Source organism: Ornithinibacillus bavariensis, from assembly GCF_050433565.1.
Taxonomy (GTDB): domain Bacteria; phylum Bacillota; class Bacilli; order Bacillales; family Amphibacillaceae; genus Ornithinibacillus; species Ornithinibacillus bavariensis.
Genome location: NZ_JBNPWZ010000006.1, coordinates 1 through 115343, shown reverse-complemented (window position 1 = coordinate 115343; position 115343 = coordinate 1). Strand labels below are relative to the sequence as shown.

Below are 115343 nucleotides of genomic sequence, written 5' to 3'. Positions count from 1 at the left end.
ACCGTAGTAAGTAGACGGTTAAACCCGTTTGACATGGGGGTCGTAACAATAGGTTCCTTTGATGGGAAGGGTACATTTAATGTGATTAAAGATCGTGTGGAACTTGAAGGTGATGTTCGGGCAATGACGGAAGAAACAAGGGCGTTAATTGAAAGTGAAATTCGTCGGATTGCTAGAGGTGTTGAAGAGGAATTTGATGTGAAATGTGATTTAACCTATGAACCAGATTATCCGCCTTTGTATAATAATCCGGGATTAACAGATATGGTTGCTGCAGCTTTAAAAAGTGCAAACGACAAAGATATCACCGAAGTTAAGGAATTCCCACCACTATCGCCGTCTGAAGACTTTGCCCATTATGCAAATAGGTTTCCTGCTTGCTTTTTCTATATTTGTTGTACACCAAAGGGTGTAGAGAAGCCATATTTTAATCATCATCCTAAATTTGATATCAATGAAGATGCTCTCTTAGTGGCGGCGATAGCAGTTGGAATAGTTGTTTGTAGTTATTATGGTATTGATTAGTGGTTACGTAATAAATGTTGGAGTGCATCTTGAGATCAAACATATTTTAAAAAAATCTAGTGTACAACAGCTTTTTTCAAAATAGGGAGTTGCTAATATGCAAATGGATTATTTCATCTTAATTGCCATGTGGATAATTGGCATTATCGGATTTATTGTATTCATTCCACGTAAAGAGAAGCGAAAGGGCATTTTAGTATTCATGATATTTCAAGCAATTATTTGGCTCTGTGATATGTTTTCTTTTTCCAATAACTTGTTAAGTGCACCTGTACGATTTTTTCCGAAAGCGACAGATCTCACGGTTACAATAAATTATTTATTTTATCCTATGTTGTTCTCGTTGTATTACGTCCATATGAAAGCAAATGGCAGTTTAAAATATAGAATTACATATTTTTTAATCTGGGTTTCATCTGTCACTTTATTCGATATGTTAATTGAAAGACATACTAATTTATTGGAATATGATAGGATAACATCTTTTGGGATGTGGGTTTATAATGGGTTCATCTTTTTCATGAGTCAAATGTGCTGTAGTTGGTTCTATAGAGGAAGAAAATAATTGCTCCATAAGGGTTGTGTGTTTAATGATAATTGAGTGGTGGATATTAATAGTTGCCTATACTTTGGCCACTAGTGTACTTTTCTTTATCCCAAAAGGTAAATACCGACTTGCTATCGTTGCTTTTTTGTTTAACCAGGCGATTACTTTTTTGGTTGGGCTTTTGGTTGTAGATCTGGGGATGATTGAGTATCCTGTTCGTTTATTTGCTTCAATTAATCGAACGAGCTTTACGTTTGAATACTACATCTTTCCAATCATATGTGCTGCATTTAATGTATGGTACCCTAATGGTTCCAATCGTTTCATTCAATTAGGTTATTATGTTAGCTATTGCTCCTTCATGACTATTATCGAGGGTTTATTAGAAAGAAATACCGAACTAATTAAATATACCCATTGGGAGTGGTATTATACTTGGATTACATTATTTCTATCCTTCTTCTTCGTTCGCATCATTTGTGTTTGGTATTTCTCTGAAAAGAAGCTTACTTCATAACTAAGAATGTATGGTATGATGTACTCTAATAAAAGAAACTGTGAAATAATAATAGTCTAAAAAATAAATAGAAGACTTCTTATACATGAGACTGGTTTGATGAAACGAAGGGGGAATCATACACATGACAACTACAAGGAGAAGGGTTGTTGGAATAGCATTAATAACCGCGGTGGCAGTAATGGGGGATGCCATGCTTTTTATTGTTCTTCCATTATATTGGCAGGACTTTGGCATGACGGCTCTTTGGCAGGTGGGTATCCTATTATCTATCAACCGGTTCATTCGATTACCAATTACTCCTTTGGTTGGGCTGTTTTATAAACGATATCAAATGCGTACAGGAGTCTTTATAGCGGTTGTATTAGCTGTCATCACTACTGCTTCGTATGGGATTGTTAATCAATTTTGGCTATTGCTTGTGATGCGTGCTTTATGGGGTGTAGCTTGGTCTTTTCTCCGTTTGGGGGGATTTTTAACCGTAATCGATGTTACTAGTGACAGCAATCGTGGACAGTTTGTTGGCGTATATAATGGATTATGGGGACTTGGAGGGTTAGCAGGAATGCTAGCCGGAGGAATTTTGGTTGATCAAACATCTGTCACGTTTGTTACCATGCTGTTTGCAATCATTGCGTTAATCACAATACCTTTTGTTTGGTATTTAGTCCCTGCTTCCAAAAATGAAGAGCAAGAGGAAAAGATTAACCAAACTGTAACAAAGCCATGGCTAACACCGTATATTCAAATGGTGCTAGCAACAGGGATAGCATTAGGATTTATCGTGTCCGGATTATTTGCTTCGACCCTAAGCCCTTTAATCGAACGCTCCCATGTAACGGAATGGAGCTTTTCACATATAACCATTGGAGCAGCAACTCTTGCAGGATTCGTTCAAGCAATTCGCTGGGGATGGGATCCATTTCTTGCACCTTTACTTGGAAAAATGCTAGATTCCTTACAGTCTTTACATAGAGTTATACTTATCCCATTAATTGGTGGTGGGGTTTTATTTCTTTTATTAGGTAGTGTCCAATCTATAATCTGGTTATTAATTACACTATTACTATTTCAGCTTATATCGACAATGTTCACGACTACAACAGATACGCTAGCTACTAGTGCGGCATCCAGGTCTGACCATGTAAAAGTCATGACAGCACATACCCTAGCTGTAGATGTCGGCGCCGCTCTTGGGCCACTCGCCTCTTTTGTCTTATTAGAGTTTTATAGTTTATCAGCAGTCTATTATGTTGCAGGAAGCTTAATGCTCCTATTGGGAGTTGGTTGGATCTTTTTTAAGAGAGTGGAGAGCTAGAGTCATAGATTGATATTATTGTCCCCCGGTTCTTCCTAGTTGGGACCGGGTAGCTTCATGCAAAGCAGTTATTGCTTCGCGAATAACTGTGCTCGGGCGAGAGCCAGTGAGCAAAGCGGTTATTGTCTCTCGAAAACGTGCATGGGCGAGAACCAGTAGCCAAAGCCACTATTGCATCCCGAAAATCGGTGCTCTTATGAAAAATGGTACCTAAAGCGGCTATTGCTCCCCGAAAATCCGTGCCCGGACAAAAAACGGTAGCCAAAGCTACTATTGCGACCCGAAAATCCGTGCACGAACGAAAAACGGTAAACAAAGCCGCTATTGGCTCCCAAAAATCTATGCTCGGACGAAAAACGGTCCCCAAAGCCGCTATTGGCTCCCGAAAATCGGTACTCGAACGAAAAACGGTAAACAAAGCCCGCTATTGGTTCCCCAATATCCGTGCTAGGACGAAAAACGGTAAACAAAGCAGCTATTGGCTCCTGAAAATTGGTGCACGGACGAAAAACGGTCCCCAAAGCTACTATTGTGTCCTGAAAATCTGTTCTCGGACAAAAAACGGTAGCCAAAGCTACTATTGGTTCCCGAAAATCCGTGCCCGGACAAAAAACGGTACCTAAAGCCGCTATTGGCTCCCGAAAATCGGTACTCGAACGAAAAACGGTACCTAAAGCCGCTATTGGTTCCCGAAAATCCGTGCACGAACGAAAAACGGTAAACAAAGCAGCTATTGCCACCCGAAAATCCGTGCCCGGACAAAAAACGGTAAACAAAGCCGCTATTGGTTCCCGAAAATCGGTACTCGAACGAAAAACGGTAAACAAAGCCGCTATTGCCACCAAAAATCCGTCCCCAGACAAGAAACACCAACCAAAGCACCTATTTCATCCCACGAACCTCAGCGACCAATAGATCAACATGGTAGCTCCCCTAAACTTCCATTGTTATTTTATTTCACTAGAGTCTACATAATAAATAGACTTTGCATGCCCTAATTGAGTGAAATTATTTGCTAGTACTCTACGAATAGTTTTTCTAGAATCGATAATCTGACACCAATCATAAATTATTTTAGTGGTTATTTTTTTATCAGGGAACAGAGTTTTAAACTGTCGTGTGGACCTTAAAATGGCGGCGTCTATATGCTCATGATAATTGCAGTGCATACAAATTAACTGTCTTTTTATAATTTTTATTTCAAATGAGCTACAGGCACTACATGTAATTCCCTTCTTTACGTCCTCATAGGTGTATGTGGGTATTTTTGTATATGGAGATTTATCTTTGCGAAGTGTGGCAATTAATTTAGCTAGTTTATGGTTACTACTAGTGGATTGGTGTGCTGTCTTTAACTGAGTCAAATAACGTTTTAACTGGGTTGGTAGTATTATTGGTAGATTTGTCGTGGCATGGAATAGTGTAAACTCCAGGTTAATGAAGATAATATACGATTCAATAGGGATACGGAATCCGTAATGTTGGAGTAGCTGGCGGAGTAACGATTCACATCTGGTTAGCTGTAGAAGCGGGTTTTTAATTTCTTTGTTCGATATGGTATACCATATTTCATTTTCAATATAATAATCTCCTTCATAATTTTTAATCTCAAACAAATAGATCTTGTTGCGGAAGATAATTAATGTGTCAATTTGAAAGGTAGCATTATTCCATTCAAGAATAACATCGTTTAAGATTGTCCAAGTCTCAGCCTGGTCACTAAGCAATTTGACAAATAGTTGTTCTCCCTTATAACCCTTTAGCAGGTTCGAATAGTATAGTCTATCTCCCTCTGAAAGATTAAAGCGGGCTTCTAAATACTGAAAAATATTTATTTCCTCTGGTTTTGTCATTATCATCCACTTCCTCACATCCTTTCATAGTCTTATAGTATACTATAGGAAAAATTATCCAATTATTCAAGACAGAATAGAAATAACATCCTGACTCGGGTCCTTTGGGAATCACCTCAAGAATTTTTCCAGAATGGGGTTAGACTACAATCTAATCGCATGTGATTAGCAATCCTTTTGGAATAATAAAGGTACAACTTGTAAAATTGAAATAGCGTTACTTATATAGATCACCCTAAAACAAACTGCATCGGATTAGGAGAAAGAATGAGGAACAAATGGTAAAATTAATATAGCGTTACCTATATAAAGCACCCTAAACAAACTGCATCGGATTAGGAGAAAGAATGAGGTACAACTGGTAAAATTAAAATAGCGTTACTTATATAGATCACCCTAAACAAACTGCATCGGATTAGGAGAAAGAATGAGGCACAATATGGTAAAAGAAAACGTAAAACAAGATAACTACAAAGTATTTTCCCTAGTAAGCAATTATTTAAATAATGCGCCTGATTATGTTGAAAAAGAGGAAATCGAGGAGCTTGTTGAAAGTGGTATCTCCTATGAATATGCTTTTTCGATTATATTAGCTGCTGCGTTTGGACTGGATATAGTAGATAATACAGCAGACAGGGAGCTATTTAACCAGTACTTTCTGCAGATGATTCATCATCTTGATGGAGGTACATATTCTAGTAACCCATATTACAAAAATATCAAGCTACCTACTATAAAAATCGGTAATAGTGAATTAAAATATGAAAAATATAAACCATTTGAGGCTTTTGTTTGTGATGATATTATCCAAACGAAAGAAGGTAGACAAATACCGCAAATTGGATTTTTTGATAGGGAATTTATTTACCCCGCGGTTCTGGAACGTAACCGTATTTGGATGACTGTTACTCCAAATGAAATAGAGACGATACAAGAAGCGGTTGATCAAGCATTCGGCCATGTTCTGACATATGGTTTGGGACTTGGTTATTATGCTTATATGGTATCTGAAAAAGAGAGAGTCAAAACCGTCACCATTGTGGAGAAAAATGAGGATGTTATTCAGTTATTTAAACAATATATACTACCACAGTTTGATAATGCAGAGAAAATTACTATTATAAAAGCGGATGCCTTTGAATTTGCTGAGGAAAAAATGCCTATGAATAATTATGATTTTGTATTTACAGATTTATGGCATGATGTTTCAGATGGACTGGATATGTATTTAAGAATGAAAGAATTTGAAAAAAATTGTCCGGGTACCGTATTTATGTACTGGATTGAACAATCGATTACATGTTATTTATAAAAAGCCAAGCTTCATGGAAGTTTGGTTTTTTCTATTTAATAATAAAGTCACAATTCTTTCAAACTTACCTGAATAAATAAGAATATTTAGGTGTTATACTTGTGTTAGATTGTTAAATTGAAACAAATTTCCTCAAACTATAACAAAGGGGTGAATCTATGCTGCCGGTTGAAAGGCAAAATAAAATAAGAGCATTAATTTATTCGAAAAAGGCGATGAGAATTAGTGAATTAAGTGAAAAGCTAGGAGTCTCAGAAATGACGGTCTATCGTGACATTAAGCCTTTATTGGAAGAGGGGCTGATTATCAAGACCTTTGGTGGGATCTCCCTCATCGAAAAAGAGGATAATCGTTTGCCTGACCAGGGGATATGTACGTATTGTCAGAAGCCAGTTAATGCAAAGATGGCATATCGGCTAATCTTGGAAAATGACCAAATTGAGACTGCTTGCTGTGCACACTGTGGTCTACTAAGACATCGACAATTAGGTAACGGAGTACTGCAGGCAATTTGTCATGATTTTTTCCTAAATACAACGATAAGTGCACCATTAACTTGGTATATAATGGATACTACTTTAAATATTGCCTGTTGTCAGCCACAAGTTTTAACCTTTGGAAACCTAGAACATGCCGAGAAGTTTGTAAAAGGATTTGGTGGTAAGATTTATGGATTTCAAGAGGCTATGGAAGTCATTGCCGATAAAATGCTCGGGACTTATGGATGTCATAATCACAGCTAAAATACCAGAATGGAGGAAAGAAAATGAAACGAAAAATTTGGATTGGATTAATCGTAATTGTGTTAGGGTTGTTATCAGCATGTGGAAATTCTGAAAAAGAGACCGAGAGTGAACCAGAAGAACTGCACGTATTACGTGTTGATTTTGATCTTCCGGAGCATGCAGAAGTAAATGAAACAGTACTACTAAAAGCAGTTGTTTCGTATGGTGAAGAAGCAGTTAAAGATGCTAATGAGGTTCAATTTGAATATTGGGAACAAGGAAAGGAAAAGGATAGTAAGACTATCAATGCAAAAAATAATGCAGATGGTACATATACTGCCGAAGTGACTTTTGATAAGGACGGCATTTATGAAATCTATGCACATACAACAGCAAGAGACATGCATTCCATGCCAAAAAAATCGATTACAGTTGGTAATGGTGCAGCAGCCACGCATGATGAGGGTCATGAGGAAGGGCATGAGCACTCAAGTACAGAAGGTTTTTCTATGCATTTTGAAAAACCGGATAGTGTAAAACAGAACCAAAAAGTGCCATTAACAGTTCATCTGCAATTAGGTGATCAACCTCTTGTAGCTGCAAATGTACGTTATGAAATATACCAGGATGGTTCTGAAAAGCATGATTGGGTCGATGCAAAAGAAGCTAAATCTGGTGAATATAGTAGTGCACACTCGTTTACAGAGACAGGTAAATACACGATTGTAATCCATGTCACAAATGATGATGGATTACATGAACATCAGGAGCAGGAAATAGAAGTAGTTAAGTAAGGATAACATTAACAAGTACATTCGCCTAACATAGAGCATACAATAATTTAGAAAATCTATGAGAGGATGGAGAAAATGTACTATGTTCCGATGATGTATCCGAATACAGCTCTATACTATGACCCTGCGTATTATCCTATGCAGACGCCTTACTGGCAGGTTCCTGACACACGTTGGGGCTATTGGCAAACAGAGAAGTTGAAGGCTAGGGTACCATTGAAAGACCATGGTCCAGGACCATTTGTTGTGGATATTAACGCAGCAAGTAAACAAAATAAAAATTATCGTACTACCTTATGGACTGGTAAACACCTACAGGTAACATTGATGAGTATAAATGTCGGTGAGGATATAGGATTAGAGATTCACCCAAATACAGATCAATTTCTTCGCATTGAGCAAGGGCAAGGTATTGTTCAAATGGGGAAAGAGGAGAATAAGCTAGATTTTGAACGAAGATTACGGGATGACACGGCTATAATGGTACCAGCAGGGACCTGGCATAATGTCATCAATACAGGAAATATACCGTTAAAGCTTTATTCCATCTATGCTCCTCCACATCACCCTCATGGAACAGTCCATACGACCAAAGCACAAGCAATGGAGGAAGGAGATTAAGTTGGGAAAGCGCAATTCTTTGGGATTGCGCTTTTTTGATGCCTTTTCATAAGAAAAGCAAAGCTACCACTATCTGTAAAAGTGGACTATAATATAGTCAAAACAGTAGATGAAAAAGGAAGTGCATCCATGAAGAAAAAAGTTTACTTGAACCACGATGGTGGAGTAGATGATTTAGTATCATTATTTCTATTGCTACAAATGGATGATGTTGATTTAATTGGGGTGGGTGTCATTCCTGCAGACTGTTATCTAGAACCAGCAGTTTCTGCAAGTAGAAAAATTATCGATCGTTTTGGCAAGGGTCGAAGAATTGAGGTTTCTGCTTCCAATTCACGTGGAAAAAATCCATTTCCTAAAGATTGGCGAATGCATGCATTTGTGGTGGATGCTTTGCCGATATTAAATGAGCACTTACCGGTCAAAACACCGTTATCTGATCTACCAGCTCACAAGCATTTAATTGAGTCACTTCGTAATAGCACAGAAAAAATAACCTTAGTCTTCGTCGGTCCTCTGACAGATTTAGCTAGAGCATTAGAAGAAGCACCTGACATTCAAGGGAAAATTGAAAAATTAGCTTGGATGGGTGGCACATTCTTAGAAATGGGTAATGTCGAGGAGCCTGAGCATGATGGAACAGCAGAATGGAATGCTTTTTGGGACCCAGAGGCTGTAAAGGCTGTGTGGGACTCGAATATTCAAATAGATCTAGTGGCATTAGAGAGTACGAATATGGTTCCACTAACATTGGATGTGAGAAATCACTGGGCTTCTGAGCGGAAATATGAAGGTGTAGATTTTCTTGGGCAAAGCTATGCTGTTGTACCGCCTTTAGTTCATTTCCAAACAAATTCTACTTATTTCCTTTGGGATGTATTAACAACTGCTACTGTTGGCAGAGATGATTTAGTTAAGAAAAAAGAGGTCAAAAGCATTGTCTATAAGGATGGACCTAGTCAAGGTAAAACAGAGCTGTCTGAAAGTGGACGAGCAGTTCAATTGGTTTATGAGGCAGACAGAGATGCCTTCTTCACTTACATCACGGAATTAGCTAAACAGGCATAGGAGGAATACAAAATGAGAAGAATTATTATTGATACGGACACAGCAGGTGATGATACAATTGCCATTCTAACGGCACTTCATCATTTTAAAGTTGAAGGAGTAACCATTACTGGTGGAAATGTAGATTTTGATCAAGAGGTAGAGAACGCATTGTATACAATCCAGGTTTTTAATCCGGATTATCATGTGCCAGTTTTTAAAGGATATGAGGGTCCAATCCTTGGAACACAGGAAGGGCATGTAACAGTAGAGGATGTCCATGGAAAAGACGGAATGGGGGATTCATTCTTTGAAAAAGCTAAGCAACGACCAGAGGACAAGCATGCGATTGATTTTATTATTGAAACGGTAAAAGCAAACCCCGGAGAGATAGAGCTATTAGCTATTGCGCCATTAACGAATATTGCGATGGCGATGAAGAAGGACCCTACAATTGTGAAGGATATTCCACATATTTATATCATGGGAGGTACGAACAATTCCCTCGGTAATATTACGGCAGCTGCAGAGTATAATTTTTATGTGGATCCGGAAGCAGCTAAAATCGTTTTACATTCTGGTATTCCAATTACAATGGTCGGCTGGGATATGTGTACAAGGTACTCTGTTATGGCAGATGAGGACCATCAGGAGATTGAAAAGCTAGGAACAGAGCGCTCGAAATTTTTCATGGATATAAATCGTGTTGTACTGAAATTTAACCGTGAAGTACATAAGATTAATGGAACAACACATCCAGATACATTATTAGTTGCGATTGCAGCGAATGAGGAATTAATGACAAAGTCAACGATGTACTATGTCGATGTAGAAACAAAAGGCGAGATCACGAGAGGTTATAATATGGTAGATATCAATAATCGGAGTGGGAAGAATCCTAATGTGAGGGTTTGTGAAGCTGTGGATCGTGATGTATTCAAAGCCGACCTGTTAGCGGTTCTGCGAGGAAAATAAAATAAATAAACAGAAATTAGAAAAGATATTATATTTGCAAATAGAATAAAAAAATAGCCTTGGAAGGCACATTCTAATAATAAGGATGTGCCTTATAACACTTTCTTCCTATCTTTTTGAATTATATTTATCATTTCTTCAAAGTCATTTTTTTATCTATGACATCATCCCGTAACTAATCCCTTACTTCATTCAACATCCTCTTTGGCATCGTTATTCTGTAGTAATTGCCAATTTTCGTGACCTTTCATTTAGCTCTATCCAATTATATTACCTATTTCAAGTGATTATAACAGCTATATTCCCTGAATATTTTTCAATATAGGAATTATTTCCCAAGTATGATAAAATTCAAAACATATCAATAATAAAAGGGGAATTAGGTTGGAAAACGTTATTGAAGTGAAGGATCTTACACGTGTATATAAGCTAAAAGAGGGGAATAAGCTTGCACTTGATCATATTTCCTTTGATGTGAAACGAGGAGAGGTATTTGGTCTCTTAGGTCCGAACGGTGCAGGTAAGACTACGACGATTAAAATACTTACGACATTATTACTTCCAACAAGGCGATGTAAAGGTATTAGGTTACGATGTCGTCAGTGAAAGTCAAAAAATTAGAAACCAAATTAATTTTGTATATGGTGGAGAGCGAGGCGTTTATGGTCGGCTAACGGGAAAGGAATATTTATATTATTTTTGTACGCTTTATAAGGTAAAGAGGAAGGAACAACCCGCATTAATTGATAAACTACTAGATTTAGTCTCCTTAAAGGAAGCAGAAAACCAGAAAATCCATACCTTTTCCAAAGGAATGATTCAACGATTACATATTGCTAGATGCTTAATTAATGAGCCGAAAATCCTGTTTTTGGATGAGCCTACTATCGGTCTTGATCCGGTTGGAGCAAGATTATTACGAGACTTAGTCAGAGAACTTTCTGAACAAGGGATAACAGTAATTTTAACAACCAATTACATGCAAGAAGCAGATGATTTATGTGACCGCATAGCTTTTATTCGCGATGGGAAAATCAGCATCATTGGTGAACCAAGTCATATTAAGGAGAGCTGTAATCATTTGAACCTGTATGAGGCGATATTGAGCACGTAACATTTAGAGAAGCTGAAAGCGGATCAAACCTTTAAGAATGTAGAGGAAGAAGTTTTAAAGGGATCCTTTGTTCATATTAAATTCGAAATGAAAATTTCTAGTGAGGATGAGGCAACTAGTTATTTGGAACAATTTGGTCAGGTGCTTAAACTTAGTAAGAGAGAGATATCGTTAGAGGATGCCTATATTTATCTAATGGAGGATGTAGGTTAAGATGCTAAATTTATTCGTCCAAGAGATAAAATACTTTACAAATTTTCATAACAAAATGTACCAATTTCTACTTTTCTTCCAGCCTTTAGTATTTCTAACGATTGTATATTTTCTACAGCAGATTAGGGGAGATGTAAATACAGACCGCTTTGTAGTAGCTTCGGCATTAATTAGTATGTGGAGCTATGTATTATATTCCTCGGGTTCTGCATTAGTCTCTTTACGATGGAGTGACACATTAAAGCTTGTTATTGCGGCACCAACCTCACTGTTTCAAGTCATTATCTCAAAGGCATTTAGTAATTCCATGATTGCACTAATTACGATGGTGTTAAGCTTCGTATATGCCAGATTTATTTTTGGTTTTTCCATTACTATTTCAAATTATTTCTGGTTTTTTTCTTCTGTCATTGTGCTTATTATTTCTTTATGTGTAGTGGGAATCATTTTAGCAATAGTTTTTGCGGTATTTCAAAATGTGTTTGATTTTCAAAATTTAATTCTGACACCAATTATTTTAATGTGTGGGGTATTTATTCCAGTTGAGCAATTGCCTAATGTTATCCAATTTGTTTCATATGGTATACCGATGACCTGGGGAATAAAAGCTGTCTATGAAGCAATTGAGGTAAATGAAATGATGTATACGACCATGATAATTTCACTAGGTATAAGTTTCATCTATTTATTATTAGCTGCATTTGTTATTCGAAAAATGGAAATGGTCTTACGTAGACATGGAAAGTTAGGTGCAATGTGATGTTTTGGATACATAAATACGGATTTACTAACCTATCCTATAAAGCACTATATTCCTTTCAATCATTAAAGCTGTTTATTTTGTTTCGCATTGTTGATCCTTTTATGAACTATTTGTTTTATGCAACATTAGTCAGTGCCATGATTGGGTCGGACTATTTAAGCTTTGTAGTCATTGGAAATATTGCTAGCTATACATGTCATACAATTATGATAAACTTTATGACAATGTTCCGATTTGAGAGAAGGTATGGGACGCTAGAGTTAAATATCGCTTCTCCTTCACCGACACTGTGGATTATTATTCGAAAAGCGATTGTACCATTGTTCGATGGAATGTTTGTTTTTACCGTCGGTTTACTAATCGGCTGGCTCATATTTGATATTCCATTACCTTTAGACCAAATTGGAAATATTCTGGTGTTATTTATTGTCACCCTGTTTTCGGTGTTAGCTTTTTCATTATTATTCGCTTGCCTTAGTCTATTATTTGCTAATGTTAACCTGTTTTTAAACCTAGCATTGGCAGTCTTTCAAGTATTCTGTGGGGTAAACTTCTCGGTTACACTGCTTCCAAACAGCCTGGAATTTATCGCAAGAATGCTACCATTAACCCATAGCATTGAGGCACTACGTTCCATTTATGGAATCGAGTCGTATTCGGTATACCCTTTATTAGGAAAAGAGCTAATTATCGGTATCTGTTATTTATTGGTTTCGTTAGTGTTTGCGACAATGATGGAAAAGGTTGCTAGGAAAAATGGTGCATTATTAAAGAGTGTTTAGAATATGGCGGTGGGATAGGCTATTCCCACTGCCATATTGTATTTCATTCAAGAATTATGGAATGACTGCCCGATTTCCTTTTCTGCAATTATTTCATTTGCTGCTTCTAATTCCTTATGCTCCTTAACAGAGTCCCCAACCATTTTATTTAAATAGTCAAATGGATAGTTTGCTCGTAGTCCATTCTGCGCGCCAATTTCTCCGTCTATGTTTGCTTCAACAGGCATCGCAAATTTTTTATTTTCCTCTTTTTTCATTTAATCACCTCAGATAGTAGAATGGCTTACGGTACTCCTTTTATTCGCAGGCATAATTTTTTCTTTCCTATGAAAAATAAACTAAACTTAGGATACATTTGGAATGAGGAGATAACGATGAAACCAGTATACAGTGACATAATTCAATTTCGCGGAGGTCACTATGATTTCGGATTTATGCAGGGTGAGGCACTTAGAGAATCACCAATTCTTGCCAATCGTGAAAAACAATGGGGACCAAAGAGAAAATATCATTTTTCGATTGACGAGCAGGAGGTTAAGTCTGCTATTTTGCAATTTGCTCCTGGCGTATGGGAGGAAATAGAGGGACTATGTGATGCACTGCAATGGCATATGCACGATGCGATTCGAGAATTTGGCGGATACTATTTAGAATATGGTAAAAGTGGGTGCTCTATTTTTACCGGTGAGGATTATATGGTACGGAATTACGATAACCATCCTGCATCCTATGAAGGACGATATGTGCTTTATCAGCCTACGGATGGTGGGTATGCAATAGCTGGACCTTCGATGCAAATCACCGGGCGTATTGATGGGATAAATGAAAAAGGGTTAGCAATGGGATATAACTTTGTTAATCGTGTCCGTTCTGATAGTGGTTTTATTTGTAATATGATTGGGAGACTTATTCTCGAGTCTTGCGCATCTGTTGCAGAGGCAGTTGATCTGTTAAAAGAGATCCCACATAGACACTCTTTTAATTATGTCCTTCTTGATAAACAGGGTAAGAGCTATGTCGTTGAAGCCTCCCCACGAAGAGTAGAGGTCCATCACAGTAATGCATGTACAAATCACTTTGAAAAAATAACGGAGGAAAACCGTTACCGAACAGATGAATCCATGAATAGGCAAGCGTCTATGATGCTTCAAGGAAAGAATAGCTTGGATACTTATCAGGCTTTTCAGATGATGAATAATACGAATAATGGTGTGTTTTCTTCTAAATATGGTGCTTGGGCAGGTACACTCCATACCTCAGCATATTTTCCAAGAGAAATGAAGGCATGGTTTTCTTTAGGTGGTGACCAAAAGCCTGTAATGTTAGACTTTCAAAAATGGTTGGACGGAGAGAAGCTGCGCATCAAACAAATCAAAGGAACACTTGATTCTAATTCATCATTTGTAAATATGGAAATACTTTCAAACCCGAGTATACTAATGTAAAGACAACCAATCTATTATAATTGGTTGTCTTTACGGTTAAGATATATGTTTGGTCTCTATAGCAGCGATTGCTCGGGCATATTCATTTGACACATCTTCACCGATTTCTTCCCACTTTGTTTTATTTCTTATTTGTCCATCTTTATCCAGTGGTTCCTGAAATTGATTAAAACCTGTTGCTGCAAGTAAGGAGTTCTCATCCTTGTCTAAACCAATATGTACGATATGCTTAATCACAAATGGTGTTCTAAATTCAATGAAAGCATCACTTCTATCTAACATTCCTTCAAGTACGTGAAATGGCATACGAAGATAAATGGTTTCCCCATTTTCACGGTGTAGTGTTGCATCAAAGAATGCACCGTCATACTCCCAGCTACCACACATACTAAGTCCAAATTGCTTCGCTAACTGTCGGGCAACGCCAAAGTAGGCCCGCTTTCCTTCCAACTCTGTTTGTAATTCAATCACTTTCCAACCTCCTAGTAGTGCTTTTCAATTAGTATTAGCAATATATGGAATAACATACCCTTGCTATTAAATATTTCCCAGATGAGTATCTGCATGGTAGACTAAAAAATATGAAAAAAATGGAACGTGGGGATGGACATGCTAAAGGACACAGGGGAACGAATTATCCCGGAGAACATGAAGATATTGAATGGGTTGTTAATCGAGCATATTGCTCGATATCATTTTGCAAGGGAATATGCTTACGGAAGAGTACTGGATTTTGCTAGTGGTTCAGGATATGGGAGTCATATTATTGCGAAGTCGCGTGTAAATCATGTAGAAGCGGTTATCGGTATTGATATTGATCCAGATGCAGTGAAGTATGCAAAGGCTACCTATTATCATCCATGCTCAACCTTTTTAGTAGGGGATGTTACTGATCAAACATTACCGGATAAGCTTGGCCAGTTCGATTGTATCATCAGCTTTGAAACAATTGAGCATGTAAAAGAAGAAGCCAAATTTATGAAAAATATTTATGAAATGCTCAAGCCAGGTGGAACATTGATTTTATCAACACCATTTGGTGAAGGGAGAGGAAAGCCAAGTGGGCAGGAATTCCATGTTCATCAACTGACTGTACAGGAATTTAAGGAATTATTTGCAGATTATCCGGACAAAAACTTTTTTTATCAAAAAGGTGCATTAATCCAACCTGAACATCCAGCGGTAATAGAGAAAAATTTTCCACTTGGTATAGTCATTTGTAAGAAATAATTCGGACAGGATATGTTTGTTTTTCGGAAAAAATATTTTACTATTTTACAGACAAAAACTATAATATACAACTAACTAAACTAGATGTAGGGGTACAACCTGCGAGCATAGAAAAACGTTAGCTGAATGTGTAGTGGAAGCCATATAACGGGTTTGAATATAGAAGTTCCATCTTGCTTCTGGCAAGTGACTGTGCTTGAGATGAGTAAAAGCTATATTGGCATAAGTTGTAAGAGGATATGAGAGCAGGGCAATAAGGTTGCTTAATGAAAAGGATGACCTTTTTAAATGAATTTTAAAAGGTCATCCTATTTTACATGGTTGAAGAAGCTTTGTTTGATACTAGACTACTTTTTAAGGAGATGAGCATGGTTCCAAGAGAAGCTAAGATGAATAATCCGCCGATAATTGCGTTTGCTTCAATTGGTAATTTTCCAATAATCATTCCCCCAACGAACGAACCAAATGCGATGCCAAAGTGCAGGGATGAGTTACTTAAGCTCTGTTGAATATCAGATGTTTCTGGTGAAGAGTCAATTAAATAGCTTTGCATCGCTGGTGATATAGCCCAGCTCATAATTCCCCATAGTACGAGTGCAATCAAGAATATAGGCATGAAGAAAGTAGTATATGGAATTACAAGAATCACCGTACTGAATATTAGGATGGAGGAAATAATCGTCCTTTTTGTACCTAACGTATCAGCGAATGTACCACCAAGACCTCCACCACTCACAGCTGCTATCCCAAAAATTAAAAAGAGAATACTAATCCAGGTAGCACTTAAATCCATCGTTTCCTGAACAAAAGGCTTTAAATACGTATAAAGCACGGAATGTCCAGACATATAAAGGAAGGTGGAAAAATGCGCAAACAATATTTTCCTTGATTTCAAGGTTGCTAGCTGTAGTCGAAGCGGAACAGCAGGCTTTGGTTCCACACGATCCATGAAGAAAAAGACACCAATGAGGGACAAGGCAGTCAATATTGCTATAAAAATAAAAGGTGCCCGCCAGCTAAACATTTCTCCTAGCATTAATCCTACTGGAACACCAAGCACTAATGAACCACTAACACCCATCGATACAATTCCAATTGCCCTTCCACGGTATTTAGGTTCTACGATTGTAGGAGCCATGACAAGGCAAAGAATGATTAAGAGCGCTCCACTTAATGCAGTAATAATCCTACCCAGCAACAGAATGCTATAATTCGGGCTAATAATCGATACGACATTACCGATTAGAAAGAAAAACAAAAAGATTAAGGTAAGCTTCTTTCGTTCAATTTTTGCTGTCATTAGCAATAAAATCGGAGATGCAATAGCAAAAATAAGAGAAAAGATGGTTACTAAAAACCCTGCAGCTCCAATCGATACATGTAAATCACCGGCAATTAGATCCAGTAAACCACTTATGATTAATTCGACCATTCCAATAATAAATGAAACGATCATTAAGAAATAAACACGTTTATCCATTCACTCTGTCCTTTCTAAGTTCCCTATCTAATAGTAAACTTGTTAGAGTTTGCTGACAAGCGTTAATAGTGATTAAAATTGGCAGAAATTTTTAATGTGACCAAGAGGAAAAATCGTAAATGCCATGATTATCCTGAGAAGAGTTATAGATTAGGATAGTTACCGAAACTAGTATCAACAAAGAAAAAGATTATGTCAGCCAACGATAAAATAGGGAGACACCACCTTGTCTAATGAGTAAAACAAGCGTAATATTACGATAAAAACAGATAATGAGGCACAGATATGAAGGAATATTATTATGATAAGCTATTTAACATACAAACAATAGGTAAAGGTGTATTAAACCAAATAACTCATTATTATCCGTATGAACCAACTCCATACGAGGCTTTAGAGATTTTAGTTGAACAATATGAAGTGAAAAGTAGTGATCATTTCGTGGATTTTGGCTGTGGCCTTGGTAGGCTAAACTTCTTTATTCATTATTTTTATCAAGCAGCAGTGACCGGAATTGAAATGAATGAAATCGCCTATCGCAAGGCTCTTCATAACCGAAAACTTTACACAAAGAAAACAAATAATTCTGTAGAGACACTCCAGTTTAAGCACTGTTTAGCTGAGCAGTATGAAATTAGTGAAATAGATAATCGATTTTATTTCTTTAACCCATTTTCCGTTCATATCTTTCAATACATAGTGAATCAAATTATGCTTTCGGTGGAGAAGGCCCCAAGAGAAGTGGACATTATTCTTTACTACCCTTCCGAGGATTATGTATTTTACTTAGAAAATCGTACAGCATTTAAACAAGCTCAGGAGGTTGTGGTTCCAGGTCTATATGAAAAAAACAATAATGAACGCTTTTTAGTTTATCGATTAGATTATTAATGCATGTTAGAAGGAAAATCGAAAGTTTTGGCGAAATATTAGTAAAGAAGATACCTTATTACAGAGAAGAACGTAAATGATAAGTCCAAATCAAAATAGAGTACATACAGTTATTATCCATGTAAATGATTTGATGGAATCTGTTAAATGGTATTGCAGGCTGCTTGGACAATCGTATGAGCTGTCAAGTGTGGAAAGGCCGGTCATGGTATGTAAGACTAATGGAGAAAAAGGTGAAAAGTATGAATATAACATTTGAAAATATAGAAACTAAAGGTCATGTAATCAAAGAAAATGACTTATATAAGCACTATCATTATCCGGAAATGCTAACTCGATATGATAGTAATTTTATAGCGTTTAAACGGATGCCCACTATGCATGAATTTAAAGAGGCAGAGGTGTTTTTAAGGAATTTTCACGTAAACAATGGGCAAAATCATGTAAAATTTCTTTTCCCACCAAATCAGAACGTAAGTGTTGAACTAGTAGAATATTTTAATATGGAAGGATACACTTCAGGGATAAATGAACTATACGCGATAAACCCTGCAAACTTTCCAATGGTTTCTGAGAATCCTAATATACAAGTGGAAAAAGTAAATGCAAAGAATTATGAAGAATATTTAAAGCTACAGTATGATCAGGAAATCCAGTTTGGAGAGAATTTTGCTAAGGAGAAGGTAAAGCTGCATCAACTTAGATTTCATAGCAATGACGTAGTTCAATTCATCGTATTCTATCAAGATAAACCAGTAGGTGCGGTTGACGTCATTCTTAGTGAAGGGATTGCCGAGATTGATAACCTTTTTGTAATAGATTCTATGCAACGCAAAGGGATAGGGAGTCAGCTCCAACGAAATGTTATGGATTTATATCAGGATCGTACGGTTATTTTAATTGCTGATGGGAAGGATACGCCAAGAGAAATGTATCAGAAGCAAAATTACCAATTGATGGGATTCCAGTGTGAAGTGTTGAAGGTATATTAGGATTGGCTCGACTACGAAGTGGAGTTGGGTCTTGACCAGATATGGGCTGAAGCTTTGTATCAGTATGATTATATTGAATAACATAATTTACCATTAACACTACCATATTTCCTTAAAGAACAAGCAAGGAAGATTCAAACCGAGAAAACGGATATTAAAAGTGGGTGTTTCCTTCCAAGAAGGTACATACTTCGGGTTATTATCTTGTATATTAATTACTAAAAGGTAAATTTGGAGGTGTGCAACATTAACATATTGATGCCAATTATACTTGTCGGTTTTAGTTTCCTTGTTGCTATTATTGTAGCTGTAATACTAATTATATTTGTTATTCGTAAATCTAAGAGTAGTAAAAAGTGAAAATAAATGCATTTTAATAACGTGTTCCATTATGAGGTGCGCCGAGCTAAATATCAAAGTAAATGGCAAAGGAATTCTCAATACAAGAAAATCAGATTATAATTCACAAGAAAAGGAGCTAGATTTAACAAGCTTCTTTATTTTAGATTTTAATTCCTTATTCAATTAGCACCGGTTTACTTAAAAAGAAAGGACGTTTATTAAACGAACACATTCGATTTTTTTTACTTTTCCAATACCCCTAATCATTTTCTATCACTCCTCCTAGTGAAGAAGCTTTTATGAAAGGTTTTTTGATGATATCTGCTAATTCATCCTTTGTACCATAAATAACAATACCTTATAACTTTCTTGAACAATATCTTCCGCGTCTTCATGACTACAACCGTTCTTTTTTAAATAATCATATATCATTTTCGCCTGTTCATTATATATATTCAATAAAAAGCGTGAATCCATAGCTCCTCCTTTCTAAGGACCCTTCATTATTAAAGAGTCAATTCCCTTGAGAAAGTTTACAGTAAAAAGAAAAGAAAGTTTATAATATAATTTCACTTTCGAAGTTCATTTTTAAATGCTTCTTGCTAAAATAAATAGGCAACTCTACTAATTGAAGAATAGCACACCATTTCAAAATAATGTTCTTTTAGTTGAACAAAAAAGAAATACGTTGTGGTCTGAACTTGGAATAAGATATGAAAAATGTGCCTATCTATCTCAAACGCAAGAAAATATCATTTAATCAAGATTTTTAAGATTTGCGTGTTTTCAGAATCCCCTATTTATAATTATATAATAGACAGTTTTAAGCAGGTGCTTTCCATCAAATACTCATTTGAATATTTTATTGGCAATATTTTCATTTCTCACATATACTATTCTTATAATCAAATGAATATTTGAATGAGGGGTATGAAATGGTAGAATCAGTGAATGATAAGTTAGAGAAGGATACTTGTGAAACGTTTTCCTTTGATGAGGAGAAGGTTAATCGTATTAAACCTAGAGTGGCAGAAGTAGCAGGAGTAGAGCTAATATTTAAGGCTTTATCAGATGCAACTAGGCTAAAGATCACATATGCATTGACGATTGAGGAAGAACTCTGTGTATGTGATGTTGCTAATATTATAGGTTCAACAACTGCAACAGCCTCTCATCATTTACGATTACTGCGTAATATGGGTCTTGCCAAATATCGTAAGGAAGGAAAGCTAGTATTTTATTCGCTAAAGGATGAACATGTCTACCAATTAGTTTCCATCGCACTGGAGCACGCGAAAGAAGGTGAATAATTTGGCGGAAAATCAACATGTCTATCGACTACAAGGCTTGTCTTGTGCTAATTGTGCAGCAAAATTTGAAAAGAATGTCCGAAATATTGCCTCTGTTGAAGATGCACAATTGAACTTTGGTGCTGCAAAGCTGACCATTCAGGGGGCAGCTACGGTTGAAGAATTAGAAGAAGCAGGGGCATTTGATGGAATTAAGGTTATCCCCGAGCAGAGAAAGCTTTCTGAGGTTAAACAATCCTTTTGGAAAAAGAAAGAAAATGTGATAACGATGATTTCACTTTTCTTTACAATGCTAGGATATATATTCTATTTTATGATAAATGAATCTCACCCTCTTACGATAGGGGCATTTCTGGCGGCTATCCTAATTGGTGGGTATAGTCTCTTTATCATAGGTTTAAAGAATTTAACCAAGCTCCAATTTGATATGAAGACCTTAATGACAATCGCCATAATTGGCGCAGCCATTATAGGCGAATGGGCAGAAGGTGCTGTCGTTGTTTTCTTGTTTGCGCTTAGCGAAGCCCTGGAGAGCTATTCCATCGATAAGGCACGACGATCCATTACATCCTTAATGGATATTGCCCCAAAAAAGGCTACCATTCGCAAAGGTAATGAGACAATCGAAATTGCTGTAGAGGATGTTCAAATTAACGATATTTTATTAATTAAACCCGGACAAAAAATTGCCATGGACGGTGAGGTAGTTAACGGCGAGTCCTCCGTTAATCAGGCAGCAATTACTGGTGAATCCATTCCGGTACACAAGACAACTGGAGATGAGGTATTTGCAGGAACCATCAATGAAGAGGGCTCCTTAGAGGTTCGTGTTACAAAGCGCGTAGAGGATACGACCATTGCGAAGATAATTCATCTTGTAGAAGAAGCGCAAGCAGAACGTGCTCCTTCACAGCAATTTGTCGACAAATTTGCTAAATATTATACCCCAGCAATAATGGCCATTGCTTTACTTGTAGCAGTTATTCCTCCGTTATTCCTTGGTGGGGACTGGTCAGAGTGGGTGTATAGTGGTTTAGCGGTATTAGTTGTTGGATGCCCATGTGCTCTAGTCGTCTCGACACCAGTCGCTATCGTAACTGCAATAGGAAATGCCGCTAGAAATGGCGTTTTGATTAAGGGTGGTATCCATTTAGAAGAAACTGGACATCTGAAAGCAATAGCCTTTGACAAAACTGGAACACTTACGAGAGGAAAACCTGAAGTTACCGATATAGTGTCCCTAGCTAATCAGAGCGAACAAGAAATTTTACGTATTGCAAGTGCGATTGAAGAATACTCACAGCATCCACTTGCATCAGCAATTATTAGAAAAGCTACCAAGTCAAATATAGATAAATACCATGCAGAGAACTTTATATCTATAACTGGAAAAGGGGCAAAGGCGAAAGTTCTGGATGAGGAATATCTTATTGGGAACCTAGCATTATTAGAAGAATATAATACAGTTTCTAGAGAAGAAAAAGAAAGAATTAACCAACTGCAATCAGAAGGCAAAACGGTAATGCTTCTTGGAACGAAAAGTGAAATTATTGCTCTTATTGCAGTAGCTGACCAAGCAAGGGTTACGAGTAAATCCATCATCCAAAAGCTTCATAACCTTGGAATTAGACAAACGATAATGTTAACTGGGGATAATCAATTAACTGGGGAGGCTATTAGTTCAAGCCTTGGTTTAACGGAAACAAGGGCGGAGCTTTTACCTGACGACAAATTGACTGCTATCAAAGAATTAAAAGCGAAATATGGTAATGTTGCGATGGTAGGAGATGGTATTAATGATGCACCTGCACTAGCCGCAGCTAATGTTGGGATTGCTATGGGAGGTGCTGGTACAGATGCTGCATTGGAGACAGCAGACATTGCACTAATGGCAGATGATCTAGAAAAATTACCATATACCATATCGTTAAGTCGTAAAACCCTATCCATTATCAAACAAAACATTATATTTGCACTTGCTCTTAAGCTAGTTGCACTGCTACTAGTAATACCGGGGTGGCTGACCCTATGGATTGCAATATTTGCTGACATGGGAGCAACACTTATCGTCGTATTGAATGCAATGCGATTAATGAAAAAGTCTCTTTAGTCGAATCTGCACCTCGAATTGTTCCACATAACGAATAATTGGAGGTGCTTTTTATTATGGATACTGCTTCCGCTTTCTTCTGTATCATAATAGAAAATCCTAGTAATATACGGTATACTAAATAAAACTTATTTACCAAAAATAAAAAGGAATGATAATCATGGTTGCTTCGGATCATTTTAATGAAGACCAGGAGCTTTCACTTAAACTATTTGTAGTATTAACAAGAGCAATTCAAGCCATTGAAAAACAGGTTGTTTTAAATATAAAAAGCTACGGCCTTAATCTGACTGAATTTGGTGTACTTGAATTACTGTATCATAAGGGGGAACAGCCTATTCAGCGGATTGGTCAAAAGGTTTTACTTGCCAGTAGCAGTATTACATATGTAGTGGATAAGCTAGAGGAAAAGAAATACTTAGCTAGAAAAGCTTGTCCAACAGATCGACGGGTAACATATGCAGTAATAACAGAATCCGGACAAAAGCTCATGGACGAAATTTTTCCCCAGCATGCCCAAGCAATTAGTGAGATTATGGGTGGGTTGGATACGGAAGAGAAAAAGACGGTGATTGAGCAAATAAAAAGGCTAGGCTTGTACGCCCAGGAGTTATAATTAGATATTAATGAATAAAGGTATTGCTAATACAGCAATACCTTTATTCGTTAATGATTGGTAAAAATTCCATCCAATCCACTATTCGATCAAACCTACTATCTCGATTATAGGACTGATCCTTCAGATATAGCTTAATCGGCTCCTTGGACAAGGTTTCCAAGATTGCTGGCTTGTCATCCACATAATAATCAAGATGTAAGTCTTTTATAATATGAATTTTTTCATGGTCTTCCATTCCATAGAAGAAATGGCCAGTGTGGATAGGAAATCCTTGCTCTATCATCCACTGTTTCGTTCGCTCACCATGTTTTTTTGGTCGAGCAGTAATATAAAATACTTCATGCCCTAGCTCCACCAACCTATTTACAGTTTCCACAGCACCCGGAAACGCAGGACAATCTGTAAAATAAATTTCCTCTAGGGAGCTTTTCCACATCTTATTGCCTTCTTCTTCACTTAATCCAAATGGTTCGTGAATTTCTACCCGTTGAAGCTTATGAAATTCTTCTATTGGTACTTCCTTATTTAGTTTTGTTTTATAAAGCTGAAAGGCATGTTCTCTTAGATTAATTAATGTATCATCAATATCAAATCCGAACCGCATACAATCCCTCAATTTCCATAGGTTGGATAGCCAGTAAACTTAAAATCACTGCCTACTTTTTCTATCATTGTATCCATTAGTTCTACAGCATCTGCCATGTCGGCAATTCCTGTTCCTTCTAAGAAAGTAGGAGCATCCTTTCCACCAATTAGCTTTGGTGCAAAATAGAGGACGACCTTATCTACTAGTCTATTTTCCAAGAAGGATGCGTGAATATTGCCGCCACCTTCGATAAATAAAGAGGAAACAAGCTTTTCCCCTAATATCTTTACTACTTCATTTGGATTAACGGAATTTTCACTAGTCGTTACAAAAATATGAATTCCAAGCTCCTCCAGCTGCTGTTTTTTTACACTGTCATAATGCTGGCTAGTAAAGATCCACGTTTCAGCTTGATTATCTGTTACTACATTTGCATCTAGTGGGATTTTCAACGTAGAATCCATGATAACACGAATTGGATTTCTGCCATTTGGAATTCGTGAAGTGAGTGATGGATTATCCTTTAATACAGTGTTAATTCCAACGAGGATAGCCATGTTTTCACTTCGGAGCTGGTGTACATCCTGCCTTGACTCATCTGAAGTAATCCACTTACTGCTGAAGGTATGTGTAGCCACTTTTCCATCAAGCGTCACCCCAGCCTTGAGGGTCACAAATGGTTTTTTGGTCAGGATGAATTTATTAAAGACTTCATTCATTTTAATGGATTCTTTTTCACGTATTCCAGTAATTACCTCAATACCAGCATCCTCTAAAATTCTGACACCATTTCCAGCGACAATTGGGTTTGGGTCTAGTGTTGCAATGATAACTTTTTTTATTCCTGCTTCCACAATTGCCTCGGCACATGGTCCCGTTCTACCATGATGGGAACATGGCTCTAATGTAACATAGATTGTTCCACCTTTTGCTTTGTCTCCCGCCATTCTTAGCGCATGAATCTCCGCATGTGGCTCACCGGCCTTTAAGTGGCTACCTACCCCAACAATACGATTATCATTAATAATAACCGCACCGACTAATGGATTGGGGTCTGTTTGCCCCTTCATGGCAATTGCATTTTGTAAGGCTAAGTCCATATAAAATTCATGGTTAGTCATTAGAGCAGTTCCTCTCTTCACGAAGATGCCCTGATTTTTCAACCTTTGTTTTTAAATAACGCTCATTATACTCGGAGACATCTCCCCAAAGTGGAACACGACCAACTAAGGTTAAGCCCGCCTCTTTCATCGCCTCGAGCTTTAATGGATTATTTGTAATTAATGTTACAGGTTTTGATCGAAGCTGTTTAAGTACACGAATGGCATCATCATAATTCCTGGAGTCATTGACAAAGCCAAGTGCTTCATTTGCTTCAACAGTGTCGAGGCCATTCTCCTGTAAAATATAAGCCATTGCTTTGGAAAATAGTCCAATGCCGCGACCTTCGTGGTTCGCCAAATAGAAAATGGCTCCAGTCCCATGCTCAACTATTTTATGCATGGATTCTCTTAATTGGAAGCCACAGTCACAGCGTTTACTACCAAAAATATCGCCAGTGTGGCAAATCGAATGCATACGGATTAGAGCATCATCATCGTTTTCAAAATCACCGTACACTAATACACTCGATTGTTGGAGTTCGGCTAGATTTTGTGAGGATAAGTTATCAATAATGGTTTGATAGTCATCGGTAAACTCATCGGAATGTAACCAACAATACCATTTGAACTCAACTGTTTCACCATATAAATTAACAGGAAGCTGAATTGGGCCGACTAAATAGATTGCTCCTTCCGGTGTCTTAATGGATTGTATTTTATCTTTTAAGATGGCTAGTACTTTTGCTTCTAGATTTATTTGTCCCATTTTATTACCCCTTTCATTGCCCTTAGTATAAAGAAAAACCAATATAGCTTCAATTTATCTTTCTCGGAATACAGGATAATTAATCTTTTGTTTAAAATATGGTCTTTGATTCGCTTCGGTTTGTATTTTTTTAAAAAAGCTATTGCAATATATTTTTTTACATGTTAATATATCGACATACGATATATCGACACTAGATATAATGGTGGTGAAAAAATGGGAAAAGAACCAGAAGCATTTTTGCCTCTTTCACAAGCGACCTACTATATTCTATTATCCTTAAGGGAAGTGCGGCATGGCTATGCAATCATGCAGGATGTAGAGGAGGTTAGTAAAGGTGAAGTGACAATGGGACCAGGTACCTTATATGGTGCTTTAAGTAAATTAGAAAAACAAAAAGTGGTAGAGAAGGCACAAGTACAGGATGATGATCGTCGTAAGTATTATCAGCTAACGGAATTAGGTAAAGAGGTTTTACAGCTCGAATATAAACGTTTGAAATCATTAGTGGAAAATTCTAGTGAAATTATTCAACAGATGGAGGGGAATTAATATGGCAAAAAGAAAGTTTCGATTATTTTTAGGTTCTGATGTAGGGAAGGAAGAAGAATGGTTAACAGAGATGTCGAGGAATGGACTGCATCTTCAAAAGTATCAGTTGTTTAGTTATACCTTTGAAGAAGATCCGGAAAAGTCCTATGTGTATCAGATTGATTTTCAGCAGAATGTGAAGGATGATTATTTACAGCTATATAAGGATGCTGGATGGGAGTATGTAACAAATGCGATAAATGCATTCCACTACTTTAGAACCGAAACATCCAATAAAGAAGTTAGAAAGTTATATTCTGATAAAGAATCCATAAGAGATTCCTTTAATCGGATGATTCGTTTCTATGTAACGATTTTCTTATGCTTCCTTGTGTCACAGCTTGGCATCTTCACTGGTCTCTTTACTTCATGGAAGAGTTATCCTTTTTTCTATACGATAGTGGGCGTAGATGCTGTAGTCATAGTACTCTATGTTTATGTCCTTTTATCGTTGAGAAAAAGGGTTCAGTCCATCGAAAGAAAGTAAAAAGGTAAAAACTGTTAGTACCTTTTTTAAAGAGGGTATTAATCGTTTTTACTTTTTTTCATTTAGTACCTTGCATTGAACAGTAGTGTGTGTTATATTATAGCTGAGCAAAGTAGTGTGTATAAACCGGTACTATACATTATATAATAGTGATGAGAAAACGAAGAGGTGAAAATGTTGAATGTACAATTTAAAAAAGGCGTGTTAGAGCTATGTGTACTTGTCCTACTAGATAGGCAGGACCGTTATGGCTATGAACTTGTACAAAAGATATCAGATCAGATTGCTATATCAGAAGGAACGGTATATCCATTATTACGAAGATTAACAAAGGAAGGTTATTTTACAACGTATTTAAAGGAATCATCGGAGGGGCCTTCTCGAAAATATTATGCATTAACAGATGAGGGGCGTCAGTATCTTCATGAGCTATTACGAGAGTGGGATGAGTTTACCAATGGGGTAAATGAGTTAATAAAGGAAGGTGTTAGCGATGAATAAAGGGCAGTTTATAGAAAAGCTAAATGATGCCTTGAAACGACTTCCTTCTTCAGAGAGAGAGGATATCATAAATGATTTCGAGGAGCATTTCGAGATTGGATTGAGTGAAGGGAAGACAGAGCAGGAGATTGCAGCTTCCTTGGGATCACCACAGCAAATTGCTAAGGAAATGATTGTCACGTATCGCTTAGAACAGGTAGAGGAGACTGCCTCTACCGGTAATATTTTCCGTGCTGTTTGGGCAGTTATCGGACTGGGTTTTTTCAATCTAGTAATTGTATTAGGACCTTTTATTGCATTATTAGGAATTCTTTTTTCTGGATGGGTCATTGGTGTAACATTTTTACTCAATCCAGTACTGTATTTGCTGAATGTGGTCATCTATCCAGAAGTTTTTGAACTATATGGGCTATTTTTTACTATCGCATTGTGTGGACTCGGTATATTCGTGATCATTGGGATGTATTATGTTACACGCTGGTTATTTAAGGGCTTTATTCGTTATCTGAATTTCAATGTCAGAATGGTTAAAGGAGGAATGAAAGATGCCTAAACAAAAGCTATTGATCGTCATTGCTTCTTGTCTTCTTGCTGTAGGGTTAGTAGGTGTTTTAGCTACATTTAGACTAACTGGTTCCGCAGAAGAGATAAGTAAAAAAGAAGTTATTGAAAATACAAATATAACGGATATCTCAATCGAAGCGGATAATGCGGGAATTGAAGTGTTGCCTACGAAAGAAGAAACTATTACGGTAGAATTTTATGCAACAGAATCCAAACAAAAAAAATATAATCTAGAATTGGAAGAACAAGGTCAATCCCTTGCCATTGAATTAGAAGAAAAGGTTATCCAGTTTCTACATTTCGGTTGGGATTTTGATTTTAAAAGTCCTAAATTAACAGTATATTTACCTGAAAAAATGTATCACAAATTAAAAATAGAAGCGGAAAATGGAAAGATAGAAGCGGAAAATGTATCCGCTGAAGATGTAGCAATTGAAACAGAAAATGGAAGAGTAGAGCTTACTGAAGTTATCACTAATCGGACTCATGTTACCTCTGAAAATGGGAGTATTAGATTTAATTATGTAGATGGTCAGGTGTCTAGCGATGTTACCAATGGAACCATCACATTTATAACGGACGATCTAGATCGCTCAATTGATCTAGAATCTGTGAATGGAAGAATTAAGGTTCAAACACAAAATGAGCCAACAAATGCAACCATTGATGCTAGTGTAGTAAATGGAAAAGTTGATATCTTTGGTAGTAATACAAGAAGCCGTGTAACCGGTAATGGAGAGAATAGAATTAAGTTAACGACGGTTAATGGTAGTATTACGGTTTCGAAATAGTATATGGATTGCTAAAAAGCTGTTTGAGGTAATGTACCTTGAGCAGCTTTTTTATTTTCAATAGATTGCACGTTTTAGCTTATCCCTGCATAGTACTAAAAACACTTAATGTTTCCTTTGGGCAAAATTTAAAGTTTTAGTAAAAATAACTTGACTAATACAAACTGTACTATTTAATATTGTAATTAACTAATAATTTTTCCCGATGGAAAAACAAAAGGGAGAGTGCAAAAGTGAAGTGTTTTAGTAAAGGCTGGATATTAATTCTTATACTTTGCTTGGGTTTGTTTTTGACGGCTTGTTCATCTGGGGAATCAGCTAATCATGCTAGCGATGGGAAAATAAAGATTGTTACAACCATTGCCCAAATTGCCGAACCTTTACAAGTAATTGGTGGAGATCTTGTCGAGGTGAACAGCTTAATGGGTCCTTCGGTAGATCCGCATCTTTATAATGCTACACACGGAGATATTACAAAAATTGCCGGTGCTGAGCTTGTTTTTTATAACGGCTTAAATCTTGAAGCAAATATGGTCGGTATATTTGAAGAAATGAAAGCTGCAAAGCCTGTTGTAGCGGTAGGAGATGCAGTACCGGAAGAACTACTTTTGAAGGATGAAAAGGGTTCCGTTGATCCGCATATTTGGTTTGATTTAGAGCTATGGAAGCTAGCACTGGATGAGGCTGTTAAGGAATTACAGAAATATGCACCAGAGAGGTCCGATTTATTAGCGAAAAACAAGGAAGCATATTTTGCAAAAATGGATGATTTAAGCGAAGAATCCAAAAAGCTTTCAGAGATTCCTGTTGAACATCGATACTTAGTTACGGCACATGATGCCTTTGGTTATTTTGGTAGAATGCATGATTTAGAGGTTATTGGACTTCAGGGATTAAGTACAGATAGTGAAATTGGCGTTTCAGATATTAGAAGTACCATTGAAATTATTAAACAATATAATGTTCCTGCCGTTTTTGTGGAAAGTAGTATTAATGAGAGCTCCATTAAGGCTGTTATAGAAGGGGCAAGAGAAGAAGGAGTTGATGTGGAACTTGGTGGACAGCTTTATTCAGATGCAATGGGGAAGGCTGGAACCGAAGAGGGTACGTACCTAGGTATGTATCGGCATAATGTAAAGACGATTTATGAGGCATTAATGGGAGGGGTAAATTAACATGGCAAAAACAGTATTAAAGGTTACTAATCTATCTGCATCCTATCGGAAAAATACGGTGCTTGAAAACGTAAATTTTGTAATCGAGGAAGGATCCTTGACAGGAATAGTTGGGCCTAATGGTGCGGGAAAGTCCACTTTGATTAAGACGCTTTTACACTTACATCCCTCTCTCTCAGGGGAAATAGACTTTTATGGATTACCTTTTAAAAAGGCAAAACGAGTTATTGGCTACGTTCCACAGCGAGGATCTGTTGATTGGGATTTTCCAACAAACGCGTTGGATGTAGTTGTTATGGGCTTATATGGGCAAATCGGGTGGCTAAAGCGACCATCCCGAGCCCATAGGAAATTAGCATATGAGGCACTAGAAAAAATGGATATGGCACCATATGCAGATCGGCAAATTAGTCAGCTATCAGGTGGACAGCAGCAACGTGTTTTTCTCGCACGTGCACTCGTTCAGGATGCAGAGTTTTATTTCATGGATGAACCACTTGCAGGTGTCGATGCGACAACGGAAAAAGCAATTATGGCAATACTTAAGGAGCTAAAAGATGAGGGGAAAACGGTGATGGTTGTTCATCATGATTTGCAGACTGTCACGGATTATTTTGACCATGTTTTATTTTTAAATCGAACGGTTAAAGAGCATGGTTTGACGGACTCAGTATTTACAAAGGAAAACATCATGAAAACCTATGGCGGAAAAATGCAAAGAATAGTTGAGGGGGGTTCCTATGTGGTCCATTCTAACTAGTAGTAACTTTCAATGGGTATTAGCTAGTACGATGACTTTAGGCATTGCCTCTGGTATGGTTGGTTGCTTAGCCTATTGGAAGAAGCAAAGTCTCATGAGTGATGCATTAGCTCATTCCGCACTACCAGGTGTCATTGTTGGCTTTTTAGTCATCGGGGAGAAAAATATCATATTTCTCATTACCGGTGCTGCAGTTAGTGCATTAGTCGGGGCTTTCTTTATACAATGGATCCAGTCTGCCACTAGGATTACAGAAGATACGGCAATGGGAATGGTCCTTTCGATTTTCTTTGGTCTTGGGATTATGTTATTAACGATTGTCAATCGTTCTGCTGGTGGGAATCAAAGTGGTCTAGATAGTTTTATTTTCGGGCAAGCTGCGTCAATGGTAAAACTGGATGTTTTCACAATGCTCATTTTAGCATTAGTAGCCATTACGATTATCTCAATTGGGTTCAAGGAGTGGAAATTATTTTTATTTGATCCACAGTTTGCGAAGGGGCTTGGCCTTTCCTTGAGCATGATGAATGTTATTTACACCCTAATATTGGTGACAACGATTGTAATTGGAATTCAGGCTGTTGGGGTTATCTTAATTGCCGCATTGCTAATTATTCCTTCCGTTAGTGTTCGATATTGGACCAACTCCTTTCACTATATGCTTATTCTATCTGCATTGTTTGGAGGACTATCTGGGGCCATAGGGACTTATTTAAGTGCAGTAGGAAAAGGGTGGCCTACTGGCCCGTTTATTGTAGTAGTTGCTGCTATTCTCTTTATCTTTTCTTTGCTTTTTGGGAAAGAGAAGGGATTATTTATCACCTGGTTTGAGCAATATTTGGAACGTAAGCGAATTGGTACTACAAAACAGACCTCGACAATCGGAACAAAAGGAGTGAATTAAAATGTCTTATACAGCATGGATAATCTTGACTGCATCATTAGTTGGACTCTCTTGTGGACTTGTAGGGACATTTCTTATTTTAAGAAAAATGGCTATGATGGCGGATGCTATTAGTCATACAGTCTTATTAGGAATTGTCACTGCTTTTCTTATCACCAAGGAATTAAGTGGGCCACATATGTTGGTGGGTGCTATACTAGCTGGACTTCTAACTGCCCTTTTCGTTCAAGGTCTTCATCAATTTGACATCGAACAGCATGCCTCGATTGGAATTGTCTTTACTACACTCTTTGCAGTTGGAGTCATATTAATTACAACCTCTATCGGAAATGCTCACCTTGATGTTCAGCATGCATTAATGGGAGAGATTACATTTATTCCTTGGGAGACTATTACGCTTCCAGTTGTAGGAAAAGTACCTGAAGCGACTGCCCTTCTAACACTAGTGCTGATGATCGTGTTGGTCTGTATTATAGCATTTTATAAAGAATGGAAAATTACATCATTTGATCCGGCTCTTGCTGCTAGCCTAGGTATCCCAGTTGTTTTTATGCATTATCTATTCATGAGCCTCGTATCCATTACGACAGTGGCGTCTTTTGATGCGGTAGGCGCTATTATGGTTGTCGCCATGCTGATTACACCAGCCGCCGCTGCTTATCTTTGGACAGATAAATTGTCTGTAATGTTACTATTAAGTGCATTGTTTGGAGTCGTTTCTGCAGTAGCGGGATATTATATTGCAGCATGGGTAGATACGTCCATCTCTGCTTCGATGGCATTTGCAACGGGAATAGTTTTTTTAATCAGTTTTATTGGTTCGCCTAAGCACGGTCTGATTGCGAAATATCGTCGGCCGGGGGAAATTGTAGCAGCCTAATGAAATCTTATAACTTAACGAAGCTTTAACTTTAAGCTAATCTTAGGGAATAGGGCCCTGGGGTTAGCTTTTTGATAGAAATAATTTTAATTACTATAAGTGCTATCTATGGTGAAGGAGGTTACTTTCTAATCATCAGGAATATGTTTAATGAAGTTAGATAATTTACTTTTAGATTGCATTACGATACTAGCCACATAGCTAAAATAGTACAAAAGGCCAAAAAGTCGAAAAATTTAGCCGTAATATATTGCATTTTACTAAAGAAAGTAGTAAGATAAATTTCGTCTATATCTGATTTATTGCTCGTCTATTAATCTGATAATTCAGAAAAAAACAACAGGAGAGAGACAATTGACGAAAAAACTATCATTTTCATCGTATTTAGTTATAGGTACAATGCTTTTTGCCTTGTTCTTTGGAGCGGGGAACTTAATTTTTCCGGCTCAGTTAGGACAAGCAGCAGGAACGAATTTATGGCTAGCTGCTCTAGGATTTCTAGTAACCGGAGTAGGATTACCTTTTTTAGGAATACTCGCTATGGGTTTTTCCGGAAGTAAAGACTTGCAAGAACTTTCCGGTCGGGTACATCCGGCTTATGGTGTGTTCTTTACAACTTTACTATATTTAACAATTGGACCCTTCTTTGCATCACCAAGAACAGGGGCGGTTGCTTTTGATGTAGCTATTTTACCGCATTTAGGTGAGAGTTCACATTCGTTGGGATTATTCTTATTTACACTTATATTCTCTGCCATTACGCTATGGCTTTCCTTAAATCCGGCAAAAATTGTAGATAATGTAGGGAAAATACTAGCTCCTGGTATTGTTGTATTACTTGCTATTCTTCTTATTCTTGTCATTATAAAACCGTTAGGGACACCTCAATCTCCAGTAGGAGTATATCAAAGCAGTCCTTTTACTACTGGTTTTCTAGAGGGATATAATACAATGGATGCTTTGGCATCATTAGTTTTTGGAATCATTGTGATTAATGCAATCCGTTCGTTGGGAGTCACAACCAAAAGAGGTATACTTGCAGCAACCACCAAAACTGGTTTAATAGCAATTACGTTTTTAGGATTAATTTATCTCGGAATTTCGTACTTGGGATCTGTAAGCGTCGAGGAGTTTGGTCTTTTTGACACTGGTGGACCTGTCTTAAGTAGTGCAGCGGATTATTATTTTGGTATTTTTGGTTCAATTTTACTAGGGGTTGTCATGATATTAGCATGTCTAACGACAAATATTGGTTTAATTACAGCATGTGGGGAATACTTTCACCGGTTGTTACCGAGGTTTAGCTATAAAACGCTCGTTATTTTCTTTACTGTATTAACTTTTGTGATTGCTAATTTTGGATTAACGAATATTATTACGTACTCGATACCAGTATTAATGTTCTTATATCCATTGGCTGTTGTTTTAATGCTGTTGACATTCTTGTCACCTTTATTTCACCATTCCCGTATCGTGTATGTTTCTACTATCGCGGTAACGTTTTTAGTAAGTATTGTAGACGGCCTAAAAACGTTATATAGTTCTCTTGAAATAGAGGGTTATGGATTCTTCCAACCAATTGTAAATTTCTATCAAGATATACTACCGTTTTATGATAATGGCCTCGGTTGGCTTGTTCCAGCAGTGGTTGTCATACTTATTACAGGAGTTATTGCTAGATTGGCAAGGGTAGGAAGGACTGTAGAGGCATAAAAAAATAGGTGTCCAAAATGAGGGCACCTATTTTTTTATTAACTAATTTTTTCTGGTAGTTGAAAATCTTGCAGTATTCCTAGCCAGTTTTGTTTCATTAAGCTAGACGCTTCTTCTTTATTCTTCTTTTCCATCGCACGAATGATTCTCTCGTGAACGTCGATAGAGTTGACCGATAGAATGATGGAGTTATGAAAGAACAGCCTTCTTACATGTGCTTGGAGCTTTTCAACGATATTATTTATGTATCCGTTATTAGCAATGTCCACAATCACCTGGTGAAATTGCTCATCTATATTCAAGGCAGAATGATAGTCTTTTTCGTAAAGTGCATCACGGAAGGCATGGTTGGTAGTAGTTAATAAGGAGATATCTTTCGAAGTGATATGCTCAATAGCAAGCTCTGCTGACAATGCCTGTAATGCAGCTAATGGTGGCAGTAATTCTTTAATAGACTCTTTTTCAACTTCAGTTACTTGGGTCGCCTTACCCGGATACATTTTAACGAATCCTTGTGACTCTAACAGCTGTAGGGACTCTCGGACCGGTGTCCTACTTACACCTAATGCATTAGCGAGCTCTGTATCGTTTAGCTTTTCACCTGGGTATAAGGTACCATCGATGATCCAATGAAGTAGTTGTTTATATGCGCCTTCCTTAGCTGTAGTACGAATGGGTTTTGTATGATTATTTGGTATTGGCAACGGAATCCCCCCTCCATAACTATCTCTATTTCTAGTATACATGAAAACTTATTCTATGAATATGTGATTTTTAAAGAAGGAAGTAGGGAGTTGTTTTGATAAGATGTTTAATTTGTGTTTTTTGGTGAAAACTGAAACAATATAAAAGTAAATTTTTAGTAAAAGGAGTTCATTATTATGCAATGTAAAATAAATAGAAATGCTGCGAAAGTCCTAAAAAAGATGCTGGAGTCAGAAGAGGCACAAGGAAAAATGATTCGTGTCGTTGTTACTCATATTCACGGAGACCATGCTCATTATGATATTGAATTAGATACACCTACAGAAAATGATGAAGTGGTAAAAACAGACAAGGACATCGATATTATATTGGAAAAAGGAAACGAGTATTTAGATGGAGTATGGATTCAATACTTCTATGTGCCACAGGAAGAAATGGTAATTACAAATCCTAAAATGGGACATCATCATTAATAGGTTTGCATGAGGCAAGGATACGTTTCCTTGCCTTTTTTTGGTTTCTGAAGTAGTTTTATACGATAAAGTTGGTCTTGGAGAACTCGGGAACATGATTATCAGCGAATAGTAGCAGCATATCAGCGAATATTTGAGTTTATCAGCGGGACCCTGCATATATCAGCGCATTATTAAAAATATCAGCGAATTCCGAGCATATATCAGCGTTTCACTAAATATAACTTTTTCTTCTCAAAAAGAAGAGGTACCAATCAAACTGGTACCTCTCCACAATATCAATAAGGATCGGCTTCCCGTCCTTTTCTAATGGCATCATCGACTGCTTCCGGGGCATCTTTAGCACCAAGCGGGTGGAATTCTTCTCCTGCTTCCATATTCGTATTACCCATTTCCTTTACTTTAGCAGCAATTCCTTCGCGAAGGCGTCGACCATATTCCTCATCAGCTTCTTCTGCAAGAGCAATCATTTTGTCTTGAATACGTTTATCGCAAATGGATAAATCATTGACTAGATTGTTAATGAGTTCATCCTTTTCCCATTGTTCGAAGCGGCGATATGTTTCACCAGCTTGCTTCGTATTATCATTTCGGTCAATCGATTCGCGAACGAGATTTCCTTCTACTTTTGGCGTATATTCCTTTCCAACTTGCTCGGCTTCCGTTAAACCACCGAGGATAGAAGGCTCGTAGTTTACATGCGGATTTTGACCAGGTGCTTTATCATTATAGTGCCGAAGCTGTCCGCCTTCTTGATTTGTTGCAACACGTTTTTTTGCTGCATTAATTGGCAGCTGTAAATAATTAGCCCCTACTCGATAACGCTGTGTATCAGAATAGGAAAATGTCCTTCCTTGTAGCATTTTGTCATCGGAAAAATCCAGTCCATCTACAAGGACACCCGTACCAAAGGCTGCTTGTTCAACCTCCATAAAATAGTTCTCTGGGTTTTTATTCAACACCATTTTTCCTACGGGTAGCCATGGGAATTGATCTTCTGGCCATAGCTTCGTATCATCAAGTGGATCAAAGTCTAGCTCTGGATGTGGCCCATCCTCCATGATCTGTACGAAGAGTTCCCATTCTGGAAAGTCACCACGTTCAATTGCTTCATATAAATCTTGTGTTGCATGATTAACGCTTTTTGCTTGAATTTCGGCAGCTTCCTTAACCGTTAGGTTCTTTATGCCTTGTTTCGGTTCCCAGTGATACTTCACAAGGACAGCCTTCCCTTCCTGATTAACCCATTTATAGGTGTTAACCCCTGACCCTTGCATCATACGATAGTTTGCCGGAATTCCCCATGGGGAATAGACAAAGGTAACCATATGAAAGGATTCAGGCGAGTTGGCACAGAAATCAAAGAACCTTTCAGGATCTTGCATATTGGTAACTGGGTCGGCACGAAAGGCATGGATCATGTCCGGGAATTTCATAGCATCACGGATGAAAAAGATTTTAAGATTGTTGCCAACTAAATCCCAGTTTCCATCTTCGGTATAAAACTTAATTGCAAATCCGCGTGGGTCACGTGCTGTCTCAGGCGAATCAAGCCCACCTACGACAGTTGAAAAACGTGCAAAAACTGGGGTTCGCTTTCCTTTTCCATTAAATACCTTTGCCCTTGTGTATTTAGAAACTGGCTCATCCCCAACTGTGCCATATGTTTCAAAATAACCATGTGCTCCAGCACCTCGGGCATGAACAATACGCTCGGGAACCTTCTCGCGGTCAAAGTGACTGATCTTCTCGATAAAGTCATAGTTTTCTAATGTAGCCGGTCCACGGTTACCAACAGTTCGTATGTTTTGGTTATTGGTAACAGGATGGCCTTGCCTAGTGGTAAGGGTATCTTCCTTTTCAATATTTGTTTGGTGATTCTCGTTTGAAGGATTGTTATCCATTTGCCTGGCTCCTTTTCATCGTCATTCTTCACAGTATCTATGTTTGCCAGAACCTATCGAAATAAACCTAAAAATGGAAGTTGTTTTTCGATTAGGAAAAAAACGTTGAAACCCTTAAATTGAAAAGATATTCTAAGATTAACAGTAGTTATTATAAAGTTTACGAGGAAGGTTGAGTTGTCATTGGGAGAAATTTTAGTAGCTGGAAAGAAGCAACTGGATGGCCTTACGAAATTAGCCATGGAATTATGGCCAGGACATGATTTTATGGAATTTAAACAAGAATTTGAGGAAATGCTACAAACCGATAAAGATAGATTTCTATTGTATGTAGTTGATGGTGAAGCAGTGGCATTTATGCATTTATCTATCCGAACAGAATATGTAGAGGGAGCAGATTCAAGTCCAACAGGATACATTGAAGGAGTATACGTTAGCCCATCATATAGGAGAAGGGGAATATCTACGAAACTTTTTCATGAAGGGAAAAAGTGGTTAGTTGAACATGGATGTAAGCAGGTAGGTTCAGATATGGAGATTGATAATAAGGATAGTTATCCATTCCATATCAGCCTAGGATTTCAGGAAGCGGGACGTCTAATTACCTTTATCCGTGACTTAGACTAATGCTTAAATGCGAAAGCTTGCAGTAATATGGTATGATAAACTTACTTTTTTTTAGGAGGATATTCGGGTTCTATGAATGGGAATTGGAATGAGTTTTGGAATGCATTTTTAACACCATGGAATTTAATTGATTTAGGAATTGCTATAGGTATCTTTTTATTATTCCTTTTGTTTCGCAAAATTTTTACCAAATATATTTTTGCTATTTTAAAGCAATTTGTCAGTCGTTCTAACAGCAGTCTTCTGACAAATATTTTACGCTCATTTGAACGGCCGGTTCAGTGGGTGTTTGTTATTCTCGGGATCTATGCGGCAGTTGCCTATTATCCGTATTTAAATGAGGACAATGAAGCATTTCGGACTGCTATTAAGATAATAATGATTATTTTGCTGACATGGGGCCTTGTCCGCTTATCATCCACCTCGTCCAATTTATTTCGTAATATAAATGAAAGGACAACGATAAATATTGATGAGATCCTGATTCCGTTTCTGTCAAAGGCATTACAAGTAGTTATTATTGCTATAAGTATTAGTGTTATATTAGCTGAGTTTAATTATAAAATTGATGGCTTAGTAGCAGGTCTGGGTCTGGGTGGATTAGCTGTATCGTTAGCCGCAAAGGATGCATTAGCAAATGTTGTCGGAGGAATTGTCATTATTTCGGAAAAACCATTTACAATTGGTGATTGGATTCGGACACCAAGTGTCGAGGGAAAAGTAGAAGATATTACCTTCCGTAGTACAAAGATTCGAACTGCTGCCCAGGCTCTTGTAACGCTTCCCAATAATACACTGGCAAATGAGGCCATTACAAACTGGAGCAAAATGGGGAAGAGACAAGTATCCTTTTACTTAAGGATTAAGTATGATACTCCACGAGAAAAAATTGAACGTGTATTGGAGCGTATTCGTTCCCTATTACAAGAAAGCAATGAAGTGCACCCTGAAACGATTCAGGTCAATCTAGAGAATTACATGGACAATGGTTTTGATATCTTGATTTATTTCTTTACAAAGACGACAGATTGGGGAAAATATCTCGAGGTTAGGGAAGCTATCAATTTTAAAATTATGGACATTCTTGCTGAAGAAGAAGTAATGGACATAGCAAAATAATATTTTTGTTCGGGTACTAATTTAGTACCAGGTATTATTAGTTTGTGGTAAAATAAAGGTAAGCATGAGAAAGAATAGAGGAGAGAAACATGTATAAATTAGCAGCCAATGTGGTAAAGGCGTTTCTTAGCCTTTTTGGAAGGATAAAAGTTTATCAAAAAGACAATCTGCCAAAATCCGGCAGTTATGTTATTGCATGTACTCACACAGGCTTTGTTGATATCTTATGGTTAGGAATTGCGACGATGCCAACACAAATTCATTATATGGCAAAAAAGGAATTATTTCAGTCGAAGTTCACGAAATGGTTAATGGAGAGCTTACATGCCTTTCCAGTTGATCGTGAAAATCCTGGACCAAGTGCAATCAAGACACCTCGAAAGCTACTGAAAGAGGGGAAGGTTGTTGGGATTTTTCCTAGTGGAACACGTTCCAGTGAAGGTGCTCCACTTAAACGTGGTGCGGTAACCATTGCGGTACATGCAGATGTGCCGATTGTTCCAGCAGCATATGTCGGCCCAAATAATTTTAAAGATTTATTTAAGCGTATTAAGCCTAGACTTATTTATGGAGAACCAATTTATTTACCTGAGGGAATATCCAAAAAGGAAGCCATGGATGTTCTAATGGAAGAGTTAGATAAGGAAATGAATTTGTTACAGGAAAAAATACAATAAAAATCCTTCGCAGGTCCCGTTTAAGAGATCTGTGAAGGATTTTTTTATATCATCTTATGGAATTTAATAGATTTATTTAATGCATACATAATCGGAATACCGATTGCCAAGACTATTAATTCACTAGCCGCCAAAGTCAGCCAAGTAGGTAAAAATGGTGTAATCGGTTCGAGGATTTTTAATTCCCATGCGATGATGAACATATTAAATGTAAAAACGATAGTGTTTGTTATTAATAATGCCCATTCATTCTTTACAAACTTGGAAATTAGTATGACGATCCCTAGTGATATTGCGGAATGTCCCACACCAAATAGTAAGTCTAGCTTGGATGGCGACATTAACAGATTGGCTAAGAATACTCCAACTACAATTCCAAAAAAGTATTTCTTATTGAAAACAATAAGATGGTTAAATATTTCAGAAATACGAAATTGAATATTCGTAAATCCGAATGGTGCAACTAGTGCGGTTACTGCAATATAAAGAGCAGCTACTAGTGCATTGACAACGAGTGTCTTTGCTTTCATATTAATCTCTCCCTTAGTTTTTTTACGTGGGATGGTTTCGAACCACGTCTTGCTAGAACTTATCTAGTATAGTACAAATTGTTAAAAATAGAAAGATGTATTTTAATCTAGAATGCCTTTAAATTAGACTAGTGTAAGATTTAAAGGAGGATAACTACTTGACAGAGCCTTAAATTAAAACTATACTTACAATTAGTAAGTTAGTGGATAATAGTTACTTTTTTGAAGGGAGTATCTGCTTATGGAAAAGAGATTCTTTCAAAAACCGACCATATTTGTCGGAGAAGTGAATATAAAGGTTTTAAATATTGCAAAGTCCTTGGCTTTTTATCAAAGAGTCTTTGGATTCGCGATTCTGGAGCAATCAGAACGGAAGGTAGTCCTTTCTGCTGATGGGGTACAACCACTTCTAATCCTCGAACAGCCGGAGGATATTATGGCAAAAGTGGGTAGAACAACAGGGCTTTATCATTTTGCAATTCTTCTACCTAGACGTGCAGACTTAGCAAACTTCCTCAAGCATCTTATTCAAACGGAGGGACCATCTATTCGATTAGGCGCATCTGACCATTATGTAAGTGAGGCACTTTATTTTGATGACCCAGATGGTAATGGTATCGAGGTGGCAAGCGATAAGCCATCGATGGATTGGAACTGGAATAATGGGCATGTTGATATGGCTACGGTAGCATTAGATGCTAACAACCTGTTAGCAGAGAGTGATAAGGATTGGGATGGTATACCAAAAGATACGGTTATGGGGCATATTCATTTACATGTAGCAGATTTGGAAGAGACAGAAAACTTTTATGTCAATGGGCTTGGGTTTGACATTGTAACAAGATATCCTGGAGCGTTATTTGCTTCAACTGGTGGGTATCATCATCATTTGGGGCTAAATGTCTGGAATGGTGTAGGGGCACCTGCTCCAGCTGCTAATAGTGTTGGACTAAAGTGGTTTACGTTAGTATTACCAGATGAAATAACGAAGGAAAAAATTATTGCCAGACTTAGCGAGATAGGCGTAAGTACGGAAACGATTGGAAATTCTACTGTGGTAAAAGACCCTGCTGGTAATCAGATTCAATTGAGGGTTAGTGAATAATTTGTAAAAAATAAAGATGAGGAAGTTTTAGACCTCATCTTTATTTTGGTAATTAATCCTTTTAGTTTGCAGCTTTCTGACCAACGGTCTTTAGTACTTCAATCATCGTTTTTTTATCCTCTTCGGCTACCCCATCAAATAATGCTTCAATCACTTTTTGATGCTGTGGGAAGATATCATCCATCAACTTCCTGCCTTCCGCAGTTATCTGAATGTATACGACACGTCTATCGTCCTTACAATTGTTTCGTTCAATTAGTCCTTTTTTCTCTAATTTATCAATAACATAGGTGATAGAGCCCGTATTGATGAGGACGGCCTCTGAGACTTCTCGAACGGTTAGTTTTCCTTTATGATATAGAACCTCCAATATTTCAAAGTCAGAGGTGCGCATTCCATAATTACTAATATCTTTTTTAATAAGCTCTTGTACTGATTTTGATGCCTTCATTAGAACGATAAATGCTTTTAAGGAAAGATTTTCGCTCATGGTTCCACCTTCTTATTTTTCTTTATGAATGATGCTGAATTTATTATGAATTAAATTATTTTTAATTAAGTATATTTTAGGGAGTTTATGTTTTCTTGTCAAATAATCTACCTTATATCAGTGGAATTCTGAGGATTATAGTGAGAAGATGCAAGAGGGGATAGTCCCCTCTATGAGAATATGTTGCTAATTTCTTCTATTTCACTAGCTGAAAGCTGGACATCTAATGTCTTTAAATTTTGCAGAACTTGTTCAGGCTTTTTTGCTCCAGGGATCACTATATCGATTGCTTCCTGAGCTAGATACCATGCTAATACAATGTTGGACACCTCTACTTGCTTTGCATTCGCAATCGTACGTAGCTTTTCAACCTTTGATAAATTTTCCTCAAATTCTTTGCCTTGTAAATGTGGCATATTCGCTCGGAAATCCTGGAAGGTAGTTTCTGTGCTGTATTTTCCAGCTAATAATCCTGATGCAAAAGGAAAATATGGAACAAATGAAATTTGGTTTTGCAAAGTATATGGGAAATACTCTTGCTCTGCTTTACGGTTCAACAAATTATAGTGTCCTTGAATAACATCCACATAGCCATCCTGATTCGCTTCTTTAAGCTGGTCTAATGAGAAGTTAGATACGCCGATTGCCCTAATTTTTCCTGCATCCTTCAATTCCTTTAAAGCACCAACAGCTTCATATTTTGGTGTAGACTCATCGGGATAGTGAATATAGTACAGGTCAATATAATCTGTTTGCAGTCTTCTAAGACTTGCCTCAACGGATTCCTTCAAAAAGGCAGGGGTATTAACAATTTGCTTATCTTCCCCAACGAATTTTTGTGCACCTTTTGTTGCAATAATCACATCGTGACGATTTCCTATTTCTTTTAAAACTTCACCAACTAACTCTTCAGAACGACCGTTTCCATAGCTAAAAGCTGTGTCAATAAAATTTAGTCCTTCGGCAATAGCGGTTTTGACAAGATTCCTATTGGCTTCTTCATCCAGTCCTGGGTATAAATTGTGGCCACCAATAGCATTTGCTCCAAGACCAATTGGATTTACAATCAAGTCTGTTTTTCCAATTCGTACTTTTTTAGACAATACAAAATACCTCCTTCCAAGTATTAATCTCATTTTATAAATAAGGGTAACGAAACACAAGAAATAGGGAACCTCGTCATGGATGGCTCCCTATAGCGTACTATCTGATCTTTAAAAACTGCATTCGCTTGTTAAATAAAGTTGGGTAGGAAAGAAACCCTAGCATGATACTGGTCACAACTGCTGTCGTTAATAGAATGAATAAGATAAGCAACTGAAATTGGACTGCTTGTACAGGATCAGCTCCTGCTATAATTTGCCCACTCATCATCCCAGGTAACTGGACGAGCCCGATTGTTTTTTGGCTTTCAATTGTTGGAATCGTACTCGCTTTAATGGATGTAATTAATTGCGTATGAATTGCTTGTTTTGGTGTCCCGCCTAAGGTTAGAATCAGTTCGGTTTCATCTTGGCGATTTTCTATCTCAGCAGTAAAACGATTTAAAAAAAGTATTCCCAAAACCATTGAATTACCGATTACCATGCCACTAATCGGGATGATATATTGTGGTGTAGGTGGCACGATGCTAAAGCCTAGCAAGATGCTTTGTGTTAATGCTTCAATAAAAACGAATGTAATGAAAAGCTTCCAGGTGATTCCTCGAATGGATGCTCCTTTTTTCCGAGCATTCTGGGTTGCTGCCCCAATCATTAGTAAAATCATGAGGAGAAGGAAAATGATATTGTCTGCTTCAAATACATATTGCAAGACATAGCCAACCGCTAATAATTGAATAATTGATCGAACTGTTGCAATAAGTGTATCCTTTTCTAACCCAAGTCTTAATGTCCGTGAAAGGACTAGAGGGATAAGGACGAAAATTAATGTTAGTGATAGGGCGAGATAGCTCATACTATTTCCCCCTTTACGAATTCTTGGACTCGTTTATCCTGTGGATTCCTTAATAAGGAGCTTTCTCCCGATTCAATCAGTTCCCCATTCATCATCACCCATGTGTATTGTCCAATTCTTAATGCTTGTTCAAGATTGTGGGTGATCCAAATCATCGTCGTCCCGTATTTTTCGTTAATTTTTTCAATTAATTCCTCAATGTCATGCTGAGACACTCGGTCGAGGGAAGAAGTAATTTCATCTAGTAATAATACTTCGGGTTGATTCACTAATGTACGTGCGATGGATAGCTTTTGCTGCTGACCACCTGATAACTCCTTAGCATTCCTCATCAAGAAATCCCCATCTAATCCAACATCATGAAGTAATTCTTTTGCGAATTCGATGTCAATTGTCTTACCCTGCAATCTAAGTGGTAGTTCAAGGTTCTCTAATACACTACCGCTTATCATTGTAGCACTTTGTAATGCGATGCCTACCTTTCTGCGTAGTTCTACTGGATGAAAGTTAATGATTGGTTTTCCTTTAATTAGAATTTCCCCTGAATCAGGAGAACGTAATCCATTACATAGTTTAAACAAAGTTGATTTTCCAGCACCTGATGGACCAACAATGGTTGCGATTTTACCCTCAGGGAAGTAGCCATTAATGTTTTTTAATATTTTTAGATCATCGGCAGAATAATTAACATCTTGAAATAAAATGGCAGCTTGACTCATTTTGTCACTTCCTTATGTGATTTGGCTATTTTTAATGTTCCTTATAATCGGAGGTTAAATTCTTTAACCATTCAACTTATAAATATAAAAGAGAAAGGGCAATTATTTCAAATATATTATATTTATGTTACAATTTTTGAAAGGTTTTGAATATTATTAAATGATTATTTGGAGGATTTCATGTGAAAAAGTATTCTATTTCTTTCCTATTAATAATAGGGATATTTCTTGTCGGATGTGCGGAAAATCCAGCATTGAAAGGGATGAAGGAAGAGGCTGTTAGGTCGCCTGATAGCATTGAAAATGAACCTGATAGCCAAGAAAGTCATGGGGAGAGCGAAGTGCCTACAGTTCATATAGGAACAGAAGAAAAATCAACGCTTGTTGCTCTTGATGTTTGGTGTTGGAAAGAGGAAAGTCTCTGTTCGCTGAAGCCAAATCCGCCAGAGGAGCAATTATATGGTTGGGAACCGTTAGGAGTAGAACCAGGTGAGGTATTTAGTTTTTCTATATCCACCAGTGGTCAACCTAAAACAGACCACATCTACAATCCAGATAGTATTGAATTAACTCAGGTTAATTTTGATGAAGAAAAAAAAGTAGAAGTCAATAATAGACAAATAACTGCACCCATGGAAAAAGGGAGGTACTATTACTACCTTAAATTACAATGGGACGGAGACCTAGTAGGGCAAGCTTATTATGTTTTTGGCATCATTGTTCAGTAATTCTACGAATAGGGGTGTTTTTTTGTTAAAGCTAATTATTTTTGAAATAAAGAAGTTGTGGAATACCATTTTTTTCCGAATGCTTTTGGTAGTATTGCTTGTATTTTTTATTGCATATTATGTGTTTGTTTATATCAATACCACCCGTGTTGGGGATGTAATTAAGCCATTAAAGGAAGATATTCAAGGAACGGAACAAAGACTTGAAGAAGATAGAAGGGCTCTGGAATCTGCTGAAGGTGCTAAAGCAACGGAACTGCAGTCTTCTATTGAGTTTGAAGAGGATTGGTTAGAAAAAAGACAAACGACTTTAGAGATATTAGAAGAAGAAAGTTGGGATGCTCTACTACAAATAGAAACAGAAGAAACAGAACCACGAATTGACACAATGAAATATCAAAATGAAACACATACATATACCCATCCTACATTATTTACATTAGAAACCTATGTAGAAATGAGCAAGTGGATGCAAGATAAAGATGTTACACCTCTATTGCCAATGAGTGTGTACTTCTCTTATATTACGTTCTATGATAAGGAGGTTTCTGGTGATAACCGAGAAGCATCAGAATACGTTATGAATTATTTAAAAGAAAATAGCAATAAGTATTCATCTGCAAGCATTCATTATCTCTTTCGATTGTTTGGTTTATTGTTTAGTTTTATTGGTGTCATATTCTTTCTTTTCCTATTCGGAGATATTGTTACAAAGGAAGGGCTGGGCAGACATGGACCAATCCATTTATTGCACACACAACCGATCGGTAGGTATAAAATTTTAACTAGTAAATTTATAACAGCAATTTTTGTTAGTATATTCATACTGGTGACAGCAGTAGGATTTTCTATAATAGTTGGAAGTATTTTTGATCGTTTTGGTGACTGGGACTATCCAGTACTAATCTATGGTGAGGATAGAACATTTACGCTCATGAGTATGGGAGTATTTCTAATAAAAGCTGCAGGTATGTTTATGCTAATACTATTATTCTGTTATTCTATTTTATTCCTGTTTTCGATTTTGACCAAACGTGTAATTTTCTCCATAGGATTAACCCTTGCGACGCTATTTATTGGACTGAAAATGAGTGGGGTATTACAAACATCCAGCGTGACACATTATATCCCATTTCAATATTTCTCCGTTTTTGAGGTATTAACAAATGAATTAGCACTAAATATGGCTAATTTTAATATCACTTTTACAAACGGAATGATTTCATTAAGTATTTCTAGTTTTGTTCTATTAGTTGTAACGTATGTTGTATATAGCCTACAAACTAAGATGGGTAATTAGAGAAATGGGAGTGATGATGTGATTGTAGATGTGAGCAATTTAAAGAAACGATATAAAAAGCAAATGGTGTTAAAAGGAATAGATATAAAAATAGAGACACCACAGATTATTGCTTTAGTAGGTCCAAACGGTTCAGGGAAGACTACTTTATTGAATTGCATGACCAATCTCCTTTCCTTTCAAGAAGGAGAAGTAACGTTGTTAGGAAAGAAGCATACCGATGCGTCCCTTTTTCATCAAGTATCTTATTTACAGGATAACCGTATCCTATATGGAAATCTAACGGGCTATGATCATTTGAAATTTATTTGTAGTGTACAAAAAATAGCTAATTCTAAGATTAAAGAGGTGGCGGAGCGTGTTGGTATGGAAAAGTACTTGAAAAAGCGAGTCCGTAATTATTCTCTTGGGATGAAACAGCATCTACTACTCGCCATGGTTATTATTAATGAACCAAAGCTTTTATTAATGGATGAACCAATAAACGGACTAGATCCAACTAGTGCGATTAATATGCGCGAGATTTTACTAGAGTTACATAAGGAAGGGACATCAATTATTGTTTCTTCCCATAATTTAGATGAAATTGATCGATTAACGAATACGATTTACTTTATGAAGGATGGCGCACTTTTAAAGGAATCCCTAAAAGACATATCATCGAAACGGTATTTAGTCACAGTAAGTGATATCGAAAAGGCCAAAAAGGGCTTAAACGAAAGGAATATTTCTTTCTCCATAACTGACCAGCTTCAATTGGGATTTGAAGAAACAGATATTGACCTGCAGAGCTTTATTGATTCGTTGAATAACAATGATGTTGCGATTACAGATATAGAAGTACAAAAAGTAGGTGCAGAGAAGCGGTATCGTGAGTTGTTTGAAGAGGAGCTATCCTCATGAGGCTACTGTCATTCGAGTTAAAAAAGATAGTTTTTAGTAAAAAGTTCTTGTATATCTTAATTGGAATTGTTATTTGTGTAGCTTTTCTGATGGCTCGTAATATCATATTTGAATCATCTATTGAAAAAGAGGCCAGAGAACGGATTGATGAGCTATTAGAGAGTAATTTTTCTAATGCAAAGATTCATCAATCAATCCTTGAGGATGACCCAGAGAATGAAGAGCATAAGGAACTTCAACGGTTAAATAGTGCGATGATTAATAATTTATATGAAACAAGGAATTTACTAGCACCTAATCAGTTTCAGGAAAGGTTGAGACTACAGAATGAGTACTATTCGACTGCTAAGGAGTATAAAGAGAAGGGTGGGGATCATTCGTTAAGCTTTCAGGAAATTTCCCATTCTTTAGCGTTAAACGAAAAACTGCTCGATTCGAATATCCCTCCTGAACATGAAATCTATAGTAGAGCGTTTCCGAATTTTATTAAACAAGTGGTAGATCTGTTTATTAATTTTGGGGCGATTCTTATTGTCTTGTTATTAGTGGGGGAAATTATGTCATCTGAATTTGAGAATCGCTCTATTAATTTATTGTTTACTCAGCCATTAAATCGTACGCACATTATTTCAAGTAAATTCTGGAGTTCGATTATTATTTATGTAATAACAATCGTATTTTTATTAGTAGTAACCTCAATAATTGGGTATGTTTTTGGATATAAAGGGTCATTTAATTATCCTATTGTAATAGAAGTAAAACAGCGAATAGAACTTTTAACCATATCGGAATATATGCAATTAGCAATTAGTATGGTTTCGTTAAGTATACTCATGATAATTTCTCTTTGTTTATTGCTTAGTTTGTTCTTTAAACATACATTAGCTACACTTTCTGGTGTCTTAGGAATATTACTAGCTGGTTATGGATTGACTACAATTGCTTCGTGGAATCCATTAGCTTGGTTCAATCCATTTCAATATTTATTACCAGGAGAAAGTATTCAATTTCAAAATGGAAGGGTTTGGTGGCAAGGAGTTCCAGCTATTCTTGTATTGACAGCTATTTTTTATTTAGTAGCTAGGCAGAAGATCAGGAAGAGTAAGGTGGATTAAATCTTACTATTTAAGGAAATTTACTATACGCCTGTGGAATTTTGTGATTTCACAGGCGTTTGCTATTATTTAACATTAGTAACGGACTCGTCGTTATATACAAAAATAGTTCTATATTAGAATACAGTACTAGACCACTATACCGTTTCCAATCTAGAGCTTTATCATAATAAATGTATGCACTCTTTTTACAGTTATTGGAATACCATTATATAGACAAAAAAATGTTCTTTACTATGTTGCCTTTATTTACCAGCCTTGTTACTTAAAAACCGTATTGTCTATATTGTCTTGTTAAATTAAAGCACCTTTTCTTTTATTACACATTATGGTCGTAAAGTGTAGAAGTAACTCATTTGTTTCTACTCAACAAAAACACCTTATTAAAGTCGATATTCAACACATCTGTCATCTCATTTATTTAAAGATGGCTAAGAATATTAACAAGCTTACCGAAGGGATCTTTTACAAAGAAACGTCGAACCCCCCACGGTTCCTCAATTGGTCCATACTCAATTGGAATCTCTGCTTTTTTTATGCGAGTTAGTGCATCATCGAGATCATCAACTTCAATTGACAAATCAGGCACAGGTGTCCCTGAACCACCCTCAGAAAGAAAGCTTATTTGAGTGTCCATTTTCTCATGCGAACCGAAAGTCGCAATAAACCCCATATCCATCAGTTCATCAAGTCCAAGCACTTCCCCGTAAAAGTACTTTGCTTTAGATATTTCCTGAGTCTCAACATTGGCAACTATTCGAATGACCTTCATTAGTACACTCTCCTTAAAATACTACTTTTTTATCTTGTTTTGTTGGTATTTAAAAATAACTAAATTACATTTTTCACATCTTAATGCAGGGATTTTCTTTATTTTAAAAATTGAATCACCCATTAATACTTCACTTCCAGAATCGTAAATGATTGAATCAGCCGATTCTGACCAACAAATTCTGCGAGGAGAAAAAATATACCCCTGCTTTACCTCATTACTACATTCAGGACATCTTACAGTATTGTTCATATTTAGTATACTTCCTTTCCCATCTTTCTAATTTTTCTACCATTTCCCTTCTTGAATTACATTGCCCCTTAGTCGAAGTACTTATTATTCTAAATGTTAAGTTTATTTTAACATAAAGATTCAATTCTTAACTCAAAGTCCCTTACAATAACCCCGAATTTGATAGGATTACCAATATCTCTAAAGTAACTTTATAAATAATAGTGTATTTTTGTTACTTTCAATGTAATCCATGTTCTGTTATTGGGTATATAATATTAAGTATTTAAAAGATAATTTAGAATTTATTGGCAACCATGTTATGATTACGATAAGGATTTGTGGTTACTTGTATAAAAACGAAAGAGCAGTTATACAAATTTTAAATTTCTTAAATTGATACTTTTAGCTATTTGAATTGAGAATAACATTTAAAGAAGAAGGAGAAAAAATGAAGAAATATAATTTATCAAAAACCATAGGAATTGTTTTAGGGACTTTAATGGTAGTAACATCCTTTGGTTATGGCTTTTTATATGTAGTTGGAACATCTTTAGGAAATGCACTCGGCTCTAATGTTGATAGAACAGGTACAGACATACTTTCTATTGGGATTATATTATGTGTTTGTATTTTAGGTATAATAACAGGAATAGGTTGTTTTGGCTTGAAATTTAAAGGTTTGAGAATGGCGTACCTTGGATTCTGCTTGATAATGGGAATTGCATTTCTTGTTATTTATTTTATTTCGATAGGGTCTCTAGGAACTAAATATGAAGTTTGGATTCTTTTTATGGGCATTATTTATTTTTTATTAGGGTATTTTGTGAAAAAAGAGAGATAAAACCTGCTTCATATTGTGGTGTTTTCTACTCAGCTAACAAGCAGAAATAGTACAACAAGAGGACAAGAAGGAGTACTAATGATGATTACAATACTAAACCAACTAAAAGAATTTGGCGTGCATAGTATTATTAGTGATGAACAAATTATTTTGGAAATATTAGAAGACAACATCAGTGAAGCCAACCAAATCGATGGTCTTATTAATGATCTCTTAAACAAAATGGAGAACAGGAATTTTAAAAAAGTGTTGTTAGAATGTCCTAGACTTCATTTGCAACGATTAAATTGCACGAAGGCTAAGATGAAGATTAAAGGTGAAAGGGTTATTTATAGAAGTTCGCTAAGACACCCAATAAATATTAGGAAATTAGATTACGAGGTATGGCCAATCAATGAGAGGAAATCAGTTTTATTTCTATCTGAAGTAATGGATAGGAATATAGATGATACAGCAAAATTTTTGATGAGTATGAAAACGGAATTGCCTTCACAAGTCCAGAGAATGTTCACTGTTTATGTAGTTGAAAATGAGCCTGTAGGAGTGGTATTTCCTCACCTTGAACCAGATAGGGACAAGGAAGGACGTATTTTTTGGATAGGTATTCACCCTAAATTTCAAGGGAGGGGACTTGGTAAGGATCTACACCTAATAGGGCTATATAGGCTGCGAAATGATTTCAACGCAGTCTCTTACCTCGGTGCAACGGAAATTAACAATAATCCGATGCGAAAAATAATGATCGATAATGGATGTATTGAGAGTAAGAATACAGTTATTTCATTAGTTTACTCTGGTTAACAAAATTTAAATAGTATGCTAGCTGAAGCGTAAAGGTGGAATTTAAATATGCAATTTGGACCTGATCCGAATTCAATCTACCCAAATGAGAATATTAAAAGTATATGCTTTATTAAAAACGTGATAACCCGCCCCAATATTACTGTTGGTGACTACACATACTATGACGATATAAATGGTGCTGAAAAGTTTGAAGAACATGTTACACATCACTATGAATTTATTGGAGATAAACTGATTATCGGAAAATTTTGCGCAATAGCAAAGGGAATTGAATTTGTAATGAATGGTGCAAACCATAGAATGTGCAGTGTCACAACGTATCCATTTAACATTATGGGCAATGGCTGGGAGAAATCAACTCCAACACTTGCTGAATTACCCTTTAAAGGTGACACGATAGTTGGAAACGATGTGTGGATCGGTCAAAATGTCACGGTTATGCCAGGAGTACATATTGGTGATGGAGCTATCATTGCAGCCAATTCTGTCGTTGTAAAAGATGTTCCTCCATATCATATTGCAGGCGGAAATCCTTGCAAAATTATTAAAAAAAGATTTGATGACGAGCTTATTGATTTTCTCCTTACCATGAAATGGTGGGATTGGCCTGCTCGTAAGATTTTTGATAATCTTGAGGCCCTATGCAGTGGAGATCTGACAAAGATTAAAGCAATTTCTTAGCTCATTATGAGCAAATGGGGAGACTAAAATGGTGTAAATAAGGGAGATTGATAGTTTGAAATGGGTTCTTGCTATTCTGCTTATTTTGATTGGAGCAGTTTTGTTTTCAATAACCATTGGTGATATGGGAGAAATCGGTCATATAATAATGAAAATAATAAGTTTTGGATGTTTATTTCTTGCTGGTTTCATTGTAAGAAGTAGGGGAGGAAAAAATTTATCCTCTTAATCAAACACGTGTAAGAGATTAGGAAAGGATCATCATATAGATGGTCTTTATTTTTCAAACGTATATACTGAATATTATGCTAATATTCAGCTTAAGGGATTTAGTACTTACTGGAAAGTTTAGTTAATATACGATAACGAGAAAAGGATAATAAGTTAACAATTTAAAGAATCTGGTCAAGCTTACTATGGTTTAAACTTATATTCCATTGAAATTGGAGGGTGTTCTTTGTATTTGGAAATCTTTCAAGAGATAGTTCACATGATGCATAACGATTATGCGGGTTATATTGATAAAAAAGGATGGGACAATCCACAGGAATTTGAAAAGAAGATCATGAATTTGGAATACAGTGGAGAACTAAATGCCAATTTGTTTGCTGAAATCGTTGAAGACTACCTAATCGATTTTAAGGATTCTCATTTGTTCTTTCAAATTAGTAAATCTGATGAACAGAAGGAAATCGATTATGGGTTTAGAGTTAGAAGGTTTGAGGATAAATTGTACATAACTTCTGTAAGTAAAGAACAGCGTTTAAAGCCTGGGGATGCAATAATTTCACTTAATAATATCCCCATTCAAGATTTAGTAGAAAGACATCAACGTGAGTTAATGGAAACTAAGGCCGAACGAGAGGATTGGAGAAAAATAATTCAAAAGTACAGTATAGCTGAGGTGCTGGATACCAAAGGAAACAAACAGTTAATGGAATTGAAAAGGTATGAAAAAGCGGAGTACGTCCCTGAACATTCCATAACAAAAGTCGATTCAGATACATTATGTCTGAAAATAACAGACTTTTTTAGTGCCGATCCAATAGAAGAATTAGTAAATCAATATAAGAGTGAACTTAAGCAAAAGAAGAATCTTATTATTGATGTCAGAGTTAATTATGGTGGTAGTACATTAGCTTATGCCAGCCTGGAAAAATATATTTTCCCAAGTGGTTCGATGAAAATTGATTTTCTTGATTATGAAATGGAATTTAATTGTACAGACCGAAATGCAGAATTAATGATTGAATCAATCAATGATGGACTCGATAAAATTGACAATGAAGAGCATCGTAAAAGTCTCGAACAATGGAAAGAAACATGGGTAAAGAAAAAAGGAAAAGGATTTGTTTCCTTTGAAGGAAAATTTGTTGAGGTAGACATGAAGGGGCTAAGGAGTCCTGAAAATATTATTCTATTAATTGATAACTATTGTGGCAGTGCTGGGGATATTTTCGTTTACTTATGCAAGAAGTCACCAAAGGTAATAGTCGTGGGAAGACCAACAATGGGACTCAATGATTATTCCAACTTAGCTATTAAAAAGTGGCATGATGTATTTGAATTATACTATCCTACATCAAGGTTAAAGTCATTAGATCATCGGGGATAATCCGGGTATAAAACCCGATATCTATATTCCGTGGTCACCAGAGCATATATATAAGGATGTTGATATGGAAGAGGCAATACGTATTTTAAAGAATTTAGAAGTAGTATAAAGGGGGATATTCGATGAATGTTGAGGCAGTATTTATTGATCGTGATGGAACAATTGGTGGTACTGGGCATTTTATTCATCCGAAAGATTTTAACCTATATCCGTTTAGTAAAACTGCATTAGAAGTTCTAAAGGATAACAATATTAAAACGTTTGCCTGTACGAATCAAAATCGAATTAGTAGAGGTCAAGCAACTATTGATGATTTTTATAATGAATTTATCGCATATGGATTTGATGATGCTTTCATTTGTCCCCACAGTCCAAATGATGATTGTGATTGTCGTAAACCAAAACCAGGATTATTGTTAGAAGCAGCTAAAAAGTATAATTTAGACTTATCTAATACGGTTTTTATTGGTGATGTTGGCTCCACAGATATGTTGGCCGCTCATTCAGTTGGAGCGATGAAAATATTAGTACGAACCGGATGGGGACAAAGTTCACTAGATAAATACAGAGATACATGGGTAGGTATTGAACCGGATTATATTGCTGAAAATTTATTAGAAGCTGTTAATTGGATTGTAAAATTGGGAACAGCTGACAAGAAGCAATAGGAAAGAAGATATTATTCTAAAGTCAAACAAGAATACTAAAATGTAAAATAAAAAAATAGGTGAAGTTACGATGACGATAAATATGAATGATTTTCCCGTAATAGAGACTAAGAGATTAGTATTAAGACAGATTACTAAAGAGGATGCAAATGACATTCTGAGGTATCTGTCTGATGAAGAAGTTATGAAGTATTATGGATTAAACCCTTTTAAAAGCATTAACGATGCATTGGATGAAATTTCATGGTATCAATCCATTCAAAACAACAAAACAGGTATGAGATGGGGAATTACGTTAAAAGAGCAAGGTGCTGTTATCGGTAGCTGTGGTTTTCATAATGGCGTTTCTCAGCATTTCCGTACTGAAATTGGTTTTGAATTGAGTAAAGATCATTGGGGGAAAGGTATTGCTTTTGAGGCAGTAGAAGCGATTATAAGCCACGGATACCAGCATATGAATTTTCAACGAATAGAGGCATTGATAGAACCACCTAATCAAGCATCACAAAAGTTAGTAGAGAAGTTGGGTTTTATTAGAGAAGGGTTATTAAGAAGTTATGAATTTACAGATGGTAAATTTGATGATTTATATGTGTATTCCCTGTTGAAGCAAGATTTTGACAGAACAAAAAAGAGTTAGACGAAATAGTTACCAACCGTTAGATAATGAAGAACTCCTACTTTAACTGATAAAATTGTTAGAAAGTAGGGGTTTTTACCATAAAGCTAGAATATTAATACATACAGGGGTGATGAATTGAACGGAAATGAACTAAAAAACATACTAACTGAATTCAAAAATACAGATTTTCAATCTATTGGCACAGTTGATTTAGGGGTATTAACAAATGCAATGCTAACACATATCGGAAGCACAGATCCAGAGTTAAGAGATTCTTTGATTTATCCTAGTTTTGCACATTTAATCATCAATGGACGCTATACAAGACCAAACTTAAATCAGTTGATGAAAATATGTCTGGATGATAATCACCTATTCTTTAAAGTAGATGAAGTCGGCGAGGATGCAGTTTTTACTAGATCTTTTTCTTCTTTGATTATAGCGGTATTGTTGCATGTAAACGTCAAAAATTCTTTTTTAACTGATGACGAAGTAGATGAAGTTGCAGTGAAATTATTGGAGTATGTGAAGCAAGAAGAGGATGTGCGTGGGTTTGTAGAGGAAAAAGGATGGGCACATAGTATTGCACATATTGCTGATGCACTTGATGAGTTAGCGAAGCAACCGCAATTAGAAGAAGCTAGACTAAAAGAAATTGCTTTATCCATTTTGGGGAAAATGTACTTTGATAAGGATTATTTACTATTTGAAGAGGACGAACGAATGGTTGTTCCAATGGTAACTATTCTTGATAGAGGGATTGATCAATCTATTTTGTATGATAAAATCGATAAAATAACAAAAGAATTACAGCAGAATTATTCCAAAAATATGAAGACACTTTATATGCAGCGTACTAATATCAAGCAATTTTTAAAAAGCCTTGTCTTGCATCTTGAAGTATTGGATAAGCATGAGAGGTTACGTATTTATCTTAAGCAAGCGCTTAAGACTATTAATCAACCATATTACAATATTTAGGGGGACTAATGATGAATCCGATTTTAATTGATTTTCCAAGTGAATTTGAAACAGAGCGACTACTGATAAGAATGCCTAAGCCTGGTGACGGAAAGGCAGTATATGAGTCTAAAGAAGCTTCCATTAATGAGCTTTTACCGTGGATGCCTTGGGCACATGAAGAAGATAGGGAAGAAGATGCGGAAATTAGAATTCGTGAAGCTCATGTGAAATTCCTTACTAGAGAAGATTTAAGATTACTAGTCTTTCATAAAAACACTGGGGAATTAATAGCTAACTCTGGACTCCATCGGATTGACTGGGATGTACGAAAATTTGAGATTGGTTACTGGATTGATAGTCGTCATAGTGGAAAAGGGTACATGACGGAAGCGGTTCAAGCAATCGCGGATTTTGCATTCACCGAGCTTCAAGCAAATCGGGTAGAAATTCGCTGCGATGTTAAAAATGTAAAGAGTCGAGCTGTGGCTGAGCGTATTGGATTTGAGCTAGAGGGGATATTACGGAAAGACAGCTTAGATGTTTATGGGAAAGAGCTTCGGGATACATGTGTGTATGCCAAGGTTAGAGAATCCTAAAATTTGAGATAGGGCTTTACAAATACCTCGGTATTCTATATAGTATAGATACCTAATAATTCTAGGTAGGTGAGAATATGTTTGATCGGGAACTTGTTAAGGGGAGTACATCACTTCTTGTCCTACAGCTTTTAAATGAGCGTGATATGTATGGCTACGAGCTTGCTAAGGAAATGGAGCGTCGGAGTGAACATAACCTGCAAATAAAGGAAGGTACATTATATCCTGCACTTCACAAGCTTGAAAAACAAGAATACATCGAATGCTATTGGCAAAATCAAGAAAAAGGACCTGCCAGGAAGTATTACCGAATTACTGGGGAAGGTAAGGAGATGCTTGAGGCCAAAACAAATGAATGGCATCGATATGTTCAAGTAATGAATAACCTTATTGGGAGAAGCGAGTCGTGAATGCTGGTGAAGATCGGTTTTTCCAGGAACTAAGTGACGTTCTTGGAAAACACCCCGATAAAGACCAGATTCTTCTCGAGTATCGATCACATGTGTATGAATTTCTTCAGGAGGAGAAGATCTCAAGTGATGAATCCTATGAGGAAATTGTCAAGAGACTGGGTACACCAGAAGAAATCGCTGCAATCTGGAAAGAAGAAGCGAAGGTAACACCAAAAAAGATGCAAATTTTATTTGTTGTGTTAAATATCTTAATCTTTCTTGGTGGAATAACACTAACCATCGCATATAATGTTTTTCAGTTGGAATGGATAGAGGTAATGTGGGATAGGCTTACAGCAGCACCTACCATCATTATTATGATTTACATGGTGTTTTGGGGTCTGCTTGGCTATGAAATTGGTAAGGAATTTGGTAGTGGTGGACTAAAGATTCTTCGTAAAACATTTACATATGCCATTATTCCCAATCTAATTCTAATGTATCTGATTGTCTTTAAACTGATACCACATGAGTGGTTTCAACCACTTTTAAGTGGCCCATTTATAATCGCCTGTATGGTATTAACTATTGTGTTGTATCCGATTAGTTGGATTGGATATCGATGGGGAAGGAAAGCATCTGTGTAAACACCTTACCCCCCGATATCAGCAAAATGGAACAATTTTTTTATCTATATGCATAGATATTCTATGTATATAGATAAACAAGGGGATGGTGACGTGACATGAAGCAACGCCAAAAAAATATGTTATTTTTAATTGTATGTTTAGGGCTAGGTATACTAGCAGAATTAAGCTTTTTCCATGGAATGATTGGAATCTCCTATCCGATTTTTATAGCAGCATTTTACGCAGTGTTCTATTTTCGATTTGGATTTACGTTTAATCATCGTCGTATCGGGCTACTGTTAATGGTAGTTATCTGGGTGCTATCTGCATCCTACTTGTTCTACGATAATGAAACTTTTTATCTGTTGAACATTATCGTAATTCCTATTCTGGTGTTCATACACATTGTATTAATCACAACACCAAATAAGGTTGACTGGATTTCAATTCCCTTTTTTAACCAAGTCATGAATAAGTTCTCCCAGATGTTTAGCTATGTAAAGCGTTATATCAAGCTGATGGGGAAGCGTACCTTGTTTAAGCAAATGAAAAAAGAAACAACCCAAGCAATTAAACGGATTATCTATGGATTATTAATTGGTATTCCTTTATTACTGTTTATTACTGCTTTACTCATGTTAGCAGATGAGAAGTTTGGCAATGTGGTAATGACGGTACCTAACTTTATTACTAAATTCAATTTTCTAGAAGGCTTTTTCCGCCTCCTTGTAGTTGTGATCGCAACATTATTGTTCTTTGGGGCATTTCAGGTACTTAAGAAAAAATATACCCCAATTATAGTGAAACCGATTTTAGACAAAAAACAAGCAAGCTGGGACGGGATAACGGCAGCCACTATTTTAGTTTTATTAAATAGTGTTTATCTTCTATTTGTCGTGATTCAATTTAAATATTTTTTTGGGAATGCAATACAGGAGAACTTCACATATGCCGAATATGCTAGAAGAGGCTTCTTTGAGCTCATATTAGTTACATTAATAAACTGGACCTTACTCTTATGTTTCTTGAAATTCGTTAAGCCTGCAAAAAAAGCATTGGCATATTTTATAAAGGTTATGTATTCTCTACTAATAGTTTCAAGCGGGATCATGCTTGCTTCTGCCTATATGAGATTAACCCTGTATGAAGAGGCTTACGGCTTTACAATCGACCGAATTTTAGCGCACACCTTTATGCTATTTTTGCTGGTCATTTTTGCTTATACACTCATTCGAGTATGGCTCGAGGGAATCTCGTTACTACATTTTTATATGATTGCCGGCCTAATTTTTTACACTGGCTTGAATGCCATTAATTTGGAAGAAATGATTGTGGAAAATAACCTTGAGAGATATGAACAAACTGGGAAAATTGATATTTATTATTTAAACGGATTGTCATTCTCTGGAATAGACGGATTAATCACCTTATATGAAAAGGATCCATATTATCCTGAATTAAGGATGTTGTTACGAGAGCAGAAGGAAATACTCCATGAAATTGAGTCAAATACATGGCAGTCTTATAATTTCAAAAGGCAGCAAGTAATGGAGAGACTCCGAGGACTTGAATTAAAGTAAAGGAGGAGGTATACGAATGAATGAAATTCCAAATCATGTAGCAATTATCATGGATGGAAATGGACGATGGGGAAAAAGTCGAGGTCTTACAAGAAGTGAGGGTCATTATGCTGGATCACAAACAATGGAAAAAATCATTGATGCAAGTGCTGAGCTAGGTATAAAGATTTTGACATTATATGCGTTTTCTACAGAGAACTGGAAACGACCAAAGGATGAAGTAAATTATTTAATGAACTTACCGATTAAATTCTTTAATCAAAAGCTACCTGAATTTATGAGACGCAATATTAAAATTCATATTTCGGGCGATGTAGATAATTTACCTAAAGGAACTCGTGATGCGGTGGTAAAGGCGATGGAGAAAACGAAAAGTAATACTGGGCTAATTGTAAATTTTGCCTTGAACTATAGTAGTCGAAAAGAGATTCTTCAAGCAATCTGTCATGTTATACAAGATGCGGAAAACAAGCTCATTTCACTTGATGATATGGATGAGAATGCGTTTCAGAAATACCTATATACTAAGAATTTACCTGATCCCGATATCGTTATTCGAACCGGTGGGGAAAAACGAGTAAGTAATTTCTTATTATGGCAGTCCTCTATGTCAGACTTATACTTTGTGGACGTTCTCTTCCCAGACTTTACAAGGGAAATGTTAATAAAAGCAATTCATGATGTAAATAAACGAAGGATGAATTGTGCTGATGAATGGGCTGGGTGAGAAGAATTTTAGTAAGGTTCTAGTTTAGAGAGATTTCGTGTGACTGGCCTGCCTAATGGACAAAAACTGAAATAAAATAATGAATATGGCTTATAGAAGGGTTCTAATGGACAGCAAACGTCAAAAATTGGTGAAAATGTCTAATAGATCAGTTCTAATAGACAAAACGATGTTGAAAAGAGTGAATTTGTCTATTAGACTCCTTCTATAAGACAAAAATAAATAAAAATGAGGAAAGCTGTCTAATAGCTGTCCTCTAATAGACAGAAACACCGTCAGAATTTAATAATATGGCTATTAGATTAACCATAATAGCAACCTAAAAGAAAAAAGACGAAAATGAATAATTTAATATTTAACTAGAGACCTCACGAAATTTAATACGAATTATTTCTTCTGTAAGGTTGTTAAAGGTAATATCAACAAAAACGCCAAATTCTTTTTTTGGTTCTTCCAGCCAAAGCTTAAAGGTTTCTGTTGATGTATCCACCCCTTTTTCTCTACCGATATGAAGGTAATCAACAATTTCAGCATTTGGAAACCTTTCCTTTGTCTTTTCCATGGCGATACGACCCCATTTGGCGTAGCTAGGCACTTCCTTTTGGGCATAAACATGGTCAGTTGTTTGTTCCATGGTAAAAATTCCAAAGCATAAGTAAGTAGATAGTAGTAATTTTATTAATTGCTTCATTGTTTCAACCTCGCTTAATAAAATAAATGGAGTGAAGGTAATGGTATTTGAAATAACGATACAAATACGTGTAGCTAACTTTCAAAAAGGATTACACTGGTATCAACTATTATTGGGAAAAGAACCTGACTTTATACCACATGAAGGATTTGCAGAATGGGAGCTAATTCCTGGTAGTTGGCTACAAGTAGCAGAGGGAAAACCAAGTGTAGGAAGTGGTCCGCTTCGATTGGCCGTTACTAGTATTGAGGATATGAGAGATAAATTAAGGGATCTTGAAATAGAAGACGTTGAGGTACACTCGAGGGAGGGAGTACCTGTTAAGTGGTGTACATTTTCAGATCCTTGGGGGAATTATATTGGTTTGTTTGAGTATTTAAATAAAGAGGAAGAGGCTAATAGAGCTAAGGAAATTCTTAAAAAATAATCATATGAACAATTATTTTCAACCTCGCCGATGAAGTGTGGTTTTTTTTGCATGGATTTTAAATGGATGAATTGTTAACCTATAATTTATAAGGTTGACAAATGAAAGAAACCCATATTATAATCTGGTAGCTAGCCAAATTAGCAATTGCTGTCGACATCGTTAAAGGGGGATGTACATATGCATGAACAAAGTAGGAAATTAAGGGTTATGATGAATGTTGCAATATTTGCTGCTATTACGGGGATATTAGCGCAAATTGAGATTCCACTGCCACTAATTCCAATAAGTGGACAAACACTTGCTGTAGGTATTGCTGCGGTTGTTCTTGGAAGTCGCCAAGGGGCATTGGCGATGATCTGCTATGCGGCCATTGGGGCAATTGGTGTGCCTGTGTTTGCTGGATTTGCTGCTGGATTACAAGTTTTGGTTGGACCTTCAGGGGGATATGTTTTTGGATTTATTGTGGCTGCTTTTATTACAGGGTTTATATTAGAAAAAACTAAATTTACTATTCCGTTAGCATTTGTAGCCAATATTATTGGGATGCTTATCACACTTGCGTTTGGAACCATCCAATTAAAATTTGTGTTAGACTTAAATTGGAACGCAGCGCTTGTAGCCGGGGTTTATCCTTTCCTAGTGGTAGGAGTAATTAAAGCTTTCCTAGCAAGCTGGGCAGGGATTGTTGTTAGGAGAAGGTTGCTACAGGCAAATTTACTTGTTGTCACACAAAAGAAAAAAGCTGTTTAAGACGAGAACCTTTAGTTATATAAAAAAAGAGTCATCCACCACTTATTAGATTGGTGGATGATTCCTTTTGAACGACAAGCTTTGAGGTAAATATCTATCTTGGAAAAAATACTTACTTCTTCAGGACCTTTAAAACGTTTAATGTCCTCCTATAACCGAGAACGAATAAAAGAATAACGGTATAGATAATTAAACCACATATCGAATAAATCGCTTCTAAATTGGTGCTAATTGGCGGGTAACCGCTGTGTTCATTATAATGGGATTCATTGGCATCATATACTAACCAAATACAAAGTAGTGAAAACCCTAATAAAGCCAGAGCAAAAATAGCTTTTTTGTGAAAAACCAATTCCCTTAAACTATCTTTAAAAACAGACTTAAAGGATTTCTGATTCAGTTGGTCATTTTGTGCTTGTGTTTTCTTTTGAAAAGGCACTAGAAAGTAAGTCATGAGTCCACTATAAATCAACAGTATTACGATAACTTCAGAATAACTTTGCCATATAGTATTCATCAAAAAATTCCCCATTTATCGATAAAGAATCTCTTTTTGTTCCCTCAATCTCAAAGCCAAACTTCTGATAAAGTGAAAGTCCAGCTATATTACGTGTGACCACGGTTAACTCTAAACGGTGTATGTTATTCTTAACTGCCCACTTGTCTAATTCGTTAAACAATAAAGTGCCCACACCTGTACCTCTATACGCTTCATGAATGCCGATTACCAGATAGGCAGAATGCTTTTTACGCTGTGCATCACCACCGATAGCAAATAAATAACCAACTAACATGCTGTTATTTTCCGCAATTAGAATGGTAGAGTTTTCTTCCAACTGGAACCTCTCAATCATTTTTCGTTGGTTTTCTGGTTGAATTTCACGTTCCTCTGGTTCCCATAGCATATACTGTGAGGTCTTTTCCACCTGCTGAATTAGTTGTGTAAGTTTACCAGCATCGGCAGGCCCTGCTTCTCTAACCTTCATTTTCATTCTCCCTTTGAATCAGCTTGGACATTTGGTGCCAAATCGAGCCTTTAGCTTCTTCTCCACCTTGAATTCGGTCTAAAGCCATTTTCACCTGCATTCTAACTTCAAATTCCGGATCGTTCTGAGCTTCTAGTAGTGCTGGAATTGCCGTTTCATCTCCTATTTCATATAAGAACATGGCAGCACGCCAGCGAACTAATCTGCTCTTATCCTTTAATGTCTTTATCATTTCGGGGATTGCTTCCGTATAGCTTAAATCGGACAAGCAGTCACCAGCTGTACGTTTCACATTGACCGCTTTATCCCTTAATGCTTTATACAGTAGAGGAAGTACCGCCTTATCACCAATCATGCCAAGGTATGCTGTTGCAAGTCTACGTATGGAGGACTTCTCATCATCAAGCGCTTTATCCAACACGATTAAATCTTCTATCGTTGGATCCATTTTATCAAGAGCGGCATAGCGTTCCCGCCAGTCTGGATGGTCTAACATTTCTGGTGTAACTTTTATCCAACGGGGAGGGGCTGCTTTATTGTCTAATGCATATTGAACAAGTTCTTGTAGACGCTCCTCATCATAAGCAGCAGAAATTTCTTCTACTACCTCTTTTCCAATTTCTTCTACATCACCATATCTAGGTCCATGCTCTACCCATTTTCGTTCGGCAAGCATGTTGTCGGAAGCGGTAGCTGCTTCAATTGCGGCATTCATAAATCGATCAGGAAGGCCAAATCGATATTCATGGTCACCTTCTTCAAGCTTAACCTGTATTGGAATGTACCGGAACATTTGCACGAAAACTTTTACCTCACCATAATGCTCATCTACAGATGAATTTGTGTTAACTAGCTGGCTACTTTCTGCTTCTACGGAACCAAGCGTACGCTCAACTTCTGGTAGAATTTCCTCCCATGGGGTGCGTGCATCCCTCTCCAAGGCAATAAAGTCAATTACACGGTAAATTCCCTTCACACCATTGATGGAAAAAAGAGCTTGTATATACGAAGGGGCATGTGATAAATCATCACCAAGCTTATAATTCTCTGTTTTTCCGTCCGGCATTTCTACATTTACATTTATCTTCATTGAATATGGGCTTGGTGTTGGTTCGATGGAAACTATTTTCATGAAAAATCCCCCTTAGAATATCGTTTGTTACGGTTCATTCTATCAAAGGGGGATTACTCTATCCATTATTAAGCTAGTATTTTCATGTTGGAAATTCTTTTTTTACTATGCTTTCTCTTTCTTCTCATCTCGTTCAAACAACACAATCAAACTTGGTAATAAGACTCCCCGAATAAGGAAGGTATCAATTAATATTCCGACAGCGACAATAAATCCAAACACAAACAGTAGTTGAATTGGCTGTGTCATGAGCACTGCAAAGGTGGCGGCTAGAATAATTCCTGCTGAGGATATTACACCGCCCGTGTTTGCTACGGCAATTTGCGTAGCCTCTTTTATCGAATGCCTTTGACGTTCTTCCATAAATCTTGAAACTAAAATGATGTTGTAATCAATACCAAGCGCCACTAAGAAAATAAATGCATAAACTGGCACACGGTCACTAATTGTATCAATGCCAAAGAGTAGATTCGTTAAAAACAATCCTAGACCTAATGCTGCAAAGAACGATACTAATATCGTACCCATCATATACAGCGGCATTTTAAATGACTTTGTTAAGAAAATGAGCATGACAAAGATTAATATGGTTTCTAGTAATACAATGAGGACTAAGTCATGATTATTGGTGTTGCGATCATCTAGAGAGGCTGCTGTCTCACCAGCAAAATATATCTCTCCCTCTAGATTACTAGCGTTGAGTAACTTCTCTGTATTTCCTTGGATGGTCTCTAATGCATCAATGGACTCTAAGGAGTATGGGCTATTCTGAAAGGTTAAACTGTACGATACAACCTTTTGATCCTCGGTTATGTTTTCTAATCTTACATTACTGACATGGTCTTGTTTAGAGAGCTTATCTAATAGTACTTGCTGACTCTCTTCAGGTATCGGGGTGTTCGCTTCAACGATAACCGTAGTTGGTGCAAGATCCCCAGCTGCAAATTTTTCTTCTAAGATCTCATAACCCACTCTAGATGGCATATCATCTGGAAAGGATTTTATTAAATCGAACTCATATTTAAGGTTAAAATTATATAAAGCACTAACGAAGATAAACACGCCAACGGCTACAATAGACACAATTGGTTTCCTGATAACAAAGCCCCCCACCTTACTCCAAATGGAGCTAGGCTTTACCGTTGTATCTCCAACTCGTGGAATGACTGGCCAAAAGGACTTTCTTCCAAAGATAGCAAATAAAGCAGGAACGAGGGTAACCGATGCAATCATAATAACGATTAATGCCGTACCGAAAATAGGTGCAAAGTTTTTATAATCCCCAAGCTCTGCAAAGATTAAAATTATCATCGCGAGGAATACTGTTCCACCGGAATAAAAAACTGGTAATCCAGTTCCACGCATTGCTAGTTTCATTGCGGTATTTTTATCCTCGTGTTGTTTCAATTCTTCCCTAAAACGAGAAAATACGAATAAGGAATAATCGATTACAGCTGCAAAAAGTAAGACAGACATAATCGATACAGACTGTGTACTCATTAAAAGTCCAGCCTTACCAAATAACCCAAGAAGCTGTGTAACTATTTGGTACACAAATACAGCAGCTACTAAAGGAATAAGAGCAATTAATGGTGAACGATAGATAACCATAAGTAGAACTAAGATAATTCCTACTGTCGACATGATTAAAACAATATCAGCCCGAGTAAATAGGTCAGTTGTATCGACAGCAATCCCGGCAGGTCCTGTAATAGAGGCTGATAAATCAGTATGTTCCTTAATAATAGTTTTAATTTTTTCCAAAGTAACCTTTATTTCAGGTGTATCTAAATTGGAGTCTAGATTGACAGGAATAATCGCTGTCTTCCGGTCCTTTGAGAAGAATGGATTAGTTGCTTGTTCAGGTAACATCCCGAATGGAACAATCTCTTTTACACCATGAAGCTCTTCTTCGATTACTTGATTTGAGATGGCAGCCAGATCCTCTACTGTAACCTTACCCTCTGATTGCAGTACGATGATTGCTGGTAATAATTCACTATCCCCAAAATAGGTAGACATTTTTTCATTGGCAACGACGGATTGCATGTCATTTGGTAGCCTTTCAATACTGGCAACCTGATAATCCCGTACACTTGGCATCGAGACAGTCAATATTACCGTGAAAAGTATCCAAATAGTGAAGGTAATCCACATTCCTCTCTTCGTAGAGACCTTATCTGTTATAGCTTGTAACAATTTTCTCATGGTTAAAAGTCCTTTCTATATAAAGTGACACATGTGTAACTTTGGAGCGAAAAATAACGGTATTACCGCTATTTTATTATTGATTAAAGTTACACCAGTGTCAATTATTCTTTGTTGAACATTCCGTGACACATGATTTCTTTCATTTTTTCCACCCACTCCGAATGGGGAATTCTTTCAAGATTTGGAATGTTAACCGTCTGGAAAATAAGTCCCAAAACTAAGCTGGATGGAAGATCCTCTTTCAGTACTTTTTCACTTTTACCAAATTCTATGAACTTCTGAAGCAAAGTATACAACTGATTATGCATTTTTTCTAATTTATGCTTGTTCTCAGCTACCTTTTGGTTGACGGTAGGAATCTGCATCCCAATTTCCCTAATTCTATATATGCTCATATCATTGAAGATATAGTTGAATAATGCATGAAACTGATCAAAAAAGGATTTTTCTTGATTTACTATTTTAAGATTATCTATGAAGGTCTGTAATTCATACACCATGTATTCACTTAATAGTTCTTCCTTGTTCTCATAATATTTATATATGGCTGCTCTTGATACATCTAATCGATTAGCAAGTAAAGTAAAGGTGTAGCCATCATAACCACGATCTAATAGTAATTGTTTTGTTGTTTGATAAAGTTCTTCTGTAGAAATTTTACGTTCACGTGCCATGTTCTCACCTCTACTTTATTATAAAGAACTTCGTAAAAGAGTAAAATAATTCTATTTGTGTATAAAGCTGCGAACAGAAAACAGACTATACATGAAATAAAACTATTTGCAGAAGTGAGTGGATATGAATGCCATACCGAGAACAAATACCAGTTGATAAAGGAATTGATAATACAGCTAAATTACTTATAGAGGGCTATAACTACATAACCAATCGTAGAAATAAATTTGGAAGGGATATTTTTGAAACAAGGCTGCTTGGTGGACAAAAGGCAATTTGTATTGCTGGGGAAGAAGCTGTAAAGGTATTTTATGATGAAGAGAAGTTCGTTCGAAATGGTGCAGCACCAAAAAGGCTACGCCAAACCTTATTCGGTGAGAACAGTATACAAACTACAGATGATCAAAAGCATAGGCACCGCAAGGAATTATTCATGTCCTTGATGACAAAAGAAAGGCTGGAGGACATGAATCGATTGATAGAAAGAGAACTTGTCAATGCTATAGACCGCTGGTCAAATGATGAAGAAGTAGTTCTCTATAATGAAATGGTTCTGCTATTAACCTCGGCAGCCTGTGAATGGGCAGGTATTCCTGTTAAGCAAGATGAGTTAGGGAAAGTAGCCAATGAATTAGAGGCAATGTTTGATAGTGCCGGTGCTATCGGAGTAAGGCATTGGAAGGGAAGGGTGTCACGGAATATGGCAGAGAGCTGGTTACAACAGCTCGTCCAGCAAACGCGTAAAGGTAAAGTAGAAGGTAGTAAGGATACAGCCCTTTATAAAATGGCTTGGTATCAGGATATGAATGGAGAATTATTAAATGAAAGAATCGTTGCTGTAGAGCTATTAAATATACTAAGGCCGATTGTTGCCATTTCTGTATATATTACCTTCGTCGCCTTGGCCTTATATGAACATCCATCAGAAAAAGAGAAGCTAATGAATGGTGATGGAGAATATGCCGTACTCTTTATACAAGAGGTCAGACGATACTACCCGTTCTTTCCGTTATTAACCGCGCGGGTACGGGAGGATTTTCTTTGGAATGGACATGATTTTAAGAAAGGAAATCTGGTTTTACTAGATATTTACGGAACAAACCGTCACCCGGATATTTGGGAGCACCCGAATACATTTTTTCCAGAACGATTCAAAGATCGAGAGGAAAGCTTCTATGATTTTATCCCTCAGGGAGGAGGAGATTATTATCGAGGACATCGTTGTCCCGGAGAGTGGATGACAATTGAAGTAATGAAGGTGGCACTTGATATATTCGTTAATAAAATGGAATACCAAGTACCAAAGCAGGATCTGCGATATAGTATGCTACGATTCCCAAGCCTTCCCCAGAGTAGATTTGTTATAAGTCGGGTAAAAAAACTATAAAGTAAACCTCATTCCGCGGGGTTTCCTCCTCCCCGCGGAATGTTAAAGTACGAATTAATCAATCTTCCGTTTAAAGATAAGCTCGAAAAAAGAAGGTACTCCATATCCTTTGATACCTGGTGCAAATATTTGTACGAGCTCCCAACCATTTTTTTCATGTTCATAAACAACCTCATGATAATCCTCTTCAGGGTTGAGTTTAAACGTAGATAGATTTATTTTTACAAATTTATGTTCATACATCGTGGTTCCCCTCTCCAATAATTTCCTAGAATAATTATATTGTACTCGCTTTGGGACTCGGAATAAATAACGGATTATTCTAGATTCTTTTCGTTTGTTAATTTTTCACGAATTGTATTCTCTAATAGGAAGCGAAACTTATTCCTATCCTCATCAGTAAATGGCTTAGGACCCTTTGTTTTTAGCCCACTTCTTCTCGCCTTTGCACTGAGGTGGCGAGTTTCAAGTAACTGATTGATATTTTTATTCGTATAAGCAAATCCCATGTGATGTAAGACGAAGCAACCTTTTCCCAACCCAAGCGAAGCGAGCCCGTAATCTTGTGTGATAATTAAATCCCCTCTTTTAGCTAATTGCATAATACGATAGTCAGCAGCATCTGCACCTGTATCAACATAGATTATTTCCACTCCCCCCATTGTTTCCTCATTAGAAAAATGGCTAAAGCTTTTGACTAATACTACCTGCAAATCAAATTTTTTAGCAACTGAGATAACGACATCTTTCACTGGACTTGCATCTGCGTCAACATATATTTTCATAATGATATCTCCGTTTCAAATAGACTACTTTCATGTAAGTAGATTTTAACTGATTTGTCAATTCATCTAAACGGGGTAACGAGTGGTAGGTGCCAAATTTGTTAACGTTATTCCTTTTCCGTAGTTATGGTAATTATAAGATCAAAGGTTACGAGCTACAAAACACGAAATAACTAAATTAGTATTGAAACAGTGAATAGCTAAAACCAGTAAGCAAAGGAGCCATTGGGTCCCGAAAAATGGTCGAGGATCCAAAATCGGTAAGCAAAAGCACCATTGCGTCCCGAATAATGATAGGAGAGTCCAAAATCGGTAAGCAAAAGCACCATTGCGACCCGAATAATGGTCGAAGAATCCAAAATCGGTAATCAAAATCGCCATTGGATCCCGAAAATTGGTCGAGGGTCCGAAAACGGTAAGCAAAGGAGCCATTGGGTCCCGAAAAATGGTCGAGGGTCCGAAATCGGTAATCAAAAATGCCATTGGGTCCCGAAAAATGGTCGAGGATCCAAAATCGGTAAGCAGAAGCACCATTGCGTCCCGAATAATGATAGGAGAGTCCAAAATCGGTAAGCAAAAGCACCATTGCGACCCGAATAATGGTCGAAGGAGCTAAAATCGGTAAGCAAAGGAGCCATTGCCAGAACACAATAAGGTCATAATTGGTATGCTAAACCAATTATGATTTTTTTATTAATATTATTCACTTTACAATAGTGTGCGTCATACACTATAATGACAATAGGAGTTGATGAGGATGAACGAGAAAGAGCATATTGATAAATTAATGCTTGAATTACGACGTGGGACCATTACAATAGGAGTTTTAAGCCAGCTATCAAGTCCGAAGTACGGTTACTCACTAGTGTCATTGCTGGAGGAAAAGGGGGTTCATGTGGAGCCAGGTACATTGTATCCATTATTAAGAAGGTTAGAAAAACAAGGCTTACTGGAAAGCAAATGGGATACGAATGAGGCTCGACCAAGGAAATATTACGTGCTTAGTGAAGTAGGGAAAAAGGTATTTGAACAATTATGTGTAGAGTGGGAGAGTATTGTCCAGAGTTTGGAAGGATTAATAACGAATAAAGGAGTAGATAAAAATGGAGATGGTTAATCGGTATATTTATGCGGTAACTCAGAAATTGCCGCAATCACAACGAGAGGATATTGCAGCTGAACTAAGGAGTTTAATTGAGGATATGCTGGAGGAACGGGCTGGTGCAGGTGATATTTCTGATGAAATGGTTAATGAGGTTCTACTGGAACTAGGTAGTCCAAGAGAAATGGCCCAAAAATATCGTGGAACAAAGAAGTATATAATTGGTCCTGAGTTATACGATCCCTTTTTAATTGTCTTGAAGATCGTATTAATATCAATGTCAGTTGGATTAGGAATTATATTTGTCATTGAGTCAGTTTTAGACCCGGCAAATATTTTAGATCATTTTGTGAGCTTCATCGTTACCATTGTAACTGGTTTTCCACAAGCGCTTGGTTGGGTGGCATTAACATTTATGCTTGTCCAATATGGTGGGGGATTGAAGGCAGATGAATTAAAGTTTGAGAAGTGGGATCCTACTAAATTACAGCCTATTCCACATCCTAAAAAACAGATTAAGAGATATGAGCCAATAACAGGTATTGTATTCTATGTAATAATTATCGTTTTATTTGCGTTCTCTAGTAACTTTTTTGGAATATATAGATTTAGTGATAAAGGGTTCCAACAAGTAATTCCATTTTTAAATGAAGAAAGCTTTTCACAATATATGCCATTTGTAATACTGTTATTGGCTATTTTTATAGTGAAAGAGTGTTTAAAATTAATTTCGGGTAAATGGACCATGAAATTAGTTGCTTATACCGCAGTGATAAACATTTTCTCAATGGTTGTTGCCTTTTTCTTAATCACTGGTCAAGCGTTTTGGAATCCTAATTTTATGATGGAATTAGTCCAGGCTGGACTCGTTACGGAAGGTTCGGAGGGCTTTAGAGTAGTAGAATCTATTTGGGTAAATAGCACTAGAATCATTGTAGCTTTATTTTTAATAGGGCTTGTATGGGATATCGTAGATGGGTTCATAAAAGCTCGAAAAGCTTAAATTTTTTTCTTTCCAATAAACAACGAATTGATTATGATAGAAAATAATCAATTCGTTGTTTTTATTGGGAGGGAAGATAATGGAATTCGTTAGACCTTCTATAGAGTGGGAGAGAGAGCATCGTGAATATGTGGAAGAGTGGGGACCAGCTAGAATGGTACCGAGTAGCTTTGATTTAGCTGGATTTGAAAGCTATGAAATGTATTTAGAAGCATTAACTAAGAGAGAAAATGGTCATGGTAAATGGCTTCCATGTACGAACTATTTTCTTGTAAATGAGAATCATAGAATACTTGGGATGGTAGATATTAGCCATGAATTAAATGATTTTTTATTTCGTTTTGGTGGCCATATCGGCTATAGTGTTCGACCACCAGAAAGAAGAAAGGGCTATGCCACATTAATTTTAAAATTAGCCTTAGCTAAGTGTAAGGATATAGGGATCAATGAATGTTTAGTCACCTGTGATGAGGATAATATTGGTTCTGCAAAGGTTATTTTAAATAATGGTGGTATAGAGGATCAATCGGAAACAGACATAGATGGAATAGTTAAAAGAAGATTTTGGATAAAAATAACCAACAGCTAAGGTGAGATTATTATGGAAAATCAACCAGTACTTGTACAGCAGATGAAGAAGAAGGATTGGTCTTGTGTCAAAGAAATTTATAGACAGGGAATCGAGACTGGTAACGCAACATTTGATACGGAACCACCCTCCTGGGAAGAGTGGGACAATGGTCATCTCGAAGGCTGTCGTTTAGTTGCTTGCTATGGTGAACAGGTCATAGGCTGGGCAGCACTAAGTCAGTCAGCTCATAAGGAAGCTTACCGTGGGGTTGCAGAAGTGAGTATCTATGTTTCGACCAATAGTTCCGGTAAGGGAGTAGGCTCTTTATTACTTAAAGAAATAATAAAAGCAAGTGAAGAAGAAGGACTATGGACACTGCAGGCATTAATTTTTCCGGAAAATACTGCTAGTATGAGCCTGCATATCCGAAATGGCTTTGAAATTGTAGGAACGAGAAAAAGAGTGGGAAAGCTAAATAATAAGTGGCGTGATGTTGTGTTACTAGAACGGAGAAGTAGTATAGTAGGTGTCGATTAGACGAAAATGTCTCTGTTACTAGCCTTATTCAGCTAACAAGGCTATTGAAAGGTCAATGTATCAATAAAAATTTAATTTATGAATGATTAACCAAAATAGAATCCTTTGAATATAGTAATTATGACATTATATATTGGGGGTTCTAAATATGAACTATGTAAGAAGTGGTTTAGCATTTTTGGGATTTTTAATTGCAGGTACAGGTATCGGGATGTTTTTTCATAATACTGAAGCAGGTGGCGCAGTAGGTTTTGGCCTCGGGATTTTGTCGATATTGGTATTGCGAAAGGATGATTAAATTAAAACGGAACCAGTTTAGCATGGTAGAATCGAAGCAATATAAGAAGTGAAAAATAGTGAACCCCAAGTATTTATTAATGCATTGACGTAGGAAAACAAAAGGCTGTTTCGTTTGGGATTTCCCGTAGAAACAACCTTTTAATTTATTTTTCTTGTTCCTGATAGGCACCGTAATCCTTGCCATAAAATCGATTATAGCGTTCTTTAAATTTCTGAAACACATAGGTTACTAGCACCTTAAGAATGGCATATCCTGGAATACCAAGGATTACCCCAATTAATCCGAACAAATTCCCTGCAACAAGAAGAACGATAATAATGGTTAATGGATGAATCTTCATTGTTTTCCCCATAATATTTGGTGATATGAAGTTACCCTCTAAAAATTGTACCACTACCCATACGACTGCAAGCTTTAGTAGCATTAATGGGGAATCCACAATAGCAATAATGACAGCAGGAATAATTGACATGGTCGGTCCAAGATATGGAACGACACTAAGTAATGCTGCAACAATTGCGAGTGTAATGGCATAATCTAATCCAATAATTAAATACCCAATATACAACAGAATACCAATACAAGAAGCAACAATAATCTGACCTTGAATATAGGAACCCACCTGTGCGTCCATATTTTTCAAGATCTGATTTACATCATCACGAAACCTTGGTGGCAATAAACGTAAAGAATATGCTTTAAATCGATCTCCATCCTTAAGTAAGAAGAAAAGAATAATTGGAAAGGTTACAATTGCCACGACAAAGTTCGTTACGGTACTGGCGAAGCTTTTTACTCCGGCAAACGCATTTCCTAAATAAGAACCAATGATGCCAGGAATATTGCTGAAATTTGAAACGACCCAATTATAGGCCTCGTCGTAATATGCGGCAACAAAGGAACTTTCTAGCCAGTCATTTATATCAAGCCACAGGCGCTGTACATATTTTGGTAAAGTCTTTACTAGATCGGTGACTTGGGCTTCAATAGCAGGTGCAATAAGTAGAATTAAACCTGTTAGCAGACCAGTTATCCCGATAATAATAATTACAATTCCCCAGATTCGTTTAATCTTAACACGCTCTAGTAAGTCCACGATAGGATTCAGTAGATAATAAGCTATAAACGCTAGAATAATTGGGGGAGTTATCGTTGATAAAATAACAAGTAATGGGTTAAAAATATAGGATATCTTTTCATAAAGGAAAATCGTAAATCCTATTAAAATTAGTAACAACAATGCAAAAACGACATTTTTCCCCCCAAGGAATTTAATAAAGCGATTTTCAGAATTCATCAAGTTGGGACTCCTTTTTATTTTTCATTATAGTAGAAGAAGTAGATTTATTCCATCTCCATAGGAGTATTATAACTGATATTTAGTCAAAATGTAGGATAATTGGTTGGAAAATTGAGAAAAAAGACCTGTTGCTGATAGATTGGACCTATGCCTATGATTATAATTGGAATAATCATAACTATGGCGGAGGTTCTTTTAGAATATGAAAAGTAAAAAATTGATCATATTATTTAGCGTATTGTTCTTAATGACAGCCTGTGGAAAAAATGATGTAGATTCACCAGAGAAAAAGGAAAACAAAACGGAACAAAAATCGAACAATCAAAATAACAGTGAAGAGAAAGAGGAATCGGAAGAAGTTTCCTTTGAAGTAGAGGGAACAAATGCCCCGAAGGACCAAGGAGATTTACAGGTCTGGTTTGAGGGGAAAATTGAATTAGAGGGCAATAAAGTTATTGCTAAAGGAGTAACTAATTTATTACCGGAATCGCGGTTAACACTAGATATTAGTCCTGAAGAAGGGACTTTTATCGGGGGAGATGGCTCTGGAAATGTTGATAGTAATGGAACCTTTGAAATAGAAGCGGGCGTTCCTGATGGGTTTGAGGGATTATTACATGTGGAACTCTCTTTCAAAACGGGTGATCAATCTGATGACAAAATAAAGGAGCATTATTCAGAAGGTATCAAAGGGGGATTTGCTAGGATTTATTATGACTCCTATGAGGATGAAATGTATAGCAAAGCATCCTTTCGTAACACCATTGTATTTGATGGTCAATCACAATCCTTTTCAATTATAGAACCAGAATGGAATAAACCGGATGATTTAGGAAATCCAACTGTTTGGATGAAACCAACTGTAGAAAAGTTTGAAGATTATGTGGTAATTAAAATTGAAAGTAATTTAATAGAGGATACCTTTATTCGCGGAACTGCAGATATTCCAAATTATATTACTACTGGATTTAGTGGTTCTACATACATCAATCCTGATGGAACTGCAACAATGTACATCAAGGATCCAGAAAAGGATAGTAGAATAAAGGGTGTTTCTAAGTATGATATTAAGATTGAGGTTGATCCTGCAGATGGAAATAATGGTAAACATGTAATCGAAGCCTATGGCGAAAATGGAGAAAGGTTATCAGGTGACCTTGTTTATAAGAAAGATGATGGTAAAGCAATTAGTCAAAAAGTAACCATAAGCATGGATTAGAAAACGGATAAGTGAGTTATTTCAAGCAATCCTCAAAAAAGTTTGTTATACTTAATGTATGTTAACGAATAATATATAAATAATGATGCAGGTTTTGATATTATCAAGGGATTCTAAGGGAGGCTTTCTTTCCAGGAATCCCTTTCATACACGTTCTTTTCCCTATGTATTAGTTTTAAGGAGGATATACCAGCTTGAATGACGTTACGAGGTTAGAAAAAGAAGCAATGCAGATGCTAAAAGAGACTAGCAGAACATTTTATATCCCAATTAAAATTCTTAAACCAAAATTACGAAAAACAGTTGGTTCTGCTTATCTTTGTATGCGAGCAATAGATGAAATAGAAGATCATGAGCAGCTGGATCCAGAAACAAAACAATATCTATTAAGATCCACAGGCGAATTACTGAAAGGTAAATTTAGTTCGGTGGCCTATGGGGAAATAATTAAACCATATGAAAATGAATTACCAGAGGTAACAAAGCGCTTAGGTGATTGGATTGCCTTTTGCCCCGAAGGTATTGTTGATAAGGTTTTGGAATCTACAAGTATTATGGCAAATGGGATGGCAGATTGGGTAGAAAAGAATTGGCAAATTAGAACGAAAGAAGATTTAGATGATTATACGTATTACGTTGCTGGTCTTGTAGGAGTAATGTTATCGGACATCTGGAAATGGTATGATAATACCGAAACTGTGCCCGAATTGGCAATTGGATACGGACGAGGTTTGCAAGCTGTTAATGTCCTTAGAAATCAGGAAGAGGATTTAGACCGAGGGGTAAGGTTCTTTCCCAATAATTGGAGCAGGGAGGATATGTTCCAATATGCTGAAGCGAATCTAGCTAAAGCAGATGAATACATGAAATCGATTAAGACGAAGAATATTATTCTCTTTTGTAGGATTCCTCTGGCACTAGCCTACCGTACACTCCATGCGCTAAAAAGTGGCAACGAAAAAATGTCTCGCCAAGAAGTAGAAATGACCGTTAATGAAATCTTAAATAATGATAATAGATAACACGGCCTATTGCTGTGTTATTTCTTTTGGGGAAAAAGGCGAATATGAAAACTTTCTTTCTACAAAAATGTAACTTAACCATTCGTATACGATACATGTCTTTATATACAGAGGGGAAGTCTAAACACGATACACTGCCTGAAAGAGGGGAAATATAGTTGAGTAAAAAAAGGCACAATGGATTCTCGAAGCCTTCGACTGGTTTTATACATTCCATTAAACAAGCATTTGAACTTAAGAAAAATCCTATACCATGGGTGAAGGCCTTTAGTGCAGGTTTATGTGCTTCTATCCCAATATTTATTGCGGTTTTAGCTGGGGAGTTCTCTTATGGGTTATTAGCAAGTCTAGGGAGCTTTACATATCTTTATATGTTTAATGAGCCATATGCATTACGTGCAAAGAAGCTTTTCTTTGTCTTATTAGGTCTATCCTTTACGGTTGGGATAGGAACACTGCTAGCACCCTATCCATATATTTTAGCCATCGTTGTAGCACTAGCTGGGGCTTTCGTAACGTTTGTATTTGGAGTGTTAAGGCTACCGGGGCCAGCCGCAATTTTCTTTGTTCTAGCCTTTACGATTACGACCTCGATGCCAATTGATCCATCACAGGCATTATTACGGTCTTGGTTTGTGCTACTGGGAGGATTATTATCGTTGGCCGTTGCAATGGTTGGGTGGTTTTTTAAGCCTAGAGGTCCTGAAACGCTTGCTTTAAAGCGGTTGTATATGCAACTGGCTGATTTTATAGAAGCAGTTGATACCAATGACTTTTCAAAGGCAAGACATCTAACATTAATGCGAATTAAAGAAGCAGGATCAATCATTCATGCCGGGTACATCTCCTGGGACAAATCGGCATTGTATAAGAAGCTGTACTTACTTTATGAGGAAGCAAATATTATGTACGTGAATGTCTTAAAAACCTGTGCTACTGGTGAAAAAAGATTTTCGCCACAAATAGCTCATACCATAAGAACGTGTGCGACTCGAATTGATAAGCTAGATAAGTATGATGATAAGGAAGATAGTTTAGACGGTGTGGGAGATTCAGAGGTTGCCAATAACGTAAAAGAAGTAAAAAAAATTATAAATGGCACCTCCAAAAAGATACCAGAAAAAACTAAAATAATGATACCTCCCATTAGAAGGCTATTCAAAGGATCAGTCCATCGAAATTCTATCATTTTTCTATCTTCTATACGATACGGTGTTATTCTTTTCATAGCGCTATTAATTGCCTTTACATTAGGGTTTGAACGTTCCTATTGGATTCCTTTATCCTGTGCAGCTGTTATGCTCGGTTCAACGGTCATTTCCACGTTTCACCGTTCTATTCAACGTGCAACTGGAACAATTATCGGAGTCTTTCTTGCCACTGCTCTTTTGCATTTTCAACCAGATGGGTTATTAATTGCATTATATATTTTAATGCTAACCTTCTTAACAGAGCTGTTAATACCGATAAATTATGCACTTGCTGTATTATTCGTAACCTCGACTGCTATATTTATGACAGAGAACTCCACGCAAATATTCGATGTGGGACATTTTGCTATGATTCGGATTACAGATATTCTCATAGGCTGTATGATTGGATTAATTGGTATGTATATTATTGGGAGACAATCTGCATCCAGTAGGCTAGCACATACAATGGCGAAGACAATTCGCAGTCAAATACAATTTATGGTATTACTTTTTTCTGAGAAACCAAAAGGATTAGCACTGAAAGACAGCAGTGAATTAAGGAAGATGCAAACAAACCTAAATAATTTACTTATCTTATTTACAACAGCCTTAGGGGAGGTGTCTGCTGATAAACGGTCACTGGAATATATATGGCCAGTAATATTCTCTGTTGAGCAATTGGGTAACCTGTTAGTAGCTGCTATGAAGGTTGACCAAAGAGTATGCCTTACCGATGCAGATTTAGCCCAGCTATTATTAGTATTTGAAATGATGGCAAAGTCGGCAGAGTTTAATCAGGAGATAACCATTAGAGAAATACCACAGATTGATGGGTTTCCACATATTGTAAAAGAAATAAAAGATTTACAGGGAGCCCTCCAGCTTAGGGAACGGTCTATAACCAATTTATCATAAAAAGAGAGACCACATCGGGTCTCTATGGAGATAATAAGTAATTCAGTTATTTAAAAAGCTTTTCTAAGAGTGCTTTTAATGCTAGAAGTATAATTGCAATTGCAAATATAACAATGATAATTCCACCAACAAGTATTAGGATGCTTTTAAATTGAGCGGTTATAAGTGCCGATACGGGTACAAAAGCTAATGCAAATCCAGCCAAAATAGCTGCGATATACAAGCTAACTATTCTATCCAACACAGATATCCCTCCTTCCACTATAGCTTATGCAGAAGAAGGGGTATCTGTTTTTTATACCATTATAAAACTCGTGAAATAGGCTTCTAGCTTAGAAGCATTGGAACGAAGCAATACGATTCAAATCAATGCCAAAGTAAGACCAATGATTGAACCGCCATCTAAATCCAGCTACAGAGGTTCTTCCTACAAAGGTTGGGAAGAACCAGAATCCTGTTCCATTCTCTAACCATATAAATGTATTTCGGAATAGGCATCCTCTAATAGCTCCTGGGTCAACAGCAAATGTCTGAAATTGTGGCTGCTGTGGTGTAAAGGAAGGTGGTGGTGAAGTAGGAACTTGTGTCTGCCCACCTCCCCCAGGAAATCCTGGGAATTGTCCTCCTGGAAAAGTTCCTCCTGTTTGCCCTCCACCAGGAAAGAATCCCCCTGTCTGCCCTCCGCCAGGAAATCCTGGAAATTGTCCTCCTGGGAAAAATCCTCCAGTTTGACCACCGCCTGGGAATTGTCCAGGCATATTAAATTGCCTCTCATCCTCATATTGTGATTCAAAATAATTCACTCGTACTCCTCCTCAAAACGTATTCGATTTAATATATGGGAAATATGACTAGATTGGGAGTTTATTAGGCAAGAATGGGCTCTAAAACTTTTATGAGTGATTACTCACTTTACAAATTGAGAAAAAGAAGGTATATTTAATGTGAGTAATCACTCACTACCGAGGAGATGATATGATGGAGAAAATTTGTGTTTCTGTTCAACATGTAACAAAGCAATTTGGAAAACATATTGTGCTGAGAAATCTTGATTTGAATATTAAAGAGGGAGAGGTTTTTGGTCTATTAGGTCCATCGGGAGCTGGAAAGACCACATTAGTTAAGGAGCTATCGGGCTTAGATATTCCAACCTCAGGCACTAACATCGTTTTAAATCAAAGAATGCCAGATCTAAAAATTATTAATCGTATTGGCTATATGGCACAATCCGATGCACTTTATGAGGATTTGTCAGCTAAAGAAAATCTCCAATTCTTTTCTAATTTGTATGGAATAAAAGGAAAAAGACAGCAAGAAAGAATCCAAGAAGTAATGCAACTAGTAGATTTAACGGATCACTTATATAAACTAGTTTCTGATTACTCGGGTGGAATGAAGCGAAGACTGTCATTAGCTATTGCGCTTTTGCATGAGCCTGAGCTACTGATACTGGATGAGCCGACTGTTGGTATTGACCCCGTCTTACGCAAGCGAATTTGGGATGCGTTTTTTCATTTGAATAAAAAAGGAACAACTATTATTGTAACTACACATGTGATGGATGAGGCAGAAAAATGTGATCGACTTGGTTTAATGCGTGATGGTTCTATCATTGCTGTAGGTACACCTCAGGAGTTGAAGCAACGAACGAGTACTGCTTCAATAGAAGAAGCCTTTTTAGCATACGGGGGTGAAGGAATATGAGAGTGAAAGCATTAATGATAAGGATACTACGCCAAATTATTCGTGATAAACGAACCATCGGAATGCTATTATTAGCTCCCATCCTCGTCTTGTCTATGCTGTATCTTGTTTTTAATGGGGACAATTATGAACCTAAAATTGGCTTTGTTGGAATTCCGGATGTAATGATAGATACGTTAGATTTATCCGATGCTAGTATAACGGAATATGATGATCTTTTGGCCGCCAAGCGTGATTTAACAGAGGGACAGCTTGACGGGTATATTAATTTTTCGAATCAAGAGTTATCCGTTCATTTGGAAGGGAGTGATCCCACAGTAAACGGGGCAACCATAAAATGGATACAGTCGACCTTTAGCAATTTGACTGATGGGGCACAATCACCCTTAGATGTTCATTATCTTCACGGCTCAAGTGACATGGGGCAGTTCGATTATTTTGGACCTGTATTATTAGGTTTCTTTGTATTCTTTTTTGTTTTTATTATTGCAGGAGTTTCCTTTATTCGAGAGCGTACCACCGGGACGTTAGAGCGTCTTCTCTCAACACCTATTCGTAAATGGGAGATTGTAGTTGGGTATGTCCTTGGATTTGGTATTATAACCATGGTTCAATCAGCCCTTATTGCGTCCTATGCAATATATGTTCTGGGAATGATGATGGAAGGATCTTTCATCTATTTACTTCTCATTATTTTAGCGCTATCCTTCACGGCATTAACCTTGGGGATTCTTGTCTCATCATTTGCTAATAATGAATTGCAAATGATTCAATTTATTCCAATTATTGTTGTACCACAAATATTTTTTTCAGGATTATTTAACTTGGAGACAATTTCAAATTGGTTGAGCTGGATTGGTCCAATTACGCCACTTTATTATGCAGCAGCAGCACTACGCGATGTCATGGTTCGTGGTTATGGATTCCCGGATATTTATATGGATCTAATCGTTTTGTTCGGATTCTCCATACTTTTCATTGTGTTAAACATACTAGCATTAAGAAAGTACAGAAAAATATAAACAACGTATCAAGTTGTATCTAAGGTCTGTAATATCGTATCATGAAGGTATAGTGTATGTACAACGGAAGATTAGAGGAGATAGAACGTGTTTAAAGATGATCAACATTTAACAGAAAAACAAAAGGGAATCCTGGCAGCAGCCACCGAATTATTTGCTGAAAAGGGTTATGCTGCAACTTCTACCAGTGAAATTGCTAAGAAGGCAGGGGTGGCTGAGGGTACGATATTCCGTCATTATAAATCGAAGAAGGATTTGCTTTTGACAATTGTTTCACCAACGATGATTAAGGTCATTAGTCCAATGGTTAAGAAGGATATTAACAAAGTATTGGATAAGGAATATGATACCTTTCAGGACTTTTTACGAGCTATGATAGCAAATCGAATAACGTTCGTGAAAAAGAATACTTCATTGTTACGCATTTTTATTCAAGAACTACCTTTTCATGAGGAGCTAAAGAAGCAAGTAATTGAACAAATTGGAAAAGATGTATTGGAAAGACTTCGGGAGGTAATTCGGCATTATCAAGGGAAGGGTCAAATTATTGAGATGCATCCTGACACAATTATTCGGGTTGCTGCTGCATCCACCTTATCCTATATACTAGCCAAATATGTAGTATTTCCTGAAGCGGATTGGGATGAGGAAGCGGAAATCGAAAGAATGATTCAGATATTATCGGATGGGATTGCTGTGAAAAATAGTGACTAAATGGTCTTTAACGGTTTTTAATAAGAAAATTTATCGATTTATTTTTCTATAATAAAAAGTAATAATAAGTACAATTGGCTTAGTAGCCAAAAGAAAGAATAATATAATTCGGAACACAAAGGATTAGTTAGCTATTCCAATTACCTGGCTTGAATTCAGTAGTTTGCCGAGCTCGAGCCTTTTAATATGGTAAAAAACTAGTTCATAAAGTATTAATCTTTAAAATTATTCTAGAAAAAATTGGATAAGAAGGTTACTATTTATAGGATAACTTATATAAGTGAGTGTTAAAAAATTTTAGATCTTAAAAAACAGGGGATTGTGATTTCATGAACGTCTTATCCATACAAAATTTAGAAAAGCAAGAGAAGGATGTTTTATTGTTTCCTTCATTTAGCCTGCATGTCGGAAAAGGGGAAGTGTCTGCAATATATTCGAATATCAATATTCGGAAGGCCTTACTCAACATGTTCCTTGGAAAAGAAGAAATCTATAATGGTGATATAGAAATACTAGGAGAAAAAATGAAAGATAACCCATTATATCGACATAGGGTTGGCTTTTGTTTCTTTGAACAGCACTTCTATGAACGATTAACCATATTAGACAATATAAGATTTGTTAAACGATTATATGATTCTAAGCAAATTATCGATGACATTATAAATATCACCCAATTAGGGTCAATTAAAAATAATAGAGTTAGTAAACTAAGCTTCTCTGAAAAGAAAAGATTACAAATTGCACTTCTGTTAGTACAAGACCCTGCCTTATACATATTTGAAGAACCAGATTTAAACATTGATATGGAGTCTAAGCGTGTCTTATTAAATATATTGCAAGCCTTAAAAAAAGAAGGAAAAGCAGTACTAATATTAACTGGGATCATGGAAAGTGCAATTACCCTAGCAGGTCATATCTTTCGGTTAGATGAAAACGGTCTCCATCAGGTTGAAGAAGCTGTAGAAGTTGAAAGCGGTGTAGAAGAAGCAGAGGAAGAAGAGAAAAAAGAAGATTCGCCAATAACATTTAACTTAAATAAGGTTCCGACAAAGGTAAATGACAAGATTATCTTATTTGATCCTACAGAAATTGATTATATTGAAAGTAATGATGGTGTGTCATCTGTTTTCACAAAAGGGGAATCCTTTCCAAGTGTCTTTACGATGAATGAATTAGAAGAACGATTAAAGCCATTTGGATTTTTCCGTTGTCATCGGTCTTATATTGTAAATCTGCAAAAGGTTCGAGAAGTGATTACTTGGACAAGAAACAGTTTCAGTTTGGTATTAGATGATAAACCGAAATCGACGATACCACTATCAAAGACAAAAATGACCCAATTAAAGGAGTTATTGGGACTAAAATAAGCTCCATTCAACCCAAATATTACTCTATTCACGGATAAAATGCTGTCAAAACCCTTGATATCTATTAATCTAAGGATGTAAACAAAAACAACCATCACGGGGGAGTAAAATGAAAAATATTATTGAAGTGAAAAATCTTGCAAAGGTTTTTGGAAATCAAACAGCACTACAAGATGTAAATTTTAGTGTAAAAAAAGGAGAAACTTTTGGATTTTTAGGGCCAAGTGGATCGGGGAAAACGACGACCATCAAAATTTTAACTGGTCAATTAATGCAAACCTCAGGAGAGGCTGAAGTTTTTGGTGTTAAAAATTCTTCCTTAAATTCTGGTTCCTATCGCCGGAGAATTGGAGTGCTTTCCGATAATAGTGGTCTTTATCAGCGTCTTTCTATTGAAGACAATTTAAAGCTGTATTGTGATCTATATGATGTGCCGAGAAAGCGGATGGATGAGGTTCTGGAATTAGTGAACCTTGCTGACGAAAAGAAGAAAATTGTATCGAAGCTCTCAAAGGGTATGCTCCAGCGGGTGTTGCTCGCTAGAACATTACTTCATGAACCAGAGCTATTATTTTTGGATGAGCCAACATCAGCGCTTGACCCGGCTAACTCGAAGCAAATTCATGAAGGGCTACGTCAATTAAATGAAAAAGGAACGACGATTTTCTTAACTACGCATGATATGAGTGAAGCAGAAACCTTATGTAATCGGGTTGCCTTTCTTCATAAAGGGAAAATCCAGTTGCTTGATGAACCAATGGCATTACGTCGACAATTCTCAGACGGAAGTGTAACTGTTGAACTAAGGGATGGAAAAGTGGTTAACCTTCCTGGTGGGAAAGAAGGGGCAGAAGAGGTCTATAACTATATGTCTAGTAATCAAGTAGTTTCTATTCATTCGAATGAACCTACTTTAGGGGATATTTTCGTTGAGATTACAGGGAGGGAATTAGTATGACACTATCATGGAAGCGGATTTACGCTATTTTTCAGAAGGATTTAAAGGACTTATCCAAAAACTTGTATGTTACTTCAATTTTTATATTGCCATTTTTAATGGCTTTCCTATATGGAAAAATGTATGATGCTAACTTAGAAATCCATTATATCATCATTAATCTAACCTTAGCTTCTGTAACTGCATTTATCCAATGTGCGGTTATTGCGGAAGAGAAGGAAAAGCATACATTAAGAGGGTTAATGCTTTCACCAGCTTCGGTTGTGGATATTTTAACTGGAAAGAGTTTAGTTAGTTTCATTTTGTCAGTCGTCACTATTGTATTATGTGCTATGATTACGGGGTATGAACCAGCTAATATTGTGTATGTTTCGATTGCCATTTTTATTTCAATGCTATTTTATCTAGCGCTTGGTACTGTTTTTGGACTGTTAACTCGTACCGTTGTCGAAGCATCTGTTATCTTTTTACCGGTTATCTTTTTATTTGGTTTTGGATCGATGCTAATGATGTTAGTGGATAAGTATCCTGTACTTTCTTTTATTGAGTATTTGCCAAATATACAATTAGTTGATTTCGCTTATAAGGTGGAAGAGGGCGCAGGGTTTGGAGAATTATGGAGTCATTTAGCTATTCTACTTGCTTGGGGAATTGTAACAATTATTCTTGCAGCTATCGTGTATAAGAAGCGAGAGATAGATAAATAAAAAGTCAAAAGAGTGTCCGAGGACACTCTTTTCTATTATAGTGCTAATTCCTTATCTAAAAACGCGTAGAAATCTACCCATTCATCTATTATTTTGGAAGTTGGTTTACCGAGGCCGTGACCTGCTTTTGCTTCCAGTCTTAACACGATGGTAGACGCTTTATCCGCTTTTTCCATTAAGGTTGCTGCGAACTTCTTGGCATGTGCTGGTACTACTCGGTCGTCACTCTCAGCAGTTGCAATAAGAACTGGTGGATACTTCACCCCTTCTTTAATATTATGAAGCGGTGAATATGCATAGAGGAATGGGAACTGCTCCGGATTATCGGCACTTCCATATTCAGGTATCCAATAACGACCAATTGTAAACTTATGATATCGAAGCATATCGATTACAGGTACCCGACAGATGACCGCTCCAAATAAATCTGGTCGTTGCACCATACAAGCAGCAACTAGTAAACCACCATTAGATCCACCCATTATGGACAGCTTTTCCTTCTTCGTATAGTTTTTTTCAATAAGCCATTCACCTGCAGAAATGAAGTCGTCAAACACATTTTGTTTATTCTCAAGCATCCCTGCACGGTGCCATTCTTCTCCATACTCCGTCCCACCACGAAGGTTTGCTACAGCATAAATGCCGCCTTTTTCAAGCCAACGAAGAATAGAAGGGCTAAAGGTTGGCGTCATATTGATATTAAAGCCACCATAACCATACAGAATAACAGGATTATCACCGTTTAATTTAAGACCCTTTCGGTGGGTCAGGAACATCGGTACTCGAGTACCATCCTTAGAAGTATAGAAGACCTGCTCAGTTTCAAAAATTGAGATATCAATTGGCAGTTCAGCTTCGAAAAATACGTTAAGTTCCCTTTTGTCCATGCTGTAATTGTAAACAACAGTTGGACTTAAGAAAGAAGTTATCCCGAAATAAATTTCATTATCTTCCTTACTGCGAGTGATATCAGTTAGTGAACCAAGGATAGGTAGTTCAATATCGTGAGAAAAGGTTCCATCTAGGTTAAATACCTTCAATTGATGGTGCGCATCATGTAACAATCCAGCAACAAATTTATCCTGTATAGCAATGACAAAATCCATCACATCTTCTTGCTCCGGAATTATCTCCTTCCAGTTGGATGACTCAGGATTATCTATATCTACAGCTATGATTTTGCCGTTTGGTGTATGTAAGTCTGTTTTGAAATAAAAAATATTTTCTCTATTGGTTACATACATGTACTCGGCATCTGCTTGATCTAAAACCCTAGTGAACTTCTCATCCTTATCTATAGCCTTAAGGTAAAAGCGGTTCTCCGTTGCCGTTCCTAAATAAACATAGAGACAAAGATAGCGGTCATCATCACTTAAAAAAGATGAAAACATTAACTCTTTATCTTCTGGCTGTTCATGAACTAATTGATCATTTACTTGAAGATCACCTAGCTTATGGAAGAACACTTTATTGAAATTGCTTTCATCCTCAGGTGCCACACTACCTGGTTCTGGGAATCTGCTGTAGAAAAATCCAGAATTATCTGGGGCCCAAGTAAGACTGGTGAATTTAACGTGCTGGATATGATCATCTAAATCTACTCCCGTAGTCAAATCTCGAACTCGAACTTCCTGCCAATCACTTCCATGTGTAGAAGTTGCAAATGCTAGATATTTTCCATCCTTACTAAAGGAATAATTTGTCATTGCAACTGTACCATCTTCACTTAAGGTATTTGGATCAATTACAACGACGTCCTTATCACCATCTTTACGGTAAAGAATTGCTTGATTTTGTAGCCCATCATTCTTTTGGTAATAAAGCGTATCGTTTACCTTTTTTGGGACAAAGTTTTTCGGATAATTCCAAAGCTCTTCTAGTCTTTTACGGTCAGCATCCCGTGTGGAAGCTTTGGAAAAGTAAGCCTCACATCTTTCCCCCATCCAGTTACTCCAGTTAATCGAGTGCTCTGAATCGGGATCCTCAAGCCAACGATATGGGTCACTTACCTTTGTTCCGTGATAATCGTCAATGATATTATCTTTCTTAATGGTAATCAATGATGCATCCCCCTTTGAAAAGTCTTATAAATAGTATTCGAGATACATCCTCTAAATCCCTTTTGAATTTTAAAAATAATAGTATTATATAAATAAAACTGTGGGAATTTTTATCTTGATAATATCTTGGGAAAATGGGGAAATATTAATAGAAACTTTTAATGGCCTATAGACGTAATAAATAAATAAGAATACAATAATAATGAAAAAGTATGAGGAGGGGATATGATGGCAACAACAGAGGATGATCGTTTGTTTGCAATGCTATTATATTTATTAAGCATACCATTCCCAATTCTAGGGCCGTTACTTATCTGGCTTATTAAGCGAGATTCATCAGCGTTTGTAGATTATCATGGAAAACAATATTTTAATTTCCTAATATCGTTTACTATTTATCTGGTTTGCAGCTGGATTTTAGTTATTGTGCTAATTGGCTTCGTATTAGTACCTCTGGTTGGTATTACCGTTTTCGTTCTAACGATTATTGCAGCTGTGAAAGCTTATCAAGGAGACAGATGGCAAATACCTTTAGCAATCCAGTTTATTAAACAGTAAGCGAAAGAAGACGTTCAGGTATTATTACTTGAACGCCTTTTCTCTTTATTTTGTTAGTTTTCTAATAACCTGACCGCAGTTTGAACCATCCATTTTACCCCAATTTTGATTGCTTCCTCATCAACCATAAATTCCGGATGGTGCCATGGATGTACAATTCCTTTTTCTTTATTTCCTGAACCGAGCCATACATAGCAGCCAGGAACCTTCTGCTGATAGTAGGAGAAATCCTCTCCACCCATGGTAGGCTCTGCAATAACTGTGTTTTCCTCACCTACAATACGAATCGCTGTTGAACGAACAACATTGGTTACTTGTTGATCATTAAATACGGCTGGAAAAAGGAATTTATAATCTATGTCAACTTCACCGCCCATTGCTTCAACTGTATTCGATACGAGCTTTGTAAACTGTTCATAGATACTGTTTCGAACAGAATCATTAGAAGTTCTTACAGTACCTTTTAGTACGGCAGTATCTGGGATTACGTTGTTTGTTGCGCCAGCTTGGAATGATCCGATACTAAGTACAGCACTTTCTTTAGCGGAAATGGTACGACTGACCAATGTCTGTAACTGGGAAATAACAGCACTTCCGATTACGATTGGATCAATCGTCCTCTCTGGCATTGCTGCATGTCCGCCTTTACCCTTAATTGTAATCGTAAAATCATCCACACTAGCCATGAGGAATCCTTCTTTAATACCGATAGTGCCAACGGGAAGATCGGGAAAATTATGAAGCCCTATAATGGAGCTAACCCCATCTAGTAATCCTGCTTCAATTACAGAAATAGCTCCACCTTCTGTTTCTTCTGCAGGTTGAAAAAGCAGTCTAACTCTACCAGGTAGATTGTTTTTCAGTTCTTGGAGAATGATACCCGCTCCTAATGCAATGGTAGTATGAACATCATGTCCACACATATGACTGATTCCATCGATGGTTGAACGAAATGGCAAATTCGATTCCTCTTGGATTGGTAGAGCATCGATATCTGCACGAATAGCCACAATTGGCCCTGTTTCCTTACCAAACACTTCAGCCGCAGTTCCAGTTTTCAATGAATGGGTAAGTGGAGTAATTCCGTTTTCCTTTAACCATTCATTTATCCGTTTAGTAGTCTCTACTTCTTGATGACTAAGCTCAGGATACATATGAAGATGTCGTCTCATCTTTAATAGTTTTGGAAAAATTTTCTCTACTAGGTTGTCGATTTGTTGACTTAATTCCTGTGATGTCAATTCTGTCATGATGAACCTCCTATTTAACACGGCCTCAAAATTCCTTAATAGTTTATATTCAGGATTTGCATATGATTTCTCCAGCAATCCTTCTTCTATTATTCTACCATTTTTCATTCAGATTCGAATATGTCCATGATGTACTGGATTATTCCGATAACGGCAAAAAAACTATCCTTTGACGGTATTGGTGAGGATAAAAGCAAGTATTAAAAAAAGAAATAAAATATAGACTGGGTAACAGAGGAAACTAAAGTCAGAGTGTAATAGAACAAAAATTAATTTTCAATGAAGACATGTTCAAATGAAGGAGGTCGGTGACGTTCTCTCATTAATATCACTCCTTCTCTGTCCTCAAATATCTCTAGAATAGGGGCGTAGTCTAAGTTAACTATGTATTCCCAATCTACCTGTTCTAGAATGTTTGCATCATTCAACATGTAGATTGGGATGTAACTGTAAGGTGTTATCGTTCTAGTATTGTGATTTCCTCCTTCTTTCACTATCCTATAGCCATACTCACAATCGGTACAATCTTCGAAATAGATATAGGTGATATCTAGTCTGAGAAGAACCCCATCAATTGTTACATCGTTTAATACGACAAGCCCAATAGTGGAATCTGCAACACTATTTGCAAACTTGGTAAGGTCTTGTGATAAATTTTTACTTTCCTCTTGGGCATTTGCTAGTGCATTCTTTATTTTTTCACTTTCATTCTTTAATTTATCGATTGTAGCTAAAAGTTCTGCATTTTTATCCTTAACAGCCTTCATTTCATCTGCAGTAGTTTTATCCAGTACATTCGTAACTACAATAAAAAACATAAGAAATGCGATAATACTATATAGAATTTTGTCTTTCATAATATCCACCCCTGCCAGAAACCAAAATCCGAGAGTACAAGACTCTGCTTTGTTAATTCTGTATCCTCTTCTGTATATTCATTGTAATCTAAAAAACTTGGTTCCCTATGATTATCACGAACAAATTCATGATGAAAATCTATAACCTCCAATAAAAATTCTACAATTTCTATACTACTTGGATTCATGAGATGGTCCCTTGAATCCCTTACAAGATATTCGTCTTCAAAATTATTACCTCTTTTTCTATTGCACGTTTTACAGAGAAGTCTTACATTATTTTCATCTGAACTGCCACCTTTAAAAAAGGAATAACATGGTCAAATTCTATATCTTCGTCTTTGACAGCTTGTCCACATACACTACATATTTGATTATCCCTTTTCATTACTCTAAATTGAACAGGGCGAGAAATGTTTCTGCTAACATTTCTAAGTTCTTTGGCTTCTAAAGGTTCAGCCACATAGAATACCGGACATTCATGACCGAATATTCTACATCTATGATCATCGGCTTCTTCCTTAATTGGAAAATCTTCAACCAACGGTCCATATGGACAATATTTAAGTTCCCAACATGGTTTGCAAACGGCTTTAATCCTCTTTTCCCAATCAATCTTTTTCGCTCAATCTTGTATAGAATTCATTTCTCATTCCCCCTATTTTAAAAATATGAACCCACAAAGAAGGTCAACTTCTTAAACAATTTGGCCCGATTGGTGAACATAAGCAAAGAGATTATTCAACTCTTCTGCCCCGTTAGCATAGTAACTACTATCTTAAATTCTGACATAATATTCTGAAAATAATAATAAAAATTTTACCATAAGAAAAGGCGACCTTCTTGGATCACCTTCTTTATCTAACGCCCCCTTTAGTTCAACAAGGTTATTTACTATTATTATGAAGTTCAAATGACTCTTCAAACTCATCCCATTTTACATATACTTTTATAACTTCATCTTTACCTACTTTTGCTTCATCTGTACCTGTGGCCGGAAACGTTGCTGATGATGGGGGATCCGTAAACTCTACAATGCTTTTGCTACTAAACCCATTAAACTCAAAAGAGTATTCAAGTTTTTGTAATGAAGACAACGCTTCTAATGAACCTTTATATTTTAATACGAACTTATAGCTATTTTCGTTCGAATAGGTTCTTTGTCCGTCTTTTTCTCCCCATTTTTCTGTTCCTTTATTTGAGTATTCAGCTTCCCAATACTCACTTTCTCTACTAAATTTATAATTATAGGTCGTAGTTTCTGAACAAGCTGTTAAAAGTACAATTGTAAATTATAAAGTAATTACTTTCTTCAAATTATCCCCCCTCTAAAATTGAATTGGGTAATAATACTTATTTATTTAAATATACTTCTAATAATTCCTCTTCTTCTAACCTGCCCCGTTAGCATAATAACTTCTACCTAAATACTAACATAATATTCCGAAAATAAAAATTTTACCATAAGAAAAGGCGACCTTCTTGGATCACCTTCTTTAAGTATTGCACCCTTTTTTGTTTTTTAGGGGTCAAAATTGAATTTTGTGAGTGAAAAATTCAATTTTAGGAGGCTCTTTTGTTTCAAAATTCAATTTTAGGATTTCGTTCGTCAAACTTCGACAATACAATCATTAACTACTTTCATGGTGCAACCTACATCTATTGGATTATATTGCCAAATATCTGAAAGAGCAGCCTCCCAATTCAATTGATGCTTAAAACGGTAAATGAATTATTAAAACATCAAAAAAAATTCAAAGTGACAAAGAGGAAGGAAAGGAATTGTACAATGATTTGGACTTGGTAGTTTGTACAAGTCTCGGAACCCCTGTAAACCCGAGTAATTTACGTAGGTCTTTTAACAGGCAAATAAAAAAAGCCAATCTGAAGAAGATCCGCTTCCATGATTTACGGCACAGCCATGCAACCTGTTGCTACAAATGAACATAAATCCAAAGGTAGTATCTGAACGGTTAGGACATGCGAATATTAGAATCACCTTGGACACATATTCCCATTTATTACCAACGATGCAAACTGAAGTAGCTGATAAGTTAAGTCAAGTAATGGGTATGTAGACTTAGAAAAACAGGTCATGACCAAACCATGACCAAGATAGGAATTACCTCATTTCCCCTCAATAATCAACCTTTAGAAAATAAAAGAAACCCTTATAATTAAGGGTTTCCGGGTAGTGGAGCATAGGGGGCTCGAACCCCTGACCTCTGCACTGCCAGTGCAACGCTCTCCCAGCTGAGCTAATGCCCCGATATGTTACAATAATATTATAGTGATTTCTTATAATAATTTCAATGAAAGAAACATAGATTAAAGTACTTTCATCTAAGCAATGAAAAGAGAGAAGGGGAGTTCAGTGAAAAAGCTATATCTAACACTTTCTATTATTACCATCCTCCTGATATCGGTCGCTGTAATTTTCGGCAAAAATCTAATAGAATCTCAGACTACCTTTGAAAAAGCTAAAGTAATAGAACGATTCCCCACGGAAAAACAATTATTTGATCCGAATATCTTGATTCAAAATATTTTTCGCGAAGCCACGGAAGGACGAATCCCAAAGGTGCCGTTTACTGCAGGTGAAGCAAGGCTTGATGACGTATTGACCGAATGGGGAGAGCCTGAAAAGGAAACTCCTTCTGGTGACGGAAAATACATCGATTATCCAACGAAACTAGTAACATTTGGTCATATCAATCATACCATTTTCGATGTTCGTTCCTTCAGTAAGGATTTGCATTTGATACATTTTGAAGATATCACACAATCATTGGGAAAACCTAGTGAACAGCGCTATTACAAGGATAGCCAAATTGATCAAATTATTTTAGTTTACGAGCTAAATGATGCTTATCAGCTAAAGTGGATTCTTCCACGACCTACAAAAAAGAACCCGAATCCAGTAGTTCATCATATCTCTGTCTATACAGATCCAAGTAAACTGAAGGTTAACTATGAAAGCTTTCTAGCTACTATGAGCTTGGATGAAAAAATCGGTCAGATGATAATGGCTGGCGTGGAAGGCACTATTCCTACGAAGCAAACGACCAATTTGATTGAAGACTACAAGGTAGGCGGGGTTATATTTTTCAGTAAGAATTTTACTAGCTATCGGCAATCAATAGATTTAGTAAATGGTATAAAACGAATCAATTCTATTAATAAAATTCCATTACTTTTATCCGTAGATCAGGAAGGTGGACGTGTCACGAGGCTTCCAGGATTAGAAAAATTACCTACAAATAAAGATATCGGACTCCAAAATAATGTGGAGCTGTCATCTCAAATAGGTACTATTTTAGCACAAGAGCTGGAAGCTTATGGGTTGAATATGAACTACGCTCCAGTAGTAGATGTGAATAGTAATCCAAAGAATCCTGTCATTGGGGACCGATCCTTTGGCGATAATCCAACCCTTGTTAGCAAGCTTGGAATTCAGACGATGAAAGCAATGCAGGATGAACATATTATCCCTGTCATCAAACATTTTCCTGGTCATGGAGATACGGAGGCGGATTCCCATTTAGAATTGCCACGTATTGATAAGAGCTTAAAGGAGTTACATGAAATAGAGCTTGTCCCGTTTATAGACGCGATAGAGGAAGGTGCTGATGTGGTTATGGTCGCCCATATTCTATTCGATAAGCTTGATTCGAAATATCCGTCCTCCATGTCAAAACCAATTATTACTGATTTGCTTCGAAAGGAATTAAATTTTGATGGAGTAGTCATAACTGATGATATGATGATGAAGGCCATAGCAGGGAACTATGGGATTGGAGAAGCGGCTGTTCAGTCGGTTAAAGCTGGTAGTGATATTATTTTGATTAGCGGAGAATACGAGGATATTGTCAGTACCATTAAGGCATTAAAGTCAGCGGTTGAAAATGGGGAAATAAGTAAAGAACGTATTGATGATAGTGTAAAAAGAATCCTAAGCTTAAAGGATAAATATGACATAAATCATCATCAAATTGAATACCAGGATATTCAAAAAATTAATGATCAAATTAAGGATGTTGTAAAGTAGGACTGTCGAATAACAGTCCTATTTTTTATGCACTTTATTAACTAGTTTCTTAAGCAAAATTAACTATCCATAATTTTGGGCAAAAATAACTGTTTTACTAAAATCAGTAGTCTAATAGTATTGATTATTGCAATCTTTACAAAAAGTAAATAGAAACCGGAATTTAATTATGGTATGAATGAAGTGTAAGGGTTGTGATTATGTCCTATTATTCTATGAAAATGGAGGGTTAAAATGAAAAAGGCATCGCTTAGAAAGGTAGTTAGTGTATTTCTTATTTTCTTACTAGTTTTTATGAATATGCCATCTGTTTTTGCAACATCAACGACTAGTGATGAAGAAAATTTAGCGGAAGATCTCTTTATCTCTGAGTATGTAGAAGGTAGTTCATTCAATAAGGCAATTGAGATTTTTAATGGTACAGGAGATGCCGTTAATCTAGAAAACTATAAGCTAGAGTTATACAGTAACGGTGCATCATCTCCAACACAGGTCTTACCATTGTCAGGTATCTTAGAACATGGTGATGTGATGGTTATCGCTCATTCCAGTGCGAGTGAACAGATACTTCAAGTTGCCGATATGACGAATAATGCAGTCATTAATTTTAATGGTGATGATGCGGTAGCATTAAAATCCCAGGATAGAATAATAGATTTACTTGGTATCATTGGAGAAAGACCAAATTATGGTGTAGACAAAACGTTAGTAAGGAATTCGTCTGTTACAGCTCCGAATTCTATTTATGATTCCACGGAATGGACAAATCAAGGAAAAGATAATTTTACTTTTCTTGGTTATCACGAAATGGATGGTGTAGACCCTAAAGATCCAGATGACCCAGGTACTGGAGTATCTTCTATCAGTAAGGCTCGTAGCCTAGCAGATGGTACGACAGTTACGGTGGAAGGTATTGTAACAGCAAATAGTGAAGCAATTAGTATTCCAGGGCAGTTTACAACCTATATTCAGGATGATTCTGCTGGTATTAATCTATACGCTTACCAAAAGGGGAGTTTACCTAATTTAGTTAAAGGAGATCGCGTAAAGGTAGTTGGAAAGCTAGATTCCTATAATGGCTTGAAGGAGATTATCCCTACTTCCATTGAGGTTTTAGCTCAAGGCCAGCCTTTACCAGATATACAAACAATTACTTTAGAGGATTTACAAAACCCTGCTATTGCTGAGACCTATGAGGGCGAATTGGTGAAAGTGCATGCATTTATTAGCAGCATTCCTAGTAGTCCAGCTGGTGGGGGATATAATGTATCCCTATTAGATAATGATTTTAATGGAACGATTTTACGAGTGATGGAAAATGCACTAGATATCTCATTAGTTGAACCGGAAAAGTGGTACGACATTACCGCGATTGTTAGTCAGTACAACGATTATCAATTAATTCCAACGGAGCAGATGGATATTCAATTAGCAGCTGAACAGCCAGGTCCACCATCTGCAGCAGGACTCTATAAAACTACTGTTGCTAGCATTACTGATGGGGACACAATCCGAATTGAAACACCTGTGTTTGGTCAAACAAGGGTGCGTTTCCTGAATATGGATACGGCGGAAACATATGATGCCCATAATAATGATCCAGCTCGATCAGAGATTAATCAAAATCAAAAGTATTATGGCGAACTTGCTAAGTCCTATATCAGTGAGCTTTTACAACCAGGTGATGAGATTTATTTAAAGATTGGTGATGAACCAACAGATGATTATGGCCGAATTTTAGCAGAGGTTATTCGTAAAGAGGATAATTTGAATATTAACCTTGAAATGGTAGCACAAGGCTATGCTTCCACCTACTTTATTGCACCAATCGATGAAGAGGCATATCCAATTTATCAAGCGGCAGTAAAAGAGGCGAAAGATGCAGGGCTCGGTATCTGGAATCCGGAAAATCCACTACTGGAATTACCATTCGTATTCCGTGCTTTTGATGATAAGAAAGGGCTACTTCGTTATGTGGGAAATTCCGATACGAAGAAATATGTAGTACCGGAGGATTGGGCAGATGTGCCAGTTGATAAACGTATTTTCTTTAGTAGTCCAGCGGAAGCAGAGTCCTATGGCTACATTCCAGTAGGAAGTGTTGACCCGAATATAGTAGAGGTACAATTTTTAAGCATGAATGATCTTCATGGGAAAATCGATCAAGAATACATGATAGATCCAGATGGTGATGGTACAAAAGAAATGTACGGTCGAATGGATTATACAGCTGCTGCGATTAAAGAACGTGAGGCTGAAAATCCAAATACGTTAATCGTCCATGCTGGTGATATGATTGGTGGTAGCTCACCGGTTTCCGGTCTTTTACAGGATGAGCCAACAGTCGAGATTATGGAGGAAATTGGCTTTGATGTAGGAACAGTTGGTAACCATGAGTTCGATGAAGGGGTTGATGAACTTCTCCGCATGGTAAATGGAGGAGAACACCCTGAAGGTAAGGGAACGGCGGGCTATGATGGTATGAATTTTCCAGTGCTCTGTGCAAATTGTGTTTACGAAGATACTGGCGAGACATTTTTAGATCCATATTATATTAAAGAAGTTGATGGGGTACCTATTGGTTTTATAGGCGTTAACACGGTGGAAACTGTGAATATGGTTATGCCATCTTCGTTAGAGGGAATAGCCTTTACCGATGAGGCTGATGCTGTCAATAATGCAGCAGCAGAATTAAAAGCACAAGGAGTTAAAGCAATTGTAGTGCTTGCACATATGCCAGCCTATCAATCGGGAGAAAGTGCAACTGGTGCAGCGGCTGACTTAGCAAATTCAGTAGATGATGAAGTAGATATTATCTTTGCTGCCCATAATCATGTTGTGAACAATGCTGTTGTGGATAATAAGTTGATTGTCCAAGCAAATGAATATGGAAAGGCATTTGCAGATGTCGATGTACAAATCGATCGCACAACTGGTGATATTGTCTCGAAGGAAGCGGAAATTGTATTTGTGAAACAAAGTGATTACACACCAGATGCAATCGTTGCTGATACATTAGCATACTATGCGGATGCAATTGCACCAATTATAAATGAAGTAGTTGGTTATAACGCAAATGATTTAACGGGAAGCTATTCAAATGATAAAGATCATGCCCTTGGAAATCTGATTGCAGATGGTATGAAATGGGCGATGGACAGTGATTTTGCAATGCAAAATGGTGGGGGAATTCGTGATGACTTACTTGCTGGCCCAATCACTTGGGGTGAGGTCTATAATATTTTACCATTTGGCAATACGTTAATGACGGTTGAAATTAAGGGTGAGGATCTGTATCCAATTTTAAATGAACAGCTCTCACAATATGGAGCGGACTATAGCATTTCTGGATTCAGATATACCTTTAACCCCGAGTTACAGCAAGTAGTGGCTATTACACTACCAGATGGGGCGCCAATCGATAGGAATGCGGTGTACACATTAGCTGTAAATAATTATATGGGAACTTCTGAAGGCCCAATTAAAGATTTAGGGAAAAACCCAATCATGGGACCTGTTGATGTCGATGCTGCAGTAGATTTCATTCGTAGCCTAAATAGTTCGGAAGGTAACCCTATCGATTATGTCGCTGATGGAAGAATTGCAACAACAGACGAAGTTCCAGGAGAAGAACCAGAAGAGCCTGCCACAGTTGAGGTACCAGTGAAGAAAAATAACGGTACCGCAACAGTTCATACTGAAGACTTAGAAGCCCTTGAACAAGGAGTTCATGTTGTCATCAATATTTATAATCGAAGCAAACCACGATCACTTTTACTGAATAAAAAACAGGTAGAAATTTTGAAAGCAAAAGAAATAACCTTAACCGTTACTAACGGAACAACAAGCAAAACATTTGAAATGACAAAAATAAGAGAAAGAATTTTAAAAGTTGATCTTGAAGAATAAAACGACAATATGGCTAGTAGCTACAAATAGTGAAGAAGTACAATAAATGGATAGTAAGTGTTTCAAGGGATGGAGTAGAGTTACTCTATCCCTTTCATTTACTTTATAAAAATAAATTATCAGTTTATTTGCATATTTATATTGAAATAACAGAGAGATTATGAAATCATTTACTTAAAATAGTAGTTTAGGATAATTAATCAAGTGGGAAACTAGTTAGGGCGATGTAGATTATTAACAGCATATGACTTTGGAAGGTTGGAAAGCGGATTTTAATACTGCTTAATAAATCAATAGAATAAGTAACAATAGAGCAAGGAGAAAAGGGATGACAATTTTAGAGGCTAATAACATCTATAAGGTTTATGGGGAATCCTACGGTGAAGGGGAAACAAGGGCATTAAATAACATTAATCTATTGATTAATAAAGGAGATTTTGTTGCCATTATGGGACCTTCCGGTAGTGGAAAAACGACCCTATTAAATATATTAAGTGGAATCGATCAGCCAACTTCCGGTGAAGTTACAATTGACGGAGAAAATATAAATGAAATGAAGAGTGATGCTTTAGCACATTTTCGTCGTAAACAACTGGGCTTTGTATTTCAGGATTTTAATTTACTAGATAGCTTAACCGTGAAGGAAAATATCATGTTACCTATGATACTGGAAAAGAAAAACCTAACAGAGATGGAAGAAAAGATACATGAGCTTGCTAGTCTCTTTGAAATAAAATCAATTTTAAATAAGTATCCTTATCATATATCAGGTGGACAACAGCAAAGAACAGCGGTGAGTCGTGCATTAGTAAATGAGCCTCAGATTATTTTTGCTGATGAGCCTACAGGAAATTTGGATTCTAAATCATCGACTGCGATAATGGAGTGTTTCGAAAGAATTGTAGATAAAATGTCAACTACTGTATTACTTGTAACGCATGATGTCTTTGCTGCAAGTTATTGCCAAAAGGTAATCTTTATAAGGGATGGAGCAGTTCATTCTAGTATTTCAAAAACGACCAATAGAAGTGCATTTTTAACTGAAATTATGGATAACCTTACCCTCTTAGGAGGAAGGTAACATGACCTTTAATAAAATTGTATGGAAGATGGCTAAGCATCATTATAAAAAGTATATTTTTTATCTTGTTTGCAATAGCTTGGCAGTGACGTTTTTCTTTATGTTTACAACCGTCTATTTGAATAAACAACTTGTTGAAATGGAGCAGTCAGAAGGGATTCAATATGTTTTGTCGATTCCTGGGGTTGCACTTATTATTTTTACTATATTTTTCATTAGTTATGCACATCATATTTTTATGAAGAAAAGGCGTAGTGAATTTGGGTTATTCATGACATTAGGTATGACGAGGCGTGAGATTAGTAAATTAATAGTCTTAGAAAATAGTATTATTGCCCTTATCTCTCTAATAATTGGTGTTTTAATTGGAGCAACCCTTTCTAGGTTCTTCTTTTGGCTATTGTTAAAATTTGTAGGTATACAGGAGATCCTCTTTCAACTTCATGCAAAAATGTTTCTCTATACGGTTATTGTATTTTTGGTAATGTTTTTTGTGGCAGTAGGACAATCCCTTTATTTAACATTAAAAAGAAATATCATCACAAATTTAAAGAACGAAAAAATAACAGAGAATGTCTCTGATAAACATGCAAGGTTAGGTGGAATTGGACTTTTAATTGTGGTTGGCTCGATTATCGGACTTTATTTTACGTATACTGGACAGCGGGGTGGCAACTTTCTATTACTTTGGTCACTAGCTACATTCATTGGATTGTATATCGTATTGTATCATTTTACGAGCCTTTTGATAGAGCTGATTAAAAAGAATAAAGGATATTATTATCGGCGTTTACTTTATTTAACGAATATTAATTATAAGTATAAGCGGCTTACGTCGGTTATGATGCTCGTTACAGTAATGATTATGGTTACACTTTTGTATAGTACAATTATCTTATTTACATATATAACAACGGAAAGAGAAGCGATAGAAGAAACCCCGTTCGATGTAGCGTTTATTCAAACAGATAGTACGAATAATGTGGGAATAGATGCGCTAAATGCTATTTTTGAACAGAATGGAAATCGTGTACAAAGACACGTTTCAGTTCCAATATACTCCTATTTTCAAAAGGACTATTATGAAGTTGTTCATGCATATACGTTTATGTCATTAGATGCATTTAATGAGTTAACTTCCAGCCAATTTGAACTAAAAAATAATGAGTTTATTTATTTTTTAAATGAAAATACGGAAACCCCCGATAGCATAGCTTATGACCAAGGACTTCGTATACCAAGTGGCAGTGATGAGATCGTATATGATGTAAAGGAAGTAATTGTTGAGAAAAGGTTGAATACATTAAGCAATCTTAGTGAAATATTTGTTATTAACGATACAGAATTGTCGAGACTAAAAAGAAGCATAGACGGATTAGCTGCAGTAGTTCATTTAATTAATCTTGAGGATTGGCAGGATTCAAAAACAGGAGTGGAAAAATTAAAACAAACGTTTGAAAGCTTTAATATAAGTATGCCTGCAATAAATGTTGAACATATCGTCCCTGAAGATGAATTATTTCAAATTAGTTCTCGTATTGAGGGATATGAAATGAATAAAAATTCAAATGGAATACTTTTTTTCGTAACTATATTTTTAAGTGTATTATTCTTCATAGGGTCATTTTTCCTTTTGTATATTCAATTATTTTCTGAAGTGGATAAGGAATTAGAAAGAATTCGTAAACTGTACCGTATCGGGATAACTAGTAAGGAGATAAAGAGAATAATCTCACAGGAGATTACGACGATATTTATGATACCTACCCTACTTGGTACAACTTTGGCATTGTTGTACATTTTAGCTATGGCTACAGATATAGGGGGAGTTATTGCAAATCCTGAAATCATATTGCATTTCTTAATTGTAGGGGGGAGTTATTTCGTCATACAATTTGCTTTTCTATTTTATGCTAGAAAGAAGATGTATCGATTGTTAAGCACAAAACTAGCTCATTCTATAGATAAAGCAAACATATAACTTATCATTTGGTGTTACAAAGGGTGCGAGTGTTGAAGAAGAGCACCTTCTATACCAAGGTAATGACTAGTATCACAATATTGCTAAGGTAAGATAAAAGGTTGAAAGGAGAATGCTTATGATTTATGTTGCTCTTCTTCGGGGGATTAATGTAGGTGGAAAAAATAAAATTGATATGAAGTTGCTAAAAAAGACGTTTGAACGAGTCGGTATGAATGATGTGGTAACATACATCAATACAGGTAATATTATTTTTTCAAACAAGGACGTATCAAAGATAGAGCTCTCACACATTTTGGAAGAAGCGATATCTAATGATTTTGGATTACAAATTAAAGTATTAGTACGAAGTATCGATGATGTTAGTGGAGTCATTAACGCTATTCCGAACACATGGAGGAATGACAAAGAAATGTCATGTGATGTTATTTTTTTATGGGATGAAATTGATGATGAATCTGTACTTGAAAACCTGGTTATAAAGCCGAATATTGACACGGTTAAATATGTCCCTACCGCAATCATTTGGTCGGTTGAAAAGAAAAATATAACCAAAAGTGGGAAGTCAAAATTGATTGGAACAAAGGTATACAAACAAGCTACAGTAAGAAACGTCAATACCACTCGTAAGATATATGAGCTAATGCAAGCTCAAAACAGCTAGTTTTTTAGATTCTAGTTAGACATTTGAGTTTTTATGTGATGTCATTCGAACCTAAGGGTTTCACTAGTTCAAAAAGCAACGCAGACTTTTTATTAGTCGCGTTGCCTTTTACTATTTTAAATTCTATAGAAACCTCTCGTAGTTATAAATAAAAACATTCCAACAGTAGGAATGTTTTTATTTGGCTTTCATGTAATTTTATACGTTTGTGCGTAAATTTCCACTATCAATGTATTGACAGGAAAGCCCTACGACTTTCCTAAATTATTAACTTACGGTGTCCAGGCATTATGGAGTATGCCAACTAGTTTCCATTCCCCTTTGTATTCTTCAAAGACTAATGATAAGTCTACCCAGCTTAGGTCATCGCCTTCCACTGTCTCATTGAAGGAATATTGCACCATATGGGCGTTAGGGAAGATGCTTCTAATTGTTTCTGTAAAAAATTCTGGTGCTGTAAGGTGCTGTTCATTAACATAGATTTCATCAGGAATTTGCTTTGTATATACATAGTCTTCCCAATACGCTGCTGGTGTTATATTGATTGGTAATCCACTTCCACTACCATATCCCCAAAGATACTGATCCTTATCCTTTAAAATATGAGGTATTTCCTCAGCAGAAAATGTTACAGGGCTATGCTTTTCTGTCATCGGTGTCGATGTTAATTGTAGGTATGGCGCAAATAGTACTCCCTTTTCTGGATGAACCTGTTTTGCGAGCTCATTGACATTTTTATCAGCTAGTAATGTAAGTACAGATTCTGCATGTTCAATAATACCTGGTTCTTTATATGCTAATTCCAGTGATAAAATATTCAATTCATTTTTAGGGTAGCTCAACGTTCCATCATAGTAAAACTTTAGCTCGTAATGATCTAAACTGTATACCATTGCAATACTACCATTATCATTTTTGGTAGATGTGCTAGGCACACCTAGTACATCCTCAATATCAGCAACTGTAACATGATCGCCTGGGTTTAATTCATATTGGTACGCCGTATATAATTTTTGTCCTTCTGGTTTGAAATAAATGTGATTACCATAAATGTCTACTGTTCCACCACTAACTGAGAGTGTTTCAAAAGGGTCTCCCTTTTGCCCAGGGAATACGCTAGAATCAGCTGGTATTTGAATGTAAGGTATTCCTGGTAATCTTCCAATTGAAGCGGTAGATAATAACTCTTCCTTCTGCTTTAGCATTTCTGTTAAGGAAGGTATTTGAGAAATCCACCACGATTCCTGGTCATATCCTTCTACCTTAGTGGCACCATGTTGAATGAGTAATTCGCTAATCTCTTGATCATTAAATTTTCCGGATGCCCATAAAACTGTCACAGTACTATCAGGATGAACAATTGTATTTGGGTCTGCTCCTGCCTCTAATAATAGCTTTACCATTTCTGTTTGATGCCCATAGACTGCGCTAACGAGGGCATTGTGTCCCCGTTTATTTCTAACCGCTAGATCTGCACCATGTTGTATTAAAGAAGATGCGACGTCAACACTAGTTGTAAGCATTATCGGCGTATTACTATTTCCATCTGTTGTGTTAGCATTCGCCTTTAGGTCCAAGAGTTCAGGAACAATTGCTTCATTGTTTTCCTTTGCTGCAAGTAGTAATGCATTATTCGGATCAGCACCTTGCTTTACATATTCAAGTACTTTGCTCCAATCCCGTTGACTTGGTGATTTGGTTAGCTCCTGCTCCATTAATAGGGATACATCCTCATTGCTTTCCGGTTGTTCATTAGGGGAGTCCACATCGTTCTCTGTTACAAGATTCTCCTCTGTAAAGAAAAGCTCTTTAAAGTCCTGCCATTTTGTCGTATCAAACTTATACTGATGGTCATCAATGGTAACGATGTCCTTTGCTCCAAAATGAAAGGTTGTGAGTATTTCCCCATTTGCATTGTATAGCATGATAATATCTTTCTGATCGGTGTTTTTCTCCTCTGTTTCAGCAAATTCCATATTCCCAATATCCTGATAGAATTGCTTTATCAATTCTTCATCCTCAGTTTGATAGGACTTGCCATTAGCAGAACCGCTTATTTTGTGAATATCCTCATCGATCAAGCTTGCTAATACCATTGTGGTTGGTTCTGAATCTTGGTCAAGATAACTATATATTAAAACTGCGAACATAAGGGCAGCAGCAAGGGCGCCAACAGTTGTCATAATCCCCTTGTAATTACGTTTTTTCTTTTGTTTGAATGGAGCTGCTCTTGTGTTTAAAATGGCATTTTTAATTTGTATATGTTTATCTTTACTTAAAGTTGGCTTTGGCATTAGACGTAGACTTTCATCTAGCGGCTCTAGGTGATTTAACCTCTTCATAAGAGATACACCTCCTTAGTTCTTCTTGCAGTGCTAGTTTTGCACGATGATGTGTCGATTTTACTTTACTTTCACTCCATTTCAGTATATTGGCGGTTTCTTCCACTGAAAGCTCTTTGATTCCTCTTAATATGATGACATCTTGATACGTAGGCTTTAGCTGATGAATACATTCATAGATAGCCTTTGTGTCCTCATTAAAATCTAATATTGTTTCAGGAGAACTATTCGTTTTAGGTTCATTCATGACATCTAGTGGAACTGTTTCCGCCCACTTTTTCGTTTTTTTCTTTCGTGACTCATCAATGGCTAAGTTTCGCGCGATACTAAACAGCCATGTTTTTGGTGATGCATTTTCTTTAAAACTATTAAATCCTTTTAACGCCTTAATGAAGACTTCCTGCAGTAAGTCTTCTGCATCAGTTGGTCCAACTCGATATATTAAAAAATGATAAATATCATTCCCAAAGCGTTCAAACCAATCTGCTATTACTTTATTATGTGACACGACCATCACCCCCTGGTATTCACTTAATTAGACGTATTTATAAAAATTAAATTGCATTTTACCAAAAAATTATTGAAAATAATCATTTTTTGCTTTTCTTATGACAGATTTCGTTCTATTTTCTACTATAAAGTAGAATAGCTTTTTGTACAGGTTAACTGAGTAATAAGTATTACTCTAGCTCGGAAATAAGGTAAAATAATAATAGAGGTACCAAATGGATAAGGGGGCTTACTATGAGGCGTGTTATTTTGTTTGATGGCGTTTGTAATTTTTGTAATTCATCTGTTCAATTTATTATTAAACGAGATCCAACGGCAAAATTTCACTTTGCCTCTCTTCAAAGTGAAATTGGGCAACAATTACTTAATGACTACCAAATTCCTAAAGATATAGATAGCTTTATTTATTTGGAAGGGGAAGAGGTTTATGTTCAATCAACTGCTGCCCTAAAGGTTTCCAAAGAGCTAAAGGGACTGTGGAAGCTTTGCTATGTGTTTATTGTTGTGCCTAGACCTATCCGTAATATCTTTTATAATCTCTTTGCTAAGAACCGTTATAGCTGGTTTGGTAAACGGGAATCGTGTATGATACCTTCTCAATTAGACAGGCAGCGATTTCTAGAATAATATCAGCCTTTGGACGGAGTTCATCTACTTCAAGAGTACGTTGTTTATCAGAAGTAATCTTGTAAAATAAGATAAAGAATACAAATGATAGGAGATGTAATTATGGTAGGTGGTCTATTAAATAAGCTAATAGGTACTCAGGTAAATACAATAAGACAGGAAGAGTCCATAGAGGTTGACAGGTTAAAAAGCATAACGGTTTCTTCTGATATTGCAACGGTGAAGGTATTAACACATGAGCTTCCTCGAGTTGACATCCAATTCGAGTCTTATGAAGGTGGTCCTGTGTTAAAAACAGAGAAATCAGAAGAAGCATTAATGATAATAGCGGAGAAAGAAAGAAAAGGATCTACATTCTTTTTTGGTACATTACCAAAAAGTATTCTTCAACTATATGTGCCAAGGGATATAGCTGACAATTGGGATATCCGAGTAACATCAGGAAAGATATCAATGAAACAATTAATTGCCGAGACATTTCGAATATCTGCTACATCTGGGGTCATTCAGGCTACCGACATTACAGCTGGAAAGATGTTTACTGATACTACGTCAGGAAAAATAATAATTGATAAGCTCCGAGCGGAGAATCTACAATTTTTAGCTAATTCTGGAAAGGTAGAAATCAATTCCTCCTATGGGGACATTACTGGAAAAGTCGGCTCTGGGAGTGTTCGTATGGCTGAAGTAAAGGGAGAGGAATTGGATATAAGGGCTGGATCAGGTAGGGTTATTTTGAATGAGATATATATGAAAAATGCAACTATCCGTGCAAACTCTGGGACAATTACTGCTGAGCATTTCTGGTCAGAAACCACGGAGGCTAATGTAGGCTCGGGAAGAATAGAATTACGTGATATCAGAGGGGCTGTAAAAGGGGATGCAAACTCTGGTAATATTAATCTAGAGATGTCAGATAATTCAGCGTTGGATTTAAGGACTGGAAGCGGAAATATTCACTTAGATTATCAAGACTTTGAGTTAGATACTCTTTTTGATATTCGTACAGGGTCAGGTGGTATACAAACAAATATTGCTATGAATACGGAGCAGAAGGATAGAAACCATTTATATGGAAAAGTAGGAAATGGTAAAAACGTTGTTCGTCTCCGCACCGGTTCTGGAAATGTTTCGATTAACAAATAATAAGTAAGACTAACTGAGAACAAAAAGGAAGGGGCGAAGGACCTCTTCCTTTTTGTTTAATCCTTGAATTTATATACTAGAAAGTGTCAGGGTTGGGATTTTATACTTTTTATTTTCTCAGCTTTTCTTTGGCAAATTGTTCAAAATAATGAAGTGATTTGGGATTACTTAATGAACCCTTATTGGCAACCTGTTCGACGGGCTTACCCATTAAAATTTTCTTAACAGGTATCTCTATCTTTTTTCCATTTAATGTTTTAGGTAAATCTTCTACGGAAATTATTTCAGTCGGTACATGTCGTGGTGAACATTGTGTTCGAATTTGATTTTTAACAATGCCTATAATTTCCTCTGTCAGCTCTTTTCCATCATTCATGACAACAAATAGCGGTACATAAGATTCCCCGTTTTCTAATGGAATATCCACTATTAGACTGTCCGCTATTTCTTTAACATGATCAACTGCTCGATAGATTTCACTAGTACCAATTCGGATGCCACCTCGATTAATTGTTGCATCGGATCGTCCGTAGATGACACAGGATCCGCGCTCTGTAATTTTGATATAATCGCCATGACGCCAGATTCCCTTGTACATATCAAAGTAACTATCCTGCATACGGGTTCCATCGTCATCATTCCAAAAATAAATCGGCATGGATGGGAATGGTTCTGTTAAAACTAACTCTCCAACTTCATTTATGATGGAATTCCCACTTTCATCAAAGCTGTCCACTTTAGCACCTAGTCCACGGCATTGTAACTCTCCAGCATAAACCGGTAAGGTAGGAACTCCTAAGATAAAAGCAGTACAGACGTCTGTTCCACCACTAATAGATGCTATGGATAGATCCTTTTTTACATGGTCATAACACCACTTAAATCCTTCTGGTGGAAGTGGCGACCCGGTTGAACTAATGCTTTTGAGCTGGGTTAAATCAAACCTTGAACTAGGATCAAGTCCTTCTTTCATACAGGATGTGATATAGCTAGCAGATGTACCAAAGACAGTCATTTTTGATTTCTCTGCCAACCTCCAAAGCATATTTAGATTTGGATAAGCTGGATTTCCATCATATAAAATAATTGAACTACCAGTAAGTAAGCCGCCTACTAGATAATTCCACATCATCCAGCCTGTTGTTGTAAACCAGAAGAAGCGATCATCCTCATGTAAATCGGTGTGAAAGGTTAGAGCTTTTAAATGCTCCAACAATATGCCACCTTGACTATGTACAATAGGTTTAGGTTTTCCGGTCGTTCCAGAAGAGAATAGGATCCATAATGGGTCATTAAATTCAACAAGCTCAAAACGCAATTCTTGATTCGTATAGGATGTAGCGTTTTTCCACTGGATAACATTTTTTAAGCCAGTAAATGGGTGTGCTCCATTTATATACGGAATGACTATTGTTGCTTCTAGGGTATCTAACTCAGATTGAATTTCCTTTACTACGTTAAAACGATCAAACACCTTTCCACCATATTGATAGCCATCAACAGTTATCATAACCTTTGGCTCTATTTGTTTAAAACGATCAATTACACTTTGTTTTCCAAAGTCGGGAGAAGCACTGGACCATATTGCCCCTAAACTTGCCGTAGCAAAGAGTGCGATGACAGATTCATAGATATTTGGGATAAATGCAACAACCCTATCTCCTTTTTGAACCCCTAGGTCCTTTAAGGTTTGCTGAAGAGCCGCGGTATCTTGATAAACTTTTTCCCAGCTTATTTCTGATAATTCAGGACGTAGCTCAGATGTGTGAAAAATAGCGGTTTTTTCCTTTTTGTAGTTTCTAAAAATGTGCTCAATATAATTTACTTTGGCATTTTCAAACCACTTCGCTCCAGGCATTTGGTGAGTGGACAGAACATTTGTATAACCATTTGGTGATTCGATATTAAAATACTCCCAAATAGTTTTCCAGAAATCTTCTATTTCATTTACAGACCAATTCCAAAGAGATTGATAATCTTTAAATTGTAGTCCTTTATTTTCTTTTAACCAATTCATAAAGGTACTAATATTGGCTTGGTTCATTCGCTCTTGACTTGGCTCCCAAAGTAGTGAACCCTCTTCTACTTGTTTCAATCTAACTCCTCCCCCTAAGAATTTGCCTTAGTTTCATTATAGTGTAAACGGTTTCTTTGTGTAAAGATTACCCAGGTTTTTGGCAAACCATTAGAAAAACCACAGGATTCTGTGGTTTCACATCGGTCTTTCACCAAATTTTATAAACGTATTTTCATCCTCAACAAGGCCACATGAGCCACATTGGATACGGTATCTCGGACCATTATACAGTGTATGAAATGGTTCTACTTGGCTTTCAGAATAATCGTTTACAATGTCCCCGGTTTGTGGGTCTAATTTAACTGGTTTTGCAACCTGTTCGATAATATTAAAACGGGAACGGTTCGTCTTGCAATTTGGGCAACGATATTTTTGTGCCATCATACACACCTCCATCCTTAGTATAAAACGGTGTAATATTTTTATACGGGAGAGGTGGTATTCGTTATCGTAAGAGTTTCTTTAATTTATCTTTAAAGGAGGTTTTGTTTGGTTCTTTTTTCGCCACTGTTTCTAGTTCTTCCTGCATGAAAATATCTTCTTTATCTATAGCATAATCATAGGTTAAGACAGCACCAATATCGGTATCAGCTTCTTCATTTGTAACTACTGTAAATGGAATATTGTATTTATTTGCAAGGCTCTTCTCCTCCTTTAGAAACCTTGAAGATATTTTACCATTAAATAAAAGTGTTGCTCCCTTATTTGCCTGAATTTCTTGCTCTAGCGCATGCAGTCCCTTGTCTGACATGACTTGACCAATGGTTAAGGCAATAACGATTCTTTCTCTTAAGGTTCCGAGAAAATAATTACGTTCTCCTTGCTTTGGTAATTTTATACCATACATTCCTTCAGTTAAGTAATCTTCAACTTCTTTTTTAGCCATTTGTCACCCTCACTTTGAAAATGATGTTAGAGGACCTAAGATAGTATATAAAGCTATATAAGGTGTACACGAAGATAATAATGATTATCTCTTTAAGTTCACTATATCATATTTAGCCACTTAACTTACAGATTAAGCTTTTCCTAACTATACGAATAAAAAATAGAGAGGGGAGTTGCCCCTCTCTATTTCCCTTTTGCTCGCCTATCAGCTTCTCTGCTTCTAGATTGAGCTACTTTATCATCGTGATCGGCAAGTTCTTCTGAATACTCGACATCAATTCCATCACTTAATTGATTTTTTGGAGTCTGAGCTAGAAAGTTTTTTCCAGTTGCTCGATTATGGTCACCACGTCCCATAATTTCACCTCATTTCTAGAGTATTCCGTATTAGTATAAACGGAATAAATATTTTCATGAGAAACAAAAAGAGTAATCAAAAGGAAGTTTTTCCTTAAGATTACTCTTTAAAGATGTTTAGCTTAAATTGTAGTCACCTTGCGATTACCTAAGAATATGTGGCTGACGTGGGTCAAGTGGTTTTTCGGGCTCTTGCTGTACATCAGACGGAATAACACCTGACTCATTTCCGTATCGATACTTCGTTGGATCGACAGGTGACCAATCAGCATTAGGTTTATAGAATCGTAATAAATCGCCGTTTAGCAGCTTATCGGAAAGCTCTAATTCATGTAATGCCTCTTGTTTTACCTGAAGCATTTCATCGGTTGGTTCGATTTCTTCACCAGTATTATTATCATAAAATGTTCCGGAAACCTCTGTATATTCAGGAGTTACTAAGTCTCCATTCCGGAAAGGTATAACTTCCTTGTGATCTTTGGAGAATAAATCTGTTCCAAATAAAATATAGTCTTGTGCATTAATACCTTGTAAGTGAAGTAATGTTGGCATTACATCCATTTGACCAGAATATTCATGAACAGTTCCCATTCCATCGACACCAGGTACTTTAATTAGCAATGGCACACGTTGTAATTGTGTACTCTTAAATGGTGTGATTTCCTCATCAAGTAATTCACCCATGGCGCGATTATGATTCTTAGAGATACCGTAGTGGTCACCATAAAGTAAAATAACCGAGTTGTCATATAGACCGGCATCTTTAAGGTCATTGAAAAATTGCTCTAAAGCTTCGTCCAAATAACGAGCTGTTTGGAAATAGGTATCAACTGACTTATCTCCAGTTTCTGCAGGGGCAATAGATGCTTCATCTTCCCCAATTAAATATGGATGGTGATGTGTTAAGGTCATCATATGCGCATAAAATGGCTGATTTAGCGATTTTAAAAGAGGAATAGATTCCTCAAAGAATGGCTTATCCTTTAAACCATAGTTGATAATATTATCTTCACTCATATTATAGTAGCTTGCATCAAAATAGGTATCTACACCGAATTGCTTATATATTTCATCACGGTTCCAGAAGGATTTATAGTCACCATGAAATACAGCTGTTGTATATCCACCTTGTTGATGTAAAATTGCAGGTAATGCTTGATACGTATTAGAGCCTCTTGTTACGAAAGCAGAGCCTTGTGGCAATCCATAAATAGAGTTATCCATTATTAATTCTGCGTCAGCAGTTTTTCCTTGTTCTGTTTGGTGGAAGAAGTTATCAAAATACGTAAAATCCTGATCTGGATCATTAACAAGTGAGTTTAAGAAAGGTGTGACTTCCTCTCCTCGTAACTTGTAGTTGATTAAGAATGATTGGAAGGATTCCAAGTGAATTTTAATAATATTTTTCCCTTTAGCTACACCGAATAATTCTGGATTTGGTTCTGCAAATTTATTCTTCGTATAGTTTTCAACTTCTGTTATATCATCACTGTCCGCTAACACGCGTTGTGAAGATGACTTGATGTTTTGTACAGCATCATACATTGTAAAATTGTAAATTCCCAAATACTTAACAATATAGTTTCGGTCAAATGTCCTTTTTAGTAATTCTGGTCGGTCTGCTTCTGCAAGACCTAAATTAATCGAAAAAGCTATTAATCCTAAAAGAAGAACTAGTATTGGCTTTCTACGACTGACTTTCTCAGTACTCCAATCTTTTTTAAACCAAATGAATAGGGCGATTAGAACAACTATGTCTAAGAGATAGACAATATCGGTCCATTGCATTAGACTTGCAATACTACTTCCTAGACTTCCAAAGTTATCAGTCTGGGTAAGCGTTGGCCATGTAATATAGTCATTATTGAAACGGTAAAACACAACATTTGCGTATAAAAGAAAGCTCATTAACGAATCAATAATAATAATCCATATTCCAGCACGTCTTCCTTTTGCAAATAATCCTAAGCCTAAAAAGAATAGTGCTGAGCTCAAGGAGTTAAAAAATAGTAAGAACTCCTGCATGCCGTTTTTGATGTCCAAATTAAATTCATTTATATAGATTAGATACGATTTTAACCAGAGTAATACAACTGCAATGAAAAAGAAGGCCATTTTAGATGTTAAGATTTTTTTCATCGTTTTCACCCCATCTTTTTTCGCTACGATAATTTTCAAAAAGGAAAATCATCAAGATACGATTTTATCGTAAATTAGTCTATGAATCAAGTGAATTGTCAAAAATTTCTATGGGAAAGTTTGGTCACCGAGTCAATTAACGATAAAACAAGGCATTATAGATTGTATTCAATTAGATAGAAATCTATGATAGAATTGATAATTGGCAAGCTAAAGAAAGGAATAGACTAAGAGATGAAACAACATCATAGAACATTAATCAAAGAGTATATTCTAGTAATTTTTGGTGCAACATTAGTAGCGTTATCGTACAATACTTTTTTATTACCCTCAAAACTTGCTGCAGGTGGTATTTCCGGGGTGAGTACAGTTTTACATGAATTATTCGGATTCAGCCCTGCGCTTACTCAGTTTGTTATTAATATTCCAATCTTTTTCATTGGCTGGATGGTCCTTGGAAAAGATTTTGGAGGTAAGACGTTAGTCGGAACGTTCTGGGTACCTTTTATGATTGGAATAACCGCTAACACACCGATTACAGTAACTAATCCTCTTCTTGGAGCATTGTATGGTGGAATCGTCTTAGGAATTGGTCTCGGAATTGTTTATATAGGAAAGGGTTCAACAGGTGGAACTGCATCTATAGCACAGATTCTAAAAAAATTCACCGGTAAATCTAGTGGATATACGCAATTAGTCGTCGATGGAATTGTTGTGATATCTTCACTATTTGTGTTTAGCTTAGAGTTGACCCTTTTTGCATTAATGGCAATTTATATTTCAAGTAAGACAATAGACTTTGTTCAACTACGGACTTCTGCTTCGAAACTAATCGTCATCATCACAGAGGATGAATGGAAGGTACAAGAGTTAATTCGAAATGGGATTGATCGAGGCTTAACAAAAGTAAGGTCAGTTGGCGGATATTCAAACCATGATAAAACATTAATTTTATGTGTTGCAGAGCAACAAGAAGCAGTGAAATTGAAAGGGCTGCTCCTACAGGAAGTCCCAACTGCATTTGTTATTTTTTTAAATGCCTCAGAAATATTAGGTCGAGGTTTTTCATTGGATAAATATTATGGGCAAAAGTTATAAGAAGGAGATGTTATGGACTTTTTAGTCTTAACATCTCCCTAATTTTTTATTTTCTGTCTCCACCTAGTAAATCAAATAATCCACCTGCTATACTTCCTTCTCCTTTTGATCCACCTCTTTCGGGTGCTGCTGCAAATACCCTACTTGCCAGTCTTGAGAATGGTAGAGATTGAATCCAGACTGTTCCTGGCCCACGTAATGTAGCAAAAAATAGGCCTTCACCACCAAATAAGGCAGTTTTTATCCCTCCAACAAATTCGATACTGTAATCAATATCCTTCGTCATTGCGACTAAACAGCCTGTATCAATTCGAAGTAATTCTCCTTGTTGGAGTTCTTTTTTATGCATGGTACCACCTGCATGAACAAAAGTCATACCATCACCTTCAAGTTTCTGCATAATAAAGCCCTCACCACCAAAGAAGCCTGTACCTATTTTTCGCTGAAATTCAATACCGACTGTAACTCCTTTTGCTGCAGCGAGAAAGGAGTCCTTTTGACAGATTAGTTTTCCACCGAGCTCACTTAAATCCATCGGCAAAATTTTGCCTGGATAAGGTGCTGCAAAGGAAACATGCTTCTTTCCAGTACCTTCATTGGTAAACGTAGTCATAAATAAGCTTTCTCCAGTCAGTACCCGTTTTCCAGCTCCAAGTAATTTACCCATAAATCCATTTTGTTCGTCAGTACCATCACCAAATATAGTTTCCATGCGGATTTTATCATCCATCATCATTAAGCTACCTGCTTCTGCAATGACAGTCTCCTGTGGGTCTAACTCTACCTCCACAAACTGCATGTCATCCCCATAAATCTTGTAATCAATTTCGTGATTATTCAAGATAATCCCCCCAAAAATGTATGTTTCTCTTTAATTATACGATTATTTCCGGTGCTTTTATAATAATTTTTGTTATTGATTACAAACTATGATAGAGGATTGTAAATGTGTAAGAAAGTAGGAGGGTTATGGATGGCATATAATATCACTCAGAAATTAATCAAAGACCATTTAGTTTCTGGCGAAATGGTGCCTGGCACTGAAATTGGGTTAAGAATAGATCAAACACTTACCCAGGATGCAACTGGTACACTTGTTATGCTTGAGTTAGAGGCGATGAATCTGGAACGTGCAAAAACGGAAGCATCGGCACAATATGTGGATCACAACCTCATTCAAGAAGACAGTAAAAACCCTGATGATCATTTATTTTTACTAAGTGCAACAAAAAGGTTCGGCATATATTATTCCAGACCAGGCAACGGTGTTAGTCACCCTGTACATATGCAGCGGCTTGCAAAACCAGGGAAAACGTTATTAGGATCCGATAGCCATACCTGTGCAAATGGTTGTATGGGTATGCTTGCGATGGGTGCTGGTGGAATTGATGTTGCGATGGCTATTGCTGGTGAACCTTTTTATGTAAAGATGCCACAGGTTTGGGGAATTAAACTTACTGGTACCTTACCAGATTGGGTTAGTGCCAAAGATGTTATTTTAGAATTACTTAGGAGATACGATGTAAAGGGTGGTGTAGGGAAGGTTATTGAGTATTATGGTCCTGGTTTACATTCCTTAAGTGCAATGGATCGTCATGTGATTGCGAATATGGGTGCAGAGCTAGGTGCAACGGGTACAGTTTTTCCATCGGATAAAGAGATTAGACGCTTCTTAAAGGAACAGGGGAGGGAAGATGACTGGATTGAACTAGTAGCAGATCCTGGAGCAACCTATGATTTAAATGAGGAGATTAATTTATCAGAATTAGAGCCACTCATAGCAAAACCGTCAAGTCCGGGTAATGTAGTTCCTGTTACTGAAGTCGCAGGGACACCGATTTACCAATCGTATATAGGTTCCTCTGCAAATCCTGGCTTTCGGGACTTTGCCATCGCTGCAGAAATTGTAAAAGGTAAACGAATTGCAGAAGGTATTTCATTTGATATTAATTCAACATCAAGGCAAATGCTGACTGACTTAGTGAAGGAAAGTCATATTGCAAGCCTTTTACAATCAGGTGCTAGGCTTCATCAAGCTGGTTGTAATGGTTGTATTGGAATGGGTCAGGCACCTGCAACGGGACGAAATAGCTTACGAACAACACCGAGAAACTTTCCAGGTCGATCTGGAACGCGGGAGGATAGTGTCTTTTTATGTAGCCCCGAAACAGCTGCTGCTTCTGCTTTGACTGGTGAAATTACAGATCCTAGGACATTAAAAATGGAATATCCTAAGCTAAAGGAACCAAAAGAGCCTACTATTGATGTGAATTTATTGGATGCACCGTTACCTCTAGAAGAAGCAAAAAAAGTAGAGCTACACAAAGGTCCAAATATTGCCTCTATACCGGATATGGATAATATGCCAGACAATATAGAGGTCCCTATTTTGTTAAAGATGGGGGATAATATTTCGACAGATGAAATTTTAGCTGGGGGTGCTAGAGTCTTACCATATCGTAGTAACCTTCCAGAAATCAGCAAATTTACCTTCGAAATAGTTGATGAGACGTATTATGAACGTGCTAAAGAAATAGCTGAGAAGGGGGGGCATGCCATTGTTGGAGGATTTAACTATGGACAGGGTTCAAGCCGTGAGCATGCAGCATTAGCCCCGCGATACTTAGGTCTACGCATTGCGCTAGTTAAAGACTTTGCAAGGATTCACTGGCAAAACCTTGTTAATTTTGGCGTCCTTCCTTTGACTTTCATTGAAGAGTCTGACTATGCCAAATTAGAGAAGGGTGATGTACTGATTGGTGAAGGGTTACGAAATAAAATCAAGCAAGGTAAGGAGTTTAGTTTATCTGTAAAAGGAAAGAATATCGATATAAAGGTCAAGCATGCTCTATCAGACAGACAAAGTGAAATTATGCTTAAAGGTGGAATTATTAATTGGGTTAAAGCAAGAAATATTTCTGTTAATTAGGAAAGGAGTAGGGAGTATATGGCGGATCGAAATCAGCACTGTAAAGCTTGTGAAGGTGCAGGGATGCTAGCAGATGATGAGGGTTGGCAGTATAGTTGTCCAGTGTGTGGAGGAGCTGGTAGTGTCGCAGAAAATGACATAACTAAAATCATGGAAGTGGATGAAAATAATCGATTATTAGATTGAGAAAGAAGGTGTTCGAAGTCGAACACCTTCTTACAATTAATGCTTTTAAAACCACAGGCTCTGCCTGTGTGAAAATAAACCTTCTAGGGATGTAACAAAAGAATCTCCAATCGTATAATAGAGATGGCCG

At 36.7% G+C, this 115343-nt stretch carries 123 protein-coding genes, 1 tRNA gene, 1 pseudogene and 1 riboswitch (1 of these 126 running past the window's edge); of the genes and pseudogenes, 82 read left to right on the top strand and 43 right to left on the bottom strand.

What is annotated here, in order from left to right:
- The 4 genes from HNR27_RS11980 to HNR27_RS11965 all read left to right on the top strand — a co-directional run.
- A protein-coding gene (locus tag HNR27_RS11980; RefSeq protein WP_429339904.1) for an amidohydrolase crosses the window boundary here: on the top strand, positions 1-525 show its 3' portion. The gene continues 663 nt to the left of window position 1, outside the view; the window shows 525 of its 1188 coding nt (coding positions 664-1188); its start codon lies off the left edge, out of view; it ends in the stop codon at positions 523-525.
- A gap of 97 nt (positions 526-622) precedes the next feature.
- The gene (locus HNR27_RS11975) at positions 623-1090 is read left to right on the top strand and encodes a CBO0543 family protein (protein WP_212920828.1); all 468 of its coding nucleotides are present in this window, start codon (positions 623-625) and stop codon (positions 1088-1090) included.
- A 25-nt stretch (positions 1091-1115) separates the two neighbouring features.
- A complete protein-coding gene (locus HNR27_RS11970; protein WP_429339903.1) occupies positions 1116-1589 on the top strand; it encodes a CBO0543 family protein in 474 nt (157 codons plus the stop codon).
- Positions 1590-1713: 124 nt separating this feature from the next.
- A complete protein-coding gene (locus HNR27_RS11965) occupies positions 1714-2907 on the top strand; it encodes an MFS transporter (protein ID WP_429339902.1) in 1194 nt (397 codons plus the stop codon).
- 947 nt (positions 2908-3854) lie between these two features.
- On the opposite strand, the gene HNR27_RS11960 is transcribed toward HNR27_RS11965, so the two are convergent.
- The gene (locus HNR27_RS11960) at positions 3855-4760 is read right to left on the bottom strand and encodes a nuclease-related domain-containing protein (RefSeq protein ID WP_429339901.1); all 906 of its coding nucleotides are present in this window, start codon (positions 4758-4760) and stop codon (positions 3855-3857) included.
- A gap of 439 nt (positions 4761-5199) precedes the next feature.
- Here HNR27_RS11960 and HNR27_RS11955 point away from each other — a divergent pair, with 439 nt between their 5' ends.
- From HNR27_RS11955 to HNR27_RS11915, 9 genes and pseudogenes are all read left to right on the top strand, one after another.
- A complete protein-coding gene (locus tag HNR27_RS11955; RefSeq protein ID WP_429339900.1) occupies positions 5200-6072 on the top strand; it encodes a hypothetical protein in 873 nt (290 codons plus the stop codon).
- Positions 6073-6230: 158 nt separating this feature from the next.
- Complete coding sequence (locus HNR27_RS11950; protein ID WP_212920823.1) at positions 6231-6815, top strand: DeoR family transcriptional regulator; 585 nt, start codon at positions 6231-6233, stop codon at positions 6813-6815.
- Positions 6816-6838: 23 nt separating this feature from the next.
- A complete protein-coding gene (locus HNR27_RS11945; RefSeq protein ID WP_429339899.1) occupies positions 6839-7591 on the top strand; it encodes a FixH family protein in 753 nt (250 codons plus the stop codon).
- Positions 7592-7666: 75 nt separating this feature from the next.
- Complete coding sequence (locus HNR27_RS11940) at positions 7667-8212, top strand: cupin domain-containing protein (protein ID WP_212920821.1); 546 nt, start codon at positions 7667-7669, stop codon at positions 8210-8212.
- 129 nt (positions 8213-8341) lie between these two features.
- Positions 8342-9280 carry a nucleoside hydrolase gene (locus HNR27_RS11935; RefSeq protein WP_212920820.1) on the top strand — a complete coding sequence of 313 codons (939 nt, stop codon included), beginning with the start codon at positions 8342-8344 and terminating at the stop codon, positions 9278-9280.
- 12 nt (positions 9281-9292) lie between these two features.
- On the top strand, positions 9293-10234 hold the full coding sequence (locus HNR27_RS11930; protein ID WP_212920819.1) for a nucleoside hydrolase: 942 nt from the start codon (positions 9293-9295) through the stop codon (positions 10232-10234).
- A 402-nt stretch (positions 10235-10636) separates the two neighbouring features.
- Positions 10637-11348 (top strand): annotated as a pseudogene (locus HNR27_RS11925) (ABC transporter ATP-binding protein).
- 214 nt (positions 11349-11562) lie between these two features.
- Positions 11563-12321 carry an ABC transporter permease gene (locus HNR27_RS11920; protein ID WP_212920817.1) on the top strand — a complete coding sequence of 253 codons (759 nt, stop codon included), beginning with the start codon at positions 11563-11565 and terminating at the stop codon, positions 12319-12321.
- Complete coding sequence (locus HNR27_RS11915; RefSeq protein WP_212920816.1) at positions 12321-13106, top strand: ABC transporter permease; 786 nt, start codon at positions 12321-12323, stop codon at positions 13104-13106. Before HNR27_RS11920 ends, HNR27_RS11915 begins: the two co-directional genes overlap by 1 nt.
- A 47-nt stretch (positions 13107-13153) precedes the next feature.
- Here the strand turns inward: HNR27_RS11915 and HNR27_RS11910 are convergent, their stop codons facing one another.
- Positions 13154-13363 (bottom strand): hypothetical protein, encoded by a 210-nt coding sequence (locus tag HNR27_RS11910; RefSeq protein ID WP_212920815.1) that lies wholly within the window; start codon positions 13361-13363, stop codon positions 13154-13156.
- Positions 13364-13480: 117 nt separating this feature from the next.
- On the opposite strand from HNR27_RS11910, the gene HNR27_RS11905 reads away from it, so the two are divergent.
- Entirely contained in the window at positions 13481-14551 is a 1071-nt protein-coding gene (locus tag HNR27_RS11905) for a C45 family autoproteolytic acyltransferase/hydrolase (protein WP_212920814.1), read from the top strand.
- A 36-nt stretch (positions 14552-14587) separates the two neighbouring features.
- On the opposite strand, the gene HNR27_RS11900 is transcribed toward HNR27_RS11905, so the two are convergent.
- On the bottom strand, positions 14588-15022 hold the full coding sequence (locus HNR27_RS11900; protein WP_212920813.1) for a YugN family protein: 435 nt from the start codon (positions 15020-15022) through the stop codon (positions 14588-14590).
- A 138-nt stretch (positions 15023-15160) separates the two neighbouring features.
- Between HNR27_RS11900 and HNR27_RS11895 the strand changes: the two genes are divergently transcribed.
- The gene (locus HNR27_RS11895) at positions 15161-15781 is read left to right on the top strand and encodes a class I SAM-dependent methyltransferase (RefSeq protein WP_429339898.1); all 621 of its coding nucleotides are present in this window, start codon (positions 15161-15163) and stop codon (positions 15779-15781) included.
- Positions 15782-16094: 313 nt separating this feature from the next.
- Here HNR27_RS11895 and HNR27_RS11890 read toward each other — a convergent pair whose 3' ends face one another.
- Positions 16095-17261: an MFS transporter gene (locus HNR27_RS11890; RefSeq protein ID WP_429339897.1), complete on the bottom strand. Its 1167-nt coding sequence runs from the start codon at positions 17259-17261 to the stop codon at positions 16095-16097.
- A 285-nt stretch (positions 17262-17546) separates the two neighbouring features.
- Here HNR27_RS11890 and HNR27_RS11885 point away from each other — a divergent pair, with 285 nt between their 5' ends.
- From HNR27_RS11885 to HNR27_RS11875, 3 genes are all read left to right on the top strand, one after another.
- Positions 17547-18152, top strand: coding sequence for a class I SAM-dependent methyltransferase (locus tag HNR27_RS11885; protein WP_212920810.1), 606 nt, complete (start codon positions 17547-17549; stop codon positions 18150-18152).
- 76 nt (positions 18153-18228) lie between these two features.
- Positions 18229-18411 carry a VOC family protein gene (locus HNR27_RS11880; protein WP_429339896.1) on the top strand — a complete coding sequence of 61 codons (183 nt, stop codon included), beginning with the start codon at positions 18229-18231 and terminating at the stop codon, positions 18409-18411.
- On the top strand, positions 18395-19144 hold the full coding sequence (locus HNR27_RS11875; RefSeq protein ID WP_429339895.1) for a GNAT family N-acetyltransferase: 750 nt from the start codon (positions 18395-18397) through the stop codon (positions 19142-19144). Before HNR27_RS11880 ends, HNR27_RS11875 begins: the two co-directional genes overlap by 17 nt.
- Before the next feature lie 666 nt (positions 19145-19810).
- Here HNR27_RS11875 and HNR27_RS11870 read toward each other — a convergent pair.
- Positions 19811-19963 (bottom strand): hypothetical protein, encoded by a 153-nt coding sequence (locus HNR27_RS11870; protein WP_429339894.1) that lies wholly within the window; start codon positions 19961-19963, stop codon positions 19811-19813.
- A gap of 458 nt (positions 19964-20421) precedes the next feature.
- Between HNR27_RS11870 and HNR27_RS11865 the strand changes: the two genes are divergently transcribed.
- The 3 genes from HNR27_RS11865 (at position 20422) to HNR27_RS11855 (ending at position 23522) form a co-directional block, all read left to right on the top strand.
- Positions 20422-20796: an ArsR/SmtB family transcription factor gene (locus tag HNR27_RS11865; protein WP_429339893.1), complete on the top strand. Its 375-nt coding sequence runs from the start codon at positions 20422-20424 to the stop codon at positions 20794-20796.
- Between the two features lies 1 nt (position 20797).
- Positions 20798-22906, top strand: a complete 2109-nt coding sequence (locus tag HNR27_RS11860) for a heavy metal translocating P-type ATPase (protein WP_429339892.1) — start codon at positions 20798-20800, stop codon at positions 22904-22906.
- A 160-nt stretch (positions 22907-23066) separates the two neighbouring features.
- Positions 23067-23522: a MarR family winged helix-turn-helix transcriptional regulator gene (locus HNR27_RS11855; RefSeq protein WP_212920806.1), complete on the top strand. Its 456-nt coding sequence runs from the start codon at positions 23067-23069 to the stop codon at positions 23520-23522.
- Positions 23523-23565: 43 nt separating this feature from the next.
- Here the strand turns inward: HNR27_RS11855 and HNR27_RS11850 are convergent, their stop codons facing one another.
- Genes HNR27_RS11850 through HNR27_RS11840 form a run of 3 tightly spaced genes read right to left on the bottom strand, consistent with a single transcriptional unit; the run spans position 23566 to position 25980 of the window.
- Complete coding sequence (locus HNR27_RS11850) at positions 23566-24129, bottom strand: 5' nucleotidase, NT5C type (RefSeq protein WP_429339891.1); 564 nt, start codon at positions 24127-24129, stop codon at positions 23566-23568.
- An 8-nt stretch (positions 24130-24137) separates the two neighbouring features.
- On the bottom strand, positions 24138-25232 hold the full coding sequence (ribD, locus tag HNR27_RS11845; protein ID WP_429339890.1) for a bifunctional diaminohydroxyphosphoribosylaminopyrimidine deaminase/5-amino-6-(5-phosphoribosylamino)uracil reductase RibD: 1095 nt from the start codon (positions 25230-25232) through the stop codon (positions 24138-24140).
- Positions 25225-25980: a GTP cyclohydrolase II gene (locus tag HNR27_RS11840; protein ID WP_429339889.1), complete on the bottom strand. Its 756-nt coding sequence runs from the start codon at positions 25978-25980 to the stop codon at positions 25225-25227. The genes ribD and HNR27_RS11840 overlap by 8 nt, the downstream gene beginning before the upstream one ends.
- A 216-nt stretch (positions 25981-26196) precedes the next feature.
- On the opposite strand from HNR27_RS11840, the gene HNR27_RS11835 reads away from it, so the two are divergent.
- From HNR27_RS11835 to brnQ, 10 genes are all read left to right on the top strand, one after another.
- Entirely contained in the window at positions 26197-26532 is a 336-nt protein-coding gene (locus HNR27_RS11835) for a PadR family transcriptional regulator (protein WP_429339888.1), read from the top strand.
- Between the two features lies 1 nt (position 26533).
- Complete coding sequence (locus tag HNR27_RS11830) at positions 26534-27058, top strand: DUF2812 domain-containing protein (protein WP_429339887.1); 525 nt, start codon at positions 26534-26536, stop codon at positions 27056-27058.
- Positions 27059-27235: 177 nt separating this feature from the next.
- Positions 27236-27559 carry a PadR family transcriptional regulator gene (locus HNR27_RS11825; protein WP_212920969.1) on the top strand — a complete coding sequence of 108 codons (324 nt, stop codon included), beginning with the start codon at positions 27236-27238 and terminating at the stop codon, positions 27557-27559.
- The gene (locus tag HNR27_RS11820; RefSeq protein ID WP_212920800.1) at positions 27552-28112 is read left to right on the top strand and encodes an HAAS signaling domain-containing protein; all 561 of its coding nucleotides are present in this window, start codon (positions 27552-27554) and stop codon (positions 28110-28112) included. Before HNR27_RS11825 ends, HNR27_RS11820 begins: the two co-directional genes overlap by 8 nt.
- Positions 28105-28914: a DUF4097 family beta strand repeat-containing protein gene (locus HNR27_RS11815; protein WP_429339886.1), complete on the top strand. Its 810-nt coding sequence runs from the start codon at positions 28105-28107 to the stop codon at positions 28912-28914. Before HNR27_RS11820 ends, HNR27_RS11815 begins: the two co-directional genes overlap by 8 nt.
- 233 nt (positions 28915-29147) lie before the next feature.
- Positions 29148-30089: a metal ABC transporter solute-binding protein, Zn/Mn family gene (locus tag HNR27_RS11810; protein WP_429339885.1), complete on the top strand. Its 942-nt coding sequence runs from the start codon at positions 29148-29150 to the stop codon at positions 30087-30089.
- A 1-nt stretch (position 30090) separates the two neighbouring features.
- Positions 30091-30849 (top strand): metal ABC transporter ATP-binding protein, encoded by a 759-nt coding sequence (locus tag HNR27_RS11805; RefSeq protein ID WP_429339884.1) that lies wholly within the window; start codon positions 30091-30093, stop codon positions 30847-30849.
- Positions 30830-31753, top strand: a complete 924-nt coding sequence (locus HNR27_RS11800) for a metal ABC transporter permease (protein ID WP_429339883.1) — start codon at positions 30830-30832, stop codon at positions 31751-31753. Before HNR27_RS11805 ends, HNR27_RS11800 begins: the two co-directional genes overlap by 20 nt.
- A 1-nt stretch (position 31754) precedes the next feature.
- A complete protein-coding gene (locus HNR27_RS11795; protein WP_429339882.1) occupies positions 31755-32633 on the top strand; it encodes a metal ABC transporter permease in 879 nt (292 codons plus the stop codon).
- 354 nt (positions 32634-32987) lie between these two features.
- Positions 32988-34346: a branched-chain amino acid transport system II carrier protein gene (gene brnQ, locus HNR27_RS11790; protein ID WP_429339881.1), complete on the top strand. Its 1359-nt coding sequence runs from the start codon at positions 32988-32990 to the stop codon at positions 34344-34346.
- Positions 34347-34384: 38 nt separating this feature from the next.
- On the opposite strand, the gene HNR27_RS11785 is transcribed toward brnQ, so the two are convergent.
- Entirely contained in the window at positions 34385-35050 is a 666-nt protein-coding gene (locus HNR27_RS11785) for a GntR family transcriptional regulator (protein ID WP_212920793.1), read from the bottom strand.
- 177 nt (positions 35051-35227) lie between these two features.
- Here HNR27_RS11785 and HNR27_RS11780 point away from each other — a divergent pair, with 177 nt between their 5' ends.
- Entirely contained in the window at positions 35228-35524 is a 297-nt protein-coding gene (locus tag HNR27_RS11780) for an iron-sulfur cluster assembly accessory protein (protein ID WP_212920792.1), read from the top strand.
- Between the two features lie 278 nt (positions 35525-35802).
- Here the strand turns inward: HNR27_RS11780 and HNR27_RS11775 are convergent, their stop codons facing one another.
- Positions 35803-37428 carry a catalase gene (locus HNR27_RS11775; RefSeq protein WP_429339880.1) on the bottom strand — a complete coding sequence of 542 codons (1626 nt, stop codon included), beginning with the start codon at positions 37426-37428 and terminating at the stop codon, positions 35803-35805.
- Between the two features lie 177 nt (positions 37429-37605).
- Between HNR27_RS11775 and aac(6') the strand changes: the two genes are divergently transcribed.
- The 3 genes from aac(6') (at position 37606) to HNR27_RS11760 (ending at position 39851) form a co-directional block, all read left to right on the top strand.
- Positions 37606-38055 carry an aminoglycoside 6'-N-acetyltransferase gene (gene aac(6') / locus HNR27_RS11770; RefSeq protein WP_429339879.1) on the top strand — a complete coding sequence of 150 codons (450 nt, stop codon included), beginning with the start codon at positions 37606-37608 and terminating at the stop codon, positions 38053-38055.
- 72 nt (positions 38056-38127) lie between these two features.
- Positions 38128-39174: a mechanosensitive ion channel family protein gene (locus HNR27_RS11765; protein ID WP_212920789.1), complete on the top strand. Its 1047-nt coding sequence runs from the start codon at positions 38128-38130 to the stop codon at positions 39172-39174.
- A gap of 89 nt (positions 39175-39263) precedes the next feature.
- The gene (locus tag HNR27_RS11760) at positions 39264-39851 is read left to right on the top strand and encodes a lysophospholipid acyltransferase family protein (RefSeq protein ID WP_212920788.1); all 588 of its coding nucleotides are present in this window, start codon (positions 39264-39266) and stop codon (positions 39849-39851) included.
- 44 nt (positions 39852-39895) lie between these two features.
- On the opposite strand, the gene HNR27_RS11755 is transcribed toward HNR27_RS11760, so the two are convergent.
- On the bottom strand, positions 39896-40381 hold the full coding sequence (locus tag HNR27_RS11755; RefSeq protein ID WP_212920787.1) for a QueT transporter family protein: 486 nt from the start codon (positions 40379-40381) through the stop codon (positions 39896-39898).
- A 7-nt stretch (positions 40382-40388) separates the two neighbouring features.
- A riboswitch (PreQ1 riboswitch) is annotated at positions 40389-40433 on the bottom strand.
- 189 nt (positions 40434-40622) lie between these two features.
- On the opposite strand from HNR27_RS11755, the gene HNR27_RS11750 reads away from it, so the two are divergent.
- A complete protein-coding gene (locus HNR27_RS11750; RefSeq protein WP_429339878.1) occupies positions 40623-41486 on the top strand; it encodes a VOC family protein in 864 nt (287 codons plus the stop codon).
- A 61-nt stretch (positions 41487-41547) separates the two neighbouring features.
- Here the strand turns inward: HNR27_RS11750 and HNR27_RS11745 are convergent, their stop codons facing one another.
- The 4 genes from HNR27_RS11745 to HNR27_RS11730 form a co-directional block, all read right to left on the bottom strand.
- Positions 41548-41976, bottom strand: a complete 429-nt coding sequence (locus tag HNR27_RS11745; RefSeq protein ID WP_429339877.1) for a MarR family winged helix-turn-helix transcriptional regulator — start codon at positions 41974-41976, stop codon at positions 41548-41550.
- Between the two features lie 170 nt (positions 41977-42146).
- Positions 42147-43079, bottom strand: coding sequence for an aldo/keto reductase (locus tag HNR27_RS11740; RefSeq protein WP_429339876.1), 933 nt, complete (start codon positions 43077-43079; stop codon positions 42147-42149).
- 100 nt (positions 43080-43179) lie between these two features.
- Positions 43180-43932: an ABC transporter permease gene (locus tag HNR27_RS11735; protein WP_212920783.1), complete on the bottom strand. Its 753-nt coding sequence runs from the start codon at positions 43930-43932 to the stop codon at positions 43180-43182.
- Entirely contained in the window at positions 43929-44651 is a 723-nt protein-coding gene (locus HNR27_RS11730) for an ABC transporter ATP-binding protein (protein ID WP_429339875.1), read from the bottom strand. The genes HNR27_RS11735 and HNR27_RS11730 overlap by 4 nt, the downstream gene beginning before the upstream one ends.
- Before the next feature lie 182 nt (positions 44652-44833).
- Here HNR27_RS11730 and HNR27_RS11725 point away from each other — a divergent pair, with 182 nt between their 5' ends.
- The 4 genes from HNR27_RS11725 to HNR27_RS11710 are packed head-to-tail and all read left to right on the top strand — an operon-like array spanning position 44834 to position 48697.
- Entirely contained in the window at positions 44834-45379 is a 546-nt protein-coding gene (locus HNR27_RS11725; RefSeq protein ID WP_429339874.1) for a hypothetical protein, read from the top strand.
- 22 nt (positions 45380-45401) lie between these two features.
- The gene (locus HNR27_RS11720) at positions 45402-46679 is read left to right on the top strand and encodes an ABC transporter permease (protein WP_429339873.1); all 1278 of its coding nucleotides are present in this window, start codon (positions 45402-45404) and stop codon (positions 46677-46679) included.
- A gap of 18 nt (positions 46680-46697) precedes the next feature.
- The gene (locus HNR27_RS11715; protein WP_212920779.1) at positions 46698-47582 is read left to right on the top strand and encodes an ABC transporter ATP-binding protein; all 885 of its coding nucleotides are present in this window, start codon (positions 46698-46700) and stop codon (positions 47580-47582) included.
- The gene (locus HNR27_RS11710) at positions 47579-48697 is read left to right on the top strand and encodes a DUF2705 family protein (protein WP_429339872.1); all 1119 of its coding nucleotides are present in this window, start codon (positions 47579-47581) and stop codon (positions 48695-48697) included. The genes HNR27_RS11715 and HNR27_RS11710 overlap by 4 nt, the downstream gene beginning before the upstream one ends.
- Positions 48698-49118: 421 nt before the next feature.
- Here the strand turns inward: HNR27_RS11710 and HNR27_RS11705 are convergent, their stop codons facing one another.
- Together HNR27_RS11705 and HNR27_RS11700 are read right to left on the bottom strand one after the other, a co-directional pair.
- The gene (locus tag HNR27_RS11705) at positions 49119-49469 is read right to left on the bottom strand and encodes a VOC family protein (protein WP_429339871.1); all 351 of its coding nucleotides are present in this window, start codon (positions 49467-49469) and stop codon (positions 49119-49121) included.
- 21 nt (positions 49470-49490) lie between these two features.
- Complete coding sequence (locus HNR27_RS11700; RefSeq protein ID WP_429339870.1) at positions 49491-49721, bottom strand: PF20097 family protein; 231 nt, start codon at positions 49719-49721, stop codon at positions 49491-49493.
- A 430-nt stretch (positions 49722-50151) separates the two neighbouring features.
- Here HNR27_RS11700 and HNR27_RS11695 point away from each other — a divergent pair, with 430 nt between their 5' ends.
- The 13 genes from HNR27_RS11695 (at position 50152) to uppS (ending at position 59821) form a co-directional block, all read left to right on the top strand.
- A complete protein-coding gene (locus HNR27_RS11695) occupies positions 50152-50544 on the top strand; it encodes a hypothetical protein (RefSeq protein WP_429339869.1) in 393 nt (130 codons plus the stop codon).
- A 78-nt stretch (positions 50545-50622) separates the two neighbouring features.
- Positions 50623-51345, top strand: coding sequence for a GNAT family N-acetyltransferase (locus HNR27_RS11690; RefSeq protein ID WP_429339868.1), 723 nt, complete (start codon positions 50623-50625; stop codon positions 51343-51345).
- A gap of 48 nt (positions 51346-51393) precedes the next feature.
- Positions 51394-52029 carry a Vat family streptogramin A O-acetyltransferase gene (locus tag HNR27_RS11685; protein ID WP_212920774.1) on the top strand — a complete coding sequence of 212 codons (636 nt, stop codon included), beginning with the start codon at positions 51394-51396 and terminating at the stop codon, positions 52027-52029.
- 55 nt (positions 52030-52084) lie between these two features.
- The gene (locus HNR27_RS11680) at positions 52085-52258 is read left to right on the top strand and encodes a hypothetical protein (protein WP_429339867.1); all 174 of its coding nucleotides are present in this window, start codon (positions 52085-52087) and stop codon (positions 52256-52258) included.
- A gap of 228 nt (positions 52259-52486) precedes the next feature.
- Positions 52487-53644 carry a S41 family peptidase gene (locus HNR27_RS11675; RefSeq protein ID WP_429339866.1) on the top strand — a complete coding sequence of 386 codons (1158 nt, stop codon included), beginning with the start codon at positions 52487-52489 and terminating at the stop codon, positions 53642-53644.
- A gap of 122 nt (positions 53645-53766) precedes the next feature.
- Positions 53767-54312 (top strand): HAD-IIIA family hydrolase, encoded by a 546-nt coding sequence (locus HNR27_RS11670; protein WP_212920771.1) that lies wholly within the window; start codon positions 53767-53769, stop codon positions 54310-54312.
- Between the two features lie 70 nt (positions 54313-54382).
- Positions 54383-54952, top strand: coding sequence for a GNAT family N-acetyltransferase (locus HNR27_RS11665; protein WP_429339865.1), 570 nt, complete (start codon positions 54383-54385; stop codon positions 54950-54952).
- 117 nt (positions 54953-55069) lie between these two features.
- Complete coding sequence (locus tag HNR27_RS11660) at positions 55070-55915, top strand: DUF2785 domain-containing protein (protein WP_429339864.1); 846 nt, start codon at positions 55070-55072, stop codon at positions 55913-55915.
- A gap of 11 nt (positions 55916-55926) precedes the next feature.
- Entirely contained in the window at positions 55927-56493 is a 567-nt protein-coding gene (locus tag HNR27_RS11655) for a GNAT family N-acetyltransferase (protein ID WP_429339971.1), read from the top strand.
- A gap of 77 nt (positions 56494-56570) precedes the next feature.
- On the top strand, positions 56571-56903 hold the full coding sequence (locus HNR27_RS11650) for a PadR family transcriptional regulator (protein WP_212920769.1): 333 nt from the start codon (positions 56571-56573) through the stop codon (positions 56901-56903).
- Positions 56900-57532, top strand: coding sequence for an HAAS signaling domain-containing protein (locus HNR27_RS11645; RefSeq protein ID WP_212920768.1), 633 nt, complete (start codon positions 56900-56902; stop codon positions 57530-57532). Before HNR27_RS11650 ends, HNR27_RS11645 begins: the two co-directional genes overlap by 4 nt.
- Positions 57533-57630: 98 nt before the next feature.
- The gene (locus tag HNR27_RS11640) at positions 57631-59094 is read left to right on the top strand and encodes a DUF4153 domain-containing protein (protein ID WP_429339863.1); all 1464 of its coding nucleotides are present in this window, start codon (positions 57631-57633) and stop codon (positions 59092-59094) included.
- Between the two features lie 16 nt (positions 59095-59110).
- On the top strand, positions 59111-59821 hold the full coding sequence (gene uppS / locus HNR27_RS11635) for an undecaprenyl pyrophosphate synthase (protein WP_429339862.1): 711 nt from the start codon (positions 59111-59113) through the stop codon (positions 59819-59821).
- Positions 59822-60176: 355 nt separating this feature from the next.
- Here the strand turns inward: uppS and HNR27_RS11630 are convergent, their stop codons facing one another.
- Complete coding sequence (locus tag HNR27_RS11630) at positions 60177-60512, bottom strand: DUF3889 domain-containing protein (protein WP_429339861.1); 336 nt, start codon at positions 60510-60512, stop codon at positions 60177-60179.
- A 40-nt stretch (positions 60513-60552) separates the two neighbouring features.
- On the opposite strand from HNR27_RS11630, the gene HNR27_RS11625 reads away from it, so the two are divergent.
- Positions 60553-60939, top strand: coding sequence for a VOC family protein (locus tag HNR27_RS11625; RefSeq protein WP_212920764.1), 387 nt, complete (start codon positions 60553-60555; stop codon positions 60937-60939).
- A gap of 180 nt (positions 60940-61119) precedes the next feature.
- Positions 61120-61692, top strand: coding sequence for a biotin transporter BioY (locus HNR27_RS11620; RefSeq protein ID WP_212920763.1), 573 nt, complete (start codon positions 61120-61122; stop codon positions 61690-61692).
- Between the two features lie 112 nt (positions 61693-61804).
- On the opposite strand, the gene HNR27_RS11615 is transcribed toward HNR27_RS11620, so the two are convergent.
- From HNR27_RS11615 to HNR27_RS11595, 5 genes are all read right to left on the bottom strand, one after another.
- Positions 61805-62209 (bottom strand): hypothetical protein, encoded by a 405-nt coding sequence (locus HNR27_RS11615; RefSeq protein ID WP_429339860.1) that lies wholly within the window; start codon positions 62207-62209, stop codon positions 61805-61807.
- Positions 62181-62678, bottom strand: coding sequence for a GNAT family N-acetyltransferase (locus HNR27_RS11610; RefSeq protein ID WP_429339859.1), 498 nt, complete (start codon positions 62676-62678; stop codon positions 62181-62183). Before HNR27_RS11610 ends, HNR27_RS11615 begins: the two co-directional genes overlap by 29 nt.
- Positions 62668-63810 (bottom strand): conserved virulence factor C family protein, encoded by a 1143-nt coding sequence (locus HNR27_RS11605; RefSeq protein WP_429339858.1) that lies wholly within the window; start codon positions 63808-63810, stop codon positions 62668-62670. Before HNR27_RS11605 ends, HNR27_RS11610 begins: the two co-directional genes overlap by 11 nt.
- Before the next feature lie 105 nt (positions 63811-63915).
- Positions 63916-66018 carry an MMPL family transporter gene (locus HNR27_RS11600; protein ID WP_429339857.1) on the bottom strand — a complete coding sequence of 701 codons (2103 nt, stop codon included), beginning with the start codon at positions 66016-66018 and terminating at the stop codon, positions 63916-63918.
- A 104-nt stretch (positions 66019-66122) separates the two neighbouring features.
- Positions 66123-66695: a TetR/AcrR family transcriptional regulator gene (locus tag HNR27_RS11595; RefSeq protein ID WP_429339856.1), complete on the bottom strand. Its 573-nt coding sequence runs from the start codon at positions 66693-66695 to the stop codon at positions 66123-66125.
- Positions 66696-66823: 128 nt separating this feature from the next.
- On the opposite strand from HNR27_RS11595, the gene cypC reads away from it, so the two are divergent.
- Positions 66824-68083: a CYP152 family fatty-acid peroxygenase CypC gene (gene cypC, locus HNR27_RS11590; protein WP_429339855.1), complete on the top strand. Its 1260-nt coding sequence runs from the start codon at positions 66824-66826 to the stop codon at positions 68081-68083.
- 54 nt (positions 68084-68137) lie between these two features.
- Here cypC and HNR27_RS11585 read toward each other — a convergent pair whose 3' ends face one another.
- Positions 68138-68326 carry a DUF4177 domain-containing protein gene (locus tag HNR27_RS11585; RefSeq protein WP_212920756.1) on the bottom strand — a complete coding sequence of 63 codons (189 nt, stop codon included), beginning with the start codon at positions 68324-68326 and terminating at the stop codon, positions 68138-68140.
- 74 nt (positions 68327-68400) lie between these two features.
- Positions 68401-68868 (bottom strand): YaiI/YqxD family protein, encoded by a 468-nt coding sequence (locus tag HNR27_RS11580; protein ID WP_429339854.1) that lies wholly within the window; start codon positions 68866-68868, stop codon positions 68401-68403.
- 757 nt (positions 68869-69625) lie between these two features.
- Here HNR27_RS11580 and HNR27_RS11575 point away from each other — a divergent pair.
- The 5 genes from HNR27_RS11575 (at position 69626) to HNR27_RS11555 (ending at position 72379) form a co-directional block, all read left to right on the top strand.
- Positions 69626-69985, top strand: coding sequence for a PadR family transcriptional regulator (locus HNR27_RS11575; RefSeq protein ID WP_429339853.1), 360 nt, complete (start codon positions 69626-69628; stop codon positions 69983-69985).
- Positions 69972-70973 carry an HAAS signaling domain-containing protein gene (locus tag HNR27_RS11570; protein ID WP_429339852.1) on the top strand — a complete coding sequence of 334 codons (1002 nt, stop codon included), beginning with the start codon at positions 69972-69974 and terminating at the stop codon, positions 70971-70973. Before HNR27_RS11575 ends, HNR27_RS11570 begins: the two co-directional genes overlap by 14 nt.
- A gap of 79 nt (positions 70974-71052) precedes the next feature.
- Positions 71053-71562: a GNAT family N-acetyltransferase gene (locus HNR27_RS11565; RefSeq protein WP_429339851.1), complete on the top strand. Its 510-nt coding sequence runs from the start codon at positions 71053-71055 to the stop codon at positions 71560-71562.
- A gap of 12 nt (positions 71563-71574) precedes the next feature.
- On the top strand, positions 71575-72081 hold the full coding sequence (locus HNR27_RS11560) for a GNAT family N-acetyltransferase (protein ID WP_429339850.1): 507 nt from the start codon (positions 71575-71577) through the stop codon (positions 72079-72081).
- Positions 72082-72229: 148 nt separating this feature from the next.
- Positions 72230-72379 carry a hypothetical protein gene (locus HNR27_RS11555; RefSeq protein WP_212920750.1) on the top strand — a complete coding sequence of 50 codons (150 nt, stop codon included), beginning with the start codon at positions 72230-72232 and terminating at the stop codon, positions 72377-72379.
- Between the two features lie 145 nt (positions 72380-72524).
- Here the strand turns inward: HNR27_RS11555 and HNR27_RS11550 are convergent, their stop codons facing one another.
- On the bottom strand, positions 72525-73679 hold the full coding sequence (locus HNR27_RS11550; RefSeq protein ID WP_429339970.1) for an AI-2E family transporter: 1155 nt from the start codon (positions 73677-73679) through the stop codon (positions 72525-72527).
- Positions 73680-73884: 205 nt separating this feature from the next.
- On the opposite strand from HNR27_RS11550, the gene HNR27_RS11545 reads away from it, so the two are divergent.
- The 3 genes from HNR27_RS11545 to HNR27_RS11535 all read left to right on the top strand — a co-directional run bounded on the left by HNR27_RS11545 (position 73885) and on the right by HNR27_RS11535 (position 78031).
- A complete protein-coding gene (locus HNR27_RS11545; protein WP_429339849.1) occupies positions 73885-74901 on the top strand; it encodes a hypothetical protein in 1017 nt (338 codons plus the stop codon).
- A 194-nt stretch (positions 74902-75095) separates the two neighbouring features.
- Positions 75096-75923 carry a squalene/phytoene synthase family protein gene (locus tag HNR27_RS11540; protein WP_429339848.1) on the top strand — a complete coding sequence of 276 codons (828 nt, stop codon included), beginning with the start codon at positions 75096-75098 and terminating at the stop codon, positions 75921-75923.
- 158 nt (positions 75924-76081) lie between these two features.
- On the top strand, positions 76082-78031 hold the full coding sequence (locus HNR27_RS11535) for an FUSC family protein (RefSeq protein ID WP_429339847.1): 1950 nt from the start codon (positions 76082-76084) through the stop codon (positions 78029-78031).
- 46 nt (positions 78032-78077) lie between these two features.
- On the opposite strand, the gene HNR27_RS11530 is transcribed toward HNR27_RS11535, so the two are convergent.
- Together HNR27_RS11530 and HNR27_RS11525 are read right to left on the bottom strand one after the other, a co-directional pair.
- The gene (locus tag HNR27_RS11530; RefSeq protein ID WP_212920746.1) at positions 78078-78275 is read right to left on the bottom strand and encodes a hypothetical protein; all 198 of its coding nucleotides are present in this window, start codon (positions 78273-78275) and stop codon (positions 78078-78080) included.
- A gap of 88 nt (positions 78276-78363) precedes the next feature.
- The gene (locus HNR27_RS11525) at positions 78364-78834 is read right to left on the bottom strand and encodes a hypothetical protein (RefSeq protein ID WP_429339846.1); all 471 of its coding nucleotides are present in this window, start codon (positions 78832-78834) and stop codon (positions 78364-78366) included.
- A 172-nt stretch (positions 78835-79006) separates the two neighbouring features.
- Here HNR27_RS11525 and HNR27_RS11520 point away from each other — a divergent pair, with 172 nt between their 5' ends.
- The 6 genes from HNR27_RS11520 (at position 79007) to HNR27_RS11495 (ending at position 84506) form a co-directional block, all read left to right on the top strand.
- Complete coding sequence (locus HNR27_RS11520; protein ID WP_429339845.1) at positions 79007-79735, top strand: ABC transporter ATP-binding protein; 729 nt, start codon at positions 79007-79009, stop codon at positions 79733-79735.
- A complete protein-coding gene (locus tag HNR27_RS11515) occupies positions 79732-80757 on the top strand; it encodes an ABC transporter permease (protein ID WP_429339844.1) in 1026 nt (341 codons plus the stop codon). The genes HNR27_RS11520 and HNR27_RS11515 overlap by 4 nt, the downstream gene beginning before the upstream one ends.
- 87 nt (positions 80758-80844) lie before the next feature.
- Positions 80845-81471 (top strand): TetR/AcrR family transcriptional regulator, encoded by a 627-nt coding sequence (locus tag HNR27_RS11510; protein ID WP_429339843.1) that lies wholly within the window; start codon positions 80845-80847, stop codon positions 81469-81471.
- A gap of 329 nt (positions 81472-81800) precedes the next feature.
- Complete coding sequence (locus HNR27_RS11505; protein WP_429339842.1) at positions 81801-82841, top strand: LytTR family transcriptional regulator DNA-binding domain-containing protein; 1041 nt, start codon at positions 81801-81803, stop codon at positions 82839-82841.
- 109 nt (positions 82842-82950) lie between these two features.
- A complete protein-coding gene (locus tag HNR27_RS11500; RefSeq protein ID WP_429339841.1) occupies positions 82951-83799 on the top strand; it encodes an ABC transporter ATP-binding protein in 849 nt (282 codons plus the stop codon).
- The gene (locus tag HNR27_RS11495; RefSeq protein WP_429339840.1) at positions 83796-84506 is read left to right on the top strand and encodes an ABC transporter permease; all 711 of its coding nucleotides are present in this window, start codon (positions 83796-83798) and stop codon (positions 84504-84506) included. The genes HNR27_RS11500 and HNR27_RS11495 overlap by 4 nt, the downstream gene beginning before the upstream one ends.
- Positions 84507-84541: 35 nt before the next feature.
- Here the strand turns inward: HNR27_RS11495 and HNR27_RS11490 are convergent, their stop codons facing one another.
- On the bottom strand, positions 84542-86566 hold the full coding sequence (locus HNR27_RS11490; protein WP_429339839.1) for a prolyl oligopeptidase family serine peptidase: 2025 nt from the start codon (positions 86564-86566) through the stop codon (positions 84542-84544).
- Positions 86567-86791: 225 nt separating this feature from the next.
- Between HNR27_RS11490 and HNR27_RS11485 the strand changes: the two genes are divergently transcribed.
- Positions 86792-87124 (top strand): DUF4870 domain-containing protein, encoded by a 333-nt coding sequence (locus HNR27_RS11485; RefSeq protein ID WP_429339838.1) that lies wholly within the window; start codon positions 86792-86794, stop codon positions 87122-87124.
- 53 nt (positions 87125-87177) lie between these two features.
- On the opposite strand, the gene HNR27_RS11480 is transcribed toward HNR27_RS11485, so the two are convergent.
- The 5 genes from HNR27_RS11480 to HNR27_RS11460 form a co-directional block, all read right to left on the bottom strand.
- Entirely contained in the window at positions 87178-88374 is a 1197-nt protein-coding gene (locus HNR27_RS11480; RefSeq protein WP_429339837.1) for a M20 metallopeptidase family protein, read from the bottom strand.
- Positions 88375-88643: 269 nt separating this feature from the next.
- Positions 88644-89231 carry a hypothetical protein gene (locus HNR27_RS11475; RefSeq protein WP_429339836.1) on the bottom strand — a complete coding sequence of 196 codons (588 nt, stop codon included), beginning with the start codon at positions 89229-89231 and terminating at the stop codon, positions 88644-88646.
- The gene (locus HNR27_RS11470; RefSeq protein WP_429339835.1) at positions 89228-89419 is read right to left on the bottom strand and encodes a hypothetical protein; all 192 of its coding nucleotides are present in this window, start codon (positions 89417-89419) and stop codon (positions 89228-89230) included. The genes HNR27_RS11475 and HNR27_RS11470 overlap by 4 nt, the downstream gene beginning before the upstream one ends.
- 83 nt (positions 89420-89502) lie before the next feature.
- The gene (locus HNR27_RS11465; RefSeq protein WP_429339834.1) at positions 89503-89775 is read right to left on the bottom strand and encodes an HNH endonuclease; all 273 of its coding nucleotides are present in this window, start codon (positions 89773-89775) and stop codon (positions 89503-89505) included.
- A 343-nt stretch (positions 89776-90118) separates the two neighbouring features.
- Positions 90119-90328 (bottom strand): hypothetical protein, encoded by a 210-nt coding sequence (locus tag HNR27_RS11460; protein ID WP_429339833.1) that lies wholly within the window; start codon positions 90326-90328, stop codon positions 90119-90121.
- Between the two features lie 685 nt (positions 90329-91013).
- On the opposite strand from HNR27_RS11460, the gene HNR27_RS11455 reads away from it, so the two are divergent.
- Positions 91014-91175, top strand: coding sequence for a tyrosine-type recombinase/integrase (locus tag HNR27_RS11455; protein WP_429339832.1), 162 nt, complete (start codon positions 91014-91016; stop codon positions 91173-91175).
- A 251-nt stretch (positions 91176-91426) separates the two neighbouring features.
- Here the strand turns inward: HNR27_RS11455 and HNR27_RS11450 are convergent.
- Positions 91427-91499, bottom strand: a tRNA-Ala gene (locus tag HNR27_RS11450).
- Between the two features lie 106 nt (positions 91500-91605).
- Here HNR27_RS11450 and nagZ point away from each other — a divergent pair.
- The 5 genes from nagZ to HNR27_RS11425 all read left to right on the top strand — a co-directional run bounded on the left by nagZ (position 91606) and on the right by HNR27_RS11425 (position 100914).
- Positions 91606-93279 carry a beta-N-acetylhexosaminidase gene (gene nagZ / locus HNR27_RS11445; protein WP_429339831.1) on the top strand — a complete coding sequence of 558 codons (1674 nt, stop codon included), beginning with the start codon at positions 91606-91608 and terminating at the stop codon, positions 93277-93279.
- 234 nt (positions 93280-93513) lie between these two features.
- A complete protein-coding gene (locus tag HNR27_RS11440) occupies positions 93514-97188 on the top strand; it encodes a 5'-nucleotidase C-terminal domain-containing protein (RefSeq protein ID WP_429339830.1) in 3675 nt (1224 codons plus the stop codon).
- A gap of 328 nt (positions 97189-97516) precedes the next feature.
- The gene (locus tag HNR27_RS11435; protein WP_429339829.1) at positions 97517-98269 is read left to right on the top strand and encodes an ABC transporter ATP-binding protein; all 753 of its coding nucleotides are present in this window, start codon (positions 97517-97519) and stop codon (positions 98267-98269) included.
- Between the two features lies 1 nt (position 98270).
- Positions 98271-100250, top strand: coding sequence for an FtsX-like permease family protein (locus HNR27_RS11430; protein ID WP_429339828.1), 1980 nt, complete (start codon positions 98271-98273; stop codon positions 100248-100250).
- 118 nt (positions 100251-100368) lie between these two features.
- A complete protein-coding gene (locus tag HNR27_RS11425; protein WP_429339827.1) occupies positions 100369-100914 on the top strand; it encodes a DUF1697 domain-containing protein in 546 nt (181 codons plus the stop codon).
- A 272-nt stretch (positions 100915-101186) separates the two neighbouring features.
- Here HNR27_RS11425 and HNR27_RS11420 read toward each other — a convergent pair whose 3' ends face one another.
- Both HNR27_RS11420 and HNR27_RS11415 read right to left on the bottom strand, forming a co-directional pair.
- Positions 101187-103256, bottom strand: coding sequence for an ankyrin repeat domain-containing protein (locus HNR27_RS11420; protein WP_429339826.1), 2070 nt, complete (start codon positions 103254-103256; stop codon positions 101187-101189).
- A complete protein-coding gene (locus tag HNR27_RS11415) occupies positions 103222-103770 on the bottom strand; it encodes an RNA polymerase sigma factor (protein ID WP_306345306.1) in 549 nt (182 codons plus the stop codon). The genes HNR27_RS11420 and HNR27_RS11415 overlap by 35 nt, the downstream gene beginning before the upstream one ends.
- A 230-nt stretch (positions 103771-104000) precedes the next feature.
- Between HNR27_RS11415 and HNR27_RS11410 the strand changes: the two genes are divergently transcribed.
- Positions 104001-104393, top strand: a complete 393-nt coding sequence (locus tag HNR27_RS11410) for a thiol-disulfide oxidoreductase DCC family protein (RefSeq protein WP_429339825.1) — start codon at positions 104001-104003, stop codon at positions 104391-104393.
- A gap of 102 nt (positions 104394-104495) precedes the next feature.
- On the top strand, positions 104496-105539 hold the full coding sequence (locus HNR27_RS11405; RefSeq protein ID WP_429339824.1) for a DUF4097 family beta strand repeat-containing protein: 1044 nt from the start codon (positions 104496-104498) through the stop codon (positions 105537-105539).
- A 109-nt stretch (positions 105540-105648) separates the two neighbouring features.
- Here the strand turns inward: HNR27_RS11405 and HNR27_RS11400 are convergent, their stop codons facing one another.
- The 5 genes from HNR27_RS11400 to ltaS all read right to left on the bottom strand — a co-directional run bounded on the left by HNR27_RS11400 (position 105649) and on the right by ltaS (position 111000).
- Positions 105649-107583: an acetoacetate--CoA ligase gene (locus HNR27_RS11400; protein WP_429339969.1), complete on the bottom strand. Its 1935-nt coding sequence runs from the start codon at positions 107581-107583 to the stop codon at positions 105649-105651.
- Between the two features lie 168 nt (positions 107584-107751).
- Complete coding sequence (locus tag HNR27_RS11395; RefSeq protein ID WP_212920961.1) at positions 107752-107997, bottom strand: DNA alkylation repair protein; 246 nt, start codon at positions 107995-107997, stop codon at positions 107752-107754.
- A gap of 64 nt (positions 107998-108061) precedes the next feature.
- Positions 108062-108502 (bottom strand): YueI family protein, encoded by a 441-nt coding sequence (locus HNR27_RS11390; protein ID WP_429339823.1) that lies wholly within the window; start codon positions 108500-108502, stop codon positions 108062-108064.
- A 185-nt stretch (positions 108503-108687) separates the two neighbouring features.
- Positions 108688-108861: a YfhD family protein gene (locus tag HNR27_RS11385; protein ID WP_212920724.1), complete on the bottom strand. Its 174-nt coding sequence runs from the start codon at positions 108859-108861 to the stop codon at positions 108688-108690.
- A gap of 144 nt (positions 108862-109005) precedes the next feature.
- Positions 109006-111000, bottom strand: a complete 1995-nt coding sequence (gene ltaS, locus HNR27_RS11380) for a lipoteichoic acid synthase (RefSeq protein WP_429339822.1) — start codon at positions 110998-111000, stop codon at positions 109006-109008.
- A gap of 234 nt (positions 111001-111234) precedes the next feature.
- Between ltaS and HNR27_RS11375 the strand changes: the two genes are divergently transcribed.
- Entirely contained in the window at positions 111235-112098 is an 864-nt protein-coding gene (locus HNR27_RS11375; protein WP_429339821.1) for a YitT family protein, read from the top strand.
- 46 nt (positions 112099-112144) lie between these two features.
- On the opposite strand, the gene HNR27_RS11370 is transcribed toward HNR27_RS11375, so the two are convergent.
- Entirely contained in the window at positions 112145-112939 is a 795-nt protein-coding gene (locus HNR27_RS11370) for a TIGR00266 family protein (protein WP_212920721.1), read from the bottom strand.
- Between the two features lie 132 nt (positions 112940-113071).
- On the opposite strand from HNR27_RS11370, the gene HNR27_RS11365 reads away from it, so the two are divergent.
- Both HNR27_RS11365 and HNR27_RS11360 read left to right on the top strand, forming a co-directional pair.
- On the top strand, positions 113072-115027 hold the full coding sequence (locus HNR27_RS11365; protein ID WP_429339820.1) for an aconitate hydratase: 1956 nt from the start codon (positions 113072-113074) through the stop codon (positions 115025-115027).
- Between the two features lie 18 nt (positions 115028-115045).
- Positions 115046-115213, top strand: coding sequence for a hypothetical protein (locus HNR27_RS11360; RefSeq protein WP_429339819.1), 168 nt, complete (start codon positions 115046-115048; stop codon positions 115211-115213).
- The last annotated feature ends 130 nt before the right edge of the window (positions 115214-115343 follow it).

Bases quoted from the DNA above. Each gene is read 5' to 3' on its own strand.
- HNR27_RS11975 (WP_212920828.1), top strand. From the start codon at position 623: ATGCAAATGGATTATTTCATCTTAATTGCCATGTGGATAATTGGCATT.
- HNR27_RS11970 (WP_429339903.1), top strand. From the start codon at position 1,116: ATGATAATTGAGTGGTGGATATTAATAGTTGCCTATACTTTGGCCACT.
- HNR27_RS11965 (WP_429339902.1), top strand. From the start codon at position 1,714: ATGACAACTACAAGGAGAAGGGTTGTTGGAATAGCATTAATAACCGCG.
- HNR27_RS11960 (WP_429339901.1), bottom strand. From the start codon at position 4,760: ATGACAAAACCAGAGGAAATAAATATTTTTCAGTATTTAGAAGCCCGC.
- HNR27_RS11955 (WP_429339900.1), top strand. From the start codon at position 5,200: ATGGTAAAAGAAAACGTAAAACAAGATAACTACAAAGTATTTTCCCTA.
- HNR27_RS11950 (WP_212920823.1), top strand. From the start codon at position 6,231: ATGCTGCCGGTTGAAAGGCAAAATAAAATAAGAGCATTAATTTATTCG.
- HNR27_RS11945 (WP_429339899.1), top strand. From the start codon at position 6,839: ATGAAACGAAAAATTTGGATTGGATTAATCGTAATTGTGTTAGGGTTG.
- HNR27_RS11940 (WP_212920821.1), top strand. From the start codon at position 7,667: ATGTACTATGTTCCGATGATGTATCCGAATACAGCTCTATACTATGAC.
- HNR27_RS11935 (WP_212920820.1), top strand. From the start codon at position 8,342: ATGAAGAAAAAAGTTTACTTGAACCACGATGGTGGAGTAGATGATTTA.
- HNR27_RS11930 (WP_212920819.1), top strand. From the start codon at position 9,293: ATGAGAAGAATTATTATTGATACGGACACAGCAGGTGATGATACAATT.
- HNR27_RS11920 (WP_212920817.1), top strand. From the start codon at position 11,563: ATGCTAAATTTATTCGTCCAAGAGATAAAATACTTTACAAATTTTCAT.
- HNR27_RS11915 (WP_212920816.1), top strand. From the start codon at position 12,321: ATGTTTTGGATACATAAATACGGATTTACTAACCTATCCTATAAAGCA.
- HNR27_RS11910 (WP_212920815.1), bottom strand. From the start codon at position 13,363: ATGAAAAAAGAGGAAAATAAAAAATTTGCGATGCCTGTTGAAGCAAAC.
- HNR27_RS11905 (WP_212920814.1), top strand. From the start codon at position 13,481: ATGAAACCAGTATACAGTGACATAATTCAATTTCGCGGAGGTCACTAT.
- HNR27_RS11895 (WP_429339898.1), top strand. From the start codon at position 15,161: ATGCTAAAGGACACAGGGGAACGAATTATCCCGGAGAACATGAAGATA.
- HNR27_RS11890 (WP_429339897.1), bottom strand. From the start codon at position 17,261: ATGGATAAACGTGTTTATTTCTTAATGATCGTTTCATTTATTATTGGA.
- HNR27_RS11885 (WP_212920810.1), top strand. From the start codon at position 17,547: ATGAAGGAATATTATTATGATAAGCTATTTAACATACAAACAATAGGT.
- HNR27_RS11880 (WP_429339896.1), top strand. From the start codon at position 18,229: ATGATAAGTCCAAATCAAAATAGAGTACATACAGTTATTATCCATGTA.
- HNR27_RS11875 (WP_429339895.1), top strand. From the start codon at position 18,395: ATGAATATAACATTTGAAAATATAGAAACTAAAGGTCATGTAATCAAA.
- HNR27_RS11870 (WP_429339894.1), bottom strand. From the start codon at position 19,963: ATGGATTCACGCTTTTTATTGAATATATATAATGAACAGGCGAAAATG.
- HNR27_RS11865 (WP_429339893.1), top strand. From the start codon at position 20,422: ATGGTAGAATCAGTGAATGATAAGTTAGAGAAGGATACTTGTGAAACG.
- HNR27_RS11855 (WP_212920806.1), top strand. From the start codon at position 23,067: ATGGTTGCTTCGGATCATTTTAATGAAGACCAGGAGCTTTCACTTAAA.
- HNR27_RS11850 (WP_429339891.1), bottom strand. From the start codon at position 24,129: ATGCGGTTCGGATTTGATATTGATGATACATTAATTAATCTAAGAGAA.
- ribD (WP_429339890.1), bottom strand. From the start codon at position 25,232: ATGACTAACCATGAATTTTATATGGACTTAGCCTTACAAAATGCAATT.
- HNR27_RS11840 (WP_429339889.1), bottom strand. From the start codon at position 25,980: ATGGGACAAATAAATCTAGAAGCAAAAGTACTAGCCATCTTAAAAGAT.
- HNR27_RS11835 (WP_429339888.1), top strand. From the start codon at position 26,197: ATGGGAAAAGAACCAGAAGCATTTTTGCCTCTTTCACAAGCGACCTAC.
- HNR27_RS11830 (WP_429339887.1), top strand. From the start codon at position 26,534: ATGGCAAAAAGAAAGTTTCGATTATTTTTAGGTTCTGATGTAGGGAAG.
- HNR27_RS11820 (WP_212920800.1), top strand. From the start codon at position 27,552: ATGAATAAAGGGCAGTTTATAGAAAAGCTAAATGATGCCTTGAAACGA.
- HNR27_RS11815 (WP_429339886.1), top strand. From the start codon at position 28,105: ATGCCTAAACAAAAGCTATTGATCGTCATTGCTTCTTGTCTTCTTGCT.
- HNR27_RS11805 (WP_429339884.1), top strand. From the start codon at position 30,091: ATGGCAAAAACAGTATTAAAGGTTACTAATCTATCTGCATCCTATCGG.
- HNR27_RS11800 (WP_429339883.1), top strand. From the start codon at position 30,830: ATGTGGTCCATTCTAACTAGTAGTAACTTTCAATGGGTATTAGCTAGT.
- HNR27_RS11795 (WP_429339882.1), top strand. From the start codon at position 31,755: ATGTCTTATACAGCATGGATAATCTTGACTGCATCATTAGTTGGACTC.
- HNR27_RS11780 (WP_212920792.1), top strand. From the start codon at position 35,228: ATGCAATGTAAAATAAATAGAAATGCTGCGAAAGTCCTAAAAAAGATG.
- HNR27_RS11775 (WP_429339880.1), bottom strand. From the start codon at position 37,428: ATGGATAACAATCCTTCAAACGAGAATCACCAAACAAATATTGAAAAG.
- HNR27_RS11765 (WP_212920789.1), top strand. From the start codon at position 38,128: ATGAATGGGAATTGGAATGAGTTTTGGAATGCATTTTTAACACCATGG.
- HNR27_RS11760 (WP_212920788.1), top strand. From the start codon at position 39,264: ATGTATAAATTAGCAGCCAATGTGGTAAAGGCGTTTCTTAGCCTTTTT.
- HNR27_RS11755 (WP_212920787.1), bottom strand. From the start codon at position 40,381: ATGAAAGCAAAGACACTCGTTGTCAATGCACTAGTAGCTGCTCTTTAT.
- HNR27_RS11750 (WP_429339878.1), top strand. From the start codon at position 40,623: ATGGAAAAGAGATTCTTTCAAAAACCGACCATATTTGTCGGAGAAGTG.
- HNR27_RS11745 (WP_429339877.1), bottom strand. From the start codon at position 41,976: ATGAGCGAAAATCTTTCCTTAAAAGCATTTATCGTTCTAATGAAGGCA.
- HNR27_RS11735 (WP_212920783.1), bottom strand. From the start codon at position 43,932: ATGAGCTATCTCGCCCTATCACTAACATTAATTTTCGTCCTTATCCCT.
- HNR27_RS11730 (WP_429339875.1), bottom strand. From the start codon at position 44,651: ATGAGTCAAGCTGCCATTTTATTTCAAGATGTTAATTATTCTGCCGAT.
- HNR27_RS11710 (WP_429339872.1), top strand. From the start codon at position 47,579: ATGAGGCTACTGTCATTCGAGTTAAAAAAGATAGTTTTTAGTAAAAAG.
- HNR27_RS11705 (WP_429339871.1), bottom strand. From the start codon at position 49,469: ATGAAGGTCATTCGAATAGTTGCCAATGTTGAGACTCAGGAAATATCT.
- HNR27_RS11700 (WP_429339870.1), bottom strand. From the start codon at position 49,721: ATGAACAATACTGTAAGATGTCCTGAATGTAGTAATGAGGTAAAGCAG.
- HNR27_RS11695 (WP_429339869.1), top strand. From the start codon at position 50,152: ATGAAGAAATATAATTTATCAAAAACCATAGGAATTGTTTTAGGGACT.
- HNR27_RS11690 (WP_429339868.1), top strand. From the start codon at position 50,623: ATGATGATTACAATACTAAACCAACTAAAAGAATTTGGCGTGCATAGT.
- HNR27_RS11685 (WP_212920774.1), top strand. From the start codon at position 51,394: ATGCAATTTGGACCTGATCCGAATTCAATCTACCCAAATGAGAATATT.
- HNR27_RS11670 (WP_212920771.1), top strand. From the start codon at position 53,767: ATGAATGTTGAGGCAGTATTTATTGATCGTGATGGAACAATTGGTGGT.
- HNR27_RS11665 (WP_429339865.1), top strand. From the start codon at position 54,383: ATGACGATAAATATGAATGATTTTCCCGTAATAGAGACTAAGAGATTA.
- HNR27_RS11655 (WP_429339971.1), top strand. From the start codon at position 55,927: ATGAATCCGATTTTAATTGATTTTCCAAGTGAATTTGAAACAGAGCGA.
- HNR27_RS11650 (WP_212920769.1), top strand. From the start codon at position 56,571: ATGTTTGATCGGGAACTTGTTAAGGGGAGTACATCACTTCTTGTCCTA.
- HNR27_RS11640 (WP_429339863.1), top strand. From the start codon at position 57,631: ATGAAGCAACGCCAAAAAAATATGTTATTTTTAATTGTATGTTTAGGG.
- uppS (WP_429339862.1), top strand. From the start codon at position 59,111: ATGAATGAAATTCCAAATCATGTAGCAATTATCATGGATGGAAATGGA.
- HNR27_RS11630 (WP_429339861.1), bottom strand. From the start codon at position 60,512: ATGAAGCAATTAATAAAATTACTACTATCTACTTACTTATGCTTTGGA.
- HNR27_RS11625 (WP_212920764.1), top strand. From the start codon at position 60,553: ATGGTATTTGAAATAACGATACAAATACGTGTAGCTAACTTTCAAAAA.
- HNR27_RS11620 (WP_212920763.1), top strand. From the start codon at position 61,120: ATGCATGAACAAAGTAGGAAATTAAGGGTTATGATGAATGTTGCAATA.
- HNR27_RS11615 (WP_429339860.1), bottom strand. From the start codon at position 62,209: ATGAATACTATATGGCAAAGTTATTCTGAAGTTATCGTAATACTGTTG.
- HNR27_RS11610 (WP_429339859.1), bottom strand. From the start codon at position 62,678: ATGAAGGTTAGAGAAGCAGGGCCTGCCGATGCTGGTAAACTTACACAA.
- HNR27_RS11605 (WP_429339858.1), bottom strand. From the start codon at position 63,810: ATGAAAATAGTTTCCATCGAACCAACACCAAGCCCATATTCAATGAAG.
- HNR27_RS11600 (WP_429339857.1), bottom strand. From the start codon at position 66,018: ATGAGAAAATTGTTACAAGCTATAACAGATAAGGTCTCTACGAAGAGA.
- HNR27_RS11595 (WP_429339856.1), bottom strand. From the start codon at position 66,695: ATGGCACGTGAACGTAAAATTTCTACAGAAGAACTTTATCAAACAACA.
- cypC (WP_429339855.1), top strand. From the start codon at position 66,824: ATGCCATACCGAGAACAAATACCAGTTGATAAAGGAATTGATAATACA.
- HNR27_RS11585 (WP_212920756.1), bottom strand. From the start codon at position 68,326: ATGTATGAACATAAATTTGTAAAAATAAATCTATCTACGTTTAAACTC.
- HNR27_RS11580 (WP_429339854.1), bottom strand. From the start codon at position 68,868: ATGAAAATATATGTTGACGCAGATGCAAGTCCAGTGAAAGATGTCGTT.
- HNR27_RS11575 (WP_429339853.1), top strand. From the start codon at position 69,626: ATGAACGAGAAAGAGCATATTGATAAATTAATGCTTGAATTACGACGT.
- HNR27_RS11570 (WP_429339852.1), top strand. From the start codon at position 69,972: ATGGAGATGGTTAATCGGTATATTTATGCGGTAACTCAGAAATTGCCG.
- HNR27_RS11565 (WP_429339851.1), top strand. From the start codon at position 71,053: ATGGAATTCGTTAGACCTTCTATAGAGTGGGAGAGAGAGCATCGTGAA.
- HNR27_RS11560 (WP_429339850.1), top strand. From the start codon at position 71,575: ATGGAAAATCAACCAGTACTTGTACAGCAGATGAAGAAGAAGGATTGG.
- HNR27_RS11555 (WP_212920750.1), top strand. From the start codon at position 72,230: ATGAACTATGTAAGAAGTGGTTTAGCATTTTTGGGATTTTTAATTGCA.
- HNR27_RS11550 (WP_429339970.1), bottom strand. From the start codon at position 73,679: ATGAATTCTGAAAATCGCTTTATTAAATTCCTTGGGGGGAAAAATGTC.
- HNR27_RS11545 (WP_429339849.1), top strand. From the start codon at position 73,885: ATGAAAAGTAAAAAATTGATCATATTATTTAGCGTATTGTTCTTAATG.
- HNR27_RS11520 (WP_429339845.1), top strand. From the start codon at position 79,007: ATGATGGAGAAAATTTGTGTTTCTGTTCAACATGTAACAAAGCAATTT.
- HNR27_RS11515 (WP_429339844.1), top strand. From the start codon at position 79,732: ATGAGAGTGAAAGCATTAATGATAAGGATACTACGCCAAATTATTCGT.
- HNR27_RS11505 (WP_429339842.1), top strand. From the start codon at position 81,801: ATGAACGTCTTATCCATACAAAATTTAGAAAAGCAAGAGAAGGATGTT.
- HNR27_RS11500 (WP_429339841.1), top strand. From the start codon at position 82,951: ATGAAAAATATTATTGAAGTGAAAAATCTTGCAAAGGTTTTTGGAAAT.
- HNR27_RS11495 (WP_429339840.1), top strand. From the start codon at position 83,796: ATGACACTATCATGGAAGCGGATTTACGCTATTTTTCAGAAGGATTTA.
- HNR27_RS11485 (WP_429339838.1), top strand. From the start codon at position 86,792: ATGATGGCAACAACAGAGGATGATCGTTTGTTTGCAATGCTATTATAT.
- HNR27_RS11480 (WP_429339837.1), bottom strand. From the start codon at position 88,374: ATGACAGAATTGACATCACAGGAATTAAGTCAACAAATCGACAACCTA.
- HNR27_RS11475 (WP_429339836.1), bottom strand. From the start codon at position 89,231: ATGAAAGACAAAATTCTATATAGTATTATCGCATTTCTTATGTTTTTT.
- HNR27_RS11470 (WP_429339835.1), bottom strand. From the start codon at position 89,419: ATGAATCCAAGTAGTATAGAAATTGTAGAATTTTTATTGGAGGTTATA.
- HNR27_RS11440 (WP_429339830.1), top strand. From the start codon at position 93,514: ATGAAAAAGGCATCGCTTAGAAAGGTAGTTAGTGTATTTCTTATTTTC.
- HNR27_RS11435 (WP_429339829.1), top strand. From the start codon at position 97,517: ATGACAATTTTAGAGGCTAATAACATCTATAAGGTTTATGGGGAATCC.
- HNR27_RS11430 (WP_429339828.1), top strand. From the start codon at position 98,271: ATGACCTTTAATAAAATTGTATGGAAGATGGCTAAGCATCATTATAAA.
- HNR27_RS11425 (WP_429339827.1), top strand. From the start codon at position 100,369: ATGATTTATGTTGCTCTTCTTCGGGGGATTAATGTAGGTGGAAAAAAT.
- HNR27_RS11420 (WP_429339826.1), bottom strand. From the start codon at position 103,256: ATGAAGAGGTTAAATCACCTAGAGCCGCTAGATGAAAGTCTACGTCTA.
- HNR27_RS11415 (WP_306345306.1), bottom strand. From the start codon at position 103,770: ATGGTCGTGTCACATAATAAAGTAATAGCAGATTGGTTTGAACGCTTT.
- HNR27_RS11410 (WP_429339825.1), top strand. From the start codon at position 104,001: ATGAGGCGTGTTATTTTGTTTGATGGCGTTTGTAATTTTTGTAATTCA.
- HNR27_RS11405 (WP_429339824.1), top strand. From the start codon at position 104,496: ATGGTAGGTGGTCTATTAAATAAGCTAATAGGTACTCAGGTAAATACA.
- HNR27_RS11400 (WP_429339969.1), bottom strand. From the start codon at position 107,583: ATGAACCAAGCCAATATTAGTACCTTTATGAATTGGTTAAAAGAAAAT.
- HNR27_RS11395 (WP_212920961.1), bottom strand. From the start codon at position 107,997: ATGGCACAAAAATATCGTTGCCCAAATTGCAAGACGAACCGTTCCCGT.
- HNR27_RS11390 (WP_429339823.1), bottom strand. From the start codon at position 108,502: ATGGCTAAAAAAGAAGTTGAAGATTACTTAACTGAAGGAATGTATGGT.
- HNR27_RS11385 (WP_212920724.1), bottom strand. From the start codon at position 108,861: ATGGGACGTGGTGACCATAATCGAGCAACTGGAAAAAACTTTCTAGCT.
- ltaS (WP_429339822.1), bottom strand. From the start codon at position 111,000: ATGAAAAAAATCTTAACATCTAAAATGGCCTTCTTTTTCATTGCAGTT.
- HNR27_RS11375 (WP_429339821.1), top strand. From the start codon at position 111,235: ATGAAACAACATCATAGAACATTAATCAAAGAGTATATTCTAGTAATT.
- HNR27_RS11365 (WP_429339820.1), top strand. From the start codon at position 113,072: ATGGCATATAATATCACTCAGAAATTAATCAAAGACCATTTAGTTTCT.
- HNR27_RS11360 (WP_429339819.1), top strand. From the start codon at position 115,046: ATGGCGGATCGAAATCAGCACTGTAAAGCTTGTGAAGGTGCAGGGATG.